Here is a 115,343-nt window from a genome sequence, read left to right on the forward strand (position 1 = left end):
AACGCCCGGTCCCATTCCGAACCCGGAAGCTAAGACCCACAGCGCCGATGGTACTGCATCCGGGAGGGTGTGGGAGAGTAGGTCACCGCCGGACAATATTTGGCAGAGAAGTTCAGGCCCGCACATTGTGCGGGCCTGAACTGTTTAACAGGGCATGGACTGCTTAGCAGTGCAGACGCCTCAGAGCGCCCGTCATCCGCCGGGGGACACGGCGCCGGAACGTGGAAGCAGGTCCCGTCCATTGGAGCGGAACCGGGCTTTCGTCTACTAGGCTTGAGTGCATGCGTATTGCTCGATTTGTACTAGACAGTGACCCAGCGTTCGGCGTCGTGGACGGTGACGAAGGCCAGGAAGAGATTGCCGTCATTAAGGGCGATCCGTTCTTCTCCGGAGTGCAGCTCACGGGTGAGCGGCACAAGCTCGAGGACGTTCGGCTCCTGGCGCCGATCATCCCCCGAAGCAAAGTGGTGGGTATCGGACGCAACTACGCGGACCATGCCAATGAAATGGGCAATGAGGTGCCTCCGGCTCCGCTGATGTTCCTCAAGCCCAACACCTCGGTGATCGGCCCCAATGACCCCATTGTTCTGCCGGCCTTCTCCGACGAGGTCTCCTACGAGGCTGAGCTCGCCGTCGTCATCGGCCGCATTTGCAAGGACGTCCCGCTGGAACGCGTGGACGAAGTGGTGTTCGGCTACACCTGTGCCAACGACCTCACCGCACGCGACGCCCAGCGCACCGACAGCCAGTGGGCCCGGGCCAAGGGCTTTGACACGTCCTGCCCCCTCGGACCCTGGATCGAAACGGAACTGGACACGGATGATGTGGCCGTCCGAGGCTACCTCAACGGTGAACTGGTTCAGGATGGCAACACCAGCGAGATGATCTGGGGAGTCAAGGAGCTCGTCTCCTACGTGTCGCAGGCCTTCACCCTGCTCCCCGGGGATGTCATCCTCACCGGTACGCCCGCCGGAGTCGGCCTGATTTCCGACGGAGAGCGGTACGAGGTCTCCATCGAAGGCATCGGCCGCCTGTCGAATACCGCCCGCAGCTAGCGTGGGCACCCCCGGCGCCGGCCGTGCGCGCAACCGCGTGCAGGTCCGGCGCCTTTTGCCGCCCGGAGCAGTGTGGGCGGCTGCCCTTTGTGCCGCGCCTTTCCTGAACGACGCCGGCACATCCGCGCTGATCTGGGGTGCAGGCTCCGCGGTGCTCATCGCCCTGTTTCCCTGGGCCCTGGTCACCGTCCTGGACCGGCGCGGAGATCTGCGCCGCGGAATCGAACGGCTGGGCGCACCGCCGGTTATCCTCGGAGGTTTCGGCGCCGCGTACGTGGTCCTGCGCATCATCCAGTGGACGGACGGCCCGCGGGCACTGGCCGCCGTCGTCTTTTCCCTGATCGCCGCTTACACCCTGACCCGGGTGCTGGCACGGGCGGTCCCGCTGGACTGGGGCAGCGTCACGTACGGTGCGGCCGCCGTCGTCCTGCCGGTCCTGCTTTATCTGCTGATTCCCGGTGCCGGGGGCATTGCCGCGGCTGCAACTGTGCTCGTCCTGTGCCTCGCCGGACTGCTGGGAAGCGGCCGCCAGACGCGGGGGAAGACTGCGGCAGCGGCTGCCGCGGGTGTGCTGGCGGGCGGCGGAGTGTTCCTCTGGCTGCTCTCCTACAGCCTGTGAACGTTCGGGCCAACGCAGCAAGAGACTAAACTGGAAGCATCATGACTAACCTGCCTTCACTTGCCGACCTGCCCACCGTCGATGACAACACGCCAGTGCGCGTGCGGTTCTGTCCCTCACCTACCGGAACCCCGCACGTGGGCCTCATCCGGACCGCCCTGTTCAACTGGGCCTACGCCAAGCACACCGGCGGAAAGATGATCTTCCGCATTGAAGACACCGACACCGCCCGGGACAGCGAAGAGAGCTTCCTGCAGCTTCTTGACGCGCTCGACTGGCTGGGGATCACCTGGGATGAAGGCGTCAACGTTGGCGGACCGCATGAGCCGTACCGCCAGTCCCAGCGCGGCGACATCTACCAGGACGTTATTGCCAAGCTCAAGGACGCCGGGCACCTGTACGAGTCCTACTCCACGCCGGAGGAAATCGAAGCCCGCCACCGTGCAGCGGGCCGCGACATCAAGCTCGGCTATGACAACTATGACCGCGACCTGACCGAAGAGCAGATCGAAGCCTTCAAGGCCGAAGGCCGCTCACCGGTGCTGCGTGTGCGCATGCCCGACGAGGACATCACCTTCAACGACCTGGTCCGCGGGGAAATCACCTTCAAGGCCGGCACTGTTCCGGACTTCGTGGTGGTCCGCGCCAACGGGGCCCCGCTCTACACGCTGGTGAACCCGGTGGATGATGCGCTCATGGGCATCACCCACGTGCTGCGCGGCGAAGACCTGCTGTCCTCCACTCCGCGCCAGGTTGCGCTGTACCGTGCCCTGATCGACGTCGGAGTCGCCCAGTACATGCCGCTCTTCGGTCACCTGCCCTACGTGATGGGAGGCGGCAACAAGAAGCTCTCCAAGCGCGACCCCGAGTCCAGCCTCTTCCTGCACCGCGAACGCGGCTTCATCCCAGAAGGCCTGCTCAACTACCTCTCCCTGCTGGGCTGGTCGATGTCCGCTGACGAGGACATCTTCACGGTGGACCAGCTCGTGGAAAAGTTCGACATCCACGACGTCCTGGCCAACCCGGCCCGCTTTGACCTGAAGAAGGCCGAGGCCATCAACGGCACCCATGTGCGGATGCTCGATCCCGAAGACTTCCGGAACCGGCTGGTGCCGTACCTGCAGCAGGCCGGGCTGGTGGGGGAGACCCTGACCGCCCGTGAAGAGGAAATCCTCACCGAAGCCGCCCCGCTGGTCCAGGAACGCATCACCCTGCTGGGCGAGGCTCCGGAGATGCTCGGTTTCCTCTTCAAGGCCGACGACGCCATTGACGTGGCCGATGACGCCCGGAAGGGCCTGCCCGAGAACCTCACCGAGGTGCTGGACGCCGCCATCGCTGCGCTGGAACCGGTTACGGACTGGACGGCCGAGAACATCCAGGCAGCGCTGCGCACTGCCCTGGTGGAGGAGATGGAGATCAAGCCGCGCAAGGCCTTCGGCCCGGTCCGCACCGCCGTCTCCGGCCGGCGCATCTCGCCTCCGCTGTTCGAATCCATGGTGATCCTGGGCAAGGACTCCTCGCTGGCCCGCCTGAATGCCTTCCGGAACGCAGGCTAGCAACATGTCCCGCAGCCCGCAGGTCCGCGGGGTACTCTTCGACATTGATGAGACCCTCGTGGACCTGCGGGCTGCCATGGGTACCACCCTGCAGTCGGTCAGCGCGGAGGACCTCGCGCATTTCACGCCGGGGGACTGGGACGCCTACACCTCTCTTTTTGCCGCCGATCCGCAGGGACACTATGACGCCTACCTGGCAGGGCACCTGAGCTTTGCCGACCAGCGGGTGCTTCGCGTGCAGCACGCCCGGGAGCAGGCAGGCATGGCGCCGCTGGACAGCGATGCCGCCCGGGCCTGGAACGAAGCCTACGAAGAGATGCTGCCGCTGCACTTTCGGGCGTTCGATGACGTCGTTCCGCTCCTGGATGAGCTGGACGCCAGGGGTATTGGATACGGGGCTGTGAGCAACAATGTCCACGACTATCAACGGGCAAAGCTCGACGCCGCAGGACTGCGGCGGATCAAGATCCTCGTGGGTACCGACACCGTTGGGGCCGCCAAGCCGGATCCGGCAATCTTCCTTGAGGGAGTGCGCCTGCTGGGCACCGGGGCGGCACACACTCTTTACGTGGGGGACAACCTGCGCGTGGACGCGGAAGGTGCCTGCGCGGCAGGTCTGCAGGGGATCTGGCTGGACCGTGCCGGAAACCCCTCGCCGGTAAGGGATACCGGCAATGTCCTAGTTTCCAGTGATATTGTCACCGTGCGCTCCCTGACCGAAGTGCCGGATTTGCTGGCGGGCTGACTTGGGCGGCAGCAGTCGAGAGGTGCAGATCAGCCGTTTTGTACTTCCTCCGGAAGGCGTGTATAGTTGTATCTCGTGCTGAGGGGTTGCAGCAGAGAATAACTTCTCTGAAGCGGCCGGAAAAGCGCAGTGGGATATGGTGTAATTGGCAACACATCGGTTTCTGGTACCGACATTCTAGGTTCGAGTCCTGGTATCCCAGCGGTTCTCATCTGATAAGAAATTATCAATTTGAAGAACAACGGTAAGTGTGAAAAACTTATCGAGCTCAATTTGAAGTTGAGCAGACGGAAAGCAGGACGCCTTCAGGGCAGATTGCTTGTACCTGGCCCCATCGTATAGCGGCCTAGTACGCTGCCCTCTCACGGCGGTAACGCGGGTTCGAATCCCGCTGGGGTCACAAATTAGCCGGCTCCGGACATTATGTCCGGGGCCGGTTTTGTTTTGCCCGGACATTTCTCCGTCCACATTGGTGGGGCAGCACCTGCGGGCTCCGCGCCGGGCATGCTAATTTCGAAACCCTATCCGCTCCACTAAAACCCAAGGAACAGCCTGTGCCGTCCAATGCCCTGACCGTGGACCAGCTCGATGAAAAGGCGCTCCTGGCCCGGATCTTTCCCCGGCTGGGTCCGGACACCGCACTGCTGGGCCCCGGCGATGACGCTGCGGTGATAGCCGCCCCGGACGGCCGGTCCGTGATTTCCATCGACACCCTGGTCCAGGACGCTGATTTCCGGCTGGCCTGGCCGTCGGGCTACCGGACCACGGGGTTTGACGTCGGCTGGAAGTGCGTGGCGCAGAACGTTTCCGACATCCGTGCCATGGGCGCCGTCCCCACGTCCCTCGTCGTCAGCCTCACCCTCCCCGGCAGCACGGCAGTGGATTGGGTGGAGGACCTCGCCGACGGGTTGGCAGCCGGCATCTCGGCCCTGGCCCCCGAGCGCTGCTCCGTGGTGGGCGGGGACCTGGGGCGCGGCAGCCAGATAGTGGTGACAGCGGCCGTCACGGGTGATCTGGAGGGCCGGGCTCCGGTGCTGCGCTCGGGAGCCCGCCCGGGCGACGTCCTGGCCCACATCGGGGCGCTGGGACTGGCTGCGGGCGGCCTCGCGGTGCTGGAAAGCAGCGTCGACATGACACATCCCGGGGGAACCGATGACCAGGAGCTCGCCGGCTTGCTCATGGCCCAGTGCCGGCCCCGGCTGCCCCCAGTCGGATCCGGGCCCGCCGCAGCGGCTGCCGGCGCCACCGCCATGCTGGATGTCTCCGACGGGCTGGTGCGCGACGCCGGCCGGATCGCCCGCGCCTCCGGAGTGGGCATCGATCTCGACGCCGGCATCCTCCGCACCATGGCCGCGTCCCTGGCACCGGCAGCAGCCCGGCTGGGTGCCGACCCGCTGGCCTGGATCCTGGGCGGCGGAGAAGACCACGGCCTCCTGGCGGCCTTCCCTCCGGACGCAGCGCTGCCCGAAGGTTTTGTCCAAATCGGCACGGTGCACGACGGCGAGGGCGTCACTTTCGGCGGACAGGCCCCGCCGGTGACCGGCTGGGACCACTTCGCCGGCTGACAGCTACCGCAGGATATGCCGGTTTCGGATCCGCTCCGCGAGGGCCAGGAGCTCCTCGCGGGAAAGGTCCGGCAGGTTTTCCATCTCGCTGATGAGTTCATCGAGGCTGGTGTTGGCACGGGTGCGGAGAATTTCGCTGTAGTAACCAACAATGACACCGGTGGCCAGCGCCACCACCAGGATGCCGTAGAGCGCCACGACAACGGTGATGAGCCGGCCCAGCCCGGTTACCGGAACAATGTCGCCGTAGCCAATCGTGGTGAAGGAAACAAAGAGGAACCAGAGGGCATCACCGAAGTCCTCGACGTCGGGTTCCAGCCGGGGCAGCAGCAGCGCCGCCGCCCCGAGCACCACGAGGAATCCGGTGAAGACCCCGTCCGCTCCGGTGGTGCGGACAATGTTCCAGAGCAGGCGCAGCCGTTTCATGGGAACTCCTCGGAATCGGAAGAGTCCCAGAATAGGGCTAGTCGGCGCTCTTCCGCAGTGCTTCGGTCAGCTGCGCGGCAGCCTTGGCCACCACTTCGGCATGGATCCGGCCGGGCTGGCGGGTCAGGCGCTCGATGGGACCGGAGATGGACACCGCGGCGATGACGCGGCCGGATGGACCGCGCACGGGAGCGGACACCGAAGCCACGCCGGGCTCGCGTTCGCCCAGGCTCTGCGCCCAGCCGCGGCGCCGGACACCGGCCAAAACCGTGGGGGTGAACCGGGCGTTGTGCAGCCCTTCAAGGAGGCGGTCATGGTCTTCCCAGGCCAGCAGGCACTGTGCGGCGGAACCGGCCTTCATGGACAGCTGCGTGCCCACCGGGATGGTGTCCCGCAGGCCGATTGGCCGTTCAGCGGAGGCCACGCACACCCGCCATTCACCCTGGCGCCGGAAAACCTGCGAGCTTTCGCCGGTGGCGTCGCGCAGGGCCAGCAGCACGGGCCCGGCGGCTGCGATCAGCCGGTCCTCGCCGGCGGCCGAGGCCAGCTCCACCAGCCGGCCGCCCAGTACAAACCTGCCCTGGATGTCACGGCCCACCAGCCGGTGGTGGGCCAGCGCGACGGCGAGCCGGTGCACCGTGGGACGGGCAAGCCCGGTGGCAGCTACCAGCTGCGCCAGGGTGGTGGGGCCCGCCTCCAGCGCATCGAGTACGAGGGCCGCTTTATCAATCACGCCGACGCCGCTGGCCGAGCTTTCTGTTGTGTCCATAGCTTGATACTGCCGTCTCATTATTTGAGATGCAAATCGAAAAAGTGGCGTCTATGCAGGTGCGGCTGGTTGTCTTAAAAACATCGGCTTTGCGCGGCCCTCTTTTCGGTCCGCGGAAGACACTTCACAAGGAGCATCAGGCATGGGTGAGTACGCAGCAGGCAGGACGCTTGCAGAAAAGGTCTGGGACGAGCACGTTGTCGTCAAGGGCGAAGACGGAGCGCCGGACCTGCTCTACATCGACCTTCACCTCATCCATGAGGTCACCTCGCCGCAGGCCTTTGAAGGGCTTCGGCTGGCCGGCCGGAAACTGCGGCGCCCGGACCTCACCATTGCCACCGAGGACCACAACACCCCCACTCTTGATATCGACAAGCCCATAGCGGATCCCATCAGCCGCACCCAGATTGAAACGCTGCGGGCCAACTGCGCCGAATTCGGCGTGCGCCTGCATCCCCTGGGCGACGCCGAACAGGGAATCGTGCACGTGGTCGGACCGCAGCTGGGCCTGACCCAGCCCGGCCTGACCGTGGTCTGCGGCGATTCCCATACCTCCACCCACGGGGCATTCGGAGCGCTGGCCATGGGCATCGGCACCTCCGAGGTGGAGCACGTGATGGCCACCCAGACACTGTCGCTGAAGCCCTTCAAGACCATGGCCATCACCGTGGAAGGGACCCTCCGCCCCGGTGTCACGTCCAAGGACATCATCCTGGCCGTCATCGCCAAGATCGGCACCGGCGGCGGGCAGGGCTACGTGCTGGAGTACCGCGGATCAGCCATCCGTTCGCTGTCCATGGAAGCCCGGATGACCATCTGCAACATGTCGATCGAAGCAGGCGCCCGCGCGGGCATGGTGGCCCCGGACGAGACCACGTTCGCCTACCTCAAGGACAAGCCGCACGCGCCGCAGGGCGCGGACTGGGATGCCGCCGTCGAGCACTGGACATCGCTGGCAACGGACGACGACGCCGTGTTCGACGCCGAAGTGTTCCTGGACGCGGACGCCCTGGAACCGTTCGTCACCTGGGGCACCAACCCCGGTCAGGGCGTCCCGCTCTCGGAATCCGTTCCGGACCCGGCGGACTTTGGTGATGAGAATGCCCGTGCCGCCGCGGAACGCGCCCTGACCTACATGGACCTGGCCGCCGGCACGCCCATGAAGGACATCCGGGTGGACACGGTGTTCCTGGGCTCCTGCACCAACAGCCGGATCGAGGACCTGCGCATCGCGGCGGACATTATCCGCGGCCGGCAGAAGGATCCGAACATCCGCATGATGGTGGTGCCCGGCTCCGCCCGGGTGCGGCTGGAGGCGGAAGCTGAAGGCCTGGACCGGGTGTTCAAGGACTTCGGTGCTGAATGGCGCTTTGCCGGCTGCTCCATGTGCCTGGGCATGAACCCGGACCAGCTGGCCCCGGGGGAGCGGTGCGCCTCCACCTCCAACCGCAACTTTGAGGGCCGCCAGGGCAAGGGCGGCCGCACGCATCTGGTATCGCCGGTGGTCGCTGCTGCCACCGCCGTCCGCGGCACCCTGAGTTCACCTTCGGACCTTGAGCCGCTTTCCGCAGCCGGCTCTGCCGCCGCCTCCGCCTACGTCCAGTCCGCCTACGTCCAGCCCGCCCGCTAGGAGCCCGCCATGGAAAAGATCACCACCCACACCGGCATTGGGGTGCCGCTGCGCCAAAGCGACGTGGACACCGACCAGATCATTCCCGCCGTGTACCTCAAGCGGATTACCCGCACCGGTTTTGAGGACGCCCTGTTCGCGGCCTGGCGCAAGGATGAGAACTTCATCCTGAACCGGGCGCCCTACAGTGCCGGATCCGTCCTGGTGGCCGGGCCCGACTTCGGCACCGGCTCGTCCCGGGAGCACGCCGTCTGGGCGTTGAAGGACTACGGGTTCCGGGCCGTGCTGTCCTCGCGTTTCGCGGACATCTTCCGGGGCAACGCAGGCAAGCAGGGGCTGGTGGCTGCGCAGCTGGCACAGGATGACATTGAACTCATCTGGAAAGTGCTTGAACACTCACCCGGCACGGAAGTGACAGTGGACCTGGAAGCCCGCACAGCGGTGTGCGGATCGGTGACCGCCCCCTTCTCCATTGATGAATACACCCGCTGGCGGCTCCTTGAAGGGCTGGATGACATTTCCCTCACCCTCCGGAAAGAGTCCAATATCACAGAGTTTGAATCCCGCCGCCCTGCATTCAAGCCAATAACGCTTCCGGCTCTCGCCTAAACGGCGCTGCGGAAGGATTTGCTCCCCGCCCGGTTTCGCGGCCGGCGCGGAAAATCAGTATTATTGATGGGCCCCCAGCCGGGGGCCCATCGTCTTTTCCGCAACCGGTAGACCTGCGCCGGAGTGCGGGCCGCCGGTCCGCCTTGGGGGCGGCGATATTTCAGTATGCGGACGCTTGCTCCTATGCTTGAGTGCAGTCTCTCTTTGTTGATGGGGCATTCCAGGAAAAAGAAATTAGGTGTTCATGGGTAGCGTTCTAACCATCCGTGGTGGAGTTCCTCTGACAGGAAAAGTGCCCGTCCGCGGAGCTAAGAACCTTGTTCCCAAGGCCATGGTTGCGGCGTTGCTTGGCAATAGCCCTTCACTGCTGCGCAACGTTCCGGAAATCAAGGACGTTGAGGTTGTCACCTCGCTGTTGAAGCTGCACGGCGTTGAAGTAACCAAGGATCCCGTTACCGGGGACCTGACCATGGATCCGCAGAACGCCAAGACGGCTGCGTCCAAGGACATAGACGCGCATGCCGGTGATTCCCGCATCCCGATCCTGCTGTGCGGTCCGCTGATGCACAGCCTGGGCGAGGCCTTCATCCCTGACCTGGGCGGCTGCAAAATTGGTGACCGGCCCATCGACTTCCACCTGCAGATGCTGCGGAACTTCGGGGCCGTGGTGGAAAAGCGCCCCGGTGGAATCTCCATTTCCGCGCCCAAGGGCCTGACCGGCGCCAAGCTGGAACTGCCCTACCCCAGCGTCGGAGCCACCGAGCAGGTGCTGCTGACCGCGGTGAAGGCCGTGGGCATCACCGAGCTGCGCGGTGCCGCTGTGGAACCCGAAATCCTGGACCTCATTGCCGTGCTGCAGAAAATGGGCGCGATCATCACGGTCCAGACAGACCGGGTTATCCGCATTGAGGGCGTTTCCGAACTGACCGGATACAACCACCGTGCACTGCCTGACCGCAACGAAGCTGCCTCCTGGGCCTCCGCTGCCCTGGTGACCAAGGGCGACATCTACGTTGAAGGCGCCTCCCAGCAGGACCTGACGGCGTTCCTGAACACCTACCGCAAGATCGGCGGCGCCTTTGACGTCGACGACGGCGGCATCCGCTTCTACCACCCGGGCGGGGCACTGAACCCCCTGGTGCTGGAAACCGACGTCCACCCGGGCTTCATGACCGACTGGCAGCAGCCGCTGGTGGTTGCCCTGACCCAGGCGCAGGGCGTGTCCATCGTCCACGAAACCGTGTACGAGAACCGTTTCGGCTTCACTGATGCGCTGATCCGCATGGGTGCGAACATCCAGGTTCACCGCGAATGCCTCGGAAGCGTTCCCTGCCGGTTCGGCCAGCGCAACTTCCTGCACTCGGCAGTCATCTCCGGCCCCGCCAGCCTTAAGGGCGCCGAGATCGACATTCCGGATCTTCGCGGCGGCTTCAGCCACCTCATCGCGGCCCTGGCCGCGGAGGGAACCTCGCGGGTCACGGGAATCGAACTGATCAACCGGGGATACGAGCACTTCCTCGAAAAGCTCGAAGCCCTCGGCGCCGATTTCGACGTCGAGGTCCTCCAGGCAAGCGGCAGGTAAGCGCAGCCATGGCTGAGTCGGTCAAATCACGGGCGGCATTCGCCTTCCTGGCGGGCACCATGCGGCCGGTAATGAACCTCCTGCTGCGCAAGCAGTGGGAGGGACTGGAAAACCTTCCCCGGGACACCGGGTTCATTGCCTGCCCCAATCACGTGACGGAGATCGACCCGGTGGTAGTGGGGCACTTCTTCTACAACCAGAAGATCATGCCCCGCTACCTGGCCAAGGCCTCGCTCTTCAAGGTTCCGGTCCTGGGTGCCGCACTGCGCGCCACCGACCAGGTTCCGGTGCAGCGCGTCACCGCGGGCGCCTCGGCGTCGCTGAAGAGCGCCCGAACAGTGATCGACGCCGGCGGTGCGCTGATTATCTACCCCGAGGGAACGCTGACCCGCGACCCCGACCTGTGGCCCATGCGCGGACGCACCGGAGCGGCACGGCTTGCCCTGCAGACCGGAGCTCCCGTGGTGCCCGTGGCCCACTGGGGAGCCGAAGCCGTGCTGCCGCGCTACAGCAAGCGCATCCACCTGTTTCCCCGCAAGACGGTGCGGGTGCGCGTCGGCACACCCGTGGACCTCTCGGACCTCCGCGGACAGCCGATGACCAAGACCGTGCTGGACACCGCCACCGAACGCATCATGGACAGCCTGACCGCCCTGGTGGGCGAACTGCGGAACGAAACGCCGCCGCCCGTGCGCTGGGATCCGGCCCTCAAGGGCCAGAAAGCCACCGGCAGGGATTTTGATCAGAACGGAACGGACAAGAATGAGCTGGCGTAACAACACCCATCCCGAAGCGGTGGCCGTCCTGGGCGCCGGCAGCTGGGGGACCACCTTCGCGAAGATCGTCGCTGATGCCGGCGCCGCCCGCGGAAAGGACGCGCACGGCACGAGCGTCCGCATCTGGGCGCGCCGCCCGGAAATCGCCGAAGAAATCAACGGCCAGCACCGCAACAGCCAGTATCTGAAGGACACTGTCCTGCCCGCCGGCCTGACTGCATCCGCGGACCCCGCCGAGGTGCTTGCCGGTGCCGAACTGGTGGTCCTCGCCGTTCCGGCGCAGACCCTTCGCGCCCAGCTGCGCAGCATCCGGCACCTGATTCCGGAGGGCGCCGTCGTCGTTTCCCTGATGAAGGGCCTGGAAGTCGGCACGGACTCGCGGATGAGCCAGGTCATTGAAGAGGAACTGCACTGGCCCCAGGACCGCGTGGCCGTCATCTCCGGCCCCAACCTGGCCATGGAGATTGCCAACCGGCAGCCCACCGCATCGGTGGTGGCCTGTTCCGACCTGGAAACTGCTGCCTGGATTGCCCGTGCCTGCACGGCACCCTATTTCCGCCCCTACACCAACACAGACGTGGTGGGCACCGAAATCGGCGGCATCGTCAAGAACGTCATAGCCCTGGCCGTTGGCATCTGCGAAGGCAAGGGCATGGGGGACAACACCAAGGCGTCGGTGATGACCCGCGGCCTGGCCGAGACCACGCGCCTGGCCCTGGCCCTGGGCGGCAATGCCGAAACCATGGCCGGCCTGGCCGGTATGGGCGACCTCATTGCCACCTGCTCCTCCCCGCTGTCCCGCAACCACACCGCCGGCCGGCTGCTGGCGCAGGGCCTGACCCTGGAGGAGGTCAACGCCTCCATGAAGCAAACTGCCGAGGGCATCAAATCGGCGCAGGCCGTGCTGGACCGTGCCACCCAGCTGGGCGTCAACATGCCCATCACTGAAAACGTGGTTGCCGTCCTGCAGGGCGAAATCACCGTTGATGAACTGGGACCGCGTCTGCTGTCCCGCGAACTGAAATCCGAAGGTGTGCAGGTTCCGTGAGTATTGATCCCGTAAGTCCCGATGCCGCCGCCGGCGAACGCCCCCGCGTGGCAGTCCTCTTTGGCGGACGGTCCAGCGAGCACGCGGTGAGCTGCGTAACGGCCGCCGGTGTGCTGGAAGCCATCGACCGCACCAAGTACGACGTCGTTCCCGTGGGCATTGCGCGCAACGGGCAGTGGTCGCTGGTCTCGGCCGATCCCGCTTCCTGGTCCCTGCGCTCCGAGTCCCTCCCGGAGGTTGCCCCCGGCGCTGAGAGCATTGTCCTGTCTGCGGACAGCACCGGCTCCGAGCTGGTGGCACATTCCGAGGGGGCGCTGCCGCGCAGCATGGGCCGCATTGACGTCGTCTTTCCCGTGCTCCACGGTCCGTTCGGCGAAGACGGAACGCTGCAGGGGATGCTGGAAATGGCGGATATCCGTTACGTGGGTGCCGGCGTCCTGGCATCCGCTGTGGGCATGGACAAGCACTACATGAAGGTGGTGTTTGAATCTGCAGGGTTGAAGGTGGGCCCGTATGAGGTCATCACGGACCGACAGTGGGAAAAAGATGCCCAGGCCTGCCTGGACCGGTCCGCCAAGCTGGGGTTCCCGCTGTTCGTTAAACCTGCGCGGGGCGGTTCTTCCGTTGGCATCAGCCGGGTGGCGGATGTTGCCGGACTGCGGGCCGCGATTGAAGCAGCCCGCCTGCATGATCCCAAGATCGTGGTCGAAGCCGGAATTGCCGGCCGCGAAATCGAAGTGGCAGTGCTTCAGGGCCGCGGCACCGAGGACCCCCGCACCAGCTCTCCCGGTGAGGTGGCCGTCCAGGACGGCGGGCACGAGTGGTATGACTTTGAGGCGAAATACGTGGACGGAACTGCCGCTCAGCTCAGCTGCCCGGCGGATCTTCCCGAAGACATTACGGAGCAGGTCCGGGAGCTGGCCGCGGCCGCCTTCGAGGCAGTTGGCGGGGAAGGACTGTCCCGCGTGGACTTCTTCTACACGAAGGACGGCGAGCTGATCATCAATGAGATCAACACCATGCCCGGCTTCACGCCCATCAGCATGTATCCGCAGATGTGGGCCAAGTCCGGCCTGCCGTACACGGAACTGATCGATGAACTGATTTCCCTGGCGCTGGCCCGCAAAACCGGGCTGCGCTGAGGCCGGCTGCCGGTGCTACTGCGCCGGCAGCTCGAGATCGCTGCTGCTCACGCAGCTGCGGGTGGGTTCGATCCGGGCCACCGAATTCTCCAGCTGGACCAAAAGTGTTGAAGAGGACACTTCCTCCGGATCGAAAATGACTTCAACCGCCGGTTCCCGGCCGTAGGTGGTGGCAGTCCATGTGGTGTCGTCTTCACGCAGGATCCAGTCGACGCCGTTGACTGTGGCGCACGCGTCGGTGGTCGGCCCGGGAACCGGGACACCGCAGCGCAGAATGATCTTGGACGGATTTCCCCAGGCCGAGCTGGCCTGGCTGTCCGTTTTGCGCTGTTCCTGGCCGGCGAGTTCCGAGGGCAAAGCCACCATCACCTCGGCGCAGTCCGGGTTGCCGGCGTCCGGAGCCGCTTCAATGTCGGCAACCGGAGTGCAGGCGGTCAGGCCCGCTGCGAGGGTAAGGACGGCCGCCGTCAGGGCAGCGCGGGAGGAGAACATGCCTTACAGGTTATCTTCCCCGGGTCCTCCCCGGAGAATCCGGTGATTACCCCGGGCCGCCCGGCTCATAGCTCGTTCGATTCAGGGAGTTTTTGTGACGCAGTACGTTCATGGCCATGAGCAGCAGCCAGCCCGCCGGCGGCATCCGTTGCGCAACACCCTGAGGGTTTTGCTGGTGCTCCTTGTCACCGCGGCGCTGATAGCCGGCGGCTATCTCTGGAGCCTGGCCCGCAGCTGGGACAACGGCACCACCACCATTGAAAACGCCCTCCCCGCCAACAGTCCCCTCAAGGACCCGCGGGCGGGGAACTCGCAGAACATCCTGCTGATCGGCACCGATGAGCGCGACCCCGGGTCCGAGGCCGCCCGGTCCGACACCATGATGCTGCTTCACGTCCCCGGTGACGGAAGTGCCGCCTACGTCATGTCCATCATGCGGGACACCTGGACGGACATCCCCGGCTACGGCGAGCACAAAATCAATGCGGCCATGGCCCTGGGCGGGGTCCCGCTGGTGGTGGACACCGTGCAAACCATGTTTGACGCCCCGGTTGACCACGTGGCCATTGTGGACTTCGAAGGATTCAAGGGGCTTACCGATGCGCTGGGCGGGGTGGAGGTGGACAACCCGCTGGATTTCTCTTCCAGCATTGCCGACGACCATTTCCCGGCGGGAATGGTATCCCTGGACGGAGAGTCAGCCCTGAACTATGTGCGCGAGCGGAAGGCCTTCGCTGAGGGCGACTACCAGCGGGTCCGCAACCAGCAGACATTTGTCCGGGGGCTGATCTCCTCGGCCCTGTCAAAAGAAACCCTCCTGAACCCGGTCCGGGTGAGCCGCGCGGTATCTGAGATTTCCCCGTACCTCAGCGTTGACGAGGACCTGGACTCCCTTACCGCGGGGAGGCTTGCCTTCTCAGTAAGGTCAGTTCGCGGCGGAAATATTGAAATGTTTACGCTGCCCACGGAAGGCACCGGAACTTCAAGCGACGGACAGTCTATTGTGATCAAGAACGAAGCGTCCATTGCCGAGATTGCACAGGCACTGGACACAGACACAATGGCAGAATATCTGGCAGCTAATAGTGGGGGAATATAGCGTGAATGCATGGCTCTGGCGGCGACGGGCCGTAACCGCAGCAGCGGTTGCCGTGCTTTTCTCATCGGTGGCGGCGGGACCGGCACTGGCGGTGGAAACTCCGCCGCCGGGGGTGCCCGCCCCGGCACCCACTGTTCCGCCGGTGCCTACCAATCCGCCGCCCGTGGTCCCCACGCCGGAGCCCCCGGTGGTTCCGGTGCCCGCGCCGCCGCCTCCCTCCACGCCCGCTCCTGCCCCCGTTCCGGACCCTGTCCCTGTTCCGGAGCCGGAGCCTACGCCGGAGCCCGCCCCGGCCGCCCCCTCCATTGACCCCGCAACCGGATACGTGATCGACGCCGCCACAGGCTATCTGGTGCATCCGGAGACGGGTTGGCTGATTGAAAGCGGAACCGGATTTCTCATTGAACCCGGCAGCATGCTGTATACGGACTATCGGTGGGATCCGTTGACCGGCGTGGTGCAGCTGGGGGTGGAAGCCACACCTTCCCCCACGCCTTCCGAGACCCCTTCCCCCACGCCGTCGGCCTCTGCCACCCGCTCCTCCACGCCCAGCCCTTCTCCCACCCGGACAAAGGCCAGCGTGCCGGCAGCGGGTTCGGACAATACGCCGGTGGCTGCGGAATCGGCGTCGTCAAAAGATGAAGCAGGTTCGGACTGGATAATTCGGAGTGTGGTTATTCTGCTGCTTTTGGCAGGCGGCGCTGTTTACTATTCCAAAATGCGCGGATCAGGTGCGGCGGAAACACTAAATCGTTCAACAAACGAGAGTAGACTGGGCAGATAATTTCTAGTCTCGGCGTAGGTCCGTATCGCATTGGGGGAATGATTGTGCGGGTTTTGCTGCTAACGCACTCGTATTCACCCGAACACAGCCCGCCCCAGCGGCGCTGGACCCAGATCATCCGGACCTTCCGGAAACTGGGCTGGGACGTCGACGTCGTCGCTCCCGTTGCGCATGCCCCGCACGGACGGCGCACCCTGCCGCGCGCAGAAGCCGGCCGCGCGTTCCGCCGCGGCCCAGGCGTCTACGGTGAACGGATCCGCCGGGTTCCCTACCTCTGGCACCGCACCACCCGGCTGGGACGGCTGGCGGACCATCTGGTATCGGCAGCCTGCACCGTGCCCGCAGCGCTCATGGGCCCCACACCGGATGCCGTGATCGTCACCGTCCCCAGCCTGCCGATCCTGGGCTCCGGCTATGTGGCCGCACGCCTGCTGCGCCGGCCCCTGGTCGTGGACATGCGGGACGCCTGGCCGGACATCGCCCGGGACGCACGCCTGGTTCCCGGCGGCACCAAGGGCCTGGCCGAACGCGCCATTACAGCCATCCAGAACCGCGCGGACCTCGTTGTCACCGTGACGTACGGTTTTGCGCAGACACTTCGTGACCGCGGACTGGGGAACGTGGCGACTGTCAGCAACGGCGTGGACGTGTCCGTGCGTGAACTGCTTCTGCCGCCGCCGGAGCAGTCGGATTTCCTGAACGTGCTGTACCTGGGCAATCACGGCGAGAGCCAGCGCCTGGACGTGGTGATCCGTGCTGCCGCCCTGGCCCGGGACTGCGTGCGGTTGAGCCTCGTGGGACACGGCGTGCAGCGGCGGGAACTCATCGCGTTGGCGAAGGAACTCGATGCCCCGGTGGTGTTCCACGATCCGGCTGTGGGCGCCGAGGTGATGGAACACTACCGCCGCGCGGACACCTGCGTGGTCTCGCTGCGGGATGACTGGAAGTCCTTTGAAACCACCATTCCGTCCAAAACCTATGAAGTCCTAGCCGTCGGCCGGCACGTGACCGGGATTGTGCTCGGCGAAGCCCGCAAGATCATTGAGGAATCCGGAGCCGGTGACGTTGTTCCGGCCCACCCCGAAAAGGTGGCTGAGCTGTGGCGCGAGCTGGCGCAGGACAGATCCAGGCTGCTGACCGGTACCGCCGGACGTGACTGGGTGCATGACAACGCCAACGTGGATGCCCTGGCCGAGTCCTATGCGGAGCTGATAACCACGCTGGTGGACGGGGTCTCCACTCCGTGAACCGTTGGGCAATCCTCCTTCGCAACCTCCGCCTCGCCGGAGGAACCGCCGTCGAGCATTTGGGCGATGACCCCGTGGTGCTGGCGCTGCAAGTCTCCCGCCGCCTGCCGCCGCGCATGCTGCAGAAACTGCTGGATGCCGCCGCGCATATCCCCGGCCGGGGAACCCTGCCCTCACTGGAGGCACTGCTGCGCGGCGACATTTCCCGGCTCGAGAAAAACCTGCGGAAAGGCATGCAGGACCCCGACAGCGACGGACGCCGGCTGCACCTGGCAGACCTGGCGACCGCAGCCGGACTGCCGGACCTGGCTGCCGGGCTCCTGAAGGAAGTGGGGCCCGGCGCTCCGGGACGCAGGGGAACCGCGGCCCGGCTGAATTGGTACAACGGTGACATGCAGGGCGCGGTGAAGGCCCTGGACGGCGGGTCCTCCCGGGAAAGAGCGCAGCAAAGGCGGCTTGCCGCCGAGGCACGGGTTTTTGCCGGCTGGCAGCCCACCCTGTCGCCGGAGCAGGGGTACCGCCCGAAGCCCCGCACCGTGCTCCACGTCCTCACGAATTCCCTGCCCCACACCCAAAGCGGCTACGCCCAGCGCACGCACTCCATCCTGAAGGCCCAGCTGGACCTGGGCTGGAACGTCCATGCCGTGACCCGGCTGGGCTATCCCGTGCAGGTGGGGAAACTCCGTGCCCGCGACACCGACGTCGTTGACGGCGTGACCTACCACCGGCTCCTCCCGGCCGTCATGCCTTTTGGCATGGACCGCCGCCTGCAGCGCCAAGCCGAGGACCTGCTGGCACTGGCGCGCGTGCTGCGGCCGGCCGTGCTGCACACCACCACGCACTTCACCAACGGACTTGTGACCGCCGCCGTGGCCGAGGCACTGGGGATTCCCTGGGTATACGAGGTCCGCGGCCAACTGGCGGACACCTGGGCCTCCACCCGGTCCGACGCCGCCCGCAGCACCCAGCGCTACCTCCAGTTCAAGGCCTGCGAAGGCCGGGTGATGAACCGTGCCTCGCTGGTGCCCACCCTGGGAACGGTGATGGCCGCGGAAATCGAGGCAGCCGGAGTGGACCCCGCCAAGCTCCTGCTCCTGCCCAACGCCGTGGGGGAGTACTACCTCAACGAGCCGCTGCCGCCGCAGCAGGCCCGCGTGGAGCTGGGGCTGCCGGAGGATTCCGAGATTATCGGAACAGTGAGCAGTCTGGTTGACTATGAAGGTTTGGATGACCTGCTGAGGGCGTTTGCCCTGCTGGCACCCCGGCATCCGCAGCTGAGGTGCCTCATCGCCGGCGACGGCACGGCTGCACCGGGACTTAAAGCCCTGGCCGCGGAGCTCAAGATTGACGGGCGCGTTCTTTTTCCCGGACGTGTTTCCCGCGAGCAGGCACATTTGTATCATCAGGCACTCGACATTTTTGTGGTGCCCCGGAAGGACTTGAACGTGACACGAGCGGTTACCCCGCTGAAGCCGGTGGAGGCCATGGCCTGCCGCACCCCCGTGGTGGCCAGCAGGCTGCCGGCCCTGGCGGAACTGGTGAACGACGGCGACAACGGATTATTGGTGCAACCGGAAGACCCAGCCGCCCTGGCACAGTCGCTGGAGAGCCTGCTCCTGGACGGGGACCTGCGGAACCGGCTGGGACGCAACGGCCGCACCGAAGTCCTCGCGACCCGCACCTGGCGGGCCAACGCCGGCCTCTGCCTGGAACGCTACGAGGGTCTGACGGGTGCTGCCTGATGAGTTCCATCGAAACTGACGCATCAACGGCAGCCCGGGTCAAGCCGCTTTCGGTCGATGTGCGCGGCCTCCAGCGAGTCGGAGCGCGGCCCGGATTTGTGGACTATCTGGTCCAGGTCTGGAATTACCGCGAGTTTATCTTTTATGACGCTAAATCCCGGGTCCAGAGCGGCAACCGCCGGGACCGGCTCGGCAGCATCTGGCTGATCCTGAACCCGGTGCTCAACGGCCTGACCTATTTCCTGATCTTCGGGCTGATGCTGGGCACCGGCGCCGGGATAGAGAACTTTGTCGGCTACCTGGTCATCGGCATCTTCCTTTTTCAGTACAGTTCACGCGCCATCACCAACGGTGCGCGGTCCATTCAGCAGAACCGGGCCGTGGTCCAGGCGTTCAGTTTCCCCAGGGCGACCCTGCCCATATCGGTCAACCTGAGGGAACTGCTCGCCAACATCCCCGGGTTCATCGTCATGGTGCTCCTGGTGCTGCTGATGCCTCCCACGGAGAAAATCTCCTGGCTCGGACTGCTGATCATCCCGGCCATTGCACTGCAAACCATCTTCAACCTGGGCGTAGGGCTGATTCTGGCCCGCGTCATCTCCAAGGTTAATGACGTGGTGCACCTCCTGAGTTTCGCCCTCCGGGCCTGGATGTATGCGTCAGCCATTTTTTATTCCTATGACCGGTTCATTGACCAGCCGGTGTTCCTGGAAATCATCAAGCTGAACCCTCTGTTCAACGTCCTGGACATCGTCCGCGACGTTCTGCTCTACAACACCGTGCCCAGCTGGCAGTCCTGGGCCATCCTCACCTGCTGGGCCTTTGGTGCGCTGGCCATTGGAGCCCTTTATTTCTGGCGGGCGGAGGAAACCTATGGACGCGGCTGAGGACCTGGACTATCTGCTGGAGGATCCCTGCATCGTCATCGATGAAGTGAGCATGCGGTATCGGGTGCCCTCAAGCGAGGCACCGGCCTATGCGGACAGCAGAAACACCGGTGCAAAGATGTTCCGCAGGCTGACAGCTAAGCCGAACCTCGTCACTGTCGACGCGCTGAACCCCCTGTCGCTGGTGGCGGTGCACGGTGAATCCATTGGCATTGTCGGCCGCAACGGATCGGGCAAGAGCACCCTGATGAAGCTCATCAGCGGACAGATCAAACCCACCACCGGAGCCGTCTACGCCGTCAGCACCCCCGTCATGCTGGGGGTCAACGCGGCCCTGGTGCCGGAACTGCCGGGAGACCACAACGTGGTCCTGGGCTGCCTGGCCATGGGCCTGAACCGGGCGGAGATCGCCGAGCGCTACGACGAAATTGTTGAGCTGTCCGGCCTGGAAAAAGCCATCCACCTGCCGATGCGTTCCTATTCCTCCGGAATGGCCTCCCGCCTTCGTTTCGCCATTGCCGCCAGCATCGATCCGGAGATCCTCCTCATCGATGAAGCACTCAACACCGGCGACGCACAGTTCGCGGACCGCAGCAAAAAGCGGATGGACGAGCTTCGGGAGAACGCCGGCTGCGTGTTCCTGGTGAGCCACAGCCTGGAAACCATTCTGGAAATGTGCACCCGCGTGGTCTGGATGGACAAAGGGGATCTCATCATGGACGGCGAGCCCCAGGCAGTTGTCCAGGCCTACCGGGACTTCACCAAGCAGCTCTCACAGGGCAACAACATTACGGCCGGGAAAATGCGGAGGGCCGCCATCAACTCGCTGACGGTCACCCGCGTGGTGGGCCGCGGCACCGGACGCCGCAGCACGGGGACCCGGTAAATGGGACTGCTCGCCGAGGTTCGCACCGGGCTCTGGCACCTCAGGGCAGGCGGTCCCGCCCAGGTCCGCGACTGGAGAATCCGGAGCCGGGCACAGCGCGGCTTCACTGATCCCGCCAACGCCCGCGGGGTGGAGGCAGGATGGATCGGCCGCGGTTCCGCCCGGCGGCTGTCCATCCCCGCTGCGTCCCTGCCGGCTCCGGCACCCCGCAGGAGCGACCTGACGGTGGGCGTCATCCTCGATGAGTTCTCAGCCATGGCCTTTGCCCATGAGTGGAACACCGTTGCCCTGGACCCGGCTTCCTGGCAGCAGCAAATGACGGATGCCGCCGTGGACCTGGTGTTCATTGAATCCGCCTGGGCCGGCAGCAACCGGCTGTGGCGCGGAAAACTCGCCGGACCGGCAGGCCCTGCCCCTGAGCTGGTGGCCCTGCTGCAGTGGAGCCGGCAGCAGGGCATCCCCACCGCTTTCTGGAACAAGGAAGATCCGCCGCACTACGAGGATTTCCTGCCCGCGGCAGCGCTTTTTGACCACGTGTTCACGTCCGATGTGCGCCGGGTGCCGTTCTACCGGCAGGACCTGGGCCACGACAACATCGGGGTGCTTCCCTTCGCCGCCCAGCCGGCCATTCACAACCCGGTACGTCCCCGGCACGGCAGGCATTCCCGGGACATCGCCTTTGCCGGCATGTACTTTGCACACAAGTACCCGGAGCGCCGGGCGCAGATGGACCTGCTCCTGGGCGGGGCGATGGACGCCTCGGCAAAGCTCCCCACGGGGCTGGAAATCTTCTCCCGAAAACTCGGCGGGGACCCCAACTACCAGTTTCCGGCACCGCTGAGCGCCCGCGTGGTGGGGTCCCTGAGCTATCCGCAGATGCTCTCGGCCTATAAGGCCTACAAAGTGTTCCTGAACGTCAATTCGGTGGTGGACTCTCCCAGCATGTGTGCCCGGCGCATCTTTGAAATCAGTGCGGCCGGCACTCCCGTCATCAGCACGCCCAGCACAGCAGTGGAGCAGTTCTTCGCCCCCGCGGAAGTTCCGGTGGCAGCCACCCGGGAGCAAGCCGCCGCGCTGAGCCGGGCACTGGCTTCAAATCCGGAGTACAACGACCGCACCGTACACCTGGCCCAGCGCCGCATCTGGGACCGGCACACCTACGCGCACCGGGCCGAAGCAGTTTTGCAGGCGGCCCTTCCCGCCCGCGCCCGCCCGGTGTCCCGTCCCTCGGTTTCGGCGCTGGTGCCCACCATGCGCCCGCACCAGCTGGAAAGCCTGTTCAGCACACTGGGCCGCCAGCAGGGAGTGGACCTGGAACTGGTCCTGCTGACCCACGGTTTCGAACCGGTTCCGGAGCAGATCAAGGCGCTGCAGGTAAAGCACGGGCTGGCCAAAGTGACGCTGCTGACCGCTGACCGCACCGTACCCCTGGGCGAGTGCCTGAACCGGTGCGCTGCAGCCGCCACGGGGGAGGTGGTCGCCAAGATGGACGACGACGACCATTACGGTCCGCACTATCTCAGCGACCAGCTGCACGCCCTGGAGTATTCCAACGCGGACATCGTCGGCAAGCAGGCCCACTACATGCACCTGCGCAGTTCCAACGCGACGGTGCTGCGCTTCGGCTCCCGGGAGCACCGGTACACGGATTTTGTCATGGGGCCCACCATCGTGGCCCGCCGCAGCCTGGTCCTGGAGCTGCCCTTCCCCGCACTGGGCCTGGGCGAGGACACCGGCTTTCTCCGGCAGGCCGCCGCCGCCGGCAAGCGCATCTACTCAGCAGACCGTTTCAACTACTTTCAGGTCCGGGAAGCAACCGGGCACACCTGGCAGGTCGACGACGCCACCCTGCTGGCGTCCGGTGATCTGAGATTCTATGGGGGACCACATGAGCACACAGATATATAAGGCCGGCGAGGCCGCCACCGAGATCGCCACCGTCGCCGTCGTCGGCCTCGGGTACATTGGGCTGCCCACCGCCGCCATCCTCGCCGGCAAAGGCCTGGACGTGATCGGCGTGGACGTCAATCCGCTCACTGTGGAGGCCGTCAACCAGGGCCGGGTGCCGTTCATTGAACCCGATCTGGGCATCCACGTGGCCGGCGCAGTGAGCCAGGGCCTCCTCACGGCGCAGGAAACCATGCCGGAAGCGGACGCCTACATTGTGGCCGTGCCGACGCCGTTCCGGGAGGACAAGACAGCGGACCTCGTTTATGTGGCGGAGGCCGCCCGGAACATTGCCGCCCGGATCCGGCCCGGCAACCTGGTGATCCTTGAGTCCACGTCCCCTCCCGGCACCACCCGCCGGATGGCTGATGTCATTCTGGAGCTGCGCCCGGATCTGGCGGCGGCAGCCAACGGCGGCAGGGATGCCGTCCTGTTTGCCCACTGCCCGGAACGGGTGCTGCCCGGACGCATCATGATTGAACTGGTCACCAATGACCGCATTATCGGCGGGCTGACGCCGGAAGCGGCAACCGCCGCGGCGGGCCTGTACAGCACGTTCTGCCAGGGGAGTATCCACCTGACCGACGCCGCCACGGCCGAGATGGCCAAGCTGGTGGAGAATGCCTACCGCGACGTGAACATTGCGTTCGCCAATGAGCTCTCCGTCATCAGCGACAATCTTGGCATCGACGTGTGGAACCTGATCGAACTGGCCAACCACCATCCGCGCGTGAACATCCTCCAGCCCGGCCCCGGCGTTGGCGGTCACTGCATCGCAGTGGACCCCTGGTTCATTGTGTCCGCGGATCCGGAGAACTCCCGGCTGATCCGCACCGCCCGCGAGGTTAATGATGCCAAGCCCGGGCACGTGGTCGCCGAGGTAATGGCAGCCGTGGAAGGCATGGAAGCGCCCGTCATCGCCGCCCTCGGCCTGGCGTTCAAAGCAAACATCGATGACACCCGTGAATCTCCGGCCGTGGAAATCGTCCGCCGGCTGGCACTGGAAAACCCCGGCTACCGGATCCTCGCCGGCCGGTCCCTGCTCGGGGCGAAACTTCCGGAGGAGCTTGAACCGCTGCCGAACGTCACCTCGGTGCTCACCGACGACGCTGTAGCCGCCGCTGACGCCGTCGTCCTGCTGGTGGATCATGACGCTTTCCGGGAGATCCGGCCCGAGCAGCTGGCCGGGAAGGCCGTCATTGACACCAGGGGATTCTGGCGCACCACGGCATGAAACGTTTTGCCCAGCGGTTCAGCGGTGCCGCCGCAGACCTGCATCCGGCGCTGAAGGCACGGATCCGGCGTGCCTCCGGGCGGGGGCCGCGCTCCGGCCGTTCCGACCACGGGCTGCTGAGCGTGGTGGTGCCGATGTACAACGTGGCGCCGTATCTGGACCGCTGCCTCACCAGCTTGGTGAACCAAAGCTATGCCCGCCTGGAAATCATCATCCTCGACGACGGATCAACGGACGAGTCGGCAGCGCTGGCTGCCCGGTACGCCCGGTATGACCGGCGGATCCGCCTGATCAAACTGCCGCACGGGGGCAATGGGCGGGCACGGAACGCCGGCATCGCCGCTGCGCGCGGGCAGTTCCTCACCTTCGCCGACGCCGACGACGTCGTTCCCGCCGATGCCTACGAACTGATGATGGCCTCTCTGGCCGCAACCGGGTCGGATTTCTGCGTGGGTTCCTACGGCAGGATCCGCGGCAGCAGGAAGACTCCGGTCCGCCTGGCTGAACAGCTCCATGCCCGGGCGCGGTCCCGTCTAAGTGTCACCGATGTTCCGGGAATCATCGACGACGTCTTTCTCTGGAATAAGGTTTTCCGCCGGGAGTTCTGGGACAGGCACGTGGGCGCCATGCCGGAGGAGATCCGGCACGAGGACCAGGAAACCACCGCCCGGGCCTACCTGCGGGCCGCCTCCTTCGATGTTTTGGCGGACGTGGTCTACTGGTGGCGGATCCGCGAAGACGGCTCCTCCATCACGCAGGCGAAGTATCTGCTCGAAGACCTCCGGGACCGCCTGACCGTGGCCAATGACGTCACCTCCCTGATGGAAGCCGAGGCTCCGGCGGCGGTTGCGGCCCGCTGGTACCGGCGGCTGCTCGGCTCGGACCTGATTCCCTACATCGAACAGGTTCCGGACGCGGGCGAGGACTTCTGGCAGCTGCTCCGGGACGGCGTTCAAAAGTTCTGCACTGCCGGTGCGCCGTTCCTGCGGTACGTTGATCCGCAGGCACGCGTGCTGCTGTATCTGAGCGGCGAAGGCCGGCGGGAGGACATTCGCCGCGCCGTGGCGGACCGGATCAACAACGGTACCGCGAGCCCCCTCGTCTTTGACCGGGGACGGATCTTCGCTGAGCCGCCGCTGCTTCGGGTTCTTGATTCCGCCGTGGACCGCGACCTCCTGGAAGTTCATCCGGAGGCCCTTGAACTCGTGGCCGCGCTGGAACCCCCGGTATTGGAGGACGACGGCGGTGCCTTCGTCCGGGGGCACGCCTACCTGCGCAACGTGGACCTGCGCCGCACCGCCGTTCAGCTTTCGGCCGGCGTCACCGGAGAAAGCGGTTTTCAGGCACTGCCGATTCAGCACCGGACGGATCCGGACCTGGACGTTCTTTCCGGAGACCGCAACTGCAGCTATGCGGACTCGGCGTTCAGCCTGCGGCTGGACGCGCCCCTGCCGCCGGAGCTGATCCTGCGCGCTGAAGTCGACGGACACTGTGTGGAACGGACGGTGCCCCTGCCAGCCGCGGCCCAAATGGCCCGGGAGACCCCCGTTTCCGGACCCGAGGTGACGGCTTTACACGCGGCACCGGACACCGACACGGCGGAACTGGTCCTGGCTGGCGCCCCCGCAACGGCGGGTTACGCCTTGGTCACCGCCCGGTTCCGGATACCGGCCGCAGAGGTCACGGTCCTGCCCGACGGCGGGCTGCGGCTGAGCTTCCCGATGGCCGCCCCGCGGTGGGGCAGACAACTGCCGGCACCGCCGTCGGGCGCCTACACGCTGCGCTGGCGGGCCGGCGGAGGACAGCCGGGTCCCGCGGATCCGGCAGTGCCCGTTGCCGGCGGAACCGCTTCATCCTTCCGTTCGAGCCTGCTGAGCGCCTTGCGCGTACGCGGAATCCGGACGGCGTCGGGCGCCATGGCCGTGAGTATCGCCGCACCCCTGGCGGATGACGAGACCGGAACCTTCCACCAGTTCCGGCTGCGCCGGGAAGTGTTCGGTGGGGATCCGGCACCCGCACTTACGCCCGGAGTCTTCTTCGAGAGTTTTGGCGGAAAGAGCTGCTCGGACAGTCCGCGGGCCATTTCCGATTACCTTGCCGCCCGTGGCTTCAACGAACCCCTTTACTGGTCCGTCGCGGATCATTCCGTGGAGGTGCCGGAGTATGCGGTGCCGCTGCTGCAGGGCTCGGCGCAGTGGTACCGGAAGCTGGCGTCCACCCGGCGGCTGGTCAACAACAACAATTTCCCCTGGTATTTCCGGAAGGCTCCGGGCCAGTTCTATCTGCAGACCTGGCACGGAACGCCGCTGAAGAAGATCGGCCGGGACGTGCCGCAGCGGACCCTGTCCCTGTCTTACCGGGACCTGATGGCCAGGGAAGCGCAGTGGTGGGACCTGCTGCTGGCGCAAAACGACTTTGCCGCCAAGGTTCTTCCGGCGGCCCTGGGCTACACGGGGGACGTGCTCACCGCCGGATATCCCCGCAACGATTCGCTGCTGGATCCGGACGCCGGGGGAACCCGGAACCGGGTGCGCGGCCTGCTCGGCATCCCGGCCGGTCAGAAGGTGCTGCTCTACGCTCCCACCTGGCGCGACGCCGTCCGGGACGGTTCCGGGCGTTCGGACTGGACCGGGTTCCTGGATGTTGCCGAAGCCGGCCGAAGGCTGGGCCCGGGATGGACCTTCCTGATCCGCGGCCACCACAATGTGGCCGGGCAACGGCGCCTGGAAGACCACGCGCAGGCGATTGACGTGACCGATTACCCCGAGGTGAATGATCTGTATCTCGCCGCGGACGTACTGGTCACGGATTATTCGTCAGCGATTTTCGACTTTTCCGTGCTCGGCAAACCAATTGTTTTGCTGGTTCCCGATCTGGCAGAATACCGGCAGTCCCGGGGGTTTTATCCGGACCCGGCGGACGTCTTCTCTCTGCTGCCGACGGTCTCCGCCACTGCCGAACTTACGGGCGTCCTGAGCGCTTTGGGTCCGGAAAGATCCGGGTCCGGCGACGTCGCGGTCCGGTATGCATCTGCGGACCGGGGCGCAGCGGCTGAGGCAGCTGCCGCTGCGTTGCTGGCCGATACGCACATTGTGTTCTAAGGACAGGACGCAATGCCCAAAGCTTCCAGTTTTTGATGGTGACTTGATGTAGGGTCGCTGGTGGTTTGCCCTAGAACCATGTATATAGTGATTTGCAATTTGAGACGTGGAGGGCACCCGGTTTACTAAACGGCTAGGACTGTAATTCGTACATCCTATTTTCAGTACGCTATGGCTATGAGAATAGCGATGAAACAGCTTCGTCCGACGTTGATTGAAAACCGTATATTTGTAATGGGTCCAGGTGCGTACTCGATCGAGGCGAGCGGAAGTAGCTATAGGGACGACGCGATGGTGGACATCCAGCCAGACATCGTCTTGGAGCCATACACGACCTACTGGGCCGGCAGTGCCACCTCGTTGGTAACGATGGGTTCCTTCTCCTACGTTCTGAGCCGTATGCATCCTTCTGTCCGTATCGGGCGTTATACCTCAATGGCACTCGGTGTACGGGTAATGGGCAATAAGCATCCGTTGGAAAGGGTTTCAACGAGCCCAATGTTCTATAAAAACGGCCCCCTGATGAAGACCTACCAAGCCGACATCGGGACTACGACACACTTTGATCCCTTTGACGAAAGTGTTGACGGGATCGTTATAGGCAACGATGTATGGATCGGCGAGAACGTGACGCTTGCCCATGGTGTGACCATCGGAGATGGTGCAGTTATCGCGGCAAACGCAGTTGTAACGAAAAGTGTTCCACCCTTCACCGTGGTGGGTGGAGTTCCCGCTCGTAGAATCAAGGATCGATTCTCACATGCCGTAATTGCCAAGCTGCAAGAACTGCAGTGGTGGCAGTATTCTCCGGAGTCGTTATCCGATCTCGACCTCAAAAATCCAGAATATTTCTGCGATAAACTCGCTGACCGGGTGCAATCAGGTACTATTGCGCCCTACGTTCCGTCCAAGGTGCTCACATACAAAGACTTTGAAAATCTCCGTCCTTAAGGTGCAGTGCATGTTCCTGGCTCTCCCTGCCCTGCAGGCAGCCGCGGTGGTCTAAAGGATACGAAGCGTCACAGTATGGGGACCAAAGGTTGCCGCAGGGAGGTAAAGGGGTACGACGCTTATGGCCGACCCCACGGAAGCTATGTGGTCCGATCACGAATGGGCCCAAGCGGAGTACGAAGGAGTATGGTTTGCAGGATGTGACAAAAAACTTGAGGTGAATGACCTGCGTGCAGCTGGTGACGCACGGGCCAAATATTCCCTCGAGATGTCCAATATATTCCGCTGCGCTGACCGAGTATTCAACTGCCTTTTATCCTGCAGGGTCTGGGGTTGCTGAGATGTATGGCGGACCCTTTGAGGCCAGCTGAGCAACTAACGATCACAACAGGAGGCCAACGTGGCTAAGGGCCAGTTTTCCCTCATAGTGGCGCTGTACAACGTGGCCGACTATGTTCCCACTTTCCTCAAATCCTTGGACGCCCAGACCTACCCGGTGGGAGACCTGGACATCGTCGTCATCGATGACGGGTCCACGGACGAATCTGCGCACGTGGTGTCCGAATGGGCTCGCGGCCGATCCAACGTCCGTCTGGTCCGCAAGGACAACGGCGGACCAGCGTCGGCCCGCAACGTGGGGCTGGACCAGGTCCGGAACGACTGGGTGACGTTCTGCGATCCCGATGACGCCTTCAATCCGCGCTATTTTGAGCGGATCGCGGCGTTCCTAAACCGCGACACCCAGCAATCGGCGCAAATGCTCACGGGCCGCCTTGTGCAATTCAATGACGCTTCCCTGCGGACCTCACAGGGGCATCCGCTGAACCGGAAGTTCCGTCAGGGTGACCTGCTGGTTGACCTCGATGCGAACCCGGAGTATTTCCACATGCACGGGCCCACTACCTTCCTGCGCAGAGATGTCTTGGAGAGGCACCGCCTTCGTTTTGACGAGCGGATCCGTCCCAAGTTCGAGGACGCCAACCTCATTGGGCGCTACCTTGCCGTGGCGGAAAAGCCGGTGGTCGGCATCATTGCCTCAGCCACCTATTACTACCGCCGCCAGCGCACCGGTGCAGCGTCCCTGGTGCAGGGGACGTGGGGAGATCCCCGCGCGTACAGCGACCTGCCGCAGTACGGCTGGCTGGGAATGCTCGAAGCCATCCGCTCCAGCGCAGGAAGGGTTCCCCAGTGGGCGCAGTACATGGTCCTCTACGACCTGGTGTGGCTCTACATTGATGACAAACGCATGCACAGCGACACGGGTTCAGCCACCCCCGAGCAGCAGGCCGCCATGCACGAACTGCTGGAACGCATCATCTCCCTGATCGACAAGGACGTCGTCAATACGTTCAGCGTGGTCAGCCAGGGATGGCTGTTCCACAACATTCTCCGCACCCACTACAAGGGTCTCCAATACGCCAATCCGCTTGTAGTGCAGGGCAAAACCGATCCGGTGCAGCAGGTCACCACGTATCACTACCTTTTCCAGGGCGACGTCCCGCAGGAAGAGTACATAGTGGACGGTGTTTCCCGGACGCCGGTGGCCGCCAAGGTCATGGAACACCGGGTACTGGGAAGAATCTTGATCCGCGAGCGCATCCTTGTTCTTCCTGCGGGGGGCAGCACCGAGATCATAATGGACGGCGTTACGGCGGTACCCACCACTGACAGGAGGGTGCCACTGCAGCCAGGCCGCAGGCCCTTGCCAGCTGCCTATCTTGAACTGTCCGCAGGACCCGCTCAGGGGCACTTGGCTCGGAGAGCCGCCCGAACAGGAGTTTCCCGGAGGCTGGCGCGGGCCCGCACGGGGCTGACGGCCCGGCAGATCCTGTCCGGACAGCCCCGCTCCCGCACCCTGGCAGCAGCAGTGCGCCGGGTGCTGAACCGGAAGCGCAAAGCCGCAGAAGCAAGGAAGCGGGCAGCCGCAGACCAGGCGCTGATCGCTTCGGCTGCCTCCGAACCGGTGCGCTCGCGGTACAAGGATGCCTGGCTGCTGATGGACCGGATAGACCGGGCCGACGACAATGCGGAGCACCTCTACCGCTACCTCGTGAAGCACCGGCCGGACATCAACGCCTTCTTTGTCATCGAACAGGACTGCGAGGACTGGCACCGGCTGCGGGGTGACGGTTTCAAACTGGTTCCCTACGGCTCGGATGAATCGGTGCTCCTGGTGCTGAACGCCGCCTATAAACTCTCCTCCCACGCCAACTGGAACGTCGAATACCCGGTCAGCCGGAAACGCTATGGCAGCGGCGACGCCAAATTTATCTACCTCCAGCACGGCGTCATCAAGGACGACATGTCCCGGTGGATCAACGGCAAGGACATCGCGGCAATGGTCACGACCACCCGCGGCGAGCATGAATCGATTGCGGGCGACAACAGCGTGTACCGGCTGTCGAGCCATCAGGCCAAGCTCGTGGGGCTGCCGCGGTATGACGCCCTGCGCACAGCAGCACTAGCCTCGCCGGTGACGGAACGCCGCCAGGTCCTGATCGCACCCACCTGGCGGCAGTACGTCAAGAAACTCATTGGAGTCTGCGCTACCCCGGAAGAGGCAGCCCGGGCCTTTGAAGCGACAGACTTTGGCGGAACCTGGATGACATTGCTACGGTCCGCGGAGTTGAAGGAATTGTGCGTCAATCAGGGGGTGGACGTGGTCTTCATGCCCCATCCCGAGTTCGAATTCGTGGTCCCGTATCTGGACCTGCCCGAGTTTGTGCGGCCGGCGCGGTACCGGGACGTGAGCGTCCAGGCAGAACTGACCAAAGCACACACCCTGATCACCGATCATTCCTCCATTGCTTTTGATGCCGCGTATGCGGGGAGCAACCTTATCTACCTGCAGTTTGACGGGGACGAAATTTTCCGGGGGAAGCATGTGTACCGCAAGGGGTATTTCGACTATGCCCGGGACGGGTTTGGCCCGGTAACCTCCGATGTGGACGAAACGATCAGGGAGCTGCAGCGGATCATCAATGGGGGGCTGGTGCGCGGGGAGATGTACGAGGCACGGGTGCGGGACACCTTTCCTTTCTGGGATTCGCGTTCATGTGAGCGGATCACCGCGGCGGTGGAGAATCTGGGACGTCCATGGGACCGGCAACGGCCCCTGGACGAGCCGCCGCACAGGACAGACAGCCGCAACGCAAAGAGCGGCGCGGCGGTTCAAACCGGGGGAAAGTGAAAACTACTCTATCCACATTCAACATTGCCGGGATTGCTCGAAATCCAACACGATACTCCACCTGTGGAAGGAAAATGCGGAGACTCGGGCCTCCGCAAATGATGCACTCAGGGAATCCACGGGGAGGACGCGCGGTGAATTCACCTTTTGTTCATCCGGCGGTAAGGTGTCGCATGGGGTCTATTCTGTGTGTTCCGTAGTGGCGCCCAGGTGTCCTGAGCTACATATTGGCTGGTAGTAGGTTCCCCTCGTTTCAATTCATTGATGGATAGGAAAACCAGATGACCGTACAAGCCGTAATCCTTGCCGCAGGTATGGGTACAAGGCTCGCCAGGCCCCATCCGAAGGCTCTGACGCCTCTGGACGACGGACGCACGATCATGACGCAACAGGTCGACAACCTTCAGTCCGCGTTTTCTGATGATTTGCGTCTGACAATCGTGGTCGGGTACAAGCTCGAGCAGATCATGGAACATGTACCTGATGCTTCGTTCGTCTATAACGAAGCCTTCGACCAGACCAACACATCCAAGAGCCTGCTCAAAGCTCTCCGGAATTCTGCTGACGGAGGAGTGCTCTGGATGAATGGAGACGTGGTGTTCGACCCGGCCATGTTCGAGTGCCTGAGGCCTTACCTGCTGGACGATATTTCCTTCGTCGCTGTTGATACTTCCGCTGTTTCAGATGAGGAAGTGAAATACACCATAGACCCCGACGGATATATAAATCAGCTTTCCAAAAGTGTGGTTGACGGTCTCGGTGAAGCCGTAGGAATCAACTATATTTCATCCCAAGATAAAGAAAAACTGATTCGAAGGCTCGACGAGGTTGATGATCAAGAGTATTTTGAAGGCGGCATAATGCTTGCGATCCAAAAAGACGCCGTGAAATATCTCCCGGTGGACATCAGTCAATTTTACGCCGTTGAGGTCGATTTCGCCGCAGATCTAGCAAGGGCTAATGAGCAGCTGAATCTTAGTCGAGCTCATTTAGCGCACTAGAGTGCTGAATCATGCCTGCACTGGTCCAGCTAAATCTATAAGACGATAGCAAAAGAAAGACGCGAGGATGGAATGCCGCAAGTAAAGAAGTCGATTGACCGGGCGATGCGCCGCAGCTGGAACGCACTGCCAAAGGGCTTGCAGGCAAATGTCCGTCCTCTTATACACAGCCACATCAAACCGGTATCATCGTCTGCCGGTTCCTCTCCGGAAACCTCGCTACTCAGTGTCATTGTTCCGGTTTATAATGTCCGGAAATATATTGAGAAGTGCTTGGAGAGCATTCTGAGCCAAGACTATAAAAATCTGGAAGTAATCGTAGTTGACGATGGCTCTACGGACGGCTCGGACCTTGTAGTTGAAGCATATATGTCCCGCCACAAGCGCGTTCGCATGTTGCGGGTGGACCACTCCGGGAATGGTACAGCTCGCAATGTCGGAATCCAGGCCGCCAAGGGTAAGTACCTCACATTTGTTGACTCGGACGACATCGTCGAACCCGGGGCGTATACAACGCTGATCAACCAGCTGACGTCCTCCGGCTCGGACTTTGCCGTTGGAGCGTTCTATCGCCAGAAGGGCAGCAAAAAATGGCTGCCTCAGATGATGTCTGAGATACACGGTGAAGATCGGATCGGAATCACTGTAGACGATTTTCCCGAGATTTTGAGAGATGTATTCTTATGGAACAAGGTCTTTGTACGCGAATTCTGGAGTCGAGCTGTTGGTTCAATTCCGGAAGGTGTCTTATATGAAGACCAGGAAACTATTGTCCGCGCATTCCTTCGTGCTGCGTCATTCGATGTCCTGCAAAAAGCGGTATACACATGGAGAATTCGAGAGGATAATTCGTCCATAACCCAGCAAAAGGGCGACCTCAGCGATCTTATCGACCGGATGAGAGCCGCTCTGATTGTCACAGAGTTGGTTGAGTCCGAGGCCAAAGCGGAAACCAAGAGGGCATGGTATGTAAAGTCGCTTGGCGAAGATCTGCGGCTGTATATTGATCAAGTTCCTCAGGCCACTGATGCGTATTGGGACGTCCTTCAATCATCAGTGAGCCAGCTATATGCTATGGCTGAACCGGAAGTTTTTGCCCTTCTGCCCGTCGCAGATCGTGTGGTGGCTAGTCTAGTGTCGCAGGACCGCCGCAGCGATTTGGAGAATGTCCTTGTCAGCTTTCGGGACAACGGTCGGACCTTCCCCGTACGTGCCGTAAACGGAATGCTTTACGCAGAGCCGGTTTATGTCAGAGACCTAACACCGCCGCTGCCTTCGCATCTCCTACAATTTGGTCCAGTCGATACACATCTGAAAACTCGTCTGTTGAGTATTTCTTGGATAGATGCCGATACCGTTGAAGTACGCGGTGCCGCATACATCCAGGGACTTGACGCTTCCGAGCACCCATATAAGACTCATCTGGAGCTTCTCAACACCACAACTGGTGAGCGTCTTACAGTGCCGGCTTCGGTTAGCCCTGACCCGTGGATCGACCAGGTGAGCGGTGATCGCTGGAACAGCTACGCAGAGTGCGTCTTTAGCACCAGTATTAAAACCAGTGACCTGCTCAGTACTGCCGGTAAGGCAACGCCAAATGGGCAGGAATGGAATCTGCTAGTAACAGTGGACTCAGCAGGTATCACTGAAACGGACGTTATTCGGGTCCGAGACGGCGAGAAGCTCCCGTTCCAGCTGCCGACGGGGAAGGCCAGCAAACGAAGCCGCGTAGTTGCACAAATTGATCGCACCCGCGGTCTTCGTTTTCGCGTCATAAGGTACGGGTCCATGGCGAGCGGGGTGTCTGTCAGTGGCAGGACGGTGAAAATCCGCTTTGAAGGTTCCCCTAACGACGTGCCGAAGACCATCTATATGAAAAGCGGAGAAGATGAATTGTCTTCATCCGTAACCGTCTCCCCGGACGGCCGCACATTTGCCGTTGAACTCCCAGTTCCCCCTAGTGGGCGCGAGGTCACCTGGGATGTTTACGGCCAGTCGGGTAACGGAAAACCGCATTTTGTTGGGTGGCCAGGCGCAAGCATCGATCCATCTGGTCTTCCCCCCGCTGGGGAAGCACTGAGTGTCTCGCCGACGGGCTATGGATACCTTCGTATCAATGTCCGATCGTGGAGAGTCACGGCTTCCGATTGCACGGTGGATCATGACAGTAACGCCATCGTCGTCACCGGGACGTCCGCTTACCTCAAAGCCGGCAATGAGATGATGCTCGACCTTATATTGGCCACACCGCGAAGCTATATCGCGCCACAGAAGGTCAGCTTTACCCCGGGGTCCGAGGTCTTTACAGCAATATTTCCCCTTTTCTCGGATAGATGGGGATACGGCGATGTGACGCCGGAGCCCGGGCATTACAAGCTATATTCCCGGACCATCGATGAAGACGGAACGGTTCGTCGACACGGCGTTAGAGCTGTAGGAGCTCTTGCGCAACGCGTTCCAGCTGAGCACCTCACGGATCGGTTGAGGGTAGTATTTTCCGCCGAGGACCGTGAACGTAGTTTCGTTGTGAAGGTTCTGGCACCGTATCGGCTCGGGGAACGTGGTCCTTTCGCCCAGCAGCAGCTTCGTACTAAGCATCTTAGAGACAGTGCTCCGATAGATACTGAAGCTGTTCTTTTCGAGAGCTTCGGAGGAAAATCCGTAACTGATAGCGTCCGCGCTATTTCAGACGAACTTGGCCGTACCCGACCTGGTCTGAAACGTTATTGGACTATCGCAGATTATTCAGTGCGCGTGCCTGAAGGATGTACAGGCGTTTTAATTTACAGCGCCGAATGGTATCGGGTCCTCAATACTGCGGGAACACTGGTAAATAACAACAACTTTCCCCATTATTTCCGTAAGCGGGAAGGGCAGATCTATGTCCAAACGTGGCATGGAACGCCGCTAAAGAAAATCGGCAATCATACCCCCCTGGCCAATCTGAGTGCTTCTTACCGGCGACTTATGGAGCGCGAAGCGAAATTCTGGGACGTACTGATTGCCCAAAATAAATTCGCTGGAGAGACATTGCCAAGAGCCTTTGGATATCATGGCAACACTGTAACGGAGGGTTACCCGCGGAACGACGTCCTACACGATGCAGAGTCCTTTGATCGTCGCTCTAAAGTTAGAAGCGCACTTGGGTTGAACGATGATACTTTTGTTATTCTTTATACGCCTACATGGCGTGATAATGTCCGCAACACCCAAAATAAGTTTGACGTAGTAAATTACCTTGATTATGAGGAAATTGCTGACGCCCTCGGATCTGATTACAGGATCTTGTCCAGAGGCCACCATAATGTCGCCGGTCAACGTAAAACAGCAGAGCGATCAACTTACATCGATGTTACTGCCTATCCTGAAATTGCCGATCTGTATCTGGCTGCTGATCTAATGATCACGGATTATTCATCCTCCATGTTTGACTATTGTGGAACAAAGAAACCGATAATATTCCTCGCACCTGACATTGACCAGTATGAGAACGAAACCCGCGGTTTCTACTTCAACTTCCGCGATGTGGCTCCCGGTCCGATACTCTCGTCAACGTCGGAAGTAATTGATGCGATCAGACGGCTGGACTCAGTAAAGTCTGAGTATCGCGTAAAGTATTCAGCCTTTGTTGCAACGTACGCTGCATTGGATGATGGCAAGGCGGCCCAGCGGATACTTAACTCGCTTCCCGCCCCGGCAACGGGTGAGGTCTCTGCTGAACAGACAGCATGAAGTATGCAGGTCGTCTTCAAAGGGTCCCTGGAAGGTTTAAATAGGCTGAACGGTGGACCTCGATTATAGTTGGAACATGGTTGTGCTAAACGTCCTATCTGCTTACAAAGATGACAATAATAATCGAATTGCTTATGACGGTCCTGATATTCTAGGAGTCCGGATTGAATTCTCCGGGGCAGGGAACACTCTCACCGTTGCTCAGAACGTACGCATAGATAAGCTGACCGTCGTTTTTGATTGCGACAACGGCACAATGAGTATGGGAAACAGTCGATTTGGGCGGTTTTCTGGATGGATAAGGATCGGTCAGGATTCAGAAGTCCGCCTGGGCGAAAACGTGACAACCACCAACACCTGCGTTATCTCGGCTGTGGAAGGCACGTCAGTCATTGTTGGCGATGACGTGATGCTTGCCAGTGAAAACGAGCTTCGAGCCGACGACGGTCACGCGATATTCGATGTGCACTCCGAAAAGCGAGTAAATCATTCAGAGAATATCATCGTCGGAAACCATGTGTGGCTGGCTAAGCGGGCGGTGTTATTGGGTGGTGCACGAGTGGGTAGCGGGAGCGTCATAGGCTTTGGATCGCTTGTCTCTGGTGCGGTCCCTAATAATTGTGTTGCGGCCGGCGTCCCAGCACGAGTCATACGGCGAGACGTAGCCTGGGAAAGGCCCCACTTATCCCTCTCCCGTCCCTATTACAAACCTGATGCAAGTTCCATCACGAAGTCCGATTACTGGGCGACTACTGCTGCCGAGGAGCCCGCGAGGCCTTATGCCGTAGTCTCTGACATCGCGGGAGAACCTGCGATCGTAACGTTCGGGACGGAAGCTGAGGCGCGCGCTTGGTTGAAGGAAAATTCGTCTGACGCGGAGGCCTTTCCTTTACTCAAAAGGGCTGAGGCAGATAAGTTGCTTGCGGCAGAAAAGGCGTCAAGAATCTAGTCGGATGCTCCCTTGGCCACGAACCTCCAAGCAGAACATCTTATTCTACGAGCGGTAGTTGTACTTCACCGCTGGTTACCATAATCGATGGTTCGCGGATCGATCCTTCGGCTCAGCATTGGTTCTACCTGAGATCATCTTTTTCGGTCGTTTTTCATGTGTATGTGAAGTATTCAAGGTGATCAGGACCTTGTGGAAATACACAGCAGATCGAGTTGTTGTCTTGGGGAGATGCCTGACCAACGCGAGCGGGTGGAGACGGGACGAACACTCACTTGTCCCGGATCGTCGTAGCCTCCATTCCCTGGCTGTTGGCTGCAGCTTGGTGCATCCCTGTACGTTCTCGGGCATGATCTAACCGGGTTTTATCGGTTGTTTTTTGCCAAGCGATAGTGACTTGCGAAAATTTGTGAATACATTCCAATTGTTTCAAGTTCGCTGGGGGGTGATACTTCAACAAATTCGGAGAAGCCATCTATTTCAGCGGCATATTTCAACCAAGCGTTTCGATACATGTATAAACAGGTCTTATCGGATTTTGTATATCCTTCGAGGTACCGAAAATCTACAGTCCGCCAAGGTTTATTTTGCGTAATGTAGTGAATGTTTCTGATGACCGGCTGCTTGTCGGGCGATAGTCGTGGAAGACCGGTTATTCTCGTGTTATAAGTTTCATCTAGCCGGCCGACTGGGCTGGGATCAAGGTACGCGGCAATAGACAGGGCCACCTGCTCAGCCATGTTCACCGCATTTTCTTGCGACTGAATCAAGGCATAGATTTCCTTGAATTGGTTGTATGTGTCCTGGTCGACGTACCGCTTGAGATTGATGGCAACAAATCCCGCGTTAAAATAAGGGACCTTTTCTGCGGTGAAGTCCGGGATTTTGAGAGCATCTAGGTGGTCTTTTGTGAGGCCTTCCTTTATCAGGTTCAGGTCCCAGGTTAGGCCTGTAAAGGTGCTCGCGGGATTTGTTAGTCGTGGAAGTTCGTATTCAGCCAGGCATAAAATGTCGTAATCGACTTTCAATGCATACTCGTAACCTTGTGCTGCGAAGTACAGGGGAGCAATCCAGTTGTAAAAAATCTCCTCAGGCCAGCGCTTTTCATGCATAGCTGAAAGACCAGAAACAGAGCCGTACTTGTTGAATTCATCCACGTCTAAGAACGTAATATCGCGAGCAGCCATGATCTGCTTCATGCGGTCGGTCAGATGCTCAGAAGAAAATGACATGTAATAGTCAAAAGGATGCTTGCTATTGTGTTTTTGTATACTGTCGAGTGCAACCACTGCAGGAAAAAATATGTTGTGGTCGCCCGCTACAAAGACGGCTATCCGGCCGGTTTTATTCGCACGGACGAGAGCGGATAAATCAAACAAGGGCATTTTGCTCCATCTGTTCGGGTCATGGATGTGTAACGCCTGATGTCCAATGGAGACCCACAAATTGGTAGCACCATAACGGCGTTATTAGACTACGACATCTTTCGCAAAGCCTACCGTGACTGTGCAATACGTTTGTTATGAGCATGAAGAAGTGTTGTAACCGCTAGTACACTTCGTTCAGCAGCAGACCCGTCCCCGTAGGGATTCATGGCCTCGGACATGGAGCTGTAAAGCTCCCGGTCGTGCAGCAACCGGTCCACTTCGCGGACGATGCGGTCCTCATCGACTCCGATGAGCTTCACGACGCCGGCCTCAACAGCCTCGGGCCGTTCGGTGTTTTCCCGCATCACCAGCACGGGTACTCCCAGGCTGGGAGCCTCTTCCTGAACCCCGCCGGAATCAGTGAGGACAATGTGCGCCAGGGACAGGAGGCGGGTGAACTCGCCGTACTCCAGCGGCTCGGTGACCAGGACGTTGCCCAGCTCCTCCAGATAGGGCAACACTGCGCGACGGACCACGGGATTGCTGTGGACCGGCAGGACGATAGTGAGGTCCGGCTCTGCCCGGGCAATACGGGCCAAAGCGCGGCCGATGCCCCGCATTCCTTCGCCCTGGTTTTCGCGGCGGTGCGTGGTCACGAGCAAAACCCGACGGCCGGAAGCTGACAGCTTCTCCAGCTCGGGATCGGCAAAGGGGACGTTCTTTTCCACGGTGGCCAGGAGTGCATCAATGACGGTGTTTCCCGTCACCACGATGTCTTCCGGCAATATGTTCGCGGCCAGCAGGTTCTGGCGGCTGCCCTCCGTGGGTGCCAGATGCAAGGAAGCGATCTGCGAGGTGATTTTGCGGTTGCCTTCCTCCGGGAAGGGCGAGAGGGGATTGCCGCTGCGCAGGCCGGCCTCCAGATGCACCACGGGTATTCCGTGATAGAAGGCAGCCATTGCCGCAGCGGTGGACGTAGTGGTGTCTCCCTGGACAATGACGGCATCCGGGCGGTTGACGTTAAAGAGTTTGTCCAGCCCGTCGATGGTTCGGGCCAGGATGCCGTTGAGGGACTGGCCCGGCTCAAAGATGTTCAGGTCATAGTCCGGCTCAATACCAAAAAGGTTGTTGACCTGGTCCAGCATTGAGCGGTGCTGGCCGGTCACCGTCACGAAGCAGTCAAGGGCGTTGGATTCCTTCAGGGCAGCCACGATCGGTGCCATTTTGATGGCTTCTGGCCGAGTGCCGTAAATAGGCATGACGACTGGCATAAAATCCCCGCTTAGCTTGACAACAGCCCGATAACTCGGATCAGTCTAGCTGAAGCGAACTTTTTGGAAATAGGAAAGTAATTTTAGGGTAATTCCAGTAGACGTTCCGCCAATGCTCAGCCGAAGAGAACCAGCAGTGTTATCAGCGCGGGAACCGACAGACCCACCACCGAGGTCAGCAGCATGGCGACCGCGCGCTGCTTCCGGTAGGCCTTTTCCTCCCCGGGGCGGATGTTTCGGCCCGGGGGGACCCATAGTGTCTCAGTTTCGGCGGTGCGGCGGGCGTTTCGTTCCGGTTCGGGAGCCGGATCCCTCAGGTGTCTCGCTGCGGGAATGTCCGCGTACCGCTTGGTGGCCATCCTTCAACCCTGCCATATTTGTGCAAATTGTTATCGGCGCCGTTCAGGCTCCTGCGGTAGGCTTCCTACTGACCAAACCGGCACGACGGCAATGACGCCTCCTGTCCGGAGCAGGAGCGCAGCATGGAAAAGGGATCACTTTGCAGACCAAAATCACCGCGAACGCACAGGCGCTGAAGCGATGGTTGAGCAAAGCCGAAGTCTCCCTGGGCAATCACAGTGACCGGCTCAACGCGATCAACATCTTCCCGGTGGCCGACGGTGATACCGGCACCAACCTCTATCTCACGCTGTGCGCCGCTTCCCGTGCCGTTGCCGACGTCGACACCACGGACATCGGGGAGCTGCTGGGAATTGCCGGCCGGGCGGCCATGGAAAACGCCAAGGGCAACTCGGGCACGCTGCTGTCCGTGTTCCTCACCGCTATGGCTGAGCCGCTGCAGGGCAGCACCCGCCTCTCGGCACCCCTCCTGGCATCCGCGCTGCACCGGGCCCAGCTGCGCTCCTGGTCCGTCCTGAGCGATCCCGTTCCCGGAACCATGCTCTCGGTGCTGGAGGAAGCGGCCGGCGCCGCCATCGACGCTGAGGCCGCCAAGACAGGCGATGACAGCAACGCCGGCCTGGCAGCCGCTCTGCGCGGCGTCATGGACGCTGCCCTCGCCGCCGTCGTGCACACCGAACTGCAGCTGGATGCCCTCACCCAGGCCAGGGTGGTGGATGCCGGGGGAGTGGGCTTCCTGCTGGTGCTGGACGCCCTGCGCGCGGCGTCCCTCGGTGAGGAACTGCAGGAAGAGCTGCTGGACGGCCTGCACGGCTATGACGTTCAGGCACCGCACATCCACAGTGGAATGCCCCGCATGGAGGGTGTGGAGGTGATGTGCACCATCAACCTCAGCCCGCTGGATGCGGCAACACTGCGCCTGCAGCTGGACGAGCTCGGAGACTCGGTGATCATGAGCGCCGTGGACGCTGTGGGAGACGGCTACCGCTGGCGGGTGCACGTGCACACGCCCGACGCCGGCAGCGCCATCGACCTCCTGCGCACCGTTGGCGAGCCCACCAACCTGACCATCACGGAGCTTTCCGCGGACGGTCATGAAACCAAGGAAATCATCGAGGACAGCGAAATCCACGAGGCCCATGAAGTCTAACGTTCCCCCGGAACTGGATTTCCCGCTCGAACGGCGCATCGGCAAGCCCTCCGCCACCAAGCTTGAGAAGCAGCTGGGCCTGAAAACCGTGGGCGACCTGCTGCACCACTTCCCGCGCCGCTACCTGGAACGCGGTGAGCTGACGCCCATCGCGGAAATCCCTTTCGATGAGGACGTCACCCTCATTGCCCGCGTCCAGAGCGCCAATGCCCGGCGGATGCAGACCCGCAAGGGCACGCTGCTGGAAGTGGTGGTCACCGATGACGCCTCCGGAGCGCTGGGCCAGCTGCACCTGACGTTCTTCAACGGCTGGAACGCGCAGAAGGAACTCACAGTAGGCACCCGCGCCATGTTTTCGGGCAAGGTAGGCGTCTACAAGAAGCAGCTGACGCTGACCAACCCCAACTATGTGGTGCTCAATGAAGAGGCCGATGACGAGGAAATGGCCAAGCGCCCCATCCCCGTCTACCCCGCCACGGCCAAGCTCAACAGCTGGGACATCAAGAAAGCCGTGGACCTGCTGCTGGACACCATGGAGACCGAGCGGCTCAGCGATCCCATCCCCGAGCCGGTCCGGGACGCGGAACACCTCATCGGACTGGTGGAGGCATACGAGAAAATCCACCGACCGGCCGAGATCGGCGAGGCCTACAAGGCCCGCCACCGGTTCCGCTACCAGGAGGCCCTGGTCCTGCAGACGGCGCTGGCCCGCCGGCGCAGCGCCGCCGCACAGGAAGACGCCACGGCCCGCCCGCCCCGGCCCGGCGGGCTGCTGGACAAATTCGATGCCTCCCTGCCGTTCACGCTCACCAACGGCCAGTTCGACGTCGGCCGCGAACTGGCCGTTGACCTGGCACAGCCGCATCCCATGAACCGGCTGCTGCAGGGGGAGGTGGGCTCGGGGAAAACCCTGGTGGCCCTGCGTGCGATGCTCCAGGTGATCGACGCCGGCGGGCAGGCCGCGCTGCTGGCACCCACCGAGGTCCTGGCCGCCCAGCACTATGAATCGATCACCAAGACGCTGGGCCCGCTGGGACAGGGCGGCCGGCTGGGGAGCGACGACGACGCCACCCGGGTTACGCTGCTGACCGGTTCCATGGACACCGGCGGACGCCGTGCCGCCCTGCTGGATGCCGCGAGCGGTGCCGCTGGTATCGTCATCGGAACCCACGCACTGCTTTCGGAACATGTGCAGTTCGCAGACCTGGGGCTCGTCGTCGTGGACGAACAGCACCGGTTCGGCGTCGAACAGCGGGATGTGCTGCGCACCAAGGGCCGCAGCACTCCGCACCTGCTGGTCATGACCGCAACCCCCATTCCCCGCACCGTGGCCATGACCGTGTTCGGGGACCTCAACGTGTCCACACTGACCGAGCTGCCCGCCGGACGCGCACCCATCTCCACCTTCATGGCGCCGCTGGCGGAAAACCCCGCCTGGGGGCCGCGGATCTGGCAACGTGCCCGCGAGGAGATCGACGCCGGCCGGCAGGTATACGTGGTCTGCCCCAAGATCGGGGACAAAGACGAGGAACCGGGCGCTGACCTGACCCTGCTCGACTACGGGCCCCCGCCGGAGGGAACGAGCGGCAAACCGAACCTGGCCTCCGTGACCGACATGCACCAGCAGCTCTCCGAAGTACCCGCGCTCGCAGGAGTGCGGATCGGGGTCCTGCACGGGCGGCTGGATCCGGTGGAAAAGACCGAGACCATGGCCGCGTTCACCCGCGGAGACATCGACCTGCTGGTGTCCACCACGGTCATTGAAGTGGGCGTGGACGTGCACAACGCCACGCTCATGGTGATCATGGATGCGGACCGGTTCGGAATTTCCCAGCTGCACCAGCTGCGCGGCCGGGTGGGCCGCGGAGGGCTGCCCGGCACCTGCCTGCTGGTCACGAAACTGGAGCCCGGGCACCCCAGCCGGGAACGCCTGGAAGCCGTGGCGGTAACCACCGACGGCTTTGAACTGTCCCGGCGCGACCTTGAGCTGCGCCGTGAAGGGGACATCCTGGGTGCCTCGCAGTCCGGCGGCCGCTCCACACTGAAGCTGCTGCGGGCCATTCAGGACGAGCCGCTGATCGAGAAGGCGCGCGCTGCCGCCACTGCCCTGGTGCAGGAGGATCCGGAACTGAGCCGGTATCCGGCCCTGAACGAGGCGATTGAGGATTATCTGAATCCTGAAAAGGAAGCGTTCCTGGACCGTGGCTGACCCGGCCCGCCCCGGCCGTCCGGGTGCTCATCCAAACCCCGATAAAGTGAAGGCATGAGCCGCATCATTGCCGGAACCGCCGGCGGAACCTCCCTGACCAGTGTTCCCGGAACAGGAACCCGCCCCACCACGGACCGCGTGAAGGAAGCCCTCTTCTCCCGGCTGGAGTCCTACGACGTGCTGGCAGGGGCCCGCGTGCTGGACCTCTTTGCCGGATCCGGCGCCCTGGGCGTGGAAAGCGCCAGCCGAGGAGCCGTTTCGGTGGACCTGGTAGAACTGGCGGACAAAGCCGCCGGCACCTGCAAGCAGAACGCCAAGCTGATCAATGACGCCGCCGGCCGCACCGTAGTCAGCGTGCACCGTGCCAAGGCCGACACCTACCTGCTGCGCGTGCCCGCGGACGTCACCTGGGACGTGGTGTTTATGGATCCGCCCTATGACCTGGACGAGGAGGACCTGAACTCCGTGCTCCGGGCGCTGCCGCCGCACCTGGCCGAGGGCGCCGTCGTCGTGCTGGAACGCTCCACCCGCTCACCCGAACCCGCCTGGCCGGCCGGAATGGAACGCTTCAGCGAACGCAAGTACGGGGAAACCACGCTGTGGTTCGCCGAGCCGGCACAGGCCGCAGATGACGACGACGCCGCGGCCGGTTCCTAGGACCCGCTAGCCCGCCGACGCGAAGACGTCCAGCCGCTCACCGGTCAGGACGTCGGCCGGATGCGGACCTGCGGCAAGCAGCTGCGCTGCCCACTCCTCAGGCCAGGGAAAGGCCGTGGCAGCCAGCACAATGTTGCCCGGAAAACGTCCGGTGAACATGTCCTTCGGTCCCAGCGCCGCGAAGCCCGCTGACGGAATCCCCGCCATGCCCTCCTGCAGGGCGCGGATCTGCCGGCGGGCAAACGCGAGCCCGGGATCATCTCCCACATTCACCAGCAAAACCCCGGCGGGGGAGAGCAGCGCTGCCGCCTCCGCATAGAACTCGGGCGTGGTCAGGTGCTCCGGTGCGTCCGCCCCGGCAAAGACATCCAGCACAATGGCGTCGAAGGACCCCGGTTCCCAGCGGGACAGTGCATCCCGGGCGTCGCCGATGACGGTTTCCAGCACGGTGCCCTCCGGCAGCGGCAGATGCGCCAGCACAAAGTCCAGCAGCTCCCGCTCCAGCTCCACGGCCGTCTGCCTGGACCCCGGCCGGGTGGCCTGCAGATAGCGGGTGAGGGTCAGCGCCCCGGCGCCCAGATGAAGGGTCCGCAGCGGCTGCCCGGCGGGGGCGGCCAGATCCAGCACGTTGCCGATCCGGCGCAGGTACTCGTAAAAGATTTCCTCCGGGTGGGCCAGGTTTACATGTGACTGCTCGGCACCGCCGATGCTCAGCACCCGGGTTCCGGGAGTGAATCCGTCGTCGGTGATGGTGGCGTGCGCGCCGATGTTGCGCAGCAGCCGTGACTGAGTTTTATGCGAAGTTCTGTCCTGTGCGGCCATCAGAGCACCTGTCCGAGCTTGGAGATGCGGTTGGCTGCTTCCTGCAGCACCTCGGTTTTCTTGCAGAAGGCAAAGCGCAGCAGTGAGCCGGTCCGGCGGGCGCCGTCGTCGTGGCAGAACACCGCCACCGGAATGGCACCCACTCCCACCAGCTCCGGCAGCCGGCGCGCCAGCGCCGTGGCGTCGGTGATGCCCAGGGGTGCGACGTCGGCGTTGACGAAGTACGTTCCCTGCGGTTCGAAGACAGTCAGTCCGGCGGCGCGGAGTCCCTCGCTGAGGACGTCCCGTTTGGCCTGCAGGGTGGAGGCGATGCCGGTGAAAAACTCGTCCTCCAGACCGAGCCCCAGGGCAATGGCGCTCTGGAAGGGGGTGCCGGAGCTGTAGCTGAGGAAGGATTTCACGGCGCGGACCGCGGCAACCAGCTCCGCGGGGCCGGAGAGCCAGCCAATCTTCCAGCCGGTGAAGGAGAAGGTCTTTCCGGCCGAGGAGATGGTCAGCGTGCGTTCGGCGGCGCCGGGAAGGGTGGCCACCGGAACGTGCCGCGGTCCGAAGGTGAGGTGCTCGTACACCTCATCGGTAACAATGACGGCGTTGTACTTGGCGGCGAGCTCCACGATCCGCTGCAGGGTTTCGGCGGGAAAGACGGTGCCGGTGGGGTTGTGCGGATTGTTCACCAGCACCATCCGGGTGCGTTCGGAGAAGGAGTCTTCAAGGGTCGCCAGGTCCGGCTGGAAGTTCGGAGCACGCAGCGGCGCCGTGGTGTGCGTGGCTCCGCTGAGCCCGATTATGGCGCCGTAGGAGTCGTAGAACGGTTCGAAGGTCAGGACCTCGTCACCGGGACCGGTGAGCGCGAGCAGTGCAGCAGCGATGGCCTCGGTGGCACCGGTGCTGATGATGATCTGGGTGTCCGGGTCCAGGGACAGGCCGTAGAACCGTTCCTGGTGGGCGGCGACGGCGTTGCGCAGCACCGGCAGGCCCTGCCCGGGCGCGTACTGGTTGGCTCCGGCGCTGATTGCCTCGCGCGCCGCGTTGCTGATGACGGACGGGCCGTCCTCGTCAGGGAACCCCTGACCCAGGTTGATGGCGTTGTGCTTGCCGGACAGCAGCGTGATCTCCTCGAAAATGGTCACCCCCAGCGCGCCGTCCGGGCCGAGCAGGTTGGCGCCGGCGGCAGTGCGCTGCCAGGGAGGGGTTCCCGGCGCGGCATCGGACCGGAGAAGCGGGGCAAGGCGGGGAGAACTCATGCCTTCCAGTATTACTGCTGGAACCGGGTAGATTCGATCTATGCGACGCGCAGTATGCCCCGGATCCTATGACCCCATCCATAACGGACACGTTGAGGTGATCGCGCGGGCTGCCAGCCTGTTCGATGAAGTCCTCGTTGCGGTGTCCACGAACTACTCCAAGAAATACCGGTTTTCCGGGCCCGAACGCCTTGCCATGGCGCGGGAAACCCTCGGCGGGCTGCGCGGTGTCTCAGTGGTGCCGATGGGCGAGGGGCTGCTGGCCGACTTCTGCCGCCAGCAGGGCGTTGACGCCATTGTGAAGGGCCTGCGCTCGGTGCAGGACTACCAGTACGAGCTGCCGATGGCCGTCATGAACCGTCACCTCACCGGCGTTGAAACCGTGTTCCTGCCGGCTGAAAACCGCTACGCGCATCTGTCCTCCACCCTGATCAAGGAAGTTTCCTCCCTGGGCGGTGACGTGAAGGAGCTGGTGCCCCGTGCCTCCTACCGGCGGCTGGTCCAGGAACAGGGCGCCTAGCGGCATGTCCGGCCCGGTTCGGTCCTTCCTATCTCCGGTGTCCCCGGCGGAGCAGGGCCCGGAGCCCGCAGTCCTTGAGCTGGCGGGCCTGCGGTTTGTGTTGGAGCTTGTGGAAGTGGACGACGGCGTCCGCGGTCCCTGTGCGGCAGTGTCCGTCCAGGCTGCCGGGGTAACCGGCGCCGGGGCTGAAACTATGGGGCCCGAAACTCCGGAACCGGACACCCTTCCGGGGGCCGCCCTGCTGCGCAACGCCCTGGCCGGTGAAGCCCTGCTGGTCCGTGATGACGGTGCCGGGGAATCCGCAGAGGCCGCCAAGACATCCGGCACTGAGCGGCACCTTTTTCCCTGCCTGCCGCAGGGGGCGGCTCCGGAGGAGCAGCGGGCGGCGCTGGCGGACGTCCGGCGGCGGCTGCCGGGACTGCTGACGCCGTCGGCCGGGGTGGCTGCGGGAAACCGGAAGGTGCCCCAGGGCCACGTGAACCTGCTGTGGTGGGACGAGCGCAGCAACTTTGGAGACGTCGTCGGGCCCTGGCTGGTGCGCCGGATCAGCGGGCTGCAGCCGGTCAACGGCTGGCGCCGGGGCCTTGACGTTCCGCCGCTGGCGGCAGTGGGCTCCACGGCAGGCTGGCTTGAGCAGGACGGTACGCAGGTATGGGGCGCGGGCCTGATGCGGGCGTTGGATGCGGCGGCGGTCGAACGCCTGGCAGCACTGCGCGGAATCCGGATCCATGCTGTCCGGGGAAAACTCACGGCCGCTGAACTGCGCTCGCAGCTGGGGTGGACCGTCCCGGAGATCTACGGTGATCCTGCGCTGCTGCTTCCGCGCTTCCTGCCGGTTCAGGACGGGCAGCCGTCCCGCGGCAAAGTGGCGGTGGTGCCGCATCTTGATCATCGGGGGATCCTTGGCTCCGGCGGCCGCGGGCCTGCTGGCCAAGGCTCGGATGTGTGGGGCCCGGATGCGCAAGACCCGGAGGACCACGGCTCGGATGTGTGGGGCCCGGATGCGCCGGTCCGCGTGGTGGACGCCCGTCAGGGGATGGAACAGGTGGTCCGGGAGATCGCCGGGTCCAGGGCCTGCATCTCCAGCTCGCTGCACGGGATCATCGTGGCCCAGGCCTACGGGGTGCCGTGGACCTGGGTGCGCATCAGCGACGCCGTCATTGCGGGAGACACCTTCAAATTCCGGGACTTCTTCAGCACACTCCGGGAATCCGAGGTGTCCAGCGTGGACGTCACCGTCGCCCAAGCCGGGGAGCTGGATCCGGTTCTGCTGGCACGTGCTGCAACCCTGCCCCGGCTGCGGATTTCGCTGGATGCGCTGCTGGAGGCCTTTCCACTTCCCCGGCGGGCATAGCCGCGGCAGCCGCCGCCGTCGCGCCGCCCGCCCCGGTCGCGCCGCCCGCCCCGGTCGCGCCGCCTGCCCCGGTCGCGCCGCCTGCCCCGGTCGCGCCGCCTGCCCCGGTCGCGCTCCCGCCGGGGAGGCCGGCATTTATTGCCGCAGGGGATCAGATTCTGTTGGCGCAGGTTGGGCGGAGCGCCGCGGCTGCGAGGCCGCCGGTTTCCTCCACGAACCTGCCCAGCCACTGCTTGGCCGAAAGGTCCGGATCCGTTGCCACCATGGTGATTCTCGCCGTCGAGCACTGGGAAAGGTTCGTTGCCGCACGCAGCAGGTGATAGCGGGAGGTAACCACAATCAAGTCGTCCCAGCCGTTGTGCGCGGCCAGGCGGGCTATGGCACGGGCTTCGCCGCGGGTGGTCATGGGTTCCGGGAAGAAGCAGGTGACAGCGGCGCTGCCGGGGTCCTCGGAGACGGTGTCTCCGGCGGTGTAGTCACAGTACAGATCGGTGATTCGGTTGCCGGGGGTCTCCGTGCTGGAGAGCACCAGTTCCGGTGCCCGGCCGTCAAGGGCCAGCCGGCGTCCCACCGGAAAGCGTTCCGTCGCAGCTCCCGCGAGGACCACCACGGCGTCGGCCTTTCCTCCGTCGCCGGCGTGCGCAAGGTTGCCCTCCACCGGGTAATAAAAGAGGTTGAGGGAGGCGAAAAGCCAGATAACCGCGGAGGAAACCACGGCGGTAACAGCCACATCAACACTCCGCGGAACCCCGCGCTGGAGCCGCAGCACCAGGCGGTGCGGCAGGGCGCGGAGGAGGGGAAGCATGGCGTCAGCCTATGCGAGCAGGACCCCGGCCGGTAAACCGGCGGCCGCATGAGCTGTAAACTGGAACGAGCAGCCCGCACCCTGCCCTAACCGGCAGCGGAACGGCGCAGTTTGAGAGAATCGGCCGTATCAGGCTAAGATGATATGTCGGTCTATGTTCTACAGGAGTTCTCATTAGCGTTCAGTCGCGGATTTATCCGGGTTCGTCGCCCTTGGCCATTAGTGTCAAGGATCTCGGGCGCAGCCCGGGTGTCATGCGGACTATGCATGAACATGTTCCGGCACCGAAGGACTTCGGTGTTGCGCTTATCGGCGTGCCGGAAGGATCAGATCTTGATCTGGACCTGAGGTTCGAAGCCGTGCACGAGGGGATTTTAGTATCCGGAACCGTCATCGCTCCTGTTCAGGGAGAATGCGGACGGTGCCTGAAGCCCATCGCGTACGACGAAGAAGTCGATGTGCAGGAACTCTTCTACTACGAGGACGCTGAGTCTTTCGGAACAGAAGAGGAAGAAGAGCAACACCGGATCGAGCGAGATGTCATCGATCTTGAGCCGGTTTTGCGGGACGCAGTGGTCACCACCCTGCCGTTCCAGCCGGTGTGCCGGGAGGACTGCGAAGGCCTTTGCTCCGAATGCGGAGCGCGCCTTGAGGAGGATCCGGGTCACCACCACCAAACAGTGGATCCTCGCTGGGCAGCCCTCTCCGGGCTGGCTGGCAGCGCTGCAGAGAATTCTGCAGCAACAAGTACAGAGTCAGACGAGAGAGAAGAGAGTTAGTCGTGGCTGTTCCCAAGCGGAAAATGTCCCGCTCGAATACGCGTGCACGCCGGTCCCAGTGGAAGGCAACTGCCCCCAACCTGGTAAAGACCGTTGAGAACGGCCGCGTTACCTACAGCCTGCCTCACCAGGCCAAGGTCGTGACCGACTCAGCTGGTACCGCGCTGTTCCTTGAATACAAGGGCCGCAAGGTAGCGGACGTCTAAAACAGTGTTCCCTTCCCGGTGCGGTCAGCCGGACCGGGAGTCGAATACTGCTTTTCGGGTCAAAACCAAAAAGTGAAGAATACTGAAGAGCTTTTGAAGCGTCTCGGTGTCGATATCGACGCCGGGACGCTTCGTCTTGCACTCACACACCGTTCCTACGCTTACGAGCAGGGCGGCATCCCCACGAACGAACGCCTGGAGTTCCTGGGCGACTCCATCCTGGGCTTCTCCGTGACCGACGCGCTGTACCGGGACAACCCGGACCTGTCCGAGGGCGAGCTGGCCAAGCGCCGCTCCGCCGTCGTCAGCACGCGCGCCCTGGCCGGCGTTGCCCGCGAACTTGAACTGGGCCAGTACATCCTGCTGGGCCAGGGCGAAAAGCTGACCAACGGCCGGGACAAGTCCTCCATTCTGGCGGATACCACCGAAGCCGTGATCGGCGCCGTCTACCTCTGCCATGGGATTGAAACCGCCCGTGCCATGGTGATGCGCCTGATCGGCCCGCTGCTGCGCAACGCCGACGCCCTTGGTGCCGGCACCGATTGGAAGACCAGCATCCAGGAGATCGCAGCAGCTAGGAAGCTCGGCGACATTGAATACAAGGTCACCGGATCTGGTCCCGACCACTCCCGCAGCTTCGTTGCCGTGCTTCACATCGGCGAGAAGCCCTACGGAAGCGGCGTGGGCCATTCCAAGAAGGAAGCGGAGCAGGAAGCTGCCGCCGCCACCTGGAAGATGATCTGCCCCTCGGGTTCCACGGCCGCCGGAGCCTAGCTCCGTGCCCGAACTGCCCGAAGTGGAAGTGGTCCGCCGCGGACTGGCCTCATGGGTCCGCGGCCGGACCATCACCGGCGTCGATATCCTCGACCCGCGCTCCGTGCGCCGCCATGCGGCCGGTCCCGAAGATCTGCGCGGCAACCTCGAAGGCGCCGTGGTCACCGATGTGGTGCGCCGCGGCAAATTCCTGTGGATGCCGCTGCTTGAGGATCCCGCCTCCCCTCCTGTATCCCCTCCCTCCGCGGACCCGCACGACGACGGCGTCCCCCGGCTGGCGCTGATGGCGCACCTAGGCATGAGCGGGCAGCTGCTCATGGAAGACCCGCACCTGCCGGATGAGAAACACCTCAAGGTCCGCTTCCGCCTGAGCCCCGCCGTGTCCGCCGACGGAACCCCGATGCCTGCAGAACTGCGCTTCGTGGATCAGCGGATCTTCGGGGGAGTCTTCCTCACTGATCTGCTGCCGACCCCTGACGGTGCTCCCGGCGGCCTGTCCGAAACCGAGCTGCCGCTGATTCCCGAAGAAGCGGCCCATATTGCCCGGGATCCGCTGGATCCGGCGTTCTCCTTTGACGAGTTCTACGCCCGGTTGCGTAAGCGCCGCACCGGCATCAAGCGCGCCCTGCTGGACCAGGGGCTGGTTTCCGGTGTCGGGAACATCTACGCGGATGAGTCCCTCTGGGCCGCGAAGCTGCATTTTGCCCGGCCCACCGACACCATGCGCCGTGCCGACGCGCTGCGCCTGATTGAGTCGGCCCGCGACGTCATGACCCGGGCGCTGGCCGCAGGCGGAACGAGCTTTGACTCCCTGTACGTGAACGTCAACGGTGCATCCGGTTACTTCTCGCGGTCCCTGAACGCCTACGGACGTGAAGGCGAACCCTGTCCCCGGTGCGCTGCTGCAGGACTCTCCACCCTGATCCGACGCGATTCTTTCATGAACCGTTCCTCGTACAGCTGCCCGGTTTGTCAGCCCCGGCCGCGGAACGGGCGCTGGTAAGGGATTTTCCCGGCTGCGGCGGGGTCCGGTGAGTGCTGATTGGCGCCGGTGCGAGGACCAGCCGTTTGTTGTACAGATAACGTGCTTATCCTCGCGGCTTAGGGCCGTTACCTGTACAACGAACGCCGCGCTGGGCCCGATGGGGCCGTTACCTGTACAACGAACGCCGCGCTGGGCCGGTTTGGACCCCGCCCGCACCTGGTGTCAGCTCGGGGGTCTGGCCTGCGGGCGGATTCGCTCTGCGTACATCAGGTCTGCTGACTTCTCCCCGTTCTCAACTGCCTCACCTGGACACGGGAAATCGCCGAAGTCCCCGCACGCCTAAGCTGCCGGCCCGATCCTTCGTGCAGATAACGGCGTGTGGAAAAATCCTTCGTGCAGATTCGGGGCTTAAACCGTCCAAACCGGCCGAATGAGCCCGTTATGTGTACGAAGGATTCTGGGCGAGGCTGAATGAGCCCGGTACGTGCACGAAGGAATTCGAGGGAGCCTGAATAAGCCCGTTACGTGCACGAAGGAATTCGGGCAAGCTTGTATGAGCCCCAACCCATCACCAGAGGGACCGACTTAGGCGCCGCGAAGCTCCGCCAGCACGCCGTCGGTGAAGGGCGGCCAGACCTCTGCGGCCCAGGGACCAAAGTCGCGGTCGGTCAGGGCGACGGCGGCAGCCCCGGCGTCGGGGTCCACCCACAGGAACGTGCCGGACTGGCCGAAGTGCCCGAACGTCCGCGGTGAGCTGTTGGCACCGGTCCAGTGGGGGGACTTCGAATTGCGGATCTCGAAGCCCAGGCCCCAGTCGTTTTCCTTCTGGCGCCCAAACCCGGGAAGCACCCCCGCCAGACCCGGGAAGACCACCGTGGTTGCTTCCGCAAGACGCCCGGGCGCAGTGAGCACCGGCTGCTGCAGCTCAGCGGCAAACCGGGCCAGATCCGCCACGGTGGACACTGCGCCGGCAGCGGGGGAACCCTCCAGCGCGGTTGAATTCATGCCCAGCGGAACGAACACACCCTCGCGCAGATAATCGGCCGTCGAAATCCCTGTGGCCTCCTCCAGGGTTTCGCCCAGCACTTCAAAGCCCGCATTGGAGTAGAGCCGGCGGGTGCCCGGGGCGAAGCGGACGGTGCGTTCGGCGAAGTCATACCCGCCCGAATGCGCGAGCAGATGCCGGACAGTGGAACCCTCGGGCCCGGCCGGCTGATCCAGTTCCAGCGCCCCTTCATCCAGGGCGACGAGCATGCCGTACGCGGTCAGCAGCTTGGTGACGGAGGCCAGCGGAAAACGCCGCCCGGTGTCGCCGTGCGTGCCGGCCACGGTGCCGTCAGCCAGGACGACGGCGGCGGCAGCGTTCTCCACCGGCCAGTTGTCGATTGCCCTGACGCTGTCCATGAACATCTCCTGCTGTAGATAGGGGTGGAATTACCGTTTAGGCTGCGGTGCCGCCGTAGTGGGCCGCGAGTCGGCGCATGCCGTCCTCCACGGTCACTTCGGGAGTCCAGTCCAGCACGTCGCGGGTGCGGCGCTGGTCAAACCAGTGCGAGGTGGAAAGCTGCTCGGCCAAGAAGCGCGTCATGGGCGGTTCATCGTGAACCAATCCGCGGGTGCCGGCAGCCAGCCAGGCCCGTTCGATGACGGATCCGGCGCCGCGGGCCAGCCAGCCCGGAACGCTCCACGCCGGCGGCGTGACTCCGGCGGCGGTGCAGATGCCGGCCAGTAGTTCTCCCACCGGACGCGGCTGGCCGTTGGTGACTACCAGGGCCTGCCCGTGCGCGTGGTCCATGCGTTCGAGGCCGCGCACAATCGCCGCGGCGGCATTGGCAATGTAGGTGGTGTCGATCAGGGCAGTACCACCGTTGAGCAGGGGAAGTCGGCCGGACCGGGCACGGTCAATAACCCGCTCCACCAGCTGCGTGTCCCCGGGGCCCCAGACAATGTGCGGCCGGATGGCCCCCACGCGGAACGACGGCGAATCCTCCGCCAGGGCAAGCAGCTCGGCCGCAGCCTTGGACTGTGCATAGAATCCGCGTGCGCGCTCCGGATCGGCGGTTCCGGCACCGGCACCGGCAATGGGTTCGCCAAAGTGGGCCACCGAGGGCGAGGAGACAAACACGAAGTCCCGCACACCGGCAGCCTTGGCTGCGTCAATCAGCGTGCGCGTGCCCGTGATGTTGGTGTCCACGAAGTCCTGCCACTCGCCGGTGAAGGAGACCTTCGCGGCCAGGTGCACGACGGCGTCCATCCCCTCCACGGCGCGGCCTGCGGCCGCGGGGTCGGAGACGGAACCGGCAACGGACTCAATCCCGGCAGCCGCATTTCCCGCCGGAGCTGCCGTTCCAGCCGCAGTTCCGGCAGGAGCAGCAGCGGCCATCGGAGTGCGCTGAAGCGTCCGGACCGTGTGGCCCTTTTCCGCCAGCAATCGGGCCACGGCTCCGCCGAGCAGCCCGCTGGCCCCGGTCACCAGGACGCGCCGGGCGGCCGGGGGTGCGGCAGGCCCGGGTACGGAACTCATTTGCGTCCGCCCGTGCCGGGCACCTTGGCGCTTCCGCCGGAGAGGATCGTTTCAGCCCAGCCGGCCAGGGCCGTGCGGTCAATCTTGGAATTGTGCCGGATGTCGGTGGGCATGGCGGGAAGCACCAGCACCGCAGCCAGCTCGAGCCCGGCCCCGGCGGACACAGCGGTCCGCACGTCAGCTGCCAGGTCCTGCGGGGCAGTGCCGGGCCGGCGCACGGGATCTGCCAGTTCCAGCACGGCCACCGGAACCTGGGTTCCGGCAGGGCCAACGCCGACGACGGCGGCACGCCCCACGGCGGCCACTGACTCGGCGGCCTGCTCGGCGGCCACCGGGGTGACCACGCCGTCGGCCGTGGTGAGGATATGCCCCAGGCGGCCCTCCACCCAGAGCCGGCCCTGCTCATCCAGATGCCCGACGTCGCCGGTGCGGTGCCAGCCCGGTAGCGACGAACTCTTGGACTCGGTGATCCAGAGCCGGTCGTAACGGTCCTTGACGTGCGGTGCGGAAACCAGGATTTCACCGGTGAGGCCGGGTTCCACGAGCGGAGTGTCGCCTACGGATCCGTCCGGTGACAGAGCCGCGATGGCCACCTGGGCACCGGAGACCGGCGTACCGACGCAGACACCGTTGCCGGCACCCGCGGCCCGGATTTCCTCCAGGCTGATGTCCGTCACCGGCAGTGCTTCGGTCATTCCGTACGGAGTGTGCAGTTTCGCGTTGGGCGTGAGTTCGGAAACGCGTGCCAGCAGCGGCTCGGGAATGGGTGCGCCGGCCGAAAGCAGCAGTTCCACCCGCTTCAGGGCCTTGCGCTGGTCCGGATCCAGGCCCCCGGATGTAGCCAGCACGTTGGCCAGGGCTGCCGGGGACGCGAACACCGTGGTGGCACCCACGGCGGCAGCGGCGTCGGCCAGTGCCGCGGCCGTGAGCGTCCGAGGTGACGTGACATCCATGTCAGGGGTCACCGAGGTGGCGCCCAGCGCCGGACCCAGGAGGGCAAACGGTGCAAACCCGGCTACCAGCGAGGTGCCGGCCTCCAGGTTGTAGGTGTTCTTCAGGGCGTCACGCATGGCCGTGAGCTGGCGGTGCGTGTAGACCACGCCCTTGGCCGGCCCGGTGGATCCGGAAGTGAAGAGCACGGCGGCATCTGCATCGGGATCGGTGTGCAGCATCGGCACGTCGCTGTTCTCACCGGCGGCGATCAGCTCGGGTACCGAGTGCTTGACACCCAGGAGGCGGGCCTTGAGGGGGGAGAGCGTTTCAGCGCTGATCCGGATACCCGGCCAGCCAAAGGCCTTGGCGCCGATTAGGGCGCGCTCGATACCGACAATGTAGGCCGGCCCGGCGCCCTTGATGGCACGTCCCATGCCCTTTGTGCCCAGCCCGGCGTCGGCAACCACAATCACTGCGCCCAGACGCAGGCAGGCGTAAATCAGGGAGGTCAGTTCAATTCCCGGCGGAACAAGCAGGTTCACGCGGTCCCCGGCTTTGACGCCGGCGGCGGACAGGCCGGCGGCGAGGCGGTTCACGCGTGTGGCAAGCTCGGCCCAGGACAGGGTGGACGGGGCGCTGCCGGCGGGGGAGCCCAGCGGCGCCATGTCGACGACGGCGGCTGAGGAGTCGTCGTCGCGCTCGTCCAGTTCGGCAAGCATGGGCCGGAAAACGGAGAGTCCGGCGGTGTCCCGGCTGCGGATCTCCCGGTTTTCTGTGCCCGGGCCCTTCTCCAGCCAGCTGAAGACGGGGGCGGTGATGTCCACGTCCTCCGGCAGCAGGTGGCTGGCGCCCTCGAAGCGGTGCACGTCCGCGTTGGGCAGGCGGTCCATCAGATCCCGCAGGTAACGGTCGGAGAAGACCGGATCCTTGGGGCCCCACAGCAGGAGGGCGGGTACGTTCAGGCGCTTGATTCCCTCGGCCACCCGGTTCAGGGTGCGCCAGCTTGGATGGGTGGACTCGGGAGGAATGTCGGCAACGAAGTTCGCTACGCCGGCCCGGCGGGCCGCGCTGCGGTACGGCGCTGCGAAGGCTTTCCGCACGTCCGGAGCCAGCGCGGGTGTGGCCAGGGAATGGGTGACGCGGATGAAGGCATCGGTGGTTTGGGTGCCCCAGCCGTGGACGGCGGGATGCAGGGCCAGCTGCAGGGCCGGCGGAACGTTGAATCCGGCCGGGTGCACTGCGGTGTTGGTCAGGATGATGCCGGCGAGAGAGCTGCGGTGCTTCAGCGCCCAGCCCAGGGAAATGATGCCGCCCCAGTCGTGGCCGACGGTGATGACTTTGCCGGTCAGGTTCAACTCATCGGTGAGGTTCCCGAGGTCGGTGATCCGGTCCTCAAGACGCCGGAAGACGCCGGTGCGGGCCGAGAAACCCATGTCCAGCTGGTCCACGGCGATGACCCGCCACGGCTTTTCCGCTGTGGCGCCTGCGGCCAGCAGGCTGCGCCAGAGGTAGGACCAGGTGGGGTTGCCGTGCACGCACAGCAGGGTGCCGGCCGGCTCGACGCCGCGGGCTTCGAGGTCCGCGCCGTTGTCCAGCACATGCCACTTGTGGACGGTCCCGGGACGGTCAACTGCCGCCGTCGAAGGCACCTGGACAAAGGAAGACCAGGATTCATCAACGCCGGGCCAAAGCTCCGCTACCACGCAATCTCCATCATCGTGGTGTTCAGGCCCGAGCCCACGCCCATGCACAGCACCCGGTCACCGGGGTTCAGTGTGCGGGCTTCCTGGGCCAGGGTCATCGGCAGCGATGCCGGTCCCACATTGCCCCAGCGCGGGAACGTGATGGGCACCCGTTCGCGGACCAGGTCCACCGCCTTGATGATGGCGTTGGTGTAGGAGTTGGAGACCTGGTGGGTGACGTAGCGGTCCATGGAACGCCAGTTCCATCCCTGGTCCTCATGGGCCTCGTTCCAGGCGTCCACCACGAGTTCCAGGCCGCCGTCCAGCAGGCCCTTGGTGTCGGTGTACATGCCGTCCACGCCGCCAACGCACAGTTCATGGTGCTGCGTGCCGGCACGGGAAACACCGCCCACAATGCGGTGCGAGCCCGGGTGCTCGTCTGCCCGGCCGATGACCGCGGCGGCGGCGCCCGAGCCCAGGGTCAGCGTCGCGAACTCGCGCAGGTAGTCCTGGCGCGTGGAGTCCGGGCTGTTCAGGCGAGAGAAGGTGGCTTCCTGCGTGCCCTGCGCATCTTCGCCGGCCACGATCAGGGCGTACTTGATCTGCCCGGACTCGATCATGTTGGCCGCCATGGTGATGCCGTTAACGAAGCCCAGGCAGGCATTGGCCAGGTCAAAGTTCAGGGCGGAGGAGGGCAGCCCCAGCTGGTGGTGGATCTTCACCGCCACGGAGGGCTCAAGATTGCGCCGGGTCACCGAGGTGTTGATGAGCAGTCCGATTTCCGAGGGCTCCACCCCGGCTTCGGCAATCGCCTTGGCGCCCGCTTCGATGGCGGCGTCGTCGAATTCGGTGCCCGGCGCCCACCAGCGGCGTTCGCTGACGCCTGCCACCCGTTCAAGGAGGCGCTTGGAAAGACGCAGCCGTTTGAGGGACGGTGCCAGCCGTTCGTCAAATTCAGCTGAGGTCATAACCACCGGAGCTTCAACGCTGGTAACGCTGAGAAGAGCCGTGTTGTTGTGCTGGAAGTTGAAGTTCCCGGTCAAAATGCCTGCCTTGTCTCCTGCTGAAGTGATCACACCTGCCGGCTGGGGAAAGCCTGGCTTCACGTCTTGATTCACTTGTTCCTTAGAGAATCCTACGTTCCCTGTGAGGCCGAAGGGACGCACCGGGCGGGATTACGCTCTGCGAGTACTGCAGTTAAGTCTCAGGCACCAAGTAGATTGAGGGAATCACCCAACAGCAGGAAAGATTGGCCGCCCGTGCATTTGAAGACGCTGACCATGCGTGGATTTAAGTCCTTCGCATCAGCCACCACCTTCGAGTTTGAACCCGGAGTTACCGCTGTCGTGGGGCCCAACGGGTCCGGGAAATCCAACGTGGTGGACGCCTTGGCCTGGGTCATGGGTGAGCAGGGAGCCAAGACTCTGCGCGGCGGAAAAATGGAAGACGTCATTTTTGCCGGTACCAGCGGCCGGCCGGCCCTGGGCCGCGCGCAGGTCTCGCTCACCATTGACAATGCCGACGGTGCCCTGCCGATCGAATACTCGGAAGTCACCATTTCCCGGACCCTGTTCCGCTCCGGCGGGTCCGAATATGCCATCAACGGCGCCCCCGCCCGGCTGCTCGATATTCAGGAACTGCTCTCGGATTCCGGACTGGGCCGCGAGATGCATGTCATAGTGGGCCAGGGCCAGCTGGACCGGATCCTGCACGCCGGTGCCGCGGAGCGCCGGGGTTTCATCGAAGAGGCCGCCGGCATCCTTAAGCACCGCCGCCGGCGTGAGAAAACCGTCCGGAAGCTCGACGCCATGCAGGCCAACCTTGCCCGGCTGACGGACCTGACCTCGGAGCTGCGGAGCCAGCTGGGCCCGCTGGGCAAGCAGGCTGCCGTTGCCCGCCGTGCCCGCACCGTGCAGCAGGACGCCCGGGATGCACGGGCCCGGCTGCTCGCCGATGACCTGGTGGCCCTGACCGGTTCCCTGGCCCGGGACGCTGCGCAGGAACAGGAACTGCTGGCCCGCCGCGACGCCGCCGCTGCCGCCCTGGCCGCCGCCCGGTCCCGGCAGGCCGAACTGGAAACCCTGGCCGCCCGGGCCACCCCGCAGGTCAACGCCGCCCGGGACGCCTGGTACGCACTCTCCACCCAGCGCGAACGGTTCACGTCCCTGGCCGCCCTGGCACAGGAGCGACGCCGCCTGCTGGGATCCTCGGAACACCGTGAAGACACCGGCACCGATCCGGAACGGCTGCAGGCTTCCGCCCAGCGGGTCCGGGCCGAGGCAGCCGTCCTGCAGGAAACCATCGAGGAACGCCGCAGGGTCCTGGCCGGCGCCGAGGAACTCCGTGCGGCGGCTGAAGAGGCTGCCGCCGCCGAAGAACAGCGGCTGGCCGCCGTCCTCCGCGCGGCAGCGGACCGCCGTGAAGGCCTGGCCCGGATAGCCGGCGCCGTGGGCTCGGCCCGGTCCCGGGTGGATGCCGCGGAAGCGGAACTGGGCAGGCTGCGCGCCTCCATCAGCGCCGGTGAAGAACGGCGCCGGATCGCCCAGCAGGAATTCACTGCCCTGGAGAACTCCGCGGCGGGAGCGGAGGAAGGCGAGGAAGGCCTCGACGCCGAGTACGGGGATGCGGTGGCCGAGCTGAACGCCGCTGTTGCCGCACTGGAGGAGCTGCGCCGCACTAAGCAGGATGCCGAACGCGAACGTGAGACCCTGACTGCCCGCCGGGATGCCCTGCGGGTGGGACTGGACCAGCGCGACGGATCCGCCGTGCTGCTGGACGCCGGAGTGGAGGGCGTGCTGGCGCCGTTGGCGGCACTGCTCACCGTCCGGCCCGGCTGCGAACGTGCAGTTACGGCGGCCCTGGGAACTGCTGCGTCCGCCGTGGCGGTTTCCGATCTCTCCGCTGCGGTTGGCGCCCTGACACACCTCAGGGAGGCCGACGGCGGGCAGGTGGACCTGGTGCTGGCATCGGGGCCGGATTCCGTGCTTTCCGCAGACACCTCTTCCGAACGCCCGGAGTCCGGGCGCTCCGATCTTCCCGCCGGGGCCATCTGGGCGGCCGACGCAGCTCAGGCACCGGCGGAACTGCGGCAGACCCTGGGCCGGCTGCTGGACGGCGCGGCCATTGTGCCTTCCCTGACTGAGGCGGCCGCCCTGCTGCGCGAACACCCCGGCCTGACCGCTGTAACCTCCGGCGGTGAAGTCCTCTCGGTCTTCGCCGGCCGAGGCGGGTCCTCGTCGGCTCCCGGACTGCTTGAGCTGCAGGCAGCGGTGGAAGAAACCGAAACGCGCATCCGGGCCGCTGCCGCCCGTTCCGAGCAGGCGGGGTTTGCCCTGTCCGGGGCAGCGGGCCGCCGGAACGCAGCCCAAAAGCGCGCCGATGCCGCCCTCGCCGCGCTGCATGACTCGGATGCCCGGCTGGCCGCCGTCGCCGAACGGCTCGGGTCCCTGGGGTCCGCCCTGCGTTCGGCTGTGGGCGAGTCGGAACGGCTGAAGCAGCTGGTGTCCGCGGCCGAAGCCAACCTCGCTGCGGAACAGGAAGCCCTGTCCGCTGCCGCAGCACGGCTCGCCGCAGCGGACAACACCCCGGCGGAAGCGGAACCGTCCACCGAACAGCGTGAGGCGCTTGCACGTGCCGCCGCGGCTGCCCGCCGGGCGGAAACCGACGCGAGGCTGGCCCTGCGGTCCGCCGAGGAACAGCACAAAGCCGTGGCCGGCAGGGCAGCCGGGCTGGAACGGGCCGCGGACAGCGAACGTCGGGCCAGGGCGGCAGCGGAGGTGCGCGCCCGGCGTCGCGCCGTGCAGGCGGCCAAAGCGGCGGCCGTGGAGCATGCTGCCCGGACTGTGCTGGGGTTCCTGGATGTTTCGCTGGCGGCGGCAGCGGCTGAGCGGGACCACGCGGAGGCCGTGCGCACCGCCTGGGACGAGGAATTGGCCGGTGTCCGCACCGCAGCAGCCGATGCTTCGGCTGAGGTGGCCCGGCTGACCGATTCCGTGCACCGGGACGAGCTGATCCGCGCCCAGCAGCAGTTGCGTGTGGAGGCGCTGGAAGCACGCGTGATTGAGGAACTGGGCCTGACACCGGAGCATTTGGTGGCTGAGTTCGGTCCGGACCAGCCGGTTCCGGTGCCCGTCGGCCCTGCCGCGGGAAGCCCCGGGGATAAGTGGGCGGCCCTGCACGCGCCGGTGGATGAGGAGGGGAACCCGCTCACCACCGGGGTTCCCTATGACCGGGCCGTCCAGGAGAAGCGGCTGAAGCAGGCCGAGCGGGACCTTGCTGCCCTGGGCCGGGTCAATCCGCTGGCCCTGGAAGAGTTCGCTGCCCTGGAGGAGCGGCACACCTTCCTCAGCACCCAGCTGGAGGACCTCAAAGCCACCCGCCGCGACCTGCTGGACATCATCAAGGACGTGGACCGGAAGGTGGAGGAAGTCTTTACCGCGGCCTACCGGGACACCGCCGACCAGTTTGAGCGCGTATTCGCCACCCTCTTCCCGGGCGGCGAAGGCCGGCTGGTCCTGACCGATCCCGAGGATATGCTCAGCACCGGCATCGAGATCCAGGCCCGCCCGGCCGGCAAGCGGATCAAGCGGCTGTCCCTGCTGTCCGGCGGTGAGCGCTCGCTGACCGCGGTGGCCCTGCTGGTGGCGATCTTCAAGGCCCGCCCCTCGCCGTTCTACGTAATGGACGAGGTGGAAGCTGCGCTGGATGACACCAACCTCGGGCGGCTGATCACCATTTTCGAAGAGCTCAAGGAATCCAGCCAGCTGATTGTCATCACGCACCAGAAGCGCACCATGGAAGTGGCCGACGCTCTGTACGGGGTGACGATGCAGGGCGACGGGGTGTCCACCGTGATCAGCCAGCGACTGGACAAGACTGCCGACCCTGCCCGCTGACTTACCTCCGGCCGAGAGCCGAGCTCGTGTCCCTTACCCCGGCCGAGAACCGAGCTCGTGCCGGAATCCGCGGTGGAGAACGGCCCGAGCTCGACTCTCGATGCTCCTACCGGGCGTAGCGGCGCACAAAGTTCCGCAGGATCAGCGGCGGCAGGCTGACGTCGGCGCCGCGCACGGATGCCTTGACGGCGTCGGCTTCCTCCGGCGGGAAGTAGCCGGCGTGCCGGTACACGGTGATGCGGGTCAGCAGGCCCGGAACATCCAGCTCGGGATGGAACTGCGTGGCATAGAGGTTCTCCTTGATCCGGAACATCTGCACCGGGCAGGAGGAAGAACCGGCGAGGTTCACCGCGTTGGGCGGCAGCACGGACACGGCCTCGCGGTGGCCCACAAACGCGGTGAAGGAATCCGGAACACCGTCCAACAGCGGATCCTGCCGCCCCTCACCGGTGAGCTTGATCTCCACGGCGCCGATGGCCTCGCCGAACTGCCGGTCCACAATTCCGCCCTGGTGCCGGCCGAGGGTTCCCACGCCGTAGCAGGCGCCCAGGAACGGGAAGTCCTGCTCGACGACGTCGTCCAACAGCCTGCCCAGCTCACTTTCCACCCGCAGCTGCAAATCCGATTTGGAACTGTCCGGATCGCTGGCATTGAAGGGGCTGCCGCTGACAATAATGCCGCTGTAGTCCGTCAGATCGATGCGGGGCAGGGGACCGGCCTCCAGCCGGACACGGTGCAGCTGATCCGGCTCCAGGTTTCCAAAACGGAGGAACGCCTCATATTCTTCGGCGGCGGCGTCGTCTTCGGCCCGGGAGGCCAGCAGGAGGAAAGGCTTCATTCCTCGATCGTAGTGCGGTTGGGACCCGCTTGCGTGTCAGGCGTCACGGCCGGGGGTGCGGCACTTTCCTGGGGCTGCAACGTTTCGCGGCCACCGATCCAGGCAAAGCACGCCATGACCGCAATGGCTCCGGTCACGCCGAAGGCCCAGTTGAAGCCCAGCGAGTCGGCCAGCAGCCCGGCCAGGATGGGTCCCACAATGGCACCGCTGTCACTGGCCATCTGGAAGGTGGCGAGCACCTTGCCGCCGCTGCGGTCATTGCCCACCACATCGCCGACGGCGGCCTGCTGTGCCGGGTTCAGCAGCCCGGTACCCATGCCGGCAATTACCGAGACCACCAGGAACATGGGCACATTGGTGCTGAAACCGATGGCGGCTGTGGCCGCGGCGTTCACCGCCAGCCCGGTGATGACCATCGGCCGCCGGCCCCAGCTGTCAGCAAGCCGGCCGGAGAACGTCAGGACAACTGCGGTGCCGAGGGCAAAAGCGGTCAGGGAGATGCCGGCGATTTCCGGGCCGGCAGACAGGGCCGCGGCGGCGAAAAGCGGCAGCAGCGAGTTGCGCACGCCAAACGAGGACCAGCCGTTGGCGAAGCTTGAGGCCAGTGCGGCCCGGTAGGCGGAGTCGCCCAGTGCTTCACGGACGGTGAGCACCGGACGGGCAGCGGGCTTGGGCTCACCGCTGGCCAGCCGGGCGTCCTTGAGCTGGAGGGCGACGACGGCGGCAGCCACCACCAGCGCGCCCGCGTAGACCAGGAACGGAACGCGCAGCCCGAACCCGGCCATGAGCCCGCCCGCAAGGGGCCCGGCAATATTGCCCAGCAGGAATGAGGAGGCATAGGCGCTGGACACCCGGCCGCGCACGGCAGGTTTGGTCAGCCGGATGATCAGCGCCATGGCCGAGATGGTGAACATGGTGGAGCCGATGCCGCCCAGCCCGCGGAAGACCAGCAGCTGCCAGTAACTTCCCGCGAAGGCACACGCTCCGGTGGAGGCGGCAACGATCAGCAGCCCGGCAATGTAGACCGGGCGCTCGCCGAACTTCTCCAGCAGGGCCCCGCCGGCCGGCGCGAAAACCAGCCGGGTAAAGGCAAAAGCGCTGACGATCACCGAGGACGCGGCAATGCCCACATCGAAGCTCTGGGCAAACTGCGGCAGTACCGGGGCCACCAGGCCGAAACCCAGGGCAATGACAAACGCCGCAGCAATAAGGACTTTGATTTCCCGCGGAATCGCGAGACGGGGTGCTCGAACCATGATGCTCTGATTCTCTCAGACAGGTGCCGCTCCCGGGCGCGGCTCGCCGCCGACCTCAAACGGACCGGCGGGAGGGCCGGTCAGGCCATGCGGCGGCTGCCGGGCGGGTGCCCGGAAACATACCGGTGTGACATGCTAAAGAGCGTGAATGAGACTCTTGCGATTGTGATCTATGTGGTCATCGCCCTTGCCGTAGTCGGTTCCGTGGCAGCCCTGCTGGTCCGGACCCGACGAACCCCCAAGGGCATGTATCCCACCACCCGAGACGCCAATGATCCGGTCACCGGATCAGGTGCCCACGCCGCCGGGACGGACGTGCTGGACGCGCCCCCGGCGCAGACCGACGTCGTCGTGCCCGACGACCTCCGGGACCTGGACGCCGCTGCAGCGCCGGCCCCCGAGGCTCCGGCGCTGGAAACCCCCGACCCGGTACAGGGCCGCCTGGCCCGCCTGCGCGCGCGCCTGGCCAAGTCCAACAATGCGCTGGGCAAGGCGCTGCTGGCGCTGCTGGCCAGTGACAAGATTGATGAAGATGTCTGGGACGAGATTGAGGAAACGCTGCTCCTGGCGGACCTCGGGACCGAACCGACCATGGAACTGGTGGACGCCCTGCGCGAGCGGGTCAAGATTTCCGGCAGCCGGGACCCGGAGGAAGTGCACCGGATGCTCCGCGAGGAGCTCATCAAGCTCGTGGATCCGACCATGGACCGCTCACTGGCCACTGCCCGGCATGCCGACAAGCCCGCCGTCGTCATGGTGGTGGGCGTGAACGGCGTCGGCAAGACCACCACGGTGGGCAAGCTGGCCCGCGTCCTGGTGGCCGAGGACAAGGACGTGCTCCTGGGCGCTGCCGATACCTTCCGCGCCGCCGCCGCCGAGCAGCTGGCCACCTGGGGACAGCGCGTGGGCGTACCCACCGTCAAGTCCGACGTCGACGGCGCCGACCCCGCCTCCGTGGCCTTCGAGGCCGTGAAGGCCGGGATCGACGGCGAAGTGGACGTGGTCCTGATCGACACCGCCGGACGGCTGCAGAACAAGGTCGGCCTGATGGACGAGCTCGGTAAGGTCAAGCGCGTCATTGAAAAGCAGGCCGAGGTGGATGAGGTCCTGCTGGTCCTGGACGCCACCACGGGCCAGAACGGCCTGATGCAGGCCAAGGTATTCTCCGAGGTCGTCAACATCACCGGCATTGTGCTGACCAAGCTGGACGGCACTGCCAAGGGCGGCATCGTCGTCGCGATCCAGCGCACGCTGGGCGTGCCCGTGAAGCTGATCGGCCTGGGCGAGGGTGCCGATGACCTGGCACCGTTCGAAGCCGAGGGCTTTGTGGATGCGCTGCTGAGCTAGGCAGTTCCGCAGCAAAAAAAGGCTCCGCACTTCCGAGAGGAAGTGCGGAGCCTTTTTGGTTGGCCGTTGCCCGCCGCTCCGGGCTCGTTGAACGGGCCCGTGGACCGGGACCGGGAATCCGGGGCCCGGCCCGGCTAGAACGTGAAGTTCAGGACCGTGACGGTGCCGGCGGTCAGGGGGAACGTCTGGGTACTGGACCCGTACGTGAACCCCGGTACGGTCAGCCGTTCGGCAGCCGGGATGCCCTCGGCGGCAGCGCCGTCGATCAGCGTGCCGTCTTCGGCGGTGTAGGAGGTGCCGGTCATCTGGGACATGGTCCCGGTCAGCGCCTTGCCCGGCAGTTCCAGGGTTACCGCGGCCGGAGCGTCCTTTTCGGGATTGTTGTTGTTGACCACCACCACGCTGATGCTTCCGTCCGCGTGCCGCACCGCGTACGGATAGGCGAGCCCGCCGCCGGCGGTGTCCAGCTTGAGGAACTCGCCCGGCGGCATTTCGGCCACCATGGACATGCCGTAGTAGTTGGCGCGCTCATCCACTGCGCCGTCCGGCTGCAGGTACGCGCCGCCGGTGCAGATGGCGGACATGGGCGGTCCGCCCTTGCACGTGATCAGGGAACTGTGGAAGGAGACCCGGGAAATGCCCAGCTGCGCGGCGCTCAGCGCATAGTCGGCGCTCCACAGTGCCGATGCGTGGGTCTTGGTGGTTTCGTTTGACCCCGGGCAGGCCGAGACGCCGGTTTCCGGAATCCATGTTTCCAGGCCTGACTGCAGGGCCGGTTTCATGGCGGCGGCCCGGAAATCGTTGGAATGGTCATGCAACTGCCGGCTGGTCAGGTTGCCCAGGACCGGTTTTCCCAGCGGATCCGCCCCCTCGCAGGATGACAGGGGGTAGTGGTGGAAAGACAGGATTTTCCGCTGCGGCAGCTGCGTCTCGGCGAACGGTCCCCACCAGGTCTGCTCATAGGTGCCCGGTCCCACAATGGGCACTTCGGGAGCGACGGCGTACATGGCTGCGGCGTAGGCCTTCAGCTCGGTCAGGTATTCGGAGATGCCGTAGCCGGAGTCGCGCAGCCCGGTCTTGGCGAACCCGTTGGGCTCGTTGCCCACGGTGATGCCCACCAGGCGATCACCGAAGGCGGCGGCGGCGTACTTGGTCATGTCCGCCGCGCGGGCGGGATCATAATTGCCCAGGTCCACGGTCAGCGCAATCTGCCCGTCCACGGCTTCCAGCAGCGTGTTGACCCGCTCCAAATCAGCGGGTGTCACGGCTCGGACCGGATGGGATTTGTCGCCGGAAAGGTTCCCGGGGATGGCCTCGCCGGCGGAGGTCCAGAAGAAGCGCCGGTCCACGGCGTTTCCGCCAAAGCGCAGCAGCGGCCGGCCGAGTCCGGAAATGGACTCGACCATTTCCGGGTTGTCGCCGGACAGGGAAGGATCCGCCAGATCCGTGGCTTCCAGGGAGAGCCCGATCAGGCCCTCCGGCAGCGACGTACCGGTGGTCTGCGCAGCAACCTTGATGTTCAGCGGCTCCACCGGGGTCTGCGGAGATCCGGCCGGGGGCCCCGCCTGGTTGTAGTAGGTAACCGCCGGAGCCTCAGGCAGGGCTTCAGGAGCAGGGGTCACGGTGAAGGGAGTGCCCGTGGGGGCCGGCTTGGCCTCGCTTGACGCAGCGGGCACCGATGCGGGAGAGGCGTCGTCGTTCATCACCAACGGGGCAACGACGGCGCCGGCAGCCAGCACGGCCGCGAGTGCGGTCCCGGAGATAATCCACTTCTTCTTGTTCTTGCCGGGGTTTCGGTCGGGGCCGCCCTTGGCGGCCAGAGGATCTGGACCGCCCGGTGTCGGATACTGCTCGGGCATAAAGGATTACCTCCGGTAGTGAGACTTAGGGACCATCCTAGCGGCGGGTGCCGCACGGCCAAGTGCTCCCGAAGGGGCGCGAAATGCTGTGGAAACTTTCCTGTTACGGACTTTTTACCGGGGCCCGGGGTTTGTAATGTTCCGGCAACCTGCGCGGGCCGTTGCCGAAACCTTGCCCCGGCAGAGTTCAGTGTGCGGGAAGGGCCCGTGGTTGGTGAAGGGACGTGAAGATGGACTTGTCAGCAGGTCACGTCTGGGTGATGGTTTCGGCGGCACTGGTGCTGCTCATGACGCCCGGAGTGGCATTCTTTTACGGCGGCATGACCCGTGCCAAGGCAGCTCTGAACATGATGATGATGAGCTTTGTGTCCATTGGCCTGGTGGGGGTTGTCTGGGTGCTGTGGGGCTTCTCCATGACCGGCGGCGACGGCGTGGGCGGATTGTTCGGCAATCCCTTCGCCTCCTTCGGTCTTGAGTCGCTCATGGGCTCCGAAGACCTCATCGGCGCCGGATTCGGCGCCACCTTTGCCATCATTACGGTGGCCCTGATCAGCGGAGCCATTGCGGACCGGGCCAAGTTCAGCGCCTGGGTGGTCTTTGTGCCGGTCTGGGTCACCCTTGTCTATTGCCCGATGGCCTTTATGGTGTGGGGCGGCGGGCTGCTGGGCGAAGAGGGAGCGATCGGTTCCGTGGTCGGGGAAGCAATCGATTTTGCCGGCGGCACCGTGGTCCACATCAACGCAGGCGTGGCAGCCCTGGTGCTGGCCCTGATCATCGGCAAGCGCAAGGGCTTCGGCAAGGACCCGAGCCAGCGTCCGCACAACATTCCCTTTGTCATGCTCGGCGCCACGCTGCTGTGGTTCGGCTGGTTCGGTTTCAACGGGGGAGCCGCCGGCACAGCGGAGGAAGCGGGGCTGATCTGGGTGAACACCATGGCCGCTCCGGCTGCCGCGATGGTTGGCTGGCTGCTGGTTGAACAGGTGCGCGACGGGCGCCCGACCTCCCTGGGCGCGGCTTCCGGAATTGTTGCCGGCCTGGTGGCCATCACCCCGGCCTGCGCCAATGTGAGCCCGCTCGGCGCCGTCGGCCTGGGCCTGCTGGCAGGTGTCCTCTCCGCGCTCGCCGTCGGGCTGAAGTACAAGCTCGGCTACGACGATTCCCTGGATGTGGTGGGCGTTCATCTGGTGGCCGGCATCGTGGGCACTCTGGCGCTGGGCTTCATTGCCCTGCCTGTGGACGGCGAGGGAGGCGGCCTGTTCTACGGCGGCGGTTTCGCTCAGCTTGGCGCACAGCTGGCGGCGGCCCTCATCGCGATCATCTTCTCGGCCGTCCTGACTCTGGTGATTGGCCTGGCCATTCACAAGACCATTGGTTTCCGGGTGTCCGAGGAACAGGAAATCAACGGCGTGGACCTGAGCGAACACGCTGAAACCGCTTACGAGTTCGGCGGCCTGGGCATGGGCGGTTCCTTCCGGCCCCTTCCTGAGACCGTCCGCACCGCCCCGAAGGAGAGCGTCAACTCATGAAACTTGTAACCGCCATTGTCCGGCCCGAGAAACTCGACGCCGTCCGCGGGTCCCTGGAAAGCTACGGCGTGCAGGGACTGACTGTCAGCTCCGCCAACGGCTACGGCCGCCAGCGCGGCCACACTGAGGTTTACCGCGGCGCCGAGTACACCGTGGACCTGCTGCCGAAGATCCGCATCGAGGTCCTGGTGGCCAATGAGTGGCTGAACGACATTGTGGATGTGCTGGTCTCCACGGCCAACACGGGCCGGGCCGGGGATGGCAAGGTGTGGGTGGTCAACGTGGAAGAAGCACTCCGGGTGCGTACCGGGGAGCGGGGGGACTCCGCGCTGTAGGTTGTTGCTGCTTCAGCCGCGGGCGGAAAGCAGGAGGGCCCCCTGGGCCGGCCGCGTGATGGCGGCCGGGCCAGGGGTTTTTTCATTACAGTCCCGAGCGGCTGGATTCCCATTCCGCCGGGCCCATGGTCCCGGCGGGGTACGTCTCGAGCGGGACCTCGCCGTCAGCCCATGCCTTTAGTACCGGATCCACGATCCGCCAGCACTCCTCCGCGATGTCCGCGCGCACGGAGACGAGCGGGTCGCCCGAAAGGATGCCGTCAAGCACTTCGCCGTACGGCGTCATCGCCGATTTGTGCATGGGCGCACTGAGTCCGGTGCGCTCCAGCGTGAAGACGTTCTCCGGACCGTTGACGTTCAGCTCCAGTTCCAGCCGGGCCGGGGCGAAGGAAATCCGAAGCCGTGAGGCTTCGCCCGCGGAACCGGTGAATCCGTTGGGCAGGTGGCTCACCGGCTTGAAGGTAATCACGGCTTCCTGCCGGGTTTTGCCCAGGGCCTTGCCCGAGCGCAGGACGAACGGAACACCGGACCAGCGCTCATTGTCGATTCGGATTTCTATTTCTGCCAGCGTCTCCGTCTCCCGGTCCGGATCGACCCCGGACGAATCTGCATAGGCCTCAACTTCTTCGCCGTCGATCTCTCCCGCGGACCACCGTGCGCGGCGCGTACTGCGCTGATAGTCCTCCGGCACACTGGACGCCCGAAGCGTGGCAGCAATCAGGTCCCGCACATCCCGCTGGCCGAGGGTTGCCGGAGCACCCATCGCGATGACCGCCATGGTGTGCAGCAGGTGGCTCTGGATCATGTCGCGCAGGGCGCCGGCGCCGTCGTAGTACTTCGCGCGGCCCTCAAGACCCAGCTTCTCGTCAAAGACAATCTCCACTCGCTCAATATGAAGGTTGTTCCACACCGGCTCCAGGATCCGGTTGGTAAACCGCAGCCCCAGGACATTCATCACCGTGGCCATGCCCAGGAAGTGGTCCACGCGGTACACGTCGCTTTCGGGCAGCAGGTCCGCCAGCAGCCGGTTCAGCTCACGGGCCGAGGCCTCATCGCCGGCAAACGGCTTTTCGAGCACCAGCCGCGTCTCCTCGGGCAGGTCTCCCGGCTTCAGCGCCGCCACGGTGGACTGGGTAACTTCGGGCGGCAGCGCGAAATACACGGCCAGCGGCGTCTTGAGGCCGCGGACGTCGCGGACCAGCCGCTCCGGATCCTTCAGATCCACCTGCAGATAGCTGCCGTTCCGGACAGCGGCATCGATCGCTTCCTTCCCGTCGTCGCCGGCCTCGCTGCGGGCAGCGGCAAAGGACTCTTTCATCAGGTCCTGCCAGGTGCCGTCGTCCCAGTCCCGGGAACCGGAACCGATCACGGTCAGGTCTGCGGGGGCGCGTCCGCTGCCGATCAGCTGGCCCAGCCCCGGCAGCAGCAACCGCTTGGAAAGGTCGCCGGTGCCGCCAAGAATCAAAAGGGTGTGCAGGGAAGAAGATTCATTCATGGCTCCACCCTGCCATCGCGTCCGCGCAACCGGTAAGGGTTTTGCGGAAGATTTCGAACTCGCCTTGGTACCCTTAACAGCTGGGCCTGCCAAACATGGCGAAGATCTGACGAAAGAAGTGCGCGGCACGTGTTCAATTCACTGTCTGACCGGTTGACTACAACCTTCAAGAACCTTCGCGGCAAGGGCCGGCTCACCGAGGCCGACGTCGACGCCACCGTCCGCGAGATCCGCCGGGCGCTGCTGGACGCGGACGTCGCCGTTCCCGTGGTCCGTGCCTTCACCGCATCCGTGAAGGAACGCGCCCTCGGCCTTGAGGTGTCCCAGGCACTGAACCCGGGGCAGCAGGTCGTCAAGATTGTCAACGAGGAACTCGTGGGCATCCTCGGCGGCGAGACCCGCCGGCTGCGCCTGGCCAAGAACCCGCCCACGGTCATCATGCTTGCAGGTTTGCAGGGTGCCGGTAAGACCACCCTGGCCGGCAAGCTCTCCAAGCACCTGAAGTCCCAGGGCCACAGCCCGCTGCTGGTTGCCGCCGACCTCCAGCGTCCCAACGCCGTCAAGCAGCTGCAGGTCAACGGCCAGCGCGCCGGCGTGCCGGTCTACGCGCCGCACCCGGGCGTTTCCTCCGAGTTTGAGGCAGCCACCGGTGATCCGGTTTCCGTCGCGCGCCAGGGCATCGAGGAAGCCCGCACCAAGCTGCATGACGTGGTCATTGTGGATACCGCCGGCCGCCTGGGCGTGGACGCCGAACTGATGCAGCAGGCTGCGGACATCCGCGCCGCCATCAATCCCGACGAAGTGCTCTTTGTCATCGACGCCATGATCGGCCAGGACGCCGTCAACACGGCGCAGGCCTTCAACGAAGGCGTGAACTTTACCGGCGTCGTCCTGACCAAGCTCGACGGCGACGCCCGCGGCGGCGCCGCACTGTCCGTGGCGTCCGTGACCGGCAAGCCGATCATGTTCGCCTCCACCGGTGAGGGCCTGACCGACTTTGAGGTCTTCCACCCGGACCGCATGGCCAGCCGCATCCTTGACCTCGGCGACGTCCTGACCCTCATCGAGCAGGCCGAACAGAGCTGGGACAAGGATGAAGCATCCCGGATGGCGAAGAAGTTCGCCGACCAGGAAGACTTCACCCTGGACGATTTCCTCGCCCAGATGCAGCAGATCCGCAAAATGGGCTCCATGAAGAAGATGCTCATGATGATGCCCGGCGCCGCCGGCATGCGTGAGCAGCTGGAAAACTTCGATGAGCGCGAAATCGACCGCGTCGAAGCCATTGTGCGTTCCATGACCCCGCATGAGCGGGTGGCTCCGAAGATCATCAACGGTTCACGCCGTGCCCGCATTGCCCGCGGTTCGGGCGTGCATGTTTCCGAGGTCAACGGCCTGCTGGAGCGTTTTGTGCAGGCGCAGAAGATGATGAAGAAGATGGCCCAGGGCGGCGGCATCCCGGGCATGCCCGGGATGGCCGGCCCCGGCGGTTTCGGCGGCGCACGCAAGAAGCAGCAGGCCGCCAAGGGCAAGAAGAAGGCCAAGTCCGGTAACCCGGCCAAGGCTGCCCAGGAACGTGCCGAGGCGGAAGCACGGCGCGCCGGTGCCCGCAAGGCACTTCCCACGGGCAGTGCGTTCGGCGGCCAGGATGCGGACTTTGATCCGTCCTCGCTGAACCTTCCCAAGGGCTTCGAGAAGTTCCTGGGCAAGTAACAGGAGATGATGCGCACCGCCGGGCTTTGGTCCGGCGGTGCGTGTTTAACGCATCGGCACTTTTACCGCTCCGGCCCCGCGGCGCCGGATAGTGTGAGGGTGCACCGAGGAAGTCCGGTATCAGGGGGAAGAGCAGCGTGGCAGCACAGGGACTAAGCGGCTTTTACGGGTCGGTGTTCAAGCGCAGCACCGTGGCCTTTGTGCTGATCCGGACCAGTGACTGGAGAATTCTGACGCTGCGGACCGGGGCAGGGGACTGGGAGTTTCCCGGCGGCGTCGTGAAAGGCAGCGAAGATCCCCGATCCGCCGCCCGTCGCATGGCGCGCGAGGCGCTGGGATTCCAGTTCGACGTCGGCCGCCTCCTGGTGATGGACTGCGTGCAGGGCAACGCCGGCCAGGGCGATTCCATCGCTTTTGTGTTCGACGGCGGCACGCTGGCAACCTCCGTGACAGGCTTCACCGGGGCCGGCGGCGAGCGGGAAGCCCGGTTTTTCCCGGTCGGGGAATGCCCCGATGTTCTGGGCGGGTCCTCGGCAGTGCGGCTCGGGGCGGCACTGGAAGCACTGGAGCTGGGAACCATGACCGAGCTGGTTAACGGCCGGCAGGTGAGCGGCGAACCCCTGGCACCCCCGGCTTCGCAGCGAATGATGCCGCCCGTTGACGGTTTTTCCGGAGTTCTTGGACGTTAGGGTTTCCGCATGGCAGTGAAACCGGTGGTGCGCAGCGCCGCGGAGAATGACCTGGCCCTGCTGCCCGCCCTGGAGGCCGCCGCGGACACCCTGCTGCATGGGCTGGACGGGCCCGGTTCCGCCCGCGGAACCCTCGGAATCGGTGAGCTCCCGCCGCCGGCCACCTCCGCTGAATTGGCCGCTGCCCGCCACGTCCTGGTGGCCGGGGAGCCGCCGGTTGGGTTCGCCCGCATCGAGGAAGTGGACGGACAGGCCCATCTGGAGCAGCTGTCCGTTTCCCCCGGCGCCGCAGGAGCCGGGCTGGGCCGCCGGCTGGTGAATGCCGCACTGGCCTGGGCCGCAGAGCAGGGATACCGGTCCATGACACTGTGCACATTTTCCGACGTTCCGTTCAATGCCCCCTTCTACCGGACCTGCGGATTTGAGGCGGTCCGGAATCCCGGAGGAGAGCTGGGCCGGCTCCGGGAGCATGAACGGCAGCTCGGACTGGATGCCCTGGGAGAACGCGTCGCAATGCGGTGTGAACTGCGGCGTGAACCGCCGGCCTCTGCGCCGTAATCCGCTCCCGCCGTCGCCGTCCTTTTCCGGCAGCCTTGGATTTACGTGAAGCTTCAAGTAAACTCATTACATGAACCTTCAACTAAACCCAACCGACCTGCTGCCCGCCAACCTGACGATGGGTACAGTGATGCTTCGCGTGGGGGACATGGCGGCCGTTTCCGCCTATTACCGCGGAGCCCTCGGACTGGAAGTGGTCGCGGAGGCCGACGGCGGCCAGTACCTGGGCCGCGGAACCGTCCCCGTGGTTCATCTGGCACCCGCCCCGGGACTCCGCGTGGCATCCCGCGGCGAGGCCGGGCTGTTCCACACCGCCATCCTCTTCGGAACGCAGGCCGACCTGGCGGCCACTGTGGCGGCGGCGGCGCAATACGATCCGGCCGCTTTTGTGGGATCCGCCGATCACCTGGTCAGTGAAGCGTTCTATTTCACCGACCCCGAGGGCAACGGCATCGAGCTGTACTACGACAAGCCCCGGGACACCTGGAACTGGGATGAAACCGCCTCCGGACGTGAGGTTCGCATGGCCTCGCTCGCTCTCTCACCGCAAACCTATTTCCGTGAGCATCTGACCGAGGAGGCGCTCAGCTCGCTGCGCACTGCCGAAGCGGGCGTGGGGCATGTGCACCTGCAGGTCGGGGATACGGCAACGGCGGAAGCGTTTTATGTGGACACGCTGGGCTTCGAACGGACCGCCGGGTTCCACGGCCAGGCACTCTTCGTTTCGGCCGGCGGCTACCACCACCACATGGCCATGAACGTGTGGAACAGCCGCGGCGCCGGACCCCGGAAGGACACCTTGGGCTTGGGGGAGGTGCTGATCAGTGTGCCAACGGCCGACGACGTCGCCGGGCTGGCTGACCGGTTGAAGGTTGCCGGTATCTCCAATCACCACACCGGTACTGAACTGCGGTTCGAGGATCCCTGGCGCAACCGCCTGCGCATCGCCGTCGGCTAATCCCGCCGTTGCCGTACCTTGCTTTCGCCGAGTGTTGAGTTCGCAGCGCTACGATTCGCCGAGTGTTGAGCTCGCAGCGCTACGATTCGTCGAGTGTTGAGCTCGCGCCGGAAAGCATCGCGGAGAAGGCCATCAACGCGACAACCGAAGGGGCAATGCAGCGTTATCCCGACACTCGGCGCGTGATCTGCCCAAGAACTTGCGTGCTGAGCCCGCAGCGGCCGGGGGAGCATCGCCCGCCGCGCCGCCTGTACCGAGTCGCCAAAGATGAACTCATCTGGCACAATGGTCAGGTACTCGATCTGCGTGGCCCCTCTCTCCGCGCATGCATCTTGTCCTTTTTGAACCCCAACGTTATGGCCCGCCCCACGGGAGCAGAAGTACGGGTTCGCCCCATTTCAGATCAGGAGTGACCACAAAAGTGGCCGTAAAGATTCGCCTTAAGCGCCTCGGCAAGAAGTTCTCAGCACACTACCGCGTTGTTGTCATGGATTCCCGTGCCAAGCGCGATGGCCGTGCCATCGAGGAAATCGGACTGTACCGTCCGACCGAGAACCCGTCGTACATCGACATCAAGTCGGACCGTGCCCAGTACTGGCTCGGCGTCGGCGCCCAGCCCACCGAGCAGGTTGCAGTTCTGCTGAAGATCACCGGTGACTGGCAGAAGTTCAAGAACATCGAAGGCCAGGAGGGCACCCTCCAGGTCAAGGCTCCCAAGGAAGCTTTCGTGGCTCCCGAAAAGAAGTCCGTGATTGTTCCCGAGGCCATCACCCCGAAGGCCAAGAAGGACGAGGCTCCCGAAGCTTCCGCAGAGGCTGAGGCTGAGTAACTTGCTGGCCGAAGCGCTGGAGCATCTCGTCCGCGGAATCGTTGACAGTCCTGAGGACGTCAAGGTTTCCGCCAAGAGCAACCGCCGCGGGGAAACCCTCGAGGTGCGAGTTCATCAGGATGATCTGGGCCGCGTCATCGGTCGCCAGGGCCGGACGGCACGTGCATTGCGCACCGTGATCGCCGCCCTCGCGAACGGAGAGCCGGTTCGCGTTGATGTAGTGGATACCGACCGCCGCCGCTGATAACCCGCGGCACGGCCGGACTGCATCAGCAGTTCACAGCACTTTTTCACAGCAGTACCAGTTGAACGCAGTTCACGGCATCCGGCCCCTGCACCAGATAATGGTGGAGGGGCCGGATGTGTTTCCGGGCCCGAAGCTGCCCAACCCCGGCTGCGGCGTTCCGCCGCACCAATACAAGGAGATCTCCCCATGCAGTTACAGGTGGCACGCATCGGCAAGCCGCACGGCATCCGCGGCGAAGTAACCGTCCAAGTCCTGACCGATGCACCCGAAGACCGTTTTGTGCCCGGAACCGAGCTCATCGTCGAGCCTGCTTCCAAGGGCCCGCTCACGGTCATCAGCGCCCGCTGGAACAAAGACATCTTGCTGCTCGGATTCGACGAAGTGGTGGACCGCAACGGCGCCGAGGAACTGCGCGGGGCCATGCTCTCCGTGGATACCGAAGAGCTCGACGGCGAGGATGACGACGAGGGCTGGTACGAGCACGAACTCGTGGGCCTGAAGGCCCGGATCGGCGACGACGTCGTGGGCACCGTCAGCGGCCTGCGCACCCTGACCGTCCAGGACCTGCTGGTCGTGGATGACAATGAGGGCCGCGAGGTGCTGGTTCCCTTCGTGGAAGCCATTGTTCCCGAGGTCAACGTTGAGGACGGCTACGTCCTGCTCACCCCGCCCGCAGGACTCTTTGAACTGAACCTGCCGGAAGACAAGCAGGACAAGCAGGAGAGCGCCGGTAAGGACAAGGACGCTCAGAACGAGGCCGGCCGCTAAGTGCGTATTGATGTAGTCAGCATTTTCCCGGAGTACCTGGCGGCGCTGGACCTGTCGCTGATCGGCAAGGCCCGGCAGGACGGCCTGCTGGATCTTAACGTGCATGACCTGCGGGACTTCACCACGGACCGCCATCGCACCGTGGATGACACTCCCTACGGCGGCGGCGCCGGAATGGTCATGAAGGCCGAACCGTGGGCGCAGGCGCTGGCCTCCGTCGCGGGTGCGGGAAATGACGACGGCGGCAAACGTCCCGTCCTGATTGTCCCCTCGCCCGCCGGAGCGGTGTTCACCCAGGCCATGGCCTATGAGCTCGCTGAAGAACAGCACCTTGTCTTCGCCTGCGGACGGTATGAGGGCATCGACGAGCGCGTGCTGGAATGGGCCGGCGAACGTTTTGACGTCCGTCCGGTCAGCCTCGGCGACTATGTGCTCAACGGGGGAGAGGTTGCTGTCCTGGCGATGGTGGAGGCCATTGGCCGGCTGGTGCCCGGCGTCGTCGGCAATCCCGAGTCGCTGGTGGAGGAATCGCATTCGGACGGGCTGCTGGAGTACCCCGTCTATACCAAGCCCTCGTCCTGGCGGGACCGGAACGTTCCGGACATCCTGCTCAGCGGAAACCACGGCAAAATTGCCCAGTGGCGCCGAGACCAGCAGCTGCAGCGCACCGCAGCCCGCCGTCCCGACCTGCTGGAGAAGATCGATGCGCAGCAGCTGAGCAAGGCGGACCGGGCCGCGCTCCAGGCGCTGGGATACGAAGTGACTGCGGACCGGGTCCTGCGCCGCCCCTGATTGGTGGGGTTAGGTCCGGTATGGCAGAATGGATAACTGTGTCATCTGGGTCCGCACCTGCCACAGGGGGAGCGTGGCCAACAGAATGCACACCGGCAGCCAATCCTCGGCTACGCCGGTCTCATAGCTTCGGCAGCATCTGTGCAGTCCTTCGTGGCCGCACCCTTGTCTGCCGTTACCAAAGTGGATGACCTGTGGCGTTCACCAGGAGTGATAAACAATGCACATCCTAGATTCTGTTGATGCAGCTTCGCTGCGTTCAGACATCCCCGAGTTCCGCGCCGGTGACACGGTCAAGGTTCACGTAAACATCATTGAAGGCAAGAACACCCGTGTTCAGGTCTTCCAGGGCTTCGTCATGAAGCGCCAGGGCGACGGCCTGCGCGAGACCTTCACGGTCCGCAAGGTCAGCTTCGGTGTCGGCGTGGAGCGTACCTTCCCGGTTCACTCCCCGGTCATCGACAAGATCGAACTGGTCTCCAAGGGCGATGTCCGCCGCGCCAAGCTGTACTACATGCGCGATCTGCGCGGCAAGGCAGCCAAGATCAAGGAAAAGCGCGACTTCCGTCCCGCCAAGTAATTTTCTTGATCCACGCAGCATCCGCTTCCGGGGAATCTTCGGATCCTTCCCGGAAGCACACGAAACGCCGGTCCAGGTTTGTGGGCTGGCGTTTCGTGCTATGCGCCCTCGCCGCGGCAGTTGTGCTGGTGGCACTCATCCGCGTTTTTGTCGTGGACATCTACTACATTCCCTCCGAGTCCATGCAGCCGCTGCTGGATCCCGGGGACCGCGTGCTGGTCTCACGCACCGAATACCATTCCGCCGGCATCCAGCGCGGGGACGTGGTGGTCTTTGACGGCCGCGGTTCCCTCGCCCCGCTCAACAACGGCGACGCTGCCCCGGTTGCCGCGGCAAAGTCCCTGGCCCGCTGGGTAGGCCTGGTTGGCAGCGATTCGGTGTACGTGAAGCGCGTGATTGGAATTCCCGGAGACCGCATTACCTGCTGCACAGCGGAGGAACCGCGGCTGCAGGTCAATGGAACTCCCATGGACGAGCCGTACGTTTATCCCGGAGACGATCCAAGCGAGCAGAACTTTGACGTGATAGTTCCCGAAGGGAGACTGTGGCTCCTCGGAGACCACCGCTCACGGTCAGCCGATTCCCGGTCCCTGCTGGGCGCCCCGGGCGGCGGGCTCATTTCCGAGGAACGCGTCATTGGGCGCGCTGCGGCCATCGTGTGGCCGCTGGAGCGCAGTTCGGAAATTGAACGGCTAGAGTTAGGAGCCGAGTGGAACACGGCGAAATAAGAGGACAGCACATGGCTCAGAACGTCCCGGAAGAGCCCAGCCACAGCACCGGACACAACAAGCAACGAGGGTTCGGCGGATGGCTGCGCGAAGTGGCCACCATCATCGTCATCGCGCTGCTGCTCTCCTTCCTGATCAAGACTTTCCTGTTCCGGGCCTTCTACATTCCCTCCGGTTCCATGGAAGAAACCCTGGAAATCAATGACCGGATCTTCGTCAACCTCCTGGTTCCGGAACCTTTTGACCTCAACCGCGGGGACGTCGTCGTCTTCAAGGACACCAAGGGCTGGCTGCCCGAACTCGCCCCGGCCACCGATGGCCCCGGCACCTGGATCCGCGACGCACTGATCTTCGTGGGCCTGGCGCCCGACACCTCCGAACAGCACCTGGTCAAGCGTGTGATCGGCATGGAGGGGGACCACGTCGTCTGCTGCGACGCCGACGGCCGGATCACGGTCAACGGGGAGCCGCTGAACGAGCCTTACATCTACCCCGGGGCAACGCCGTCGGACGTCCCCTTTGACGTGGTGGTACCCGAAGGCAAAGTCTGGGTCATGGGAGACCACCGCAACGCCTCCGCGGATTCACGCGAGCATCTTCAGGGTGAAGGCGGCGGTTTCGTGGATGTAGCGGACATTGAGGGCAAAGCGGCCGTGACAGCCTGGCCGCTGAACCGTGCAGGCTTTGTGGGCAGCTACCCGGACGTCTTCGAAAACGTTCCCGAGCCCTCAGCCTCGGATCCCTCAACCTCCGAGCCGGCCGGTTCCAAGTGACGGCGGCCCCGGCCCGTCCCCGGCCCAAGACGGGCGCCGGCAGCAAGGCCCCCACGCTGCGGCACGAGCGCTCCTTTGCCGCCGTCGGGCACCGGGTGCTGGCCGGATGCGACGAAGTGGGACGCGGAGCGCTGGCCGGCCCGGTCAGCGTGGGGCTGGTGGCTGTGGACCTGGCCACCGTGCGTTCCCTTAAGGGCGTGCGGGACAGCAAGCTGCTCTCCGAAAAGGACCGCGAGATGCTGGTTCCGCAGATCAAGAAATGGGCCCGCAGCTGGGGAGTGGGCCATGCCAGTGCCGCGGAGATTGACCTGCACGGCATCATGGGCGCGCTGCGCCTTGCCGGCACCCGCGCCTGGGACCAGATCCGCGCGGACCTGACCCCCGACGTCGTGCTCCTGGACGGCAACTACAACTGGCTCTCACCCGCTCGCCAGGCCAGCCTTTTTGACCTGCCGGGGAACGACGACGGCGGCTGCCAAGCGCCCGTGCACACCAAGATCAAGGCGGACATGACCTGCCTGAGCGTGGCTGCGGCCAGCGTACTCGCGAAGGTGGAGCGGGACACCATGATGGTGGACTACGCTATGACACATCCTCAGTACGGCTGGGAAGTGAACAAGGGATACGCCACGGTGTCCCATCGGCTGGCGATTGACGAGCACGGGCCCACGCCCCTGCACCGGATGTCCTGGCAGTTGGGGTCGCGTCCGGAAGCGGATACCCGGGACCGTGAAAGCGTCGTTGGGGGATGATGGAACTATGAGTGCCGAAGACCTTGAGAACTATGAAACGGACATGGAGCTGCAGCTCTACCGTGAGTACCGGGACGTGGTGGGACTCTTCAGCTATGTGGTGGAGACCGAGCGCCGGTTCTACCTGGCCAACCACGTGGACCTGCAGGCGCGCTCCGCGGACGGCGAGATCTACTTTGACCTGACCCTGCAGGACGCCTGGGTCTGGGACGTCTACCGCTCGGCAAGGTTCGTCAAGAGCGTCCGGGTGATCACGTTCAAGGACGTGAACGTGGAAGAACTGACCCGCAACGATGACCTGACTGTCCCCAAGCCGGAAGAACTGGCCTAAGCACCCCGCCTACGGCTGGGGCACCGGGCTGGTTGCCTCCGGCAGGCCGGCGGCGACACCCTCCCAGTGCGCCCACGCACCTGCGGGGTACCGCGGATCCCCGGCAGCGAGACTGGACACCCAGCCTTCAACCATCTTTCCCCGGTGTGCCAGGAAATGGGGAACGGCAATAGGCGGCGGAAACCCGTTGCGCCACACCGTCTTGTAGCTGCCGACGTTGCCCGCGTTGGCGGACCACGTGACCACGTCCCAGCCCAAAGCGTCGAAGGCGTGGGCAACGGCCAGGCCCACGGCACGGGACATGAGCCCCTGGCCGCGATATTCCGGAGCGGTAACGAAACCCAGATTTCCCGAGTTTGCCCCCTGAAAGCGCAGGTCAAGGGTTCCGGCGTAGGAACCGTCCGCCTCCAGTGCCCAGGAAATCTCCGCCTCCTGCGGAACGGAAATCGCCGCCACATACTCCGCGGCCATCTCGCGCGTGTAGTCCAGGGGAACGGTGGTCCACTGCCGGGTCCGGGGGTCCACCGACCGGGCGAGGACGGGGTCGATGTCGGCTTCCCGGTGGGGCCGCAGGGTAAGGACGCGGTCCGACAGGACCGGAATGGCGAAAGGCATGGCTCCACCCTAGTGCAGGTGTGAGCAGCATCTCCTAAACTGCTCCAATGGTGCTTCCCGACTCTCCGCTGGCCGGTTATCTCTCCGGCAACCGCAGACTCTATGCGCAGCTGCGTCCGGACGCTGAGTCGCTGGAGCACCTTCGGGAACTGCAGCAGGAACTGGCAGCCCGCCCGGAGGTGAACGACGGCGGCGCACCCCGGTGGATTCCCGAGCGCCAGGTCCACCTGACACTGATCCACTTCGGGAAGGTCCGGGATGTGTATGCCGTCATCTCGGCTGCTGCGGACATTTCCCGGGAGGATTACGAAGAGCTCCTGGCCGTCTATGTCTCGGAGACCGAAGCCGCCATGCCGCAACAGCCCGTTTTGCTGGAGCCGGCCGTTTTGTCCCGGTTCGGCCGGCACGGGCGGACCCTGGTCCTGGAGTATTTTCCGTCCGCGGCACTCCTGCGCTCCCACACGCTGGCCTACGCGGCGCTGGAGACGTTTCTGACCGCCTGCGGGATCCCGGACGTCCCGGCCTTTACCGCTGAGGATCCCAATTTCATGTTTTCCTCGCGGCTGCGCCCCCACATCACGTTGGCCCGGGGGTTCACCGGCACCCTTCCCGCGCCGCAGCTCAGGCAGGACATTTCAGGTGCCGGCCCGCAGCGGGCCGGCCGCAGCATTGCCCCCGCACCCGTCCGGCTGGAGTCCATGCCGGTGGTCTACCCCGGCCTCGACTGACCGGTAAGGGGTCCCTGCTGCCCGGTTCCCTCTCCACCGGTTCCTAGCCAACGGTGCCTGTGTCCTCCACAGGACGGCAGCGGCACCGGGCAGGAGCGGCGCGTCCCCACATAGCCTGCGCCCAGGGTCCCGGTCGGCTCTGTCTTCAGCGACTGTGGCCGTATGAGAGCCAAAGACACCCTGGGCCGGCACGGTGAGCAGCTGGCCGCCGCGTATCTGGCGACAGCCGGAATTGAAGTGATAGACCGCAACTGGCGGTGCCCTGACGGGGAAATAGATCTGGTGGGCATTGACCACGGCACGCTGGTGATCGTGGAGGTGAAAACACGGTCCTCCCTCGACTATGGCCATCCCCTTGAGGCCATCACCGCGGAGAAGCTCGCCCGGCTGTACCTGCTGGCCGGCAAATGGCGGAAAGCGCAGGGACGGCAATATGCCTCGTTTCGTGTGGACGCCGTTTCGATTGTGGACAACGGTGCGGGTAACCCGGTGATCGAACACCTGAGGGAAGTGGCGCTGTGACGCTGGGGCGAACCTACGGGGTGGGGCTCATGGGATTGGACGGCCGCATGGTGGAGGTTGAAGCGGACATCGGGCAGTCGTTGCCCTCATTTGTCCTTTTGGGGCTGCCGGACGCATCCCTGAACGAGGCCAAGGACCGGGTCCGGTCAGCAGCTAAGAACTCGGGCCTGCCGCTGAGCCGCCGCAGGATTACCGTGAACCTGATGCCGGCGGATGTCCACAAGCGGGGCTCCGGGTTCGACCTGGCCATTGTGATGGCAGCCCTTGCCGCTTCGGGAGACATCAGGTGCAGCGGCCGCCGCGTATTCATCGCAGAGCTGGGACTGGACGGCAGGCTTCGGCCGGTGCGCGGGATCCTGCCCGCGGTCATGGCAGCTGTGGACGCGGGGTATCCGGAGATCACCGTTGCCGAAGCGAACGCCGCTGAAGCCTCCCTTGTTCCGGGCGCCGCGGTCAACGGCTTCGGATCGCTCGCAGAAGTGGCTGCCTTCCTCGGTGCGGATCCGGACCGGCTGCTGTTCCCTCCGCAGGACCCGGGAGAGGATTCGTACGCCGCTGACGATGAGCCGCCTGCGGTGCTGGTCCCCGCCCGGGACATGGCTGATGTCGCCGGGCAGTCGGAGGCTCGGTTTGCCGTGGAAGTGGCCGCTGCCGGCGCCCATCACCTGCTGATGACAGGGCCGCCCGGTGCGGGAAAGACGATGCTTGCGGAGCGCCTTCCCGGGCTGCTGCCCGGCCTTTCCGACGCACACGCCATGGAAGTCACGGCAATCCATTCCCTGGTCTGGGGCGGCGGTCCGTGCTCCCAGCTGCTGCGGCGTCCGCCCTTCGAGAGTCCGCACCACACAGCGTCCTCGGCAGCCATCATCGGGGGCGGCTCGGGCATCGCCCGTCCGGGGGCAGCTTCCCGGGCCCACCGCGGCGTGCTCTTCCTCGATGAAGCACCCGAATATGACCGGCGGGTCCTGGATGCCCTGCGCCAGCCGCTGGAAAGCGGAAAAGTTGATCTGCACCGGGCCGCAGGAACCGCCTCCTATCCGGCCCGGTTCCAGCTTGTCCTGGCAGCCAACCCCTGCCCCTGCGGACTGGCCTCGGGGAAGGGAATTGACTGCACCTGCACTGCCCAGCAGCGCCGGCGCTACTTCGGCAGGCTTTCCGGGCCGCTTCTGGACCGCGTGGATTTGCAGCTGACCGTACAGCGGGTTTCCCTGCGGGAACTGGCAGGTGACGGCACGGCGGAACCAAGCGCGGATATCGCCGGACGGGTGGCGGAAGCGCGCAGGGTCCAGCACCAACGGTTGAAGAAGTGGGGGTATGAGGCCAACGCGGAGGTGGCAGGAAACGTGCTGCGGGGCCCCCTGCGCCCGGCACCGCGGGCCACCGCCTCACTTGACCGTGCCATGGAGCGGCAAACGTTGACGGCCCGGGGATATGACCGGGTGCTCCGGGTCGCCTGGAGCATTGCCGACCTCACGGGCCATACGACACCGGACGCAGATGACGTGGGGCAGGCACTGGGATTCCGGCAGCAGGGGGCAGCAGCGTGAACAGCCCCCGGTTGGACCAACTGCTGACCCGGGCCGCCCTGTCCCGGGTGTTTGAACCTTCGGACAACGTGGGCCTGGCACTCGTAGCGGCCGCCGGACCGGTGGATGCCCTTCGGGTGGCCACTGGCAGGGTCCGTGCCGGTGCAGACCTGTCCCGGGAGGTAACCGAAGTGTTGGCCGCTTTCGGTATTCCCGCCTCCGGCAACAGTGTCGCCTCTGCCCTGGAGCGCTGGGCGCCGAGGGTGCAGGATCTGTCACCCGAGCGTGATCTCGCCACGGTTCAACGGCTGGGGGGAGAGCTGCTGATCCCCGAGGACCCCCGCTGGCCGGAGGCGCTGCGCGGACTGGAGCTGGGAATGCCTCTGTGCCTGTGGACCCGGGGGAACCTCAGCCGAGGCATCCCGGAACTTCGCCGGACGGCCGCTGTGGTCGGCTCCCGCGACAGCACGGGGTACGGAGCTTCAGCGGCCGGTGACATTGCAGCAGGCCTCGTGACCCGGGGATGGACGGTGGTGTCCGGCGGGGCATACGGCATAGATGCCCAGGCCCACCGTGCGGCGCTGGCGACCGGCGGCGTCGAACAGATTCCCACTATCGCCGTGATGGCCGGCGGTGTTGACCGCTATTATCCGGCCGGGAACGAGGACCTGCTTCGCGAAGTGGCCCGCTGTGGTCTGCTCCTGTCCGAAGTTCCGCCCGGTTCTTCGCCCACGCGCTGGAGGTTTCTGCAGCGCAACCGGATCATCGCGGCCCTAGGTGCCGTGACGGTTGTCGTTGAAGCGCGCTGGCGGTCGGGGGCATTGAATACTGCGCATCATGCTGCGGCGCTGGGGCGCGAGGTGGGAGCGGTTCCCGGATCGGTATATTCGGCCAACTCGGCAGGCTGCCACCGTCTGCTGCGGGACGGCAGCGCCGTGTGCGTGACGGATGCAGCCGAAGTTATTGAACTGGGCAGCCCCATAGACGCAGCAGATGGGGCTGCGGGGACTGCTCATGAAGGCCCCCGGGCGGTCCATGACGGCCTGACGATCGAAGACATGCTTCTCCTCGACGCCCTTCCGCTGCGTACCGGATCACCCGTGGAAAAGCTCGCCTCTGTTGCCGGGCTTTCGGTTTCCTCCGTCCGGGCGGGCCTGGCCCGCCTGGAGCTGGAAGATCTCGCGGCCCGGGACGGACAGGGCAAGTGGCGTAGGAGCCGCACATGAGCGGCAGCCGGGGCGGTGCGGCAGGTTGCTGCAGAAGCCCGCCGGAGCCGTCCGCTTCCCCTCCCGTACCCCGTCCGCCCCATAGCCCCTTCCGCGTTTTACCCCACAGTTAGGAACCACCGTGCGTATACATAAAAGTGTCGTTACACCCTTGGGAATCTTCACACTCGCCTCTGAGGAGGGAGCCCTGTGCGCAGTTTTCCCCGGGGTGCCGGATCCCGCTGCTGACCACGGGCTGGGCCGTATCGTGGAAGACGGTTTTGAAGAGGCCGAGCTTCAACTCAGCCAGTATTTTGCCGGTCGCCGCTGCTGCTTCGAACTGGATCTGGAGACCAAAGGGACCCCGTTCCAGCGCAGGGTGTGGGCCGAGGTATCCGCCATCCCTTACGGCCAGACCTGCAGTTACAAGGAGCTGGCGATCCGGTTGGGAGACGCTGCCAAGGCGCGCAGCGTGGGGGCCGCCCTTTCGCGGAACCCTTTGAACATTGTCATTCCCACGCACCGCGTGGTTGGATCACGCGGCTCACTCACCGGCTATTCCGCCGGCATCGACTCGAAACGGTTCCTGCTGGAACACGAGGGCTCAGAAAGCACTGCCGCACTGCGCGTTCAGTGTGCCGCCGCTGCCGGTGTGCCTGCTTGAGGACGAGGAATGAAACGAGGACAGTAAAGGGGTGAGACCCTCAAATATTGATCAAGCAGTGAACGCCGGCGTCGATTCAGGCAAACCCCGGCAGCCGGCGGCAGACGCGGGGTCCGTGGCCGCAGTCCCGGCGTGGCCAAGCGAATTCAGCAAGGCACTGCGGGGCTTCAGCCGCTACCTGTCCAGCGAACGGGGACGCTCGGATCACACGGTTCGGGCATACGAGGGTGACATTGCCCAGTTGCTTAACCATGCGCTGGCCGGGGGAGTGCGCACGCTGGGCGGGATCGACCTGGGGGTCCTGCGCGGCTGGCTGGGTGAACTCAGCGCCGCCGGCCTGGCCCGGTCCACTCTGGCCCGGCGCGCGGCTACCGCCCGCAGCTTCACTGGCTGGGCTCTGCGGGAGGAACTCATCAGCACCGACCCGGCGCTGCGGCTTCGTGCGCCGAAGAGGGATAAGACGCTGCCGTCGGTGCTCCGGGCAGGGCAGGTGGGGGAGCTTTTCGAAGCGCTCACAGAAGCTGCGGCTGAGGGTGACCCGTTGGCGGTCCGAAACCGGGCCCTGGTGGAACTCCTGTATGCCACCGGCGTCCGGGTAGGGGAGCTTACGGGACTGGATATTGATGACCTGAATTCGGAGCGCAGGACCCTGACCGTGATCGGCAAGGGGAACAAGGAACGGACCGTTCCTTACGGGCAGCCCGCGGCGGTGGCAGTCGACGACTGGCTGCGCCGCGGCCGGCCGGCCCTGGCCACCGCCGACAGCGGCCCGGCGCTGTTCCTGGGCCAGCGGGGCAGGCGGGTGGACCAGCGGCAGGTGCGGTCGGTGGTTTCCGGGCTCTTCGAGGCGCTGGGTGACACCGGGGCAACGGGCCCGCACGCACTGCGGCATTCGGCGGCAACCCATCTGCTGGACGGAGGGGCGGATCTTCGGGCCGTCCAGGAAATCCTGGGCCATTCCTCGCTGGCTACCACCCAGCTGTACACGCACGTGTCGGTGGACCGGCTCAAGGCAAGCTACCAGCAGGCCCATCCCCGGGCCTGAAGCGGACAAGGCCGGCGGCAGCGGACCCACTCCGTTGCCGGACTTCCCGAAAGGGGGATCACGGCTTATCAGGTGCGGGCACCGGAGGGCATAGGTGATGCCCACAGATATATTGGCGCTATTAGTTAACTTGCGGCACAATAAGGCTAAGTCTGTACCGGATGAGAGTCTCAAGAGAACTGGAACATATCAGCCGAGAAAATTAAGCGCAGTTCGTAAAGTCAGCAAAGCAGAAGCATTTCGCTCGGGTAGCAGGTCGTTGGGGAAGACGTACCTATACCCATGGAGGATGGAATGTCTGTTGTGATGGCTCATGGCGTGTTGTTCATACACTCCGCCCCTTCTGCGTTGTGCCCCCATATCGAGTGGGCCATTGGATCCGTCGTGGAAAAGCGAACGGATCTAAAGTGGACCCCTCAGCCGGCTGCCCCGGGAATGCTGCGCACCGAACTGGAATGGACCGGTGCCCAGGGCACCGGCTCGCTGCTGGCCTCCGCGCTGCGCGGCTGGGCGCACCTGCGCTATGAAGTCACTGAGAACCAGAGCGCCGGCGCTGACGGCAGCCGATGGTGCCACACGCCCGAACTGGGAATCTTCCACGCCACCACCGATGTGCACGGCAACATCATGGTGTCGGAAGACCGCATCCGCTACGCCTATGAGAACGGTGCCGGGGATCCCTCAGCGGTGTATCACGAGCTTTCCCTCGCCCTGGGCGAGGCGTGGGATGACGAATTGGAGCCGTTCAGGCACGCAGCTGACGGCGCAAATGTGCGCTGGCTGCACCAAGTGGGCTGACCGCCGTATTCAAACGGTCCACTCAGCAAAAACAAGAAAAGCCGCGGCAGTTTCCGGAAGGAAACCGCCGCGGCTTTTTGCCGGGCTGTTGAAAACGCCGGGTATTAGTAGCTGCGCAGTGCGATGACTGCGTTGTGCCCGCCGAATCCAAACGAATTGCTCAGGACCACAATGTCGCCGCCGGGAAGGGACCGGGCGGACGTGACAACGTCGAGCGGGATTTCCGGATCCTGATTGTCCAGGTTGATGGTGGCCGGAGCCTGGCGGTCGAAGACGGCCATGGCGGTCATGACCGCCTCCACGGCGCCGGAGGCACCGAGCAGGTGGCCGGTCTGGGACTTGGTGGCTGATACGGCCACGTTGTCCACATGGGATCCCAGGGCAGACTTCAGGGCGGTGTATTCCGGCTTGTCACCCACGGGAGTGGAGGTGGCATGGGCATTGACATGCACCACGTCCTCCGCCTGTGCGCGGGCATCGTACAGGGCCGCCTTCAGGGCGCGGGTGGCGCCCAGGCCCTCGGGATCGGGGGCTGTGATGTGGTAGGCGTCAGCGGTGACTGCCGTGCCGGCCAGCTCGGCGTAGATGCGGGCGCCGCGGGCCAGCGCGTGCTCTTCGGCTTCCAGCACCAGGGCGCCGGCACCTTCACCCATGACAAAACCGTCGCGGTCCTTGTCGTAGGGGCGTGAGGCGCGCTCGGGGTCATCGTTGCGCTTGGACAGCGCCTGCATGGAGGCGAAGGCAGCAAGCGGCATCGGATGGATGGCTGCTTCGGCACCGCCGCAAACGACGACGTCGGCCTTGCCGGAGCGGATCAGCTCCAGGCCCTGGTGCAGGGCCTCCGTGCCGGAGGCGCAGGCGGAAACAGGGGTGTGGGCGCCGGCGCGGGCGCCCAGATCCAAGCTGACGGCGGCGGCGGGGCCGTTGGGCATCAGCATGGGAACGGTCATGGGCAGAACGCGGCGGGGGCCCTTTTCACGCAGGGTGTCCCAGGCGTCCAGCAGGGTCCAGACGCCGCCGATTCCGGTGGCAAAGGAAACGGCCAGGCGGTCGTGGTCAACGTCCTCGATGCCGGAGTCGGCCCAGGCTTCGCGGGCGGACACCACCGCAAACTGGGTGGACGGATCCATGCGCTTGGCCTCGACGCGGGACAGGACCTCGGTGGCGGGAGTGGAGACCCGGGCAGCGAAGGTCACGGGGAGGCTGTACTGGGCTACCCAATCGTCTTCGAGGGTTCGGGCGCCGGCGACACCTTTGAGCGCGTTCTTCCACATGGTGGGGACATCTCCGCCGATGGGCGTAGTGGCACCCAGGCCGGTGATGACTACTTTGCGGGCCATGATTCACTCTCTCGAAAGACGTTGGTGGTGCTGGAAATACATGCGCTGACTCGGCGGCCGCCGCCGGGGAGGCAGCGGCCGCCGGCGGATTACGCCTGAGCTTTGGAAATGAAGTCCACGGCGTCGCCGACGGTCTTCAGGTTCTTGACCTCTTCGTCCGGAATGCGCACGCCGAACTTCTCTTCGGCATTGACGACGATCGTCATCATGGAGATGGAGTCGATGTCCAGGTCGTCGGTGAAGGACTTGTCCAGCTCGACGGATTCGGGGGCCAGACCCGTCTCTTCGTTGACGATCTCGGCGAGGCCGGCCAGGATTTCTTCGTTGCTAGCCATGGTGGCTCCTTTTTTCTCGTGGTACCGGCATAAACCGGCGTGGATGGTCCAACCGCATAGCGGTGTGGTGTGTGGGGCGGACAGGTTACGGAAGAACGATAACCTGCGCGCCGAAGACGAGGCCCGCGCCGAAGCCGATCTGGAGGGACAGCTTGCCGCTGAGCTCCGGGTTTTCGGAAAGCAGGCGGTGCGTTGCCAGCGGGATCGAGGCTGCCGAGGTGTTGCCGGCATCGGCGATGTCGCGGGCGATGATCACGGATTCCGGCAGTTTCAGCTGCTTGGCCATTTCATCGATGATGCGCATGTTGGCCTGGTGCGGGACAAAGGCGCCGAGGTCCTCTGCGGTGACGCCGGCGGCGTCGAGGGCGCGCTGGGCAACCTTCGCCATTTCCCAGACGGCCCAGCGGAACACACTCTGGCCGTCCTGGCGCAGGGTGGGCCACAGCTTGGTGTCACGCTCGGCGACCTCGGCCACGCTCACAGTCTCGCCTTCAGCTTCCGCGGCCAGGGACAGCTCGCGGATGTCAAGCATGGAGTGGGTCATGCCGATGGTGCTGGACTTGCTGCCGTCGGAGCCCCAGACGGACGGGCCGATGCCTGCAGAATCGGACGGACCGATAACGACGGCGCCGGCTCCGTCACCGAGCAGGAAGGAGATGGTGCGCTCCGTGTTGTCGATGAAGTCGGAGAGCTTCTCCACACCGATGACCAGCACATACTCGGCCGCGCCGGAGCGCACCAGGGCGTCCCCCTGGGCAACGCCGTAGCAGTAGCCGGCACAGGCGGCGGATACGTCATAGGCCGGGGCGGGGGCGGCGCCGAGCAGATGCGCGATTTCGGCGGCCGCTGACGGGGTGGCAAACGGGTGGGTCACCGTGGAAACGATGACGGCGCCAAGCTGGGAGCCGTCGATTCCGGCGCTCTGCAGGGCTTCGCGTCCGGCGGCTTCGGCCATGTCGACAACCGAGGTTCCCTTGTCCGCGCGGTGCCGGGTGATGATTCCGGTCCGCTGGCGGATCCATTCATCGGAGGAATCGATCCACTGGCACACGTCTTCGTTGCTGACGATGACGTCGGGACGGAATGCGCCAATGCCGTGAATACGGCTGAACTCGTGGACGGGGGACTGCTTCAGGGTGGGCGTGCTCACGCGTTACCTTCTCCGGTGGTGGTTGCTGCTGTTGCTGCGGCGGACGCGGGGGAGTGTTCGGCAATGAACTCCCGGGCGGCGTCGAGATCTTCGGGGGACTTCAGGGCCAGCGTCGGCAGGCCCTTGAGGCCGCGGCGGGCCAGTCCGGTGAGCGTACCTGCCGGCGGCAGTTCCAGCATGCCGGTCACGCCCATGGCCGCCATGGATTCCATGCACAGGTCCCAGCGCACCGGCCGGGAAACCTGGCTGATCAGGCTGTCCAGGTTGGCTTCGCCGGAAACGACGGCGGCGCCGTCGTAGTTGGAGAGCAGCGTCGGCCGGGGCGCGGCGGGACGCAGCTGCGGGCGGAGGCTCTCCAGGACGCTGACGGCGGGCGCCATGTGCGTGGTGTGGAAAGCGCCGGCAACCTTCAGCGGGATGACGCGGGCCTTGGCCGGCGGAGCGGCGGCAAGAGCGGCGAGCTGGTCCAGGGTGCCGGCGGCGACGGTCTGCCCGCCTCCGTTGGCGTTGGCGGCGGTGAGGCCGTTGGCTGCCAGCACGGCGGCCACTTCCTCGGGGTCCCCGCCCAGGACGGCGCTCATGCCGGTGGGTGTCTCGGCGGCAGCGCGTGCCATGGCATTGGCGCGTTCGCGGACAAAGATGAGGGCGTCGGGTTCGGTGAGTGCGCCGGCCAGGGCCGAGGCGGTGATCTCACCGACGGAGTGCCCGGCCACAACGGTGGATGCCGTGAGCGCCTGCGGGTCCACCAGCAGGCGCGCAGCCATCAGTCCCGCAGCGACGATCAGCGGCTGGGCCACGGCGGTGTCCTTGATGGTCTCCTCATCGGAGACCGTGCCGTGGGCGATCAGGTCCAGGCCTGCAATGGCGCTGAGCGATTCGAGGTGTTCCCGGACTCCGGGCAGTTCAAGCCACGGAGAAAGGAAACCTGGCGTTTGGGACCCCTGGCCGGGGCAGACAATTGCGAGCACTTATCAAGCTTTCCAAAGAGAGGGGCGGTTACCGGGTGTTTGCGTGAACCAAGCTCCCGGTGAGGCGTTGTAGGAAGTCTACAAGGCCAATGAAGCGATGCAACTCAATTACGGACGGGGTGCGGGACGTTCCGGGACGGTTTTTCCGGGCGGCGAGAGCCGGCCGACCACCAGGGCGGTTTGCAGCACGAAGGCCTCCCGCGGGAGCATCGGATCCCAGCCGGTGACGTCGCAGACACGCCGCAGCCGGTACCGGACCGTGTTGGCATGCACAAACAGTTCACGCGCCGTGGCCTCCAGTGAATGGCCCAGGGACAGGTAAGCCGAGAGTGTTTCCGCCAGGCCGTTGGAAGCGCCCAGCAGCGGCCGGTAAATGCTGCGCACCAGGGCTTTCCGGGCGCTGTCGTCTCCGGACATGACCCGCTCGGGCCACAGGTCGTCGGCGGCGACCGGGCGCGGTGCGGCCGGCCAGGCGCGGGCTGCGGTGAGCCCCGCGAAGGCGGCCTGGGCTGACGGTCCGGCGTCCACCAGGGAGTCCGCCCGGGGCCCGTACACCACCGGTCCCGGCCCAAAAAGCTCGGCCAGGCGGGTGTAGGAGCCGGCGCTGTCATCCATGCCGCCGAGCACCAGGATGAGGCGTTCGCCCTGGATTCCCACCAGGGCGTCCTCACTCAGCCGTGCAGTGGCGCGGCGCAGCTCGTTGACGAAGGAGGCATTGGTGTCCGACGGCGAGCTTCCCACCATCACGGTGATCGGCGCCGTGGAAGTCCAGCCCACCGCTGCAATGCGGGAGCGCAGGGCGTCGGAACTCTCACCGCGCAGGATGGCGTCCACCACCAGGGCTTCGAGCCGCGTGTCCCAGGAACCGCGTGTTTCGGCAGCCCGGGCGTACACATCCGCGGCAGCAAAAGCCACTTCGCGGGAGTAGCGCAGCACGGCCTCACGCAGGGGACCCTGGACGTTGTCCTCGGCCAGCTCCGGCACGAGGTCCTCGACCACCTGGACCACCACCCGGATCAGCTGCAGTGCCTTCTGCAGGCTGATGGACCGGGTCAGTTCGGTGGGGGCGGTGCCGAAAACGTCGCTGAGCACCCAGGCGGGGGAGGCCGGGCGCTCGTACCAGTTGACGAAGGAGGCGATGCCCTTCTGTGCCACCATGCCCAGGGCTGAGCGTTCGTCAGGCCGGAGCCCGCGGTACCAGGGCAGCGAAAGGTTCAGCTGCTTCAGGGTGGCGGTGGAGAGTTTCCCGATGTTGTCTTTGAGCCGCTCCACTGTGGAGGGATCCGCCGGGACGGCACGCATCCCGTGTCGAGACGCGGCTGTGCTGCGAGTCACTGGCATAAAGCAGAGCTTACGGCGTTCGTCGGACATCCACCATTTTGTGCGAAGGCTACAACCCGGGGTATGGGACGGACGTTCGAATCATCCCGCCGAACCCAGTCTGCGGAACCGTGCAGTGCGCTGCGCAAGACGCTCGGCCGGAGGACTTTGACGCAGGGAGAAGAGTTCATATTCCACTGCTGCGGCCATTCTCCGGCAAAAAGCAGGGGCTTCGGCGGCCGCGTCGGGCTCCTCGGGAACAATATGGTCCACGATTCCGTGGGCCGCCAGTGCGGCCACCGTCACCCCCTGCGCCTCGGCCATTTCAGCTCCGTGGTCAGTGTCGCGGTACACAATCGCGCTGGCACCCTCCGGCGGAAGTGAGGAAAGCCATGCGTGCTGTGCACCCACGGTCCGGTCTGCCGGGAGCAGGGCCAGTGCCCCGCCGCCGGCGCCTTGGCCCAGGAGGACCGACACGGTGGGACAGTCCAGGCCCACCAGGTCATTGAGGCAGCGGGCGATTTCTCCGGCCAGTCCGCCTTCCTCGGCTTCCTTGGACAAGGCCGCCCCGGCAGTGTCGATCACTGTCAGCAGGGGAAGGTTCAGTTCCTCGGCCAGCCGCATTCCGCGGCGGGCTTCCCGCAGGGAGGCCGGGCCCAGGGCCGGCCGGTGGGAACCGCGCTGCCGGTCCTGGCCCAGCACCACGCATGATGTCTGCCCGAACCTGGCCAGGGCAAGGAGGAGTCCCGGGTCCTTTTCGCCCTGTCCGGTTCCGTTCAGCGGCAGCACGTCCCGGGCGCCGAAATGCAGCAGCTGGCGCACCCCCGGACGCTGCGGATTGCGCGAGACCGTAATGGACTCCCACGCCGGCACCGCTGCCGGAGCACTTCCCAGGGACGCCGGTGCGGGCACGGGAGCGGCCTGTTCCGGAAGGAGCATGGACAGCGCACGGTGCACGGTTTCCGCCAGTTCTTCCGGCGGGAGGACGGCATCGACTAAACCCCGGGCCTGGAGGTTCTCCGCTGTCTGGACGCCCTCGGGGAACGGTTCGCCGTACAGGGACTCGTAGACGCGGGGACCGAGGAAGCCCAGGAGTGCTCCGGGTTCTGCCACGGTGATGTGTCCCAGCGAACCCCAGGAGGCCATCACGCCGCCGGTGGTGGGGTGGCGCAGATACACCAGGTACGGCAGTCCCGCTTCCTTGTGCCGCCGCACCGCCGCCGTGATCTTGACCATGGACAGGAACGCCAGCGTTCCCTCCTGCATCCGGGTTCCGCCTGATGCGGGGCCGGCCAGGAGGGGCAGGCCTTCGCGGGTGGCCCGTTCGACGGCGTCGGTCAGGCGGTCGGCGGCAGCCACTCCAATGGAGCCGCCGAGGAAACCAAATTCACAGACCACCAGGGCAACGCGCCTGCCCTGTACCCGGCCTTCGCCGGTCAGGACGGACTCGTCCTCTCCGGTTTTCTCCCGGGCGCGGGCCAGGTCTGCCTCGTACGCTTCGCTGTGGTCGGTGTACGCCACGGGTGAATCCCAGGAGATGAAGGAGCCCGGATCCACCACCAGCTCCAAGAGCCCGCGGGCGTTGAGCCGCCGCGGCCGTGCCTGCACGCTCATGGCTTGCCGGCATCCGCGCCGGCCGGTTCGGCGCTGTCCTCGAGCCAGCTCCGAATCTCGCTGCCGTGCTGGTTCAGCAGCGGCGGAGCCACATGTGAGCGGTTGGTGGTTTCGGCGCCGTCGGCAGCATCGAAGAACCGCAGCGGCGGACCCGGCAGGGCCACCTTGCCCAAAACGGGGTGCTCCACATCCACCACCAGTCCCTGGGAGTGGACCTGTTCCCATTCATACACTTCATCCAGCGTGCGCACCTCTCCGGCGGGGATGCCGGCGGCCCGCAGCTTCTCCAGGAGGGGTTCGGCTTCGAAGTCCGCGAAGGCTTCCTCCACGGCCGCTATGACGGCCTCGCGGTTGCGCACCCGCTGGGCATTGCCGGCGAATTCCGGCCGGGAGGTGTCGATGCCAAACGTGGCGGCGAACGTCTCCCAGAGCTTTTCGCTGCCCACGCTGATTTGGACCTTGCCGCCCCGGCAGGAAAACAGGCCGTAGGGAGCAATCGACGGGTGATGGTTGCCCTGTGCGGCAGGAACCTCGCCGGCAACGGTGTGCCGGGTTCCCTGGAATGCGTGAACGCCGACGACGGCGGCGAGCAGCGACGTGCGGACCACCTGGCCCTTGCCGGTGCGTTCGCGTTCCAGCAGCGCCGCCAGCAAACCGAAGGCACCGTACATCCCGGACAGCAGATCCGCGATCGGCACCCCCACCCGCTGCGGGTCCTCCGGACCCGAACCGGTGAGGGACATCAGCCCGGCCTCGCCCTGGACAATCTGGTCATAGCCGCTGCGGGTCGCCTCAGGGCCGTCGTGGCCAAACCCGCTGATGGAGAGGATGACAAGCCGGGGGTTGATGTCGTGCAGCTGTGCCGGCGAGAAACCGAGCCGGTCCAGCACCCCCGGGCGGAAATTCTCCACCAGGACGTCTGCACGCCGGACCAGATCCCGGAGCACGGCGGTGCCGTCCGCGGACTTAAGATCCAGGCTGATGGATTCCTTGTTGCGGTTGCAGGAAAGGAAATAGGTGGCCTGCTGGTCATCTTCCGGGCCCACGAACGGCGGTCCCCAGCTGCGGGTGTCATCTCCCGTGCCCGGCGTCTCTACTTTGATAACCCGGGCTCCGAGGTCCGCAAGCATCATGCCGGCGTGGGGTCCGGCCAGAGCACGGCTCAGATCAACAACGAGGTAGCCCTCCAGCGGGCCGCGGGGGGTTGGTGATGTGGTCATGGGAGGGGTCCTTTTGTTCGGGGGATGGAGCTGGCTGCGCTGGCGGTCCGGCTTAGAGCCAGCCGGGAACCACCATGATGAGCCAGGCCACCAGTGGTCCTGCGACGACGACAATTCCGCTGTAGCTGAGGATCTGCTTATAGAAACGGTCCTTGTCCATGCCCTCCGGGGCATTGGCCAGGACCAGCGCTCCGTTGGTGGAGAAGGGGGAGACGTCCACGATCGTGGCGGATACGGCGAGGGCGCAGATGAGGCCGACGGCGCCGATCTCACCGGAGGCAAGGAACGGAACGGCAAGCGGGATCAGGGCGGCAAGGATGGCCGTGGAGGAAGCAAAGGCGGAAACTACGGCGCCGATGTAGCAGATGAGCAGGGCAGCCAGCAGCGGCATTCCCAGTCCCACCACGGCGTCGGACACGTATTCCACGGTGCCCGCTTCCTGGAGGACGCCCACAAAGGTGAGCATGCCGCAGATGAGCAGCACCGTGGTCCAGCTGATTTTATTGATGGCGCCCTTCTGGGCCTGCGGCGAAACGAGCGCCAGGATCATCGCGATGGTGATGGAGACAAATCCCACGTCAACCTTGAAGCCGAGGGCGATAACTGCCAGCGCAATCAGCCCTGCGATTGTCACGACCTGCGGAAACAGTTCGGCGCGGGTCTTGGTGGCCGTGAGGCCGTCTCCGGCCGGGTCGCGAGGCCCGTAAATGTCCGAACCGAATCCCTTGAAGGCCACGTCGGTGCGGCCCGCGGCGCTGGCGTTCATCCGGGCCTGGGCAACCTCTTCCACGAAGCCGCCCACCTTGCCGCTGCGAAGCTTGCTGCCGCCCAGGACGAAGAACAGGATCAGGGCGATGAAGGTATTGAAGAGCAGGCTCGCCAGGAATACGGCCAGGGGGCTCGACTCCAGCTCGGTTTCGCCGATGATGCCGTTGACCGTGACGCCGTAGACGGCGATGGGCGAGAATCCGCCGGCCTGCGCGCCGTGGATTACCATCATGCCCATCATCAGCGGGTTGATTTTGTGCTTTGCCGCAAACCCCAGGGCGATCGGGGCCACGATGGCAACGGCGGCCGGCGACAGGGCGCCGACGGCGGTGATGATGGCCGTGATGGTGAACATGATCCACGGAATCAGTGCCACCCGGTTGCCCACCATGCGGACGGCGCCGCGGACCAGCAGGTCTATGGTGCCGTTGTTTTGTGCGATGGCGAACAGATAGGTGACGCCGACAATTGTGAGGAACAGGCCTCCGGGGAAGTTGGCGAGGATTTCGTCGGTGCTCATGCCCAGGAACACGAAGCCCAGCAGGAAGGCGCCCACGAAAGCCAGCGCCCCCATGTTCAGCGGAAGGACGGTGGCCAGCAGGAACATGGCCACCAGGATGAGGATGGAGAGGATTGGAGCGGACATATTGTTCCTAGGTTTGTTGGTCTCGGCGCTTATCCCGACGGCGGCCAAAAGGTAAGTGACGTGGGCCACACCGGCACTGGACTAGCCTCTTAGACTCTGGGCCTCTTTGTCAATCCCGGATAGACTCTGTCCCGGACCGTGGGATTCCCGGACAGGTCGAAGGCCGCCGGCGCAGATCCCGCAGGCATGGATCCCGTAGGCGAAGAAAGAGGATGCGATGCCCGAAAACGGTGACGGCAAGGGGTTTGTCCGGGTGTCGAGGCCCCGGTTGTATGAGCGGCTCGTGGAGCAGCTTCTGGGATTTATTGCGTCCGCCGGTCTGGGTCCCGGGGATTTGCTCCCTGCGGAGCGTGACCTGGCGGAGCGTATGGGGGTGTCCCGGGCCACGCTGGCGCAGGCCCTGGTGGCGCTGGAGGTCCTCGGGGTCATCGACGTCCAGCACGGCACCGGTGCAGTGCTGGTTTACCGGCCCAGTGTCGCGGCGGTGCTGCGTGAACTGCGTGAGCACCGGGACCGGATGCCGGAGATTGTGGAAGCCCGCAGCACCCTGGAGGTGAAGCTGGCCGCTTTCGCTGCCGAACGGCATACCCGTGCAGATCTGGCGGCCATGGACTTGGCGCTGGAGACGATGGCCGCTGAAATTGCCGGCGGGAGCCGCGGCACCGCCGGTGATGAGCAGTTCCACCGGGCCGTTGCCTCAGCTGCTCACTCCTCCATCCTGGCTTCCATGATGACTTTCATATCCGAGCTGGTGCGTGAGACCCGGCTGGCTTCCCTCGGGCAGCCCGGACGGCCGGAACAGTCGCTGGAATCGCACCGTGCCATAGTCAACGCCATCCGCACCGGAGACCCGCAGGCGGCGGCCGATGCCATGCAGGCGCACATAGACCTGGTGGCTGCAACCGAGATTTAGCGGTCAATGGCCGAAATGGGCAAAAGAAAAGAACCGCCGCGGATGCGACGGTTCTTTTCTTGTCTTCCGGTGCGGAAGGGCCTGCGGCGTTAGGCGTCGCCGCCGGCGTTGCCGGAGGTTCCTGCGTTCACGTTGAGCAGGTCGTACTTCTTGATCGCTTCGGTCGGCGCACTGGCGTCAACCTCGCCGCGGCGGGCGAGCATTTCCAGGGTGCGTACCACCATGGAGTGCGAGTCGATCTTGAAGTACCGGCGGGCAGCGGCGCGGGTATCGGCGAAGCCGAAGTCGTCGGCGCCCAGGGTCGCGAATTCGTTGGGAACGAACTGGCGGATCTGGTCCGGTACGGCCTTCATGTAGTCCGTGGAAGCAATAACCGGGCCGGTGGCACCGGCAAGCTGCTTGGTCACGAACGGCACGCGGGGCTCGGCATCGGGGTGCAGGAAAGCTTCTTCCTCGGCGGCCAGGCCGTCACGGCGCAGTTCGTTCCACGACGTCACGGACCACACATCGGCGGAAACTCCCCAGTCATCGGCGAGGATCTGCTGGGCTTCCAGTGCCCACGGCACGGCTACGCCGGAGGCCAGGAGCTGGGCACGGGGCCCGTCGATCTTGGCCGGAGCCAGCAGGTAGATGCCCTTGAGGATCCCTTCAACGTCCAGGTCCTCGGGAGCCTTCGGCTGCCGGATCGGCTCGTTGTACACCATGATGTTGTAGATGACGTTCGGATCCTTGGAATCCGGACCATACATCTCTTCAAGGCCGTGGCGGACGATGTGCCCGATCTCGTACCCGTAGGCCGGGTCGTAGGTCTTTACTGCCGGGTTGGTGGAGGCCAGGATCGGGGAGTGCCCGTCAGCGTGCTGCAGGCCCTCTCCGGTCAGGGTCGTGCGTCCGGCAGTGGCGGAAATCAGGAAGCCGCGGGCCATCTGGTCAGTGGCTGCCCAGATGTAGTCTGCGGTGCGCTGGAATCCGAACATCGAGTAGAACACATAGACCGGAATCAGCGGTTCACCGTGGGTGGCGTAGGAAGTTCCGGCAGCGGTGAACGCCGCAATGGAGCCGCCCTCGTTGATGCCCACGTGCACAATCTGGCCCTGCGGGGACTCCTTGTAGGCCAGGACCAGGTCCCGGTCCACGGATAGGTAGTTCTGGCCCTTGGGGTTGTAGATCTTCGCCGTGGGGAAGAACGAGTCCATGCCGAAGGTCCGCGCTTCGTCAGGGATGATCGGCACAATGCGCTTGCCGAATTCCTTGTCCCGCATGAGGTCCTTGAGCAGGCGGACAAAGGCCATGGTGGTGGCCGCCATCTGCTTGCCGGAACCACGGTTGGCTACCTCGTAGGCCTTTTCATCGGGCAGTTTCACGGGTGCGTGCTTGATGCGGCGTTCGGGAACATTGCCGCCGAGTTCACGGCGGCGTTCGAGCATGTACTTGATCTCCGGAGCGTCGGTGCCCGGGTGGTAGTACGGCGGCTGGTACGGGTCGGCTTCGAGCTGCTCGTCACTGATCGGGATCCGCAGGTGGTCGCGGAAGGCCTTGAGGTCATCCAGGGTCAGCTTCTTCATCTGGTGGGTCGCGTTGCGTCCCTCGAAGTGCGTGCCCAGCCCGTAGCCCTTGACCGTGTGGGCCAGGATGACAGTGGGCTTGCCCTTGAACTCCGTGGCGGCCTTGTACGCAGCGTAGACCTTGCGGTAGTCGTGTCCGCCGCGCTTGAGCTGCCAGATTTCCTCGTCGGTGAGGCTCGCGACCAGTTCCTTGGTCTCGGGGCTCTTGCCGAAGAAGTGATCGCGGACAAAGCCGCCGTTCTCGGCCTTGTAGGTCTGGTAGTCACCGTCGGGGGTGGAGTTCATGATGTCCACCAGCGCCCCGTTCTTGTCCTTCTCCAGCAGCGAGTCCCACTCACGGCCCCACAGAACCTTGATCACGTTCCAGCCGGCACCGCGGAAGAAGGCTTCCAGTTCCTGCATGATCTTGCCGTTGCCGCGCACCGGTCCGTCCAGGCGCTGCAGGTTGCAGTTCACCACGAAGGTCAGGTTGTCCAGCTTGTCGTTGGCTGCGAGCTGGAGCAGGCCGCGTGATTCGGGCTCGTCCATTTCGCCGTCGCCCAGGAAAGCCCAGACATGCTGGTCGGAGGTGTCCTTGATGCCGCGGTTCTGCAGGTAGCGGTTGGACTGCGCCTGGTAGATCGCGTTCATCGGACCGATGCCCATGGACACGGTGGGGAATTCCCAGAAGTCGGGCATGGAACGCGGGTGCGGGTACGAGGACAGGGCGTGTCCTTCGCGGGATTTCTCCTGCCGGAAGCCGTCCATGTCCTCTTCGGACAGCCGGCCTTCCAGGAAAGCGCGTGCGTACATGCCGGGGGAGGCGTGACCCTGGAAGTAGATCTGGTCTCCGCCGCCGGGATGGTCCTTGCCCCGGAAGAAGTGGTTCATGCCCACTTCGTACAGGGTGGCGGCACCTGCGTAGGTGGAAATGTGTCCGCCGACGCCGATGCCCGGGCGCTGGGCGCGGTGCACCATGATGGCCGCGTTCCAGCGCAGCCAGGCGCGGTAGCGGCGTTCAACTTCTTCATCGCCCGGGAACTCGGGTTCCTGGTCCACCGGGATGGTGTTGACATAGTCGGTGGTGGTGACCATGGGCACGCCCACGGACTGCGCACCGGCGCGCTGGAGCAGCGAACGCATAATGTACTGGGCTCTTTCGGTGCCCTGGGAACGGATCAGTTCATCCAGTGACTGCATCCATTCCGCGGTCTCCTCGGGGTCACGGTCCGGGAGCTGGTTGGTTAACCCGCTCAGGATGTCCGTTGTGTCTTCTGCGGCCACGGCAAACCTCTCTCATGTACAGATTGTGTCTGCACCAATTACGTCTGTGGGGATCCGGTTCTTTCGCCGGACGATCACTGTGGCTGTGCGGATGCTGATTGCGTCCGAAGCCTCTCCGGTCCACTCTAGTCCCGACGGCCAAGTCTTGCGTAGCCCGTTCGCTTGGGGCTGCGGTGAGCAACCCCCTGTTTCCCCGCAGCCGTTGGCGCTCCCACCTGCGGAGAGGTCCGGGGGGGCGCCCGGCGCGCCGGAGTGCGGCCCGGGAGCCTTGAAGGATCCGGGCAAAAGGTGTTGGCTTATGTCCCAGACACCGCATCTCGTCCAAATATGTGATTCCCTTGTATTTATGCAGTCAACCAGGAGGAGTGAAGTGAGCGAGGCCGAAGCCGTCACGGATAAGAACGTGGCGGGAAGATTGGGTTTCAAAGACCAAGACCTGATTCAGGAATTCGGTTACGACGAGGATGTCGATTTTGACCTCCGCGACGGCCTCGAGGATTTGGTGGGGAGCGAGCTTCTCACCGAAGAGGACCATGACGTTGTAGACGGAGTCATCCTCTGGTGGCGCGCCGACGACGGTGATTTGGTGGATGCCCTGGTGGACTCCATCACGACGCTCGACGACGGCGGCGTTGTGTGGGTGCTTACCCCCAAGTCCGGTCGGGAAGGGTACGTTCCCCCCGCCGATATTGAGGAAGCTGCTCCCACTGCGGGGCTGCACGTCACCACATCTCCCGCCGTGAGCAGCGACTGGGCCGCAACGCGCCTGGTTGCCCGCCGCAAGAAGTAGCAGGTTTGGAGCGGGCCACGGTTCCTGCAATTCACGCACGGTACGCCGCTCCGGACTTCGAACTCCCCAACCAATTCGGGGAGCCCGTCCGGCTGGCGGCCCTCCGCGGTGCGCCGGTGCTCCTCGTCTTTTACCCCTTTGCGTTCTCCGGGGTGTGTTCCGCAGAGCTGGATGAGCTTGAGTCTGCCCGGGCAGAGTTTGCCCGGGCAGGCATCCGCATTGTGGCAGTGTCCTGCGACTCCAAGTACTCACTGCGGGCCTATGCGGAGAACCGCGGGTATTCGTTTGACCTGCTGGCCGACTTTTGGCCCCACGGCCGGGTCGCGGAGGCCTATGGAGCGTTCGACGCCGCGCTGGGCCGCCCGCTGCGTGCCTCCTTCATCATTGACGGGGCCGGGGCTGTCCGTGCGGAGGTGCGTTCCGGTCCTGGAACGCCCCGCCCCCTGCAGGCCTACCGGGACGCCTTTAAGGAGCTGGCTGAATCATGACCAATCCATCCGCTGAGTCGACGGATCCCCAGCCGCACCCGGCTCCCCGGCCGGGACTCGGCCTGACCGGCTTTGTCCGGTCAGCCCCGGCACCCTCGGCACCGCTGCCCACGGCGGAGGAAGAGCGGGAGCTCCGCCGCGCCGTCGAGCTGTTGTCCGGAAAACGCATTGCTGTCCTTACCGGTGCCGGCCTGAGCACTGACTCCGGGATTCCCGATTACCGCGGTCCGGAAGCGCCGCCGCGCAACCCCATGACGTATCAGGAGTTCGTGGGAGATCCCGAGCTGCGCCGCCGCTACTGGGCTCGGAACCACGTGGGCTGGCACCATCTGCGGCAGGCAGCGCCCAACGCCGGCCACGCCGCCGTCGCCCGCCTGGAGCGCCGGGGGCTGACCACCGGCCTGATTACGCAGAATGTGGACCGCCTGCACACCGATGCCGGCAGTGCGCTGGCCGTGGACCTGCACGGGCGCTTTGACCGGGTGATCTGCCTGGACTGCCGCACCCGGTACTCGCGCCAGACTATTTCCAAGCTGCTGGAAGACCTCAATCCCGGTTTCCTGGAGCGTGCCCGGCCTGACGGCGATATTGCCCCGGATGCGGATGCGGATGTGGCCGATACCGAAGACTTTGTTGTGGCGGACTGCCCGGTGTGCGGTGGAATGCTCAAGCCCGATTTCGTCTATTTCGGCGAAAACGTTCCCCGGGACCGCGTGGCGGCTGCTTTTGCCATGCTGAACGCCGCCGACGCGCTCCTGGTTGCGGGGTCCTCCCTGACAGTGATGAGCGGCCTGCGCTTCGTCAAGCATGCTCATAAGACGGGAAAGCCGGTGGTCATCATCAATCGCGGGACCACGCGCGGAGATGACCTGGCTGACCTTAAAATTGATGCCGGCGTAGCCACGGCTTTGGAATACCTGGCGGCGGAGCTTCCTGATGTGTCGCACTGATCCGACGGGAACCGGCCGGGAAATGACTGCCGAATATCTGTGCGCTTGAGCCGATTAGGCAAACTCACCAAACGTCGGGTAGAGTAATTCCTCGTGATGCGGCGCTGATCAGGGAAACTTGAAAGGCATAACGGTCACAAAAGGGTCTTTAGCTCAGCTGGTAGAGCGCCACGTTTACACCGTGGATGTCATCGGTTCGATCCCGGTAGGACCCACCGAAAAGAACAGCGAACCCGCCGCCCGGCTCAGGACGGCGGGTTTTGTTTTGTCCGGATCCCACGGGATTGCGGAGCGTGTTTTTGGCCACCCGCCACAGCGCCGACCGTTGAATTTTCGAGGGGGGCACTTCCTTGCTCCCAGCCTTCCAACAGGGTCTCCTGCTATCCCTAAGGAGTCAGCGGCTGCTGTATCCGGCCGGGTACGGACGCCCTCCCGGGCAGGTGTAATCCGCCAGCAGATTGAAACGAACAGGGGGTGCAGGCATGCACAGTGCAATCAGACGGACCTTGGCGGCAGCCGCCGTACTGCTTCTCCCGCTCACCGCGGTTGGCTGTACAGAAACGGCTGACCGCACTCCGGATCCCGCACCGGGGGCGGCGCAGGAAGCCCCCGACTCCCTGCCCTTCCCGTCAGAGCAGGCCGACCTCCTCTCGTCCGCTCTTGACGACTACGCGGACGGGACGGACACCGAATTCTCCGCAGCTGTCTACGAATCCTCCACGGGCCAGGCCTGGCACTACAACCCGGACAACAGCTACCTCGAAGCCAGCCTGGTCAAAGTACCCATCCTGCTCACGCTGCTGCGCCAGGCAACGGACGAGCAGCGGGAGCTGACCCCCGAGGAGGAGGAGCTCGCCGTGATGATGATCGAGTACAGCAACAACGACTCGACGACGGCGCTCTACGAGGCGGTGGGCGGAGCAGAGGAACTGGGCCGCACCTATGACCTGCTCGGCGTGACACGGACGGAAGCCACGGACATCTGGGGTGCCAACGACACCGGCGTTGAAGACCAGCTCCGAATCGCCCGTGCCGTCCTGGACGGCGTGGACTGGATCAACGGCAGCCTGCACGGCTTCGCCGTGGAACTCATGGAAAACGTGGATGCCGGCCAGAGCTGGGGCATCGGTGCCGGACTTCCCGCCTTCAGCGCGGAGATTGCCCTCAAGAACGGCTGGCTTCAGGATGACGACAACGTCTGGAACGTAGGCAGCATGGGATTTGTCCGGGCCGGTGACAACAACGACTATGCCGTGGTGGTCCTGACCTCGGGAACCTCCACGATGGAAGACGGGGTGGCCGTGGTGGAGGAGGTTGCCGGTGTGATCAACACCTTTGAATCCACCGGAACCGCCGGGACGGCCGACACGGAAGTGCCCGTGTGGCGGGTGAGCGGCCCGTAAGCATAGGCTGGAGGGTAAAGACGGCGGGTGAGCGCCGATCGCTGTGCCCCCACTGCCGGGGCACCCGAAGAATCCTGGAGAGAACTTGAGCGCACAAATTGGCGTCACCGGCCTTGCTGTTATGGGTGCAAACCTGGCCCGCAACCTGGCCCGGAACGGCTACACCGTAGCCCTGCACAACCGTTCCATCGAAAAGACGGATGCACTGTTGTCCGCGCACGGCGATGAGGGCGACTTCATCCGCACGGAGTCCCTGCAGGAACTGGTGGACAACCTTGAAAAGCCCCGGCGCGTCCTGATCATGGTGAAGGCCGGCGCGCCGGTGGATTCCGTGATCGACCAGCTGGTGCCGCTGCTGGAGCCCGGTGACATTGTCATCGACGCCGGCAACTCACACTACGAGGACACCCGCCGCCGCGAGGCTGCACTGGCCGAGAAGGACCTGCACTTTGTGGGCGTCGGCGTATCCGGCGGAGAAGAAGGCGCACTGCTGGGCCCGTCCATCATGCCCGGCGGCTCGCGCGAGTCCTATGACTCCCTCGGTCCCATGCTGGAAAAGATTTCCGCCAAGTATGACGGCCAGCCCTGCTGCAGCTGGATCGGCACCGACGGCGCCGGCCACTTCGTCAAGATGGTCCACAACGGCATTGAGTACGCGGACATGCAGGTTATCGGCGAGGCTTATGACCTGCTCCGTTCGGCTGCCGGCATCGAGCCGGCCGACCAGGCCAAGATCTTCACGGAGTGGAACACCGGCCAGCTCAGTTCCTTCCTGATTGAAATCACCGCCGAGGTCCTGGCCCACACGGACGCCAAGACCGGAAAGCCGTTCGTGGACGTCGTCGTGGATTCCGCCGGCCAGAAGGGCACCGGCCGCTGGACCGTGGTGTCCGGCCTGGACCTGGGTTCGCCGGTCTCCGCCATCGCCGAGTCCGTCTTTGCCCGTGCACTGTCGTCACAGCGCGGCCAGCGGGAACAGGCACAGGACATCCTCGCCGGCGGCGAAGCTGCCGTGGAACTCCCTGACACCTTCGTGGACGACGTCCGCCAGGCGCTGTACGCGTCCAAGCTCGTCAGCTACGCACAGGGCATCGACATGCTCAACAGCGCCGCCAAGGAATACGGCTGGGACCTCAAGCTGGACCAGATTGCCTCCCTCTGGCGCGCCGGCTGCATCATCCGGGCCGAACTGCTCGATGACATCATGAAGGCCTACGCGGGCGACCAGGCCCCGGCCAACCTGCTGCTGGCTCCGGCCTTTGCCGAGTCCATTGCCGCCGCTCTGCCGGCCTGGCGCCGCGTGGTGTCCGTGGCAGTCCAGCTGGGCATCCCCGTGCCCGTATTCAGCTCCTCCCTGGCTTACTACGACGGCCTGCGCCGCAAGCGCCTGCCCGCCGCACTGACCCAGGGCCTGCGCGACCTCTTCGGCGCGCACACGTACAACCGCGTGGACGCGGACGGTACCTTCCACACGCTGTGGAGCGGGGACCACTCCGAGGTTGAGGCAGTGGACACCCACTAACACCCGGGCATGCAGAAAGGCCGCCGGCACCAAAAGGTGCCGGCGGCCTTTCTGCGTTTTATCCTGCGTCAGATGTAAATGGCGGGATCGATGTACTCGGCCGGATCAACGGCCGCCTGGGTTTCTTTCACCTGGCGGTGGCGCCAGCGCGCCGGGATCCCGGTGATGATGGAATCGGCGGGAGCGTCCTTGACCACCACGGCGTTGGCGCCCACAGCACTGTTCTTGCCGATGACCACCGGCCCCAGGATCTTGGCGCCTGCACCCACGGTGACGCCGTCGCAGAGGGTTGGGTGGCGCTTGATCCGCGCCAGGGAGCGTCCGCCCAGGGTCACCCCGTGATAGAGCATGACGTCGTTGCCGATTTCAGCGGTTTCACCGATCACTACGCCCATCCCGTGGTCGATGAAGAAACGCCGGCCGATCGTCGCGCCCGGGTGGATCTCGATGCCCGTGGCAAACCGGGTCAGCTGGGAGAGGATCCGGGCGGGGAAACGCAGTCCCGGCCGGTTCCACATCCGGTGCGTCAGCCGGTGCATCCAAATGGCGTGCAGCCCGGAGTAGACCACAAGGTTCTCGAAAGAACCACGTGCGGCCGGGTCGTGGGACGCGGCGGCGTCGAGGTCTTCACGCAGGCGTGCAAGGAAGCTCACAGGGGACTTTCTGGTCAGGCGGATCCGGGCGGGATCCGGAAGTGGTGCGGGAATCAGCCCCGGATGTCGTCGTAAAGCACAGTGGAGATGTAGCGCTCACCAAAGTCGCAGACCACGGCGACAATCAGCTTACCGGCGTTTTCCGGGCGCTTGGCGAGTTCCAGAGCGGCCCACACGATTGATCCCGAGGAGATGCCGCCCAGGATGCCTTCCTTGGCGCCCAGGGCGCGCGCGGTGGCTACGGAGTCTTCGACGGACGCATCAATGACCTCGTCGTAGATGGTGGTGTCCAGAACTTCGGGCACGAAGTTGGCGCCGAGGCCCTGGATCTTGTGGGGGCCCGGGGAGCCGCCATTGAGGATGGGCGAGTCCTTGGGTTCAACGGCAACAATCTGTACGCCGGGCTTGCGCTTCTTCAGGACCTGGCCGACGCCGGTTACGGTCCCGCCGGTGCCCACGCCGGCAACAAAGATGTCAACCTTGCCGTCGGTGTCTTCCCAGATTTCCTCAGCGGTCGTCAGGCGGTGGATCTCGGGGTTGGCAGCGTTGGCAAACTGCTGCGCCCAGATGGCGTTCTCGGTGGTGGCCACGATTTCCTTGGCCTTGTCCACGGCGCCGCGCATGCCTTCGGAGCCCGGAGTCAGCACAATTTCGGCACCGTAGGCGCGCAGCATGACACGGCGCTCGGTGGACATGGTCTCAGGCATGGTCAGGATGACCTTGTAGCCGCGTGCCGCGCCCACCATGGCCAGGGCGATGCCGGTGTTGCCGGAGGTGCCTTCAACGATCGTTCCGCCGGGCTTGAGTGCGCCGGCTTTTTCCGCCGCGTCGACAATTGCCACGCCAATGCGGTCCTTCACGCTGTTGGCGGGGTTGTAGAACTCGAGCTTGACTGCGACCTCGGCGTCGAGGCCTTCGGTCAGGCGGTTCAGCCGCACCAGCGGCGTGCCGCCGACCAGCTGTGTGACGTCGTCGTAAATCCGTGCCATGGTATGTCCTCTATCCATCGAAATGTCTGTTCGGAAGTCTGTTGGCTGTGGGGCCCGCTGCCGGAAGCCGGTAACGGGCCCGTTCCAGCCTACCCTCAAGCATGGCTGCGGGTCAGTTGTCAAGCCATTCAGCGTAATATTTCCGAGCCTTGGCCAGCTTGGGATTGATGATCACCTGGCAGTACCCCTGCTCGGGGTGTTTGGCGTAAAAATCCTGATGGTAGTCCTCGGCCACGTGGAACTCCGGCAGCGGGGAAATCTCCGTCACGATGGGGTTGTCCCAGTGCGACTGGGCGCGGTCCCGCGCCTTTTCGAATTCCTCGCGCTCGGTCTCGTCCTTGTAGAACATGGAGGACCGGTACTGGGTTCCGACGTCGTACCCCTGCCGGTTGAGCGTGGTGGGGTCGTGTGAGATGAAGAACATGTCCAGGATCACTTCGCCCGGAATGATGTCCTCGTCGAAAGTCACCGCCACAACCTCGGCATGCCCCGTGGTGCCGGAGCACACGCTGTCATAGTCCGGATGGGCGGTGTGCCCGCCGGTGTAACCGGATACGACTTCGGTCACGCCGCGGGTCTTCTGATAAAGAGCGTCGAGGCACCAGAAGCAGCCTCCGCCAAGTACATAGGTCTTCATACTGTGTATCAATGCTTGTGCGGCCGTATTGATTCCCGTTCCTGCCTGCGGCTCCGGCCAGAGCCGCCGGGAAAGCCCGGCTCCGGCGCGCCCGAATTGAGCGGGGCAAACCCAGCGGGTAGAACTGGACCTATGGATAGAGACCAGCCCGAGCATGGAGACCAGCCGGAACATAGAGACCAGCCCGAGCACACAGGCCAGCCCGAGCATAGAGACCAGCCCGTCGTTCCCACGCTCGGCGACGTGCTCCGGGCCACCGAGGAACTGTGGCCTGAAGCCCTCGCCGAAGGGTGGGACGCCGTTGGCCTCGTGGCCGGACAGCCCACCCGGGAGGTTCAGCGGATCCTCTTTGCCGTGGACCCCACATCGGCGGTCATCGACGAGGCCCTTGAATGGGGTGCGGACCTGCTGCTGACCCACCACCCCTTGTTCCTGAAGCCGGTCCATTCAGTGGCCGCCACCAGCTTCAAGGGCAACGCCGTGCACCGCCTGATCGAAGGCGGATGCGCGCTGCTGGCGGTGCACACCAACGGCGACAGTGCCGTGGGCGGTGTCTCGGATGTGCTGGCCGATGCCTTTGGCCTGCTGCAGGTGGAGCCCCTGGTTCCGGCAACGGACGGATTGCCGGAGGAAGGCATTGGCCGGGTGGGGGAACTGCCCGCCGCCGCCACGCTGGCAGATTTCGCGAAACTGGTCTTCAGCATCCTCCCCGCCGTGGCCGGCGGTGTCCGCGTAGCGGGAGATCCGCACGGGCTGGTGCGCCGCGTAGCTGTCTGCGGGGGTGCCGGAGACAGCCTTTTCGACGCCGTCCGCCGCCACCGGGCTGACGTTTACGTCACAGCTGACCTTCGCCACCACCCCGCCTCCGAAGCCCGCGAGGCAGCTGTGAACGACCGCCCCTATTTGATTGATGTGTCCCATTTCGGCAGTGAATGGTTGTGGTTGACGCCTGCGGCCCGTGCATTGGAGAACGTTCTGAATGATCACGGGTTCAGCACGGAGATCCGGATCAGCACCACCAACACGGATCCGTGGGATTTTGTGCTGACCCCCGGGCTGAACTGATCTGCGGCCTTGGCATAGGCTAGGGGGGAAGAACCGGGCCGGGTGGCCCGGTCATAGGTGGAGGTTTTTCGGTGGCAAAAGCATCGTCGGCGGAGCAGCTGCGGCTGCTCGATTTGCAGGCTCTGGACAGTACGGTCCGCAAACTTCGGAACCGGGCACGCAGCGTCAATGACAACTCCGCCATCGCGGACCTTGCCATGGAGCGGGCCGCAGCGCAGAGCCGGCTCGTTGCCGCTGCTACCGAGGCCGCGGACATCACGCGTGAACTGACCCGCGCCGAGGCCGACGTTGCCTCCGTGGCAGCCCGCGTGGAGCGCAACCAGAAGCACCTGGACAGCGGCAGCGGCACGTCCAAGGAGCTCACCTCCCTGCAGAGCGAAATGGAGTCGTTGAAGCGGCGCCGCTCCGACCTGGAGGACGTGGAGCTGGAAGTCATGGAACGCCTGGAAGCTGCCAAGGCAGTGGAGGACCAGTCCCGCCAGGCCGCTGCCGACCTGGACGCCCGGATGGCCGCCCTGGAGGAAAAGCGCGACGCCGAGCTGGCCGAGATCGAATCTGAACGCCGCGCCGTCCTTGCTGACCGCGACGAACTCGCCGCAACCTTCGAGCCCGAGCTGCTCGCCCTGTACGAAAAGACGCTGGCCAAGCACGGCATCGGCGCTGCCCGGCTGTACAACGGCACCTCGGAAGGCTCCGGCATGCAGCTGAGCCCGGGAGACCTCGCGGACATCCGCCGCGCTGCTGAGGACGACATTGTCTTCTGCCCCGACTCCGGCTGCATCCTGGTGCGGTCCGATGAGTGGAGCAGCTGAGAAGTGACCCTGTTTGACCCGTCTGACACCCCCGCCGAACCGTCCCGGAGTGCGGCCCCCTCCGCGTCCCGGCGCACGCTGATTGTGGAGGCCGACGGCGGGTCCCGGGGCAATCCCGGGCACGCCGGCTACGGTGCCCTGGTGCGGGATCCGGACACCGGGATGATCCTCGCCGAAAAGGCGCAGTACATCGGCAAGGCGTCCAACAACGTTGCCGAATATTCCGGTCTGGTGGCGGCGCTGGAAATGGCCCACGAGATTGATCCGGACTGTTGGATTCTCGCCAAGATGGACTCCAAGCTCGTGGTGGAGCAAATGAGCGGCCGCTGGAAGATCAAGCACGAGGACATGCAAAAACTGGCCGCGAAGGCCCGGGGAATAGTGAACCCACGGCGCGTGAAGTACCAGTGGATTCCCCGTGAGCTGAATAAGGATGCCGACCGGCTCTCCAACGAAGCCATGGACGCCGGGATGGCCGGAGTTCCGTGGGTGCAGAAGGGCGGCGCAGCAAAAGACGGGATGCCGCAGGACGCACCCGTTGCAGAGCCGGTTCCGGCAGAGGCGGTTCCGGCGCCTTCCGGCCGGCTGCACCACACCGAGCTGTGGGTCCGCGACTTTGCCGCAGCGGAAAGTTCGCTGGGCTGGCTCCTGGAACGGCTGGGATACCGGCGTGCGCAGGGCTGGGAGACTGGCGCACGGTGGCAGGGAGGGGACAGCTATATTGTCATCGAGGCCGGACCGGATGTGCTGGACGCGGACCATGAGCGTCGGCGGCCCGGCCTGAACCATCTGGCCTTTTCCGCCGGCTCGCGTGCCGACGTGGACCTGCTCACCCGCCGGGCGGCCAGCCACGGCTGGACGCTGCTGTTCGCCGACCGGCATCCGCATGCGGGCGGGCAGGAGCACTACGCCGCGTATCTGGAAAACGGCGAGGGCTTCGAAGTGGAGCTGGTGGCGGAGGATTCCCCCTCCGCTTAACTGGGCCCTCCGCTTAACTGGGCTGGGGGTCCTGGCCCGGCAGGATGATGTTGAGCTGATGCGGCTTGCGGGCCGTGGCCGGGACCAGTTCCGCCTCCCACTTCTCGGCTGCAGCCGCGAGCAGCTGTTCGGGCGTCTGCGGGTCGCTTCCGGCGCGGCTCAGCAGATGCCGGGCGAGTTCTCCGCGGGTGTGCTTGGCAAAGTGGGACACCACGGTGCGCTTGCCGTTGCGCACCTGGAAAACGTTTACGGCGGCGGCTGCGGCCGGTTCCGGTGCCCACGCGGCGGCGTACGTGCTGGAGCGGCAGTCCACCACCAGCTGCCCCCGGGCATGGTCCGCGAGGACCTCCGGCAGGTGCTTCTTCCAAAACGATGCCAGTTTGCCCGTTTCCGGAAGCTTGACCGCCATGGACAGCCGGTAGGCGGGAATGGGGTCACCAAGCCCCAGCGCCCCCCACAGTCCCGAGATCACGACGACGGCGTCGTCGGCCTTGCGCTGCTGGGCGGGGGTCAGGGAGGCATAACCCAGGGCATCGTAGAGGACGCCGGTGTAGATGCGGTGAGCCGGGGCGCAGGGCTGTTCAGCCAGCACGGTGTTGCGGCGCACCTCGGCTGCCAGTGATGAACCGACACCAAGGACAGCGTGCGCATCCTCCGCCGCGCTGGCTTCCACCAAAGCGGCGAGGACCTGTTTGCGGGCATCATTGAGCTCGGGGAAATGCAACAGGTTCGGGTCAAAGGCCGGACCAGTTGCGGCGGGCGTTTTCCCTTCGGAGGGCGGCAGCAGAATTAACACCAATTAATCCTACGCGAGTGCCAATGGCTGGTACCCCCGGCGGCCCGGGCAGCCGGGGCAGGGCGGAGACGGTAGCATTGAGTCTGGACGGGTTGGCCAGGCGATCGCGTTGGTTCCTTTTAACGAAGGACCGCCGAGGAAAGTCCGGGCTCCGCAGAGCAGGGTGGTGGGTAACGCCCACTCGGGGAAACCCGCAGGCCAGTGCCACAGAAAAGAAACCGCCGTGGACGGTGGTCCGTTTGGGCCAGTGTCTTTCGGTAAGGGTGAAAAGGTGGTGTAAGAGACCACCAGCGTTCCGGGTGACCGGTTCGGCTAGGTAAACCCCACCCGGAGCAAGGCCATACAGGACGCGTTTGAGGGCTGCTCGCCCGATGCGTCCGGGTAGGCCGCTTGAGGGCGCCGGCAACGGCGTTCCTAGATGGATGATTGCCGCCTCCGGTCCGGTGACGGTCCGGGGATACAAAACCCGGCTTATCGGCCAACCCGTCCCTTCATAGCATTCCTCCGCACCGCGGATTCCGCTCCGGAACGCTTCGGCAACAGTGCTCCTGTCTTTTGACACTGTTTTTCCGCTGGATTTGCACAAGCGTGCTGTCTTGGCGCATGCGCCGGGTACCGAGGGCTATTGTGTGGAAATGTCCCGGACTTCTACCAAACCGCGCCCGCTGGTGTTGCGCAATGCCAACTTCCGCGCCTTGTGGGTTTCCTCAACCGCAGGAATCTTTGGAACTTCCGTTGCGGCAGTGGCTCTTCCCCTGATTGCGGCCGTGGAACTGGATGCATCAGACTTTGCCGTGGCGGCGCTCTCCGGCGTGGGATTCCTGCCGTGGCTCCTGTTCGGGCTTCCGATCGGCGTCCTGGTGGACCGCTACCGCCGCAGGCCCGTCGTCCTGACGGCGCTGGTGATGCGCATTGCAGTGCTGATGTCCCTGCCCGTGGCCTTCTGGCTGGACCGGCTCACCGTTGCGCAGCTTTTTGTGGTGTCCTTCCTTTCCGGGCTTGCCGCGGTCTTTTCCATGCTGGCGGAATCCGCGCTGGTGCCCCGCGCTGTGAAGCGTGAGGAACTGATTGAAGGCAACGGGCTGATGACCGGGTCCGCAGCCTCCGCGGATGCAGTGGGCAGGGGCCTGGGCGGCTGGCTCACCGGTGTCTGGGGCGCATCGAACTCACTTTTGCTGCAGGTGGCGGCCTCCGCGGTGTCCCTGGCATCCGTGGCAACCCTCAAAGTGCAGGAATCCGCCAGCGACCATCAGGGATCGGTACGGATCTTCCGGGAGATGGGCGAGGGGCTCCGGTACAGCTTCAGCACCGCGCCCCTGCGGGCCATTTTGCTGGTGGGAGCCCTGTGGAACCTGGGCGGCGCCATCGTTGTCTCGCTGATGGTCATCCTAGTGGTGCGCACGCTGGGGGAGTCCGGCGCAATGCTCGGATTCCTCACCGCCGCTACGGCACTGGGTGGAACCCTGGGCGGCCTGACGGTCAAACGGGTGACCCAGCGCCTGGGTTCAGGAACCGTGTGGCGGTTTTCCATGGTTCCGGCAGTGGCCGGGTATGCCAGCCTGCTCCTGATGACCCCGGGATGGGGGATGGCACCGGGTTTCGTCGGATTATTCCTCGCCGGATATGCCATTTCCATGAACGTGGTAGTCTCCACCAGTTTCCGGCAGCGGGTTTGTCCTCCGCGGATGCTGGGCCGGCTGGGATCCGCTTCCCGGATGGTGACCTGGGGGATGCTGGCCGTCGCCGGCGTCTTTGGCGGTCTTCTGGTGGACGCACTGGGTATCCGCGGCGCCATGCTTACCGGTTTAGCCGTCGCCGTCCTCGCGCCGGCCGTGGCAGCGTTCGGCCCGCTGAGGGGCATCCGGCACCTCGAAGACCTGGAACCGGAGCGGGACCTGGCTCCAGCCGAAAACCCCTGACCTTTTCTCTGCACGCAGCCGCAGATGTGACGGACATCTCCTTGAAGCGGCGGAGAGGGCCAATGTGTCCTAATACACTGGGGAGGACGACCAACCGGCACAAAGCGGTGCCGGCTGAAAAAAGGATGTGAACTCTTGAGCCAGATCTCCGACGCCTGCCTTGATACCTGGATGGACCGCGAGGCCATCGCCGAGGCAATGATTCCGCTGATCGGGCGGCTGTACCGCGAAAACAGCGTGGTGACCTCGGTATACGGCCGTCCGCTGGTCAACCGCTCCGTTATTGACATACTCAAGGCCCACCGTTTCGCCCGTCAGATCGACGAAGTGGAACTGCCGGTTTCCGACACCTTCCCGCTGTTGCAGGCACTTTCCGAACTTGAGCTCGGCGCCGCGTCCATCGACCTGGCCCGCCTGAGCCTGTTGTACAAGGCGCAGGGAGCGGACCGGGACCTGGGAGACTTCCTGCGCGAAGAGCTGGCAGACGTGGCGGGCCGGCACGGCGCCGACAACCGCACCAGCACCGACGTCGTGCTCTACGGCTTTGGCCGCATTGGCCGGCTGCTGGCCCGTATCCTCATCGACCACGCCGGCGGCGGCCAGGGCCTGCGCCTGCGGGCAATCGTGGTGCGCAAGGGGGCTGAGAATGACATCGTCAAGCGCGCGTCGCTGCTCCGCCGCGACTCGGTTCACGGTGCCTTCGAAGGAACCATCACCGTGGACGAGGAGAGCAACACGATCCTGGCCAACGGCACGCTGATCCAGGTCATCTACTCCAATGACCCGGCCGCCGTGGACTACACGGCCTACGGCATCTCCGACGCCGTGGTGGTGGATAACACGGGCCGCTGGCGCGATGAAGAGGGCCTGTCCCAGCACCTGGCGGCCAAGGGCGTGTCCCGCGTCCTGCTGACCGCCCCGGGCAAGGGCAGCCTCAAGAACATCGTGCACGGCATCAACCATGATTCCATCAGCGATGAAGACCGCATCGTCACGGCGGCTTCCTGCACCACCAACGCCATCACCCCGGTCCTCAAGGTGCTTAACGACAAGTTCGGCATCATCCACGGACATGTGGAAACCGTGCATTCGTTCACCAATGACCAGAACCTCATTGACAACTTCCATAAGGGTGACCGCCGCGGCCGCTCCGCCGCCCTGAACATGGTGATCACCGAAACCGGTGCCGCCAAGGCCGTGGCCAAGGCACTTCCGGAGCTGGCCGGGAAACTCAGCGGTAACGCCATCCGGGTTCCCACCCCGGATGTGTCCATGGCGATCCTGAACCTGAACTTCGAGACCGCCACCACCAAGGAAGAGATCAACACCTTCCTGCGGGAGACCTCGCTGAATTCGGACCTGCACAAGCAGATCGACTACATCGATTCACCGGAAGTGGTCTCCACTGACTTTGTGGGTTCCAAGCGGGCCGGCATTGTGGACGGACTGGCCACCATCTCCAACGGCAAGAACGCCGTCCTCTATGTCTGGTATGACAACGAGTTCGGCTACAGCTGCCAGGTGATCCGCGTGCTGGAGGAAATGGCGCATGTGAACCCGCCGGCCTATCCGCGTGTCGCGGAGCTGGCAGCGTCCATCTAGGCCTCTTCTCCCCGCGAAATAGCAGACGGTGCGCTTCCCACCCGGGGGAAGCCCACCTTCTGCTATTTCGGCGGTGGGTTTTAGTGGCCGAACGGATCCGGATCGACGCCGGGCAGCCAGGTCAGGCCCGGAACGTTCCAGCCGTGGGCCTTGATGGTCTTGCGGGCCTTGCGGCTCCACCGGTCATTGAGCTTGTCCACGTACAGCTTGCCGTCCAAGTGGTCGTACTCGTGCTGCAGGACGCGGGCAAACCAGCCCGTGGCCTCGAATTCCACCGGCTTCCCGTTTTCATCGAAGCCGGAAACCTTGGCCCATTCCGCGCGGTTGACCGGAAAGTTCTCCCCGGGCACGGACAGGCAGCCTTCGGCGTCCTCGTCCGGATCCGGTGCCGAGCCGGGAACCTTGGACGTGATCAGCACGGGATTGATGACGACGCCGCGGTCCGGGGCGTCGTCGTCGTTCGCGAAGTCAAAAGTGAACAGGCGCAGGCCCACACCCACCTGCGTCGCGGCCAGCCCAACACCGTTGGCAACATCCATGGTCTCGTACATGTCCGCCACCAGGGTGCGCAGTTCATCATCGAACTTTTCCACCGGAGCGGCTCGGCGGTGCAGGACGGGTTCGCCGTGGATGACGATGGGACGGACGGTCATTGCTGGTCTTTCTGTTGGACGGACGGTGTGGAAGGCCTTGGGTGGGTGGCAGGTGCGGTTAGGCGGTGATGTTCCGGCCGATGACTTCGCGCATGATCTCGGAGGTGCCGCCGAAAATGGTCAGCAGCCGCGCGGCGAGGAAGGCCTGGGCCACAGGGTATTCAAGGATGTACCCGTAGCCGCCGTGCAGCTGCAGGCAGCGGTCG

The 115,343-nt window shown here is 64.6% G+C and carries 102 protein-coding genes, 3 tRNA genes, 1 rRNA gene and 1 other RNA gene (1 of these 107 running past the window's edge); 73 read left to right on the forward strand and 34 right to left on the reverse strand.

Annotated elements, in window-relative coordinates; genetic code table 11:
* The 8 genes from rrf to thiL all read left to right on the forward strand — a co-directional run.
* Positions 1-94 (forward strand): 5S ribosomal RNA (gene rrf / locus ACIQXM_RS03605); the annotation flags it as partial.
* Positions 95-281: 187 nt separating this feature from the next.
* Positions 282-1,055, forward strand: coding sequence for a fumarylacetoacetate hydrolase family protein (locus ACIQXM_RS03610; protein ID WP_400927780.1), 774 nt, complete (start codon positions 282-284; stop codon positions 1,053-1,055).
* Position 1,056: 1 nt separating this feature from the next.
* Complete coding sequence (locus tag ACIQXM_RS03615) at positions 1,057-1,674, forward strand: hypothetical protein (RefSeq protein WP_400927783.1); 618 nt, start codon at positions 1,057-1,059, stop codon at positions 1,672-1,674.
* 41 nt (positions 1,675-1,715) lie between these two features.
* Positions 1,716-3,230, forward strand: a complete 1,515-nt coding sequence (gene gltX, locus ACIQXM_RS03620) for a glutamate--tRNA ligase (RefSeq protein ID WP_400927786.1) — start codon at positions 1,716-1,718, stop codon at positions 3,228-3,230.
* A 4-nt stretch (positions 3,231-3,234) separates the two neighbouring features.
* A complete protein-coding gene (locus ACIQXM_RS03625; protein WP_400927788.1) occupies positions 3,235-3,975 on the forward strand; it encodes an HAD family hydrolase in 741 nt (246 codons plus the stop codon).
* A gap of 130 nt (positions 3,976-4,105) precedes the next feature.
* Positions 4,106-4,177, forward strand: a tRNA-Gln gene (locus tag ACIQXM_RS03630).
* 125 nt (positions 4,178-4,302) lie between these two features.
* A tRNA-Glu gene (locus ACIQXM_RS03635) sits at positions 4,303-4,375 on the forward strand.
* 154 nt (positions 4,376-4,529) lie between these two features.
* Positions 4,530-5,540, forward strand: coding sequence for a thiamine-phosphate kinase (gene thiL / locus ACIQXM_RS03640; RefSeq protein ID WP_400927791.1), 1,011 nt, complete (start codon positions 4,530-4,532; stop codon positions 5,538-5,540).
* 3 nt (positions 5,541-5,543) lie between these two features.
* Here thiL and ACIQXM_RS03645 read toward each other — a convergent pair whose 3' ends face one another.
* On the reverse strand, positions 5,544-5,966 hold the full coding sequence (locus ACIQXM_RS03645; RefSeq protein ID WP_400927794.1) for an ion channel: 423 nt from the start codon (positions 5,964-5,966) through the stop codon (positions 5,544-5,546).
* 37 nt (positions 5,967-6,003) lie between these two features.
* Entirely contained in the window at positions 6,004-6,735 is a 732-nt protein-coding gene (locus tag ACIQXM_RS03650) for an IclR family transcriptional regulator (RefSeq protein ID WP_400927796.1), read from the reverse strand.
* Positions 6,736-6,877: 142 nt separating this feature from the next.
* Between ACIQXM_RS03650 and leuC the strand changes: the two genes are divergently transcribed.
* From leuC to ACIQXM_RS03680, 6 genes are all read left to right on the forward strand, one after another.
* Complete coding sequence (gene leuC, locus ACIQXM_RS03655) at positions 6,878-8,365, forward strand: 3-isopropylmalate dehydratase large subunit (RefSeq protein ID WP_400927798.1); 1,488 nt, start codon at positions 6,878-6,880, stop codon at positions 8,363-8,365.
* A gap of 9 nt (positions 8,366-8,374) precedes the next feature.
* On the forward strand, positions 8,375-8,974 hold the full coding sequence (leuD, locus tag ACIQXM_RS03660) for a 3-isopropylmalate dehydratase small subunit (protein WP_400927801.1): 600 nt from the start codon (positions 8,375-8,377) through the stop codon (positions 8,972-8,974).
* Between the two features lie 244 nt (positions 8,975-9,218).
* Positions 9,219-10,556, forward strand: coding sequence for a UDP-N-acetylglucosamine 1-carboxyvinyltransferase (gene murA / locus ACIQXM_RS03665; RefSeq protein WP_400927804.1), 1,338 nt, complete (start codon positions 9,219-9,221; stop codon positions 10,554-10,556).
* 8 nt (positions 10,557-10,564) lie between these two features.
* Positions 10,565-11,332, forward strand: coding sequence for a lysophospholipid acyltransferase family protein (locus tag ACIQXM_RS03670; RefSeq protein ID WP_400927807.1), 768 nt, complete (start codon positions 10,565-10,567; stop codon positions 11,330-11,332).
* The gene (locus tag ACIQXM_RS03675) at positions 11,319-12,380 is read left to right on the forward strand and encodes an NAD(P)H-dependent glycerol-3-phosphate dehydrogenase (protein ID WP_400927810.1); all 1,062 of its coding nucleotides are present in this window, start codon (positions 11,319-11,321) and stop codon (positions 12,378-12,380) included. The genes ACIQXM_RS03670 and ACIQXM_RS03675 overlap by 14 nt, the downstream gene beginning before the upstream one ends.
* Complete coding sequence (locus ACIQXM_RS03680) at positions 12,377-13,522, forward strand: D-alanine--D-alanine ligase family protein (protein WP_400927813.1); 1,146 nt, start codon at positions 12,377-12,379, stop codon at positions 13,520-13,522. The genes ACIQXM_RS03675 and ACIQXM_RS03680 overlap by 4 nt, the downstream gene beginning before the upstream one ends.
* Positions 13,523-13,537: 15 nt before the next feature.
* On the opposite strand, the gene ACIQXM_RS03685 is transcribed toward ACIQXM_RS03680, so the two are convergent.
* Entirely contained in the window at positions 13,538-14,014 is a 477-nt protein-coding gene (locus tag ACIQXM_RS03685; protein WP_400927815.1) for a DUF3515 domain-containing protein, read from the reverse strand.
* 94 nt (positions 14,015-14,108) lie between these two features.
* On the opposite strand from ACIQXM_RS03685, the gene ACIQXM_RS03690 reads away from it, so the two are divergent.
* Positions 14,109-15,113, forward strand: a complete 1,005-nt coding sequence (locus ACIQXM_RS03690) for an LCP family protein (protein WP_400927818.1) — start codon at positions 14,109-14,111, stop codon at positions 15,111-15,113.
* 429 nt (positions 15,114-15,542) lie between these two features.
* Here the strand turns inward: ACIQXM_RS03690 and ACIQXM_RS03695 are convergent, their stop codons facing one another.
* Entirely contained in the window at positions 15,543-15,716 is a 174-nt protein-coding gene (locus tag ACIQXM_RS03695) for a hypothetical protein (RefSeq protein WP_400927821.1), read from the reverse strand.
* A 225-nt stretch (positions 15,717-15,941) separates the two neighbouring features.
* Between ACIQXM_RS03695 and ACIQXM_RS03700 the strand changes: the two genes are divergently transcribed.
* From ACIQXM_RS03700 to ACIQXM_RS03755, 12 genes are all read left to right on the forward strand, one after another.
* Positions 15,942-17,144: a glycosyltransferase family 4 protein gene (locus tag ACIQXM_RS03700; RefSeq protein ID WP_400927824.1), complete on the forward strand. Its 1,203-nt coding sequence runs from the start codon at positions 15,942-15,944 to the stop codon at positions 17,142-17,144.
* Positions 17,141-18,886 carry a glycosyltransferase family 4 protein gene (locus ACIQXM_RS03705; protein ID WP_400927826.1) on the forward strand — a complete coding sequence of 582 codons (1,746 nt, stop codon included), beginning with the start codon at positions 17,141-17,143 and terminating at the stop codon, positions 18,884-18,886. Before ACIQXM_RS03700 ends, ACIQXM_RS03705 begins: the two co-directional genes overlap by 4 nt.
* A complete protein-coding gene (locus ACIQXM_RS03710; protein WP_400927828.1) occupies positions 18,886-19,773 on the forward strand; it encodes an ABC transporter permease in 888 nt (295 codons plus the stop codon). Before ACIQXM_RS03705 ends, ACIQXM_RS03710 begins: the two co-directional genes overlap by 1 nt.
* The gene (locus ACIQXM_RS03715) at positions 19,760-20,659 is read left to right on the forward strand and encodes an ABC transporter ATP-binding protein (protein ID WP_400927831.1); all 900 of its coding nucleotides are present in this window, start codon (positions 19,760-19,762) and stop codon (positions 20,657-20,659) included. The genes ACIQXM_RS03710 and ACIQXM_RS03715 overlap by 14 nt, the downstream gene beginning before the upstream one ends.
* Positions 20,660-22,567, forward strand: coding sequence for a glycosyltransferase (locus ACIQXM_RS03720; protein ID WP_400927834.1), 1,908 nt, complete (start codon positions 20,660-20,662; stop codon positions 22,565-22,567). It abuts the gene before it with no gap.
* Complete coding sequence (gene wecC / locus ACIQXM_RS03725) at positions 22,548-23,840, forward strand: UDP-N-acetyl-D-mannosamine dehydrogenase (protein ID WP_400927837.1); 1,293 nt, start codon at positions 22,548-22,550, stop codon at positions 23,838-23,840. Before ACIQXM_RS03720 ends, wecC begins: the two co-directional genes overlap by 20 nt.
* On the forward strand, positions 23,837-26,941 hold the full coding sequence (locus ACIQXM_RS03730; protein WP_400927840.1) for a CDP-glycerol glycerophosphotransferase family protein: 3,105 nt from the start codon (positions 23,837-23,839) through the stop codon (positions 26,939-26,941). The genes wecC and ACIQXM_RS03730 overlap by 4 nt, the downstream gene beginning before the upstream one ends.
* Before the next feature lie 189 nt (positions 26,942-27,130).
* Positions 27,131-27,892, forward strand: a complete 762-nt coding sequence (locus ACIQXM_RS03735) for a CatB-related O-acetyltransferase (protein WP_400927842.1) — start codon at positions 27,131-27,133, stop codon at positions 27,890-27,892.
* Between the two features lie 400 nt (positions 27,893-28,292).
* Positions 28,293-31,082, forward strand: a complete 2,790-nt coding sequence (locus ACIQXM_RS03740) for a glycosyltransferase (RefSeq protein WP_400927844.1) — start codon at positions 28,293-28,295, stop codon at positions 31,080-31,082.
* A gap of 281 nt (positions 31,083-31,363) precedes the next feature.
* Positions 31,364-32,083 (forward strand): NTP transferase domain-containing protein, encoded by a 720-nt coding sequence (locus ACIQXM_RS03745; protein ID WP_400927847.1) that lies wholly within the window; start codon positions 31,364-31,366, stop codon positions 32,081-32,083.
* 72 nt (positions 32,084-32,155) lie between these two features.
* On the forward strand, positions 32,156-35,815 hold the full coding sequence (locus tag ACIQXM_RS03750; RefSeq protein WP_400927850.1) for a CDP-glycerol glycerophosphotransferase family protein: 3,660 nt from the start codon (positions 32,156-32,158) through the stop codon (positions 35,813-35,815).
* Between the two features lie 52 nt (positions 35,816-35,867).
* Complete coding sequence (locus ACIQXM_RS03755; protein ID WP_400927853.1) at positions 35,868-36,764, forward strand: acyltransferase; 897 nt, start codon at positions 35,868-35,870, stop codon at positions 36,762-36,764.
* 365 nt (positions 36,765-37,129) lie between these two features.
* On the opposite strand, the gene ACIQXM_RS03760 is transcribed toward ACIQXM_RS03755, so the two are convergent.
* The 3 genes from ACIQXM_RS03760 to ACIQXM_RS03770 all read right to left on the reverse strand — a co-directional run bounded on the left by ACIQXM_RS03760 (position 37,130) and on the right by ACIQXM_RS03770 (position 39,761).
* Positions 37,130-38,149 carry a glycosyltransferase gene (locus ACIQXM_RS03760; protein ID WP_400927856.1) on the reverse strand — a complete coding sequence of 340 codons (1,020 nt, stop codon included), beginning with the start codon at positions 38,147-38,149 and terminating at the stop codon, positions 37,130-37,132.
* Between the two features lie 110 nt (positions 38,150-38,259).
* Entirely contained in the window at positions 38,260-39,402 is a 1,143-nt protein-coding gene (gene wecB, locus ACIQXM_RS03765) for a non-hydrolyzing UDP-N-acetylglucosamine 2-epimerase (protein ID WP_400927858.1), read from the reverse strand.
* Between the two features lie 116 nt (positions 39,403-39,518).
* Positions 39,519-39,761, reverse strand: coding sequence for a hypothetical protein (locus tag ACIQXM_RS03770; RefSeq protein ID WP_400927861.1), 243 nt, complete (start codon positions 39,759-39,761; stop codon positions 39,519-39,521).
* Positions 39,762-39,934: 173 nt separating this feature from the next.
* Between ACIQXM_RS03770 and ACIQXM_RS03775 the strand changes: the two genes are divergently transcribed.
* Genes ACIQXM_RS03775 through rsmD form a run of 3 tightly spaced genes read left to right on the forward strand, consistent with a single transcriptional unit; the run spans position 39,935 to position 43,778 of the window.
* Positions 39,935-40,912, forward strand: a complete 978-nt coding sequence (locus ACIQXM_RS03775; RefSeq protein WP_400929486.1) for a DAK2 domain-containing protein — start codon at positions 39,935-39,937, stop codon at positions 40,910-40,912.
* Positions 40,902-43,121 (forward strand): ATP-dependent DNA helicase RecG, encoded by a 2,220-nt coding sequence (locus ACIQXM_RS03780; RefSeq protein ID WP_400927864.1) that lies wholly within the window; start codon positions 40,902-40,904, stop codon positions 43,119-43,121. Before ACIQXM_RS03775 ends, ACIQXM_RS03780 begins: the two co-directional genes overlap by 11 nt.
* Positions 43,122-43,175: 54 nt before the next feature.
* Positions 43,176-43,778 (forward strand): 16S rRNA (guanine(966)-N(2))-methyltransferase RsmD, encoded by a 603-nt coding sequence (gene rsmD / locus ACIQXM_RS03785; RefSeq protein WP_400927867.1) that lies wholly within the window; start codon positions 43,176-43,178, stop codon positions 43,776-43,778.
* A 6-nt stretch (positions 43,779-43,784) separates the two neighbouring features.
* Here the strand turns inward: rsmD and ACIQXM_RS03790 are convergent, their stop codons facing one another.
* Together ACIQXM_RS03790 and ACIQXM_RS03795 are read right to left on the reverse strand one after the other, a co-directional pair.
* Entirely contained in the window at positions 43,785-44,600 is an 816-nt protein-coding gene (locus ACIQXM_RS03790; protein WP_400927869.1) for a spermidine synthase, read from the reverse strand.
* On the reverse strand, positions 44,600-45,844 hold the full coding sequence (locus ACIQXM_RS03795) for an aminotransferase class I/II-fold pyridoxal phosphate-dependent enzyme (protein ID WP_400927872.1): 1,245 nt from the start codon (positions 45,842-45,844) through the stop codon (positions 44,600-44,602). The genes ACIQXM_RS03790 and ACIQXM_RS03795 overlap by 1 nt, the downstream gene beginning before the upstream one ends.
* 40 nt (positions 45,845-45,884) lie before the next feature.
* Here ACIQXM_RS03795 and coaD point away from each other — a divergent pair, with 40 nt between their 5' ends.
* Positions 45,885-46,364, forward strand: coding sequence for a pantetheine-phosphate adenylyltransferase (coaD, locus tag ACIQXM_RS03800; RefSeq protein WP_400927874.1), 480 nt, complete (start codon positions 45,885-45,887; stop codon positions 46,362-46,364).
* A gap of 4 nt (positions 46,365-46,368) precedes the next feature.
* Positions 46,369-47,718 (forward strand): polysaccharide pyruvyl transferase family protein, encoded by a 1,350-nt coding sequence (locus tag ACIQXM_RS03805; protein ID WP_400927876.1) that lies wholly within the window; start codon positions 46,369-46,371, stop codon positions 47,716-47,718.
* A 151-nt stretch (positions 47,719-47,869) separates the two neighbouring features.
* Here the strand turns inward: ACIQXM_RS03805 and ACIQXM_RS03810 are convergent, their stop codons facing one another.
* Positions 47,870-48,523, reverse strand: coding sequence for a YdcF family protein (locus ACIQXM_RS03810; protein ID WP_400927879.1), 654 nt, complete (start codon positions 48,521-48,523; stop codon positions 47,870-47,872).
* A 212-nt stretch (positions 48,524-48,735) separates the two neighbouring features.
* Between ACIQXM_RS03810 and ACIQXM_RS03815 the strand changes: the two genes are divergently transcribed.
* The 4 genes from ACIQXM_RS03815 (at position 48,736) to mutM (ending at position 51,285) form a co-directional block, all read left to right on the forward strand.
* On the forward strand, positions 48,736-49,302 hold the full coding sequence (locus ACIQXM_RS03815) for a YceD family protein (protein ID WP_400927882.1): 567 nt from the start codon (positions 48,736-48,738) through the stop codon (positions 49,300-49,302).
* Positions 49,303-49,304: 2 nt separating this feature from the next.
* A complete protein-coding gene (gene rpmF, locus ACIQXM_RS03820) occupies positions 49,305-49,508 on the forward strand; it encodes a 50S ribosomal protein L32 (RefSeq protein ID WP_055240805.1) in 204 nt (67 codons plus the stop codon).
* A 72-nt stretch (positions 49,509-49,580) separates the two neighbouring features.
* Positions 49,581-50,282: a ribonuclease III gene (gene rnc / locus ACIQXM_RS03825; RefSeq protein ID WP_400927885.1), complete on the forward strand. Its 702-nt coding sequence runs from the start codon at positions 49,581-49,583 to the stop codon at positions 50,280-50,282.
* A gap of 4 nt (positions 50,283-50,286) precedes the next feature.
* Positions 50,287-51,285: a bifunctional DNA-formamidopyrimidine glycosylase/DNA-(apurinic or apyrimidinic site) lyase gene (mutM, locus tag ACIQXM_RS03830; RefSeq protein ID WP_400927888.1), complete on the forward strand. Its 999-nt coding sequence runs from the start codon at positions 50,287-50,289 to the stop codon at positions 51,283-51,285.
* A gap of 567 nt (positions 51,286-51,852) precedes the next feature.
* Here the strand turns inward: mutM and ACIQXM_RS03835 are convergent.
* Genes ACIQXM_RS03835 through ACIQXM_RS03850 form a run of 4 tightly spaced genes read right to left on the reverse strand, consistent with a single transcriptional unit; the run spans position 51,853 to position 57,449 of the window.
* Positions 51,853-52,671, reverse strand: a complete 819-nt coding sequence (locus ACIQXM_RS03835) for a serine hydrolase domain-containing protein (protein WP_400927890.1) — start codon at positions 52,669-52,671, stop codon at positions 51,853-51,855.
* Between the two features lie 37 nt (positions 52,672-52,708).
* Complete coding sequence (locus ACIQXM_RS03840; RefSeq protein ID WP_400927893.1) at positions 52,709-53,791, reverse strand: NAD-dependent epimerase/dehydratase family protein; 1,083 nt, start codon at positions 53,789-53,791, stop codon at positions 52,709-52,711.
* Positions 53,788-56,427 carry an alpha/beta fold hydrolase gene (locus ACIQXM_RS03845; RefSeq protein WP_400927896.1) on the reverse strand — a complete coding sequence of 880 codons (2,640 nt, stop codon included), beginning with the start codon at positions 56,425-56,427 and terminating at the stop codon, positions 53,788-53,790. Before ACIQXM_RS03845 ends, ACIQXM_RS03840 begins: the two co-directional genes overlap by 4 nt.
* Positions 56,421-57,449, reverse strand: coding sequence for a 3-oxoacyl-ACP synthase III (locus tag ACIQXM_RS03850; protein ID WP_400929489.1), 1,029 nt, complete (start codon positions 57,447-57,449; stop codon positions 56,421-56,423). The genes ACIQXM_RS03845 and ACIQXM_RS03850 overlap by 7 nt, the downstream gene beginning before the upstream one ends.
* Positions 57,450-57,665: 216 nt before the next feature.
* On the opposite strand from ACIQXM_RS03850, the gene smc reads away from it, so the two are divergent.
* Complete coding sequence (gene smc / locus ACIQXM_RS03855) at positions 57,666-61,301, forward strand: chromosome segregation protein SMC (RefSeq protein ID WP_400927899.1); 3,636 nt, start codon at positions 57,666-57,668, stop codon at positions 61,299-61,301.
* A 106-nt stretch (positions 61,302-61,407) separates the two neighbouring features.
* On the opposite strand, the gene ACIQXM_RS03860 is transcribed toward smc, so the two are convergent.
* Positions 61,408-62,139, reverse strand: coding sequence for a glutamine amidotransferase (locus ACIQXM_RS03860; protein ID WP_400927901.1), 732 nt, complete (start codon positions 62,137-62,139; stop codon positions 61,408-61,410).
* Positions 62,136-63,395, reverse strand: coding sequence for an MFS transporter (locus ACIQXM_RS03865; RefSeq protein ID WP_400927904.1), 1,260 nt, complete (start codon positions 63,393-63,395; stop codon positions 62,136-62,138). Before ACIQXM_RS03865 ends, ACIQXM_RS03860 begins: the two co-directional genes overlap by 4 nt.
* 144 nt (positions 63,396-63,539) lie before the next feature.
* On the opposite strand from ACIQXM_RS03865, the gene ftsY reads away from it, so the two are divergent.
* Positions 63,540-64,742 carry a signal recognition particle-docking protein FtsY gene (gene ftsY, locus ACIQXM_RS03870; protein WP_400927908.1) on the forward strand — a complete coding sequence of 401 codons (1,203 nt, stop codon included), beginning with the start codon at positions 63,540-63,542 and terminating at the stop codon, positions 64,740-64,742.
* Positions 64,743-64,876: 134 nt separating this feature from the next.
* On the opposite strand, the gene ACIQXM_RS03875 is transcribed toward ftsY, so the two are convergent.
* Entirely contained in the window at positions 64,877-66,601 is a 1,725-nt protein-coding gene (locus tag ACIQXM_RS03875) for a hypothetical protein (protein WP_400927910.1), read from the reverse strand.
* Positions 66,602-66,831: 230 nt separating this feature from the next.
* On the opposite strand from ACIQXM_RS03875, the gene ACIQXM_RS03880 reads away from it, so the two are divergent.
* Together ACIQXM_RS03880 and ACIQXM_RS03885 are read left to right on the forward strand one after the other, a co-directional pair.
* Positions 66,832-68,127: an ammonium transporter gene (locus ACIQXM_RS03880; RefSeq protein ID WP_400927913.1), complete on the forward strand. Its 1,296-nt coding sequence runs from the start codon at positions 66,832-66,834 to the stop codon at positions 68,125-68,127.
* Positions 68,124-68,462, forward strand: coding sequence for a P-II family nitrogen regulator (locus ACIQXM_RS03885; RefSeq protein ID WP_400927916.1), 339 nt, complete (start codon positions 68,124-68,126; stop codon positions 68,460-68,462). Before ACIQXM_RS03880 ends, ACIQXM_RS03885 begins: the two co-directional genes overlap by 4 nt.
* 85 nt (positions 68,463-68,547) lie before the next feature.
* Here ACIQXM_RS03885 and ACIQXM_RS03890 read toward each other — a convergent pair whose 3' ends face one another.
* Positions 68,548-69,957, reverse strand: coding sequence for a glucose-6-phosphate dehydrogenase (locus ACIQXM_RS03890; RefSeq protein ID WP_400927919.1), 1,410 nt, complete (start codon positions 69,955-69,957; stop codon positions 68,548-68,550).
* Between the two features lie 129 nt (positions 69,958-70,086).
* On the opposite strand from ACIQXM_RS03890, the gene ffh reads away from it, so the two are divergent.
* The 13 genes from ffh (at position 70,087) to ACIQXM_RS03955 (ending at position 79,675) form a co-directional block, all read left to right on the forward strand.
* Positions 70,087-71,670, forward strand: coding sequence for a signal recognition particle protein (ffh, locus tag ACIQXM_RS03895; protein WP_400927922.1), 1,584 nt, complete (start codon positions 70,087-70,089; stop codon positions 71,668-71,670).
* A 137-nt stretch (positions 71,671-71,807) separates the two neighbouring features.
* A complete protein-coding gene (locus ACIQXM_RS03900; RefSeq protein ID WP_400927925.1) occupies positions 71,808-72,359 on the forward strand; it encodes an NUDIX domain-containing protein in 552 nt (183 codons plus the stop codon).
* Between the two features lie 9 nt (positions 72,360-72,368).
* Positions 72,369-72,917 (forward strand): GNAT family N-acetyltransferase, encoded by a 549-nt coding sequence (locus ACIQXM_RS03905; protein WP_400927927.1) that lies wholly within the window; start codon positions 72,369-72,371, stop codon positions 72,915-72,917.
* 70 nt (positions 72,918-72,987) lie between these two features.
* Positions 72,988-73,875 (forward strand): VOC family protein, encoded by an 888-nt coding sequence (locus tag ACIQXM_RS03910; protein ID WP_400927930.1) that lies wholly within the window; start codon positions 72,988-72,990, stop codon positions 73,873-73,875.
* A gap of 421 nt (positions 73,876-74,296) precedes the next feature.
* Positions 74,297-74,704 carry a 30S ribosomal protein S16 gene (rpsP, locus tag ACIQXM_RS03915; protein WP_152217816.1) on the forward strand — a complete coding sequence of 136 codons (408 nt, stop codon included), beginning with the start codon at positions 74,297-74,299 and terminating at the stop codon, positions 74,702-74,704.
* Between the two features lies 1 nt (position 74,705).
* Positions 74,706-74,948 (forward strand): RNA-binding protein, encoded by a 243-nt coding sequence (locus ACIQXM_RS03920; RefSeq protein WP_104053842.1) that lies wholly within the window; start codon positions 74,706-74,708, stop codon positions 74,946-74,948.
* A gap of 189 nt (positions 74,949-75,137) precedes the next feature.
* Entirely contained in the window at positions 75,138-75,719 is a 582-nt protein-coding gene (gene rimM, locus ACIQXM_RS03925) for a ribosome maturation factor RimM (RefSeq protein WP_400927933.1), read from the forward strand.
* The gene (trmD, locus tag ACIQXM_RS03930) at positions 75,720-76,511 is read left to right on the forward strand and encodes a tRNA (guanosine(37)-N1)-methyltransferase TrmD (RefSeq protein ID WP_400927935.1); all 792 of its coding nucleotides are present in this window, start codon (positions 75,720-75,722) and stop codon (positions 76,509-76,511) included.
* Between the two features lie 220 nt (positions 76,512-76,731).
* A complete protein-coding gene (gene rplS, locus ACIQXM_RS03935; RefSeq protein ID WP_400927938.1) occupies positions 76,732-77,091 on the forward strand; it encodes a 50S ribosomal protein L19 in 360 nt (119 codons plus the stop codon).
* 5 nt (positions 77,092-77,096) lie between these two features.
* Positions 77,097-77,819 (forward strand): signal peptidase I, encoded by a 723-nt coding sequence (gene lepB / locus ACIQXM_RS03940; RefSeq protein WP_400927940.1) that lies wholly within the window; start codon positions 77,097-77,099, stop codon positions 77,817-77,819.
* Between the two features lie 11 nt (positions 77,820-77,830).
* On the forward strand, positions 77,831-78,592 hold the full coding sequence (gene lepB, locus ACIQXM_RS03945) for a signal peptidase I (protein WP_400927942.1): 762 nt from the start codon (positions 77,831-77,833) through the stop codon (positions 78,590-78,592).
* Positions 78,589-79,344: a ribonuclease HII gene (locus tag ACIQXM_RS03950; RefSeq protein WP_400927945.1), complete on the forward strand. Its 756-nt coding sequence runs from the start codon at positions 78,589-78,591 to the stop codon at positions 79,342-79,344. The genes lepB (ACIQXM_RS03945) and ACIQXM_RS03950 overlap by 4 nt, the downstream gene beginning before the upstream one ends.
* 7 nt (positions 79,345-79,351) lie before the next feature.
* Positions 79,352-79,675, forward strand: coding sequence for a DUF2469 domain-containing protein (locus ACIQXM_RS03955; protein WP_400927948.1), 324 nt, complete (start codon positions 79,352-79,354; stop codon positions 79,673-79,675).
* A 9-nt stretch (positions 79,676-79,684) separates the two neighbouring features.
* Here ACIQXM_RS03955 and ACIQXM_RS03960 read toward each other — a convergent pair whose 3' ends face one another.
* Complete coding sequence (locus ACIQXM_RS03960) at positions 79,685-80,290, reverse strand: GNAT family N-acetyltransferase (protein WP_400927951.1); 606 nt, start codon at positions 80,288-80,290, stop codon at positions 79,685-79,687.
* A 47-nt stretch (positions 80,291-80,337) separates the two neighbouring features.
* Between ACIQXM_RS03960 and ACIQXM_RS03965 the strand changes: the two genes are divergently transcribed.
* From ACIQXM_RS03965 to ACIQXM_RS03995, 7 genes are all read left to right on the forward strand, one after another.
* Positions 80,338-81,018 carry a 2'-5' RNA ligase family protein gene (locus tag ACIQXM_RS03965; RefSeq protein ID WP_400927954.1) on the forward strand — a complete coding sequence of 227 codons (681 nt, stop codon included), beginning with the start codon at positions 80,338-80,340 and terminating at the stop codon, positions 81,016-81,018.
* Between the two features lie 162 nt (positions 81,019-81,180).
* Positions 81,181-81,540: a YraN family protein gene (locus ACIQXM_RS03970; protein WP_400927956.1), complete on the forward strand. Its 360-nt coding sequence runs from the start codon at positions 81,181-81,183 to the stop codon at positions 81,538-81,540.
* Complete coding sequence (locus tag ACIQXM_RS03975) at positions 81,537-83,087, forward strand: YifB family Mg chelatase-like AAA ATPase (protein WP_400927959.1); 1,551 nt, start codon at positions 81,537-81,539, stop codon at positions 83,085-83,087. Before ACIQXM_RS03970 ends, ACIQXM_RS03975 begins: the two co-directional genes overlap by 4 nt.
* Positions 83,084-84,292, forward strand: coding sequence for a DNA-processing protein DprA (gene dprA, locus ACIQXM_RS03980; RefSeq protein WP_400927962.1), 1,209 nt, complete (start codon positions 83,084-83,086; stop codon positions 84,290-84,292). The genes ACIQXM_RS03975 and dprA overlap by 4 nt, the downstream gene beginning before the upstream one ends.
* 121 nt (positions 84,293-84,413) lie before the next feature.
* Entirely contained in the window at positions 84,414-84,935 is a 522-nt protein-coding gene (locus ACIQXM_RS03985; RefSeq protein WP_400927964.1) for a methylated-DNA--[protein]-cysteine S-methyltransferase, read from the forward strand.
* A gap of 115 nt (positions 84,936-85,050) precedes the next feature.
* A complete protein-coding gene (locus ACIQXM_RS03990) occupies positions 85,051-85,980 on the forward strand; it encodes a tyrosine recombinase XerC (protein ID WP_400929493.1) in 930 nt (309 codons plus the stop codon).
* A 294-nt stretch (positions 85,981-86,274) separates the two neighbouring features.
* Positions 86,275-86,778: a DUF3145 domain-containing protein gene (locus tag ACIQXM_RS03995; RefSeq protein ID WP_400927967.1), complete on the forward strand. Its 504-nt coding sequence runs from the start codon at positions 86,275-86,277 to the stop codon at positions 86,776-86,778.
* Positions 86,779-86,882: 104 nt separating this feature from the next.
* On the opposite strand, the gene fabF is transcribed toward ACIQXM_RS03995, so the two are convergent.
* The 8 genes from fabF to ACIQXM_RS04035 all read right to left on the reverse strand — a co-directional run bounded on the left by fabF (position 86,883) and on the right by ACIQXM_RS04035 (position 96,139).
* Complete coding sequence (gene fabF / locus ACIQXM_RS04000) at positions 86,883-88,118, reverse strand: beta-ketoacyl-ACP synthase II (protein ID WP_400927970.1); 1,236 nt, start codon at positions 88,116-88,118, stop codon at positions 86,883-86,885.
* 89 nt (positions 88,119-88,207) lie between these two features.
* Positions 88,208-88,453: an acyl carrier protein gene (locus ACIQXM_RS04005; protein ID WP_104053860.1), complete on the reverse strand. Its 246-nt coding sequence runs from the start codon at positions 88,451-88,453 to the stop codon at positions 88,208-88,210.
* Positions 88,454-88,538: 85 nt separating this feature from the next.
* Positions 88,539-89,603, reverse strand: a complete 1,065-nt coding sequence (locus tag ACIQXM_RS04010) for a beta-ketoacyl-ACP synthase III (RefSeq protein ID WP_400927973.1) — start codon at positions 89,601-89,603, stop codon at positions 88,539-88,541.
* Positions 89,600-90,571 (reverse strand): ACP S-malonyltransferase, encoded by a 972-nt coding sequence (locus ACIQXM_RS04015; RefSeq protein WP_400927976.1) that lies wholly within the window; start codon positions 90,569-90,571, stop codon positions 89,600-89,602. The genes ACIQXM_RS04010 and ACIQXM_RS04015 overlap by 4 nt, the downstream gene beginning before the upstream one ends.
* A gap of 108 nt (positions 90,572-90,679) precedes the next feature.
* The gene (locus ACIQXM_RS04020) at positions 90,680-91,873 is read right to left on the reverse strand and encodes a PucR family transcriptional regulator (protein WP_400929495.1); all 1,194 of its coding nucleotides are present in this window, start codon (positions 91,871-91,873) and stop codon (positions 90,680-90,682) included.
* Between the two features lie 120 nt (positions 91,874-91,993).
* A complete protein-coding gene (locus tag ACIQXM_RS04025; RefSeq protein ID WP_400927979.1) occupies positions 91,994-93,505 on the reverse strand; it encodes a carboxyl transferase domain-containing protein in 1,512 nt (503 codons plus the stop codon).
* Entirely contained in the window at positions 93,502-94,725 is a 1,224-nt protein-coding gene (locus ACIQXM_RS04030) for a CaiB/BaiF CoA transferase family protein (protein ID WP_400927982.1), read from the reverse strand. Before ACIQXM_RS04030 ends, ACIQXM_RS04025 begins: the two co-directional genes overlap by 4 nt.
* A 52-nt stretch (positions 94,726-94,777) precedes the next feature.
* On the reverse strand, positions 94,778-96,139 hold the full coding sequence (locus ACIQXM_RS04035; protein WP_400927985.1) for an SLC13 family permease: 1,362 nt from the start codon (positions 96,137-96,139) through the stop codon (positions 94,778-94,780).
* 217 nt (positions 96,140-96,356) lie between these two features.
* On the opposite strand from ACIQXM_RS04035, the gene ACIQXM_RS04040 reads away from it, so the two are divergent.
* On the forward strand, positions 96,357-97,052 hold the full coding sequence (locus ACIQXM_RS04040) for a FadR/GntR family transcriptional regulator (protein ID WP_400927988.1): 696 nt from the start codon (positions 96,357-96,359) through the stop codon (positions 97,050-97,052).
* 89 nt (positions 97,053-97,141) lie between these two features.
* Here the strand turns inward: ACIQXM_RS04040 and aceE are convergent, their stop codons facing one another.
* Positions 97,142-99,880, reverse strand: coding sequence for a pyruvate dehydrogenase (acetyl-transferring), homodimeric type (gene aceE / locus ACIQXM_RS04045; RefSeq protein ID WP_400927991.1), 2,739 nt, complete (start codon positions 99,878-99,880; stop codon positions 97,142-97,144).
* Between the two features lie 370 nt (positions 99,881-100,250).
* On the opposite strand from aceE, the gene ACIQXM_RS04050 reads away from it, so the two are divergent.
* The 6 genes from ACIQXM_RS04050 (at position 100,251) to gndA (ending at position 105,033) form a co-directional block, all read left to right on the forward strand.
* A complete protein-coding gene (locus ACIQXM_RS04050) occupies positions 100,251-100,670 on the forward strand; it encodes a DUF3052 domain-containing protein (RefSeq protein WP_400927994.1) in 420 nt (139 codons plus the stop codon).
* A 5-nt stretch (positions 100,671-100,675) separates the two neighbouring features.
* Positions 100,676-101,158, forward strand: a complete 483-nt coding sequence (locus tag ACIQXM_RS04055; protein ID WP_400927998.1) for a peroxiredoxin — start codon at positions 100,676-100,678, stop codon at positions 101,156-101,158.
* Positions 101,155-102,108, forward strand: coding sequence for an NAD-dependent protein deacetylase (locus tag ACIQXM_RS04060; RefSeq protein ID WP_400928001.1), 954 nt, complete (start codon positions 101,155-101,157; stop codon positions 102,106-102,108). The genes ACIQXM_RS04055 and ACIQXM_RS04060 overlap by 4 nt, the downstream gene beginning before the upstream one ends.
* 142 nt (positions 102,109-102,250) lie before the next feature.
* Positions 102,251-102,323, forward strand: a tRNA-Val gene (locus ACIQXM_RS04065).
* Positions 102,324-102,590: 267 nt separating this feature from the next.
* Positions 102,591-103,511, forward strand: a complete 921-nt coding sequence (locus ACIQXM_RS04070; RefSeq protein WP_400928004.1) for a serine hydrolase — start codon at positions 102,591-102,593, stop codon at positions 103,509-103,511.
* An 85-nt stretch (positions 103,512-103,596) separates the two neighbouring features.
* On the forward strand, positions 103,597-105,033 hold the full coding sequence (gene gndA / locus ACIQXM_RS04075; protein WP_400928007.1) for an NADP-dependent phosphogluconate dehydrogenase: 1,437 nt from the start codon (positions 103,597-103,599) through the stop codon (positions 105,031-105,033).
* Positions 105,034-105,101: 68 nt separating this feature from the next.
* Here the strand turns inward: gndA and epsC are convergent, their stop codons facing one another.
* From epsC to msrA, 3 genes are all read right to left on the reverse strand, one after another.
* A complete protein-coding gene (gene epsC, locus ACIQXM_RS04080; RefSeq protein ID WP_400928009.1) occupies positions 105,102-105,686 on the reverse strand; it encodes a serine O-acetyltransferase EpsC in 585 nt (194 codons plus the stop codon).
* A gap of 53 nt (positions 105,687-105,739) precedes the next feature.
* A complete protein-coding gene (cysK, locus tag ACIQXM_RS04085; protein WP_400928012.1) occupies positions 105,740-106,675 on the reverse strand; it encodes a cysteine synthase A in 936 nt (311 codons plus the stop codon).
* Positions 106,676-106,787: 112 nt separating this feature from the next.
* Complete coding sequence (gene msrA, locus ACIQXM_RS04090; RefSeq protein ID WP_400928014.1) at positions 106,788-107,312, reverse strand: peptide-methionine (S)-S-oxide reductase MsrA; 525 nt, start codon at positions 107,310-107,312, stop codon at positions 106,788-106,790.
* Positions 107,313-107,444: 132 nt separating this feature from the next.
* On the opposite strand from msrA, the gene ACIQXM_RS04095 reads away from it, so the two are divergent.
* From ACIQXM_RS04095 to ACIQXM_RS04105, 3 genes are all read left to right on the forward strand, one after another.
* A complete protein-coding gene (locus ACIQXM_RS04095) occupies positions 107,445-108,377 on the forward strand; it encodes a Nif3-like dinuclear metal center hexameric protein (protein WP_400928017.1) in 933 nt (310 codons plus the stop codon).
* 71 nt (positions 108,378-108,448) lie between these two features.
* Positions 108,449-109,189, forward strand: coding sequence for a zinc ribbon domain-containing protein (locus ACIQXM_RS04100; protein WP_400928020.1), 741 nt, complete (start codon positions 108,449-108,451; stop codon positions 109,187-109,189).
* 3 nt (positions 109,190-109,192) lie between these two features.
* Positions 109,193-110,167 (forward strand): reverse transcriptase-like protein, encoded by a 975-nt coding sequence (locus ACIQXM_RS04105; protein ID WP_400928023.1) that lies wholly within the window; start codon positions 109,193-109,195, stop codon positions 110,165-110,167.
* 13 nt (positions 110,168-110,180) lie between these two features.
* Here ACIQXM_RS04105 and ACIQXM_RS04110 read toward each other — a convergent pair whose 3' ends face one another.
* Complete coding sequence (locus tag ACIQXM_RS04110; protein WP_400928026.1) at positions 110,181-110,963, reverse strand: YaaA family protein; 783 nt, start codon at positions 110,961-110,963, stop codon at positions 110,181-110,183.
* An 88-nt stretch (positions 110,964-111,051) separates the two neighbouring features.
* Between ACIQXM_RS04110 and rnpB the strand changes: the two genes are divergently transcribed.
* From rnpB to ACIQXM_RS04125, 3 genes are all read left to right on the forward strand, one after another.
* Positions 111,052-111,453, forward strand: an RNA gene (gene rnpB / locus ACIQXM_RS04115) — RNase P RNA component class A.
* A 145-nt stretch (positions 111,454-111,598) separates the two neighbouring features.
* Positions 111,599-112,882 carry an MFS transporter gene (locus tag ACIQXM_RS04120; protein ID WP_400928028.1) on the forward strand — a complete coding sequence of 428 codons (1,284 nt, stop codon included), beginning with the start codon at positions 111,599-111,601 and terminating at the stop codon, positions 112,880-112,882.
* A gap of 135 nt (positions 112,883-113,017) precedes the next feature.
* Positions 113,018-114,484 (forward strand): glyceraldehyde-3-phosphate dehydrogenase, encoded by a 1,467-nt coding sequence (locus ACIQXM_RS04125; protein ID WP_400928031.1) that lies wholly within the window; start codon positions 113,018-113,020, stop codon positions 114,482-114,484.
* A gap of 80 nt (positions 114,485-114,564) precedes the next feature.
* On the opposite strand, the gene ACIQXM_RS04130 is transcribed toward ACIQXM_RS04125, so the two are convergent.
* Together ACIQXM_RS04130 and ACIQXM_RS04135 are read right to left on the reverse strand one after the other, a co-directional pair.
* Positions 114,565-115,137, reverse strand: a complete 573-nt coding sequence (locus ACIQXM_RS04130) for a peptide deformylase (protein WP_400928034.1) — start codon at positions 115,135-115,137, stop codon at positions 114,565-114,567.
* A 58-nt stretch (positions 115,138-115,195) separates the two neighbouring features.
* Positions 115,196-115,343 carry the 3' end of an acyl-CoA dehydrogenase family protein gene (locus tag ACIQXM_RS04135; RefSeq protein ID WP_400928037.1) on the reverse strand. 1,007 nt of this gene lie beyond the right edge of the window, so 148 of the gene's 1,155 nt are visible here — the last part of the coding sequence; the start codon falls outside the window, past its right edge; its stop codon occupies positions 115,196-115,198.

Origin of the sequence: Arthrobacter sp. NPDC097144 (assembly GCF_044762205.1) — a bacterium.
In the GTDB taxonomy this organism is placed as follows: domain Bacteria; phylum Actinomycetota; class Actinomycetes; order Actinomycetales; family Micrococcaceae; genus Arthrobacter_B.

What these genes read in the sequence shown, in the direction of transcription:
- ACIQXM_RS03610 (WP_400927780.1), top strand. Translation starts at nt 282, where the DNA reads ATGCGTATTGCTCGATTTGTACTAGACAGTGACCCAGCGTTCGGCGTC.
- gltX (WP_400927786.1), top strand. Translation starts at nt 1,716, where the DNA reads ATGACTAACCTGCCTTCACTTGCCGACCTGCCCACCGTCGATGACAAC.
- ACIQXM_RS03625 (WP_400927788.1), top strand. Translation starts at nt 3,235, where the DNA reads ATGTCCCGCAGCCCGCAGGTCCGCGGGGTACTCTTCGACATTGATGAG.
- ACIQXM_RS03645 (WP_400927794.1), bottom strand. Translation starts at nt 5,966, where the DNA reads ATGAAACGGCTGCGCCTGCTCTGGAACATTGTCCGCACCACCGGAGCG.
- ACIQXM_RS03650 (WP_400927796.1), bottom strand. Translation starts at nt 6,735, where the DNA reads ATGGACACAACAGAAAGCTCGGCCAGCGGCGTCGGCGTGATTGATAAA.
- leuC (WP_400927798.1), top strand. Translation starts at nt 6,878, where the DNA reads ATGGGTGAGTACGCAGCAGGCAGGACGCTTGCAGAAAAGGTCTGGGAC.
- leuD (WP_400927801.1), top strand. Translation starts at nt 8,375, where the DNA reads ATGGAAAAGATCACCACCCACACCGGCATTGGGGTGCCGCTGCGCCAA.
- murA (WP_400927804.1), top strand. Translation starts at nt 9,219, where the DNA reads ATGGGTAGCGTTCTAACCATCCGTGGTGGAGTTCCTCTGACAGGAAAA.
- ACIQXM_RS03670 (WP_400927807.1), top strand. Translation starts at nt 10,565, where the DNA reads ATGGCTGAGTCGGTCAAATCACGGGCGGCATTCGCCTTCCTGGCGGGC.
- ACIQXM_RS03675 (WP_400927810.1), top strand. Translation starts at nt 11,319, where the DNA reads ATGAGCTGGCGTAACAACACCCATCCCGAAGCGGTGGCCGTCCTGGGC.
- ACIQXM_RS03685 (WP_400927815.1), bottom strand. Translation starts at nt 14,014, where the DNA reads ATGTTCTCCTCCCGCGCTGCCCTGACGGCGGCCGTCCTTACCCTCGCA.
- ACIQXM_RS03710 (WP_400927828.1), top strand. Translation starts at nt 18,886, where the DNA reads ATGAGTTCCATCGAAACTGACGCATCAACGGCAGCCCGGGTCAAGCCG.
- ACIQXM_RS03715 (WP_400927831.1), top strand. Translation starts at nt 19,760, where the DNA reads ATGGACGCGGCTGAGGACCTGGACTATCTGCTGGAGGATCCCTGCATC.
- ACIQXM_RS03720 (WP_400927834.1), top strand. Translation starts at nt 20,660, where the DNA reads ATGGGACTGCTCGCCGAGGTTCGCACCGGGCTCTGGCACCTCAGGGCA.
- wecC (WP_400927837.1), top strand. Translation starts at nt 22,548, where the DNA reads ATGAGCACACAGATATATAAGGCCGGCGAGGCCGCCACCGAGATCGCC.
- ACIQXM_RS03730 (WP_400927840.1), top strand. Translation starts at nt 23,837, where the DNA reads ATGAAACGTTTTGCCCAGCGGTTCAGCGGTGCCGCCGCAGACCTGCAT.
- ACIQXM_RS03735 (WP_400927842.1), top strand. Translation starts at nt 27,131, where the DNA reads ATGAAACAGCTTCGTCCGACGTTGATTGAAAACCGTATATTTGTAATG.
- ACIQXM_RS03745 (WP_400927847.1), top strand. Translation starts at nt 31,364, where the DNA reads ATGACCGTACAAGCCGTAATCCTTGCCGCAGGTATGGGTACAAGGCTC.
- ACIQXM_RS03750 (WP_400927850.1), top strand. Translation starts at nt 32,156, where the DNA reads ATGCCGCAAGTAAAGAAGTCGATTGACCGGGCGATGCGCCGCAGCTGG.
- ACIQXM_RS03760 (WP_400927856.1), bottom strand. Translation starts at nt 38,149, where the DNA reads ATGCCCTTGTTTGATTTATCCGCTCTCGTCCGTGCGAATAAAACCGGC.
- wecB (WP_400927858.1), bottom strand. Translation starts at nt 39,402, where the DNA reads ATGCCAGTCGTCATGCCTATTTACGGCACTCGGCCAGAAGCCATCAAA.
- ACIQXM_RS03770 (WP_400927861.1), bottom strand. Translation starts at nt 39,761, where the DNA reads ATGGCCACCAAGCGGTACGCGGACATTCCCGCAGCGAGACACCTGAGG.
- ACIQXM_RS03780 (WP_400927864.1), top strand. Translation starts at nt 40,902, where the DNA reads ATGAAGTCTAACGTTCCCCCGGAACTGGATTTCCCGCTCGAACGGCGC.
- rsmD (WP_400927867.1), top strand. Translation starts at nt 43,176, where the DNA reads ATGAGCCGCATCATTGCCGGAACCGCCGGCGGAACCTCCCTGACCAGT.
- ACIQXM_RS03790 (WP_400927869.1), bottom strand. Translation starts at nt 44,600, where the DNA reads ATGGCCGCACAGGACAGAACTTCGCATAAAACTCAGTCACGGCTGCTG.
- ACIQXM_RS03795 (WP_400927872.1), bottom strand. Translation starts at nt 45,844, where the DNA reads ATGAGTTCTCCCCGCCTTGCCCCGCTTCTCCGGTCCGATGCCGCGCCG.
- coaD (WP_400927874.1), top strand. Translation starts at nt 45,885, where the DNA reads ATGCGACGCGCAGTATGCCCCGGATCCTATGACCCCATCCATAACGGA.
- ACIQXM_RS03805 (WP_400927876.1), top strand. Translation starts at nt 46,369, where the DNA reads ATGTCCGGCCCGGTTCGGTCCTTCCTATCTCCGGTGTCCCCGGCGGAG.
- ACIQXM_RS03810 (WP_400927879.1), bottom strand. Translation starts at nt 48,523, where the DNA reads ATGCTTCCCCTCCTCCGCGCCCTGCCGCACCGCCTGGTGCTGCGGCTC.
- ACIQXM_RS03835 (WP_400927890.1), bottom strand. Translation starts at nt 52,671, where the DNA reads ATGGACAGCGTCAGGGCAATCGACAACTGGCCGGTGGAGAACGCTGCC.
- ACIQXM_RS03840 (WP_400927893.1), bottom strand. Translation starts at nt 53,791, where the DNA reads ATGAGTTCCGTACCCGGGCCTGCCGCACCCCCGGCCGCCCGGCGCGTC.
- ACIQXM_RS03860 (WP_400927901.1), bottom strand. Translation starts at nt 62,139, where the DNA reads ATGAAGCCTTTCCTCCTGCTGGCCTCCCGGGCCGAAGACGACGCCGCC.
- ACIQXM_RS03865 (WP_400927904.1), bottom strand. Translation starts at nt 63,395, where the DNA reads ATGGTTCGAGCACCCCGTCTCGCGATTCCGCGGGAAATCAAAGTCCTT.
- ACIQXM_RS03875 (WP_400927910.1), bottom strand. Translation starts at nt 66,601, where the DNA reads ATGCCCGAGCAGTATCCGACACCGGGCGGTCCAGATCCTCTGGCCGCC.
- ACIQXM_RS03880 (WP_400927913.1), top strand. Translation starts at nt 66,832, where the DNA reads ATGGACTTGTCAGCAGGTCACGTCTGGGTGATGGTTTCGGCGGCACTG.
- ACIQXM_RS03885 (WP_400927916.1), top strand. Translation starts at nt 68,124, where the DNA reads ATGAAACTTGTAACCGCCATTGTCCGGCCCGAGAAACTCGACGCCGTC.
- ACIQXM_RS03890 (WP_400927919.1), bottom strand. Translation starts at nt 69,957, where the DNA reads ATGAATGAATCTTCTTCCCTGCACACCCTTTTGATTCTTGGCGGCACC.
- ACIQXM_RS03905 (WP_400927927.1), top strand. Translation starts at nt 72,369, where the DNA reads ATGGCAGTGAAACCGGTGGTGCGCAGCGCCGCGGAGAATGACCTGGCC.
- ACIQXM_RS03910 (WP_400927930.1), top strand. Translation starts at nt 72,988, where the DNA reads ATGAACCTTCAACTAAACCCAACCGACCTGCTGCCCGCCAACCTGACG.
- rimM (WP_400927933.1), top strand. Translation starts at nt 75,138, where the DNA reads ATGCAGTTACAGGTGGCACGCATCGGCAAGCCGCACGGCATCCGCGGC.
- rplS (WP_400927938.1), top strand. Translation starts at nt 76,732, where the DNA reads ATGCACATCCTAGATTCTGTTGATGCAGCTTCGCTGCGTTCAGACATC.
- lepB (WP_400927942.1), top strand. Translation starts at nt 77,831, where the DNA reads ATGGCTCAGAACGTCCCGGAAGAGCCCAGCCACAGCACCGGACACAAC.
- ACIQXM_RS03955 (WP_400927948.1), top strand. Translation starts at nt 79,352, where the DNA reads ATGAGTGCCGAAGACCTTGAGAACTATGAAACGGACATGGAGCTGCAG.
- ACIQXM_RS03960 (WP_400927951.1), bottom strand. Translation starts at nt 80,290, where the DNA reads ATGCCTTTCGCCATTCCGGTCCTGTCGGACCGCGTCCTTACCCTGCGG.
- ACIQXM_RS03965 (WP_400927954.1), top strand. Translation starts at nt 80,338, where the DNA reads ATGGTGCTTCCCGACTCTCCGCTGGCCGGTTATCTCTCCGGCAACCGC.
- ACIQXM_RS03970 (WP_400927956.1), top strand. Translation starts at nt 81,181, where the DNA reads ATGAGAGCCAAAGACACCCTGGGCCGGCACGGTGAGCAGCTGGCCGCC.
- ACIQXM_RS03995 (WP_400927967.1), top strand. Translation starts at nt 86,275, where the DNA reads ATGTCTGTTGTGATGGCTCATGGCGTGTTGTTCATACACTCCGCCCCT.
- fabF (WP_400927970.1), bottom strand. Translation starts at nt 88,118, where the DNA reads ATGGCCCGCAAAGTAGTCATCACCGGCCTGGGTGCCACTACGCCCATC.
- ACIQXM_RS04005 (WP_104053860.1), bottom strand. Translation starts at nt 88,453, where the DNA reads ATGGCTAGCAACGAAGAAATCCTGGCCGGCCTCGCCGAGATCGTCAAC.
- ACIQXM_RS04020 (WP_400929495.1), bottom strand. Translation starts at nt 91,873, where the DNA reads ATGCGTGCCGTCCCGGCGGATCCCTCCACAGTGGAGCGGCTCAAAGAC.
- ACIQXM_RS04025 (WP_400927979.1), bottom strand. Translation starts at nt 93,505, where the DNA reads ATGAGCGTGCAGGCACGGCCGCGGCGGCTCAACGCCCGCGGGCTCTTG.
- ACIQXM_RS04030 (WP_400927982.1), bottom strand. Translation starts at nt 94,725, where the DNA reads ATGACCACATCACCAACCCCCCGCGGCCCGCTGGAGGGCTACCTCGTT.
- ACIQXM_RS04035 (WP_400927985.1), bottom strand. Translation starts at nt 96,139, where the DNA reads ATGTCCGCTCCAATCCTCTCCATCCTCATCCTGGTGGCCATGTTCCTG.
- ACIQXM_RS04040 (WP_400927988.1), top strand. Translation starts at nt 96,357, where the DNA reads ATGCCCGAAAACGGTGACGGCAAGGGGTTTGTCCGGGTGTCGAGGCCC.
- ACIQXM_RS04060 (WP_400928001.1), top strand. Translation starts at nt 101,155, where the DNA reads ATGACCAATCCATCCGCTGAGTCGACGGATCCCCAGCCGCACCCGGCT.
- ACIQXM_RS04070 (WP_400928004.1), top strand. Translation starts at nt 102,591, where the DNA reads ATGCACAGTGCAATCAGACGGACCTTGGCGGCAGCCGCCGTACTGCTT.
- cysK (WP_400928012.1), bottom strand. Translation starts at nt 106,675, where the DNA reads ATGGCACGGATTTACGACGACGTCACACAGCTGGTCGGCGGCACGCCG.
- msrA (WP_400928014.1), bottom strand. Translation starts at nt 107,312, where the DNA reads ATGAAGACCTATGTACTTGGCGGAGGCTGCTTCTGGTGCCTCGACGCT.
- ACIQXM_RS04095 (WP_400928017.1), top strand. Translation starts at nt 107,445, where the DNA reads ATGGATAGAGACCAGCCCGAGCATGGAGACCAGCCGGAACATAGAGAC.
- ACIQXM_RS04120 (WP_400928028.1), top strand. Translation starts at nt 111,599, where the DNA reads ATGTCCCGGACTTCTACCAAACCGCGCCCGCTGGTGTTGCGCAATGCC.
- ACIQXM_RS04130 (WP_400928034.1), bottom strand. Translation starts at nt 115,137, where the DNA reads ATGACCGTCCGTCCCATCGTCATCCACGGCGAACCCGTCCTGCACCGC.